Here is a 113,248-nt window from a genome sequence, read left to right on the forward strand (position 1 = left end):
TTCTTGCGACAGTGCTGCATGTGACATTTTTGCTGGATAAGAAAGAATTGACTCTACAGCTCCTAAACTAACTGCAAAAACAGGCAATTTTACTTTTGATAAAAATTTGCGGAGTGCATCTTCTGACTGCAAAGTAAACGATAAGACCGCTCCAGCTGATGTTGCTTGAGATTGTTGAATATCAAATCCGAAATGAGTTTGTAATCCCGGATAATAGACATTTTTTACTTTAGAGTGCTCTTGTAAATAATGTGCGATTTTATTGGCATTTTTAGCTGAATGTTCGAGGCGTACATGCAATGTTTTTAGACCGCGAAGTACGAGAGAACAATCTTGAGGTCCTAAAATAGCACCGAATGCATTTTGTAAAAATCCAAGCTTTTGAGCGAGTTCTGAATCTTTTACTACTGCTAATCCGGCAGTAACATCACTATGACCAGCAATAAATTTTGTAGCACTATGAAGAACGACATCAGCTCCAAGTTCAAGTGGTTTTTGGAATAGTGGTGTCAAAAATGTATTATCAACAAAAGTAAGAGCCCCAATAGATTTTGCGAGTTTAGAAACCTCGCGAATATCTGTCACTTTTAAAAGTGGGTTAGAAGGTGTTTCTACATAAAAGAGCTTTGTATTTGGTTTAATGTTTTGTTTTATTTCTTCTAAATTGGTCATATCAACAAATGTATGTGAAACACCGTAACGGGAGAGTACCTCAGTTATCACTCGGTAAGTGCCTCCGTACACATCTTCTGAAATGAGTACGTGATCACCTTGTGAAAGAAGGAGGAATGCAGTGGAAATCGCTGCAATGCCTGATGCAAAGGCGAATCCTTTTGTTCCGCCTTCTAATAAAGCAATGATATCTTCAAGAGCTTCACGAGTTGGGTTTCCTGACCTGCTATAGTCATATTTTCCGAACGTATCTACATCAAACTGGTGAAAAGTTGATGTGTTATAAATAGGAACGTTCACAGCGCCTGTTTGCGAGTCGTGTTTATATTGGTTGTGTAGTAAGAGTGTATCTATAGAATAGCTCATATTCTTACACCTTCTTTTACGAGTTTAATTGCTTGCTTTAAGTCTTGAATTAAATCGTTACTATTTTCAATGCCAACTGAGAATCGAAGAAGACGATTGCATACGCCGTTTGCTGTTCTAATTTCTTCAGGAATATCAGCATGTGTTTGCGTTGCTGGATAAGTCATTAAACTTTCTACACCACCAAGACTTTCGGCAAATGTAATTAAGGATAAAGATTGTAAGAATGGATTAATCCAAGCTTCATCTTTAAGGCGGAATGAGATCATGCCACCTCTTCCTGGATAAAATACATCTGTCACCCCGTCTTCATCATTTAAATACGCAACAACTGCTTTCGCATTTTCTTCATGTTGCCTCATGCGAAGCGCTAACGTTTTCATACCGCGAATTAATAACCATGAGTCAAATGGGCTTAAAACTGCACCTGATGCATTATGATAATGAGCGATTTCCTCGCAAAGTTCCTTTCCTTTTGCAACGACAAGCCCGCTTAGTACATCGTTATGTCCCCCTAAATATTTCGTTGCGCTATGAAGTACAATGTCAGCACCTTCTGTTAATGGTTGCTGTATATAAGGTGTGTAGAAAGTGTTGTCTACAATAAGGAGTAGTCCGTTCCTTTTCGCTACAGTTGCGACAGCAGCAATATCAGTAACTTGCATTAATGGATTAGTTGGAGTTTCTATGAAAATAGCCTTCGTTTCAGTTGTGATAGCTTGCTCAATTTGTTTAATAGACTGTGTATTTACGTATCTACATCGAACATTCCACTTTTTTTCATGCTCAGAAAATAATCGATACGTTCCCCCGTATAAATCTTCAGATACAATAAGTTCATCTCCAGAGCGGAATAGAGAAAGGACGAGGAGAACAGCCGCCATCCCTGAACTACAGGCATAACCTTGTTCGCCATATTCTAAGTCTGCGATCGCCTGTTCTAAAAGACCTCGAGTTGGATTGCCAGTTCGTGAATAGTCAAAGCCAGTAGATTTACCAATTCCTTCGTGACGATAAGCGGTTGAGAAATAAACTGGTGGATTAACCGTTCCGGTTGTAGTTTCACTGCGATTTCCGATTTGTGCTAGTTTTGTTTCGATTGTTGACATATGAAAATTCCTCCTTTTTAAATTGAAACATTAAGTGAATATAAAATAAAAAAAGCCTTCTAAGAAGAAGGCTTTCGGTTTGAATAGAGTCTTCTTCTCATCTGTCAAATCTTTCACAATTTGCTGGAATTAGCACCTTATTAACAAAATGTTAATGGTTGCTGAGGCGTCACAGGGCCAGTCCCTCTACCTCTCTAGATAAGAATGTTCGTATGAAATTTTTATTATGTTTTTAACTTTACAATAAAATATAACTGAATTGCAACTTTATTTTAAATAATTTTTATTTTTCCGCAAGTGTCATTGACTTTTACTTTTGTGCATGCTAAATTTATTAAAAAATTAACAAACATTGTTAAAAGGGGAACGCATTTCCTTTTAGCTACATAAATAAAATAATAAAGACAACTCTTATTGAGAGCGGTGGAGGGAAAGGCCCTGTGAAACCCGGCAACCTTCAAACGAAATGTTTGAAACGGTGCTAATACCTGCAAAACGAATGTTTTGCATAATAAGAGGAGGAACGATTATGTCCCCCTCTTCAAAGTGAAGAGGGGGTTTTTATATTGATAGAAATGAGGGAGAGTCGTGAAATTACTAGATTTATTATCAAAAGGAATTGTAATAGGTGATGGTGCGGTTGGGACGTTATTGCATTCACATGGTTTGCAAAGTAGCTTTGAAGAATTGAATGTATCTGATCCAGACTTAATTATATCGATTCATAAACAATATGTAGCTGCTGGAGCAGATGTAATTCAAACGAATACGTATGGAGCAAATGAAGCGAAATTACGTATGTATGGTTTAGAAAATCAAGTTATAGAAATTAATAGAGCGGCAGTAAAACTGGCGAAAGCATCTGTGACAGATAAAAATGCAATTTTAGGAACAATTGGTGGTATGAAACATATCGGAGCTGTTACAACGACTGATATGGAAAGAGAGTTTATGTTACTTGAACAGGCAGGGGCTTTACTAGAAGAACAGGTTGATGGATTACTATTAGAAACTTTTTACGATGAATTTGAATTACTTCATGCCGTTAAAGTATTGCGTAAGCAAACGAATATTCCAATTGTTGCGCAATTAGCGTTACATGAAGCAGGTACGACTCAAAATGGAAATGATGTCAATGAAATATTAAAGCAACTTATAGATTACGGTGCAAATGTTGTTGGATTGAATTGTCAACTAGGGCCGCTTCATATGACGGAAGCTTTCAAAATGATATCGATTCCTCAAAATGGCTATTTATCAGCATACCCAAATGCAGGCCTCCCGAATTATGTGGAGGGACGTTACGTATATGAGGGAAGCCCAGCTTATTTTGAAGCGATGACACCGAGATTTATTGAGCAAGGTATTCGGTTATTGGGTGGTTGTTGTGGTACGACTCCAGAACATATTCAAAGTATGAAGCGCGCTGTTGCGAATATTACCCCTGTAATAGAAAAAGACACGATTCAAAGGCCGAAAGTCGTTCATACGCATGAGAAACGTTCGAAGGCTCACGTCACTCTAGCAGAGAAAGCGAAAAAACAAACGACAGTTGTAGTGGAATTAGATCCACCGAAAACGTTAGATACACAGCGTTTTTTTGAAGGAGCAAGAGCGTTAAAAAGAGCGGGAGCAGATGCTATTACTCTAGCAGATAATTCATTAGCATCGCCTCGTGTTTCTAATATGGCGATGGGTGCGTTATTAACGAAGCATGATATCCCAGTATTGACGCATTTAACGTGTAGAGATCATAACGTCATTGGACTACAATCTCATTTGTTAGGTTTATCGGCGTTAGGGATGGAAGAAGTGTTAGCTTTAACTGGTGATCCAGCGCGCGTTGGTGATTTTCCCGGTGCCACTTCTGTATATGATTTATCCTCTATTGAGCTTATTAAAATGATTAAAGAAATGAACGATGGACGTTCAATTTTAGGGAAATCAATTGGACCGGCGACAAGGTTTTCTGTAGGCGGCGCATTTAATCCTCACGTGAGGCACTTAAAAGCAGCGGTTAAGCGAATGGAACGAAAAATAGATGCTGGAGCGGAGTATTTTTTAACTCAGCCAATTTACGATATCAAGTTAATTGAAGAAGTGTATGAAGCGACAAAGCATTTGGAACAACCTATTTTTATTGGAATTATGCCGTTAGTAAGTAAGCGGAATGCAGATTTTCTTCATTTTGAGGTGCCGGGTATTACTCTTCCTGAAGAAATAAGAGAGAGAATGGATGGACATGAAACGAAAGAGGCAGCAATTGAGGAAGGGATCCGCATTTCACAAGAATTGGTCGACGCAGCGATGAAATATTTTAATGGTATTTATCTTATTACACCATTTTTAAAGTATGAAATTACAGAACATCTTGTTAAATATGTAAGAGAAAAGCAAGAAGTGAAAGAAGGTATTAATTGATGAAGTGTATAGAAGAAAAATTAAAAAATAGCATTTTAATATTAGATGGTGCAATGGGGACAATGATTCAGCAAGAGGATTTAACTGCTGAAGATTTCGGAGGAGAAGAGTACGAGGGCTGTAATGAATATTTAGTGGAAACAAGACCAGACGTTATTTTAAAGATTCATAAAGCTTATATTGAAGCTGGGGCGGATATTATTGAAACAAATACATTTGGGGCAACGAATATTGTACTAAGTGATTATGATCTGTCTCATTTAGATGAAGAACTAAATGAAAAGGCAGCACTTTTGGCGAAGCAAGCTGTTAAAGAAAGCGGGAAGGAAGTATATGTTGCGGGAGCGATGGGACCAACAACGAAAGCAATTAGTGTTACAGGTGGTGTAACTTTTGAAGAATTGATTGAGGCTTATACAAGGCAGGCACGAGGATTATTAAAAGGAGCAGTTGATGTATTACTCGTTGAGACGAGTCAAGATATGCGTAACGTGAAAGCAGCTTATATTGGAATTCAAGCCGCTTTTGAAGAACTGAAAAAAACGGTTCCTATTATGATTTCAGGAACGATTGAGCCAATGGGAACGACTCTGGCTGGGCAAACAATTGAAGCTTTTTATTTATCAGTAGAACATATGAAACCATTATCTGTTGGGTTAAACTGTGCGACTGGTCCGGAGTTTATGAGGGACCATATTCGTTCACTATCTGATTTATCGGAGTGTTACATTTCTTGTTATCCAAATGCAGGTCTTCCTGATGAAGATGGACATTACCATGAATCTCCATCTTCTCTTGCTGAAAAGGTGAAGCGATTTGCTGAAGAAGGATGGATTAATATTATTGGTGGTTGTTGTGGCACGACACCAGAACATATAAAAGCAATGAAATCCGCGCTAGCATCTCTTAGGCCTCGTGACCATCATGAGAGAGAAGGACATGGAATTAGTGGATTAGAAGCACTGCAATATGATGAGTCTATGAGACCGTTATTTGTAGGTGAAAGAACGAATGTTATTGGGTCACGTAAATTTAAACGCTTAGTAGCAGAAGGGAAATTTGAAGAGGCTGCTGAAGTGGCAAGAGCGCAAGTGAAGAAAAATGCTCATATTATTGACATTTGTATGGCAGATCCTGATCGCGATGAAATAGAAGATATGGAAAACTTCTTAGCAGAAGTTACGAAAGTTTTAAAGGTACCGATTATGATTGATTCAACAGATGAAAATGTGATGGAGCGAGCTCTTACTTATATTCAAGGAAAAGCTGTTATTAATTCAATTAATTTAGAAGATGGAGAAGAACGATTTAAAAAAGTGACACCGCTTCTTCAGAAGTATGGTGCCGCTATAGTTGTAGGAACAATTGATGAAGACGGTATGGCGGTTAGTGCGGAACGAAAGATAGAAATTGCGAAAAGAAGCTATGAATTACTTACAAAGAAGTATGGGATACGCCCGTCAGATATTATTTTTGATGCACTTGTGTTTCCAGTAGGGACAGGTGATGAAGAATATATTGGCTCAGCGGCAGCGACTATAGAAGGAATTCGCCTTATTAAAGAAGCGTTACCAGAGTGTTTAACGATTTTAGGTGTAAGTAACATATCATTTGGTTTACCACCGGCTGGACGTGAAGTATTAAATTCAGTCTTTTTATATCATGCTACGAAAGCAGGATTAGATTACGCGATTGTGAATACGGAAAAATTAGAACGCTATGCGTCGATTCCAGAGGAAGAAAAACGCCTTGCAGATGCATTACTGTTTGAAACGACGAAAGAGACGTTAGAAGAATTTACAAACTTTTACCGAGTTGCTAAAAAGAAAGATGTCGTTGTGCAAGAAACGTTAACGCTTGATGAAAGACTAGCAAATTATATTGTAGAAGGTACGAAACAAGGATTACACGAGGATTTAAGTCTTGCACTTGAAGAAGGAAGAAAACCTCTTGATATTATTAACGGTCCGCTTATGACAGGGATGGACGAGGTAGGACGACTATTTAATAATAATGAACTTATTGTTGCTGAAGTATTGCAAAGTGCCGAAAGTATGAAAGCCGCTGTAAGCTATTTAGAGCCACATATGGAATCCAGTGATAGTGCGAAAAAAGGGAAAGTATTGTTAGCAACTGTAAAAGGTGACGTGCATGATATTGGGAAAAATCTCGTTGAAATTATTTTAGCGAATAACGGATATGAGATTATTAATTTAGGAATTAATGTACGTTCGGATCGAATTGTTCAAGAAGTACAAGAAAAGAAGCCGGACATTATAGGCCTTTCAGGTTTATTAGTAAAATCAGCGCAACAAATGGTAACGACTGCTGAAGATTTAAAAGCGGCAAATATTGATGTGCCCATTGTTGTAGGTGGTGCAGCGTTAACGAGAAAGTTTACAGATAATCGGATTTCACCATCATATAAAGGACTCGTTTGTTATGCGAGTGATGCGATGACGGGGCTCGATATTATTAATAAGCTTCAAAAAGAAGAAGAGCGTGAGAAGATGAAGCAGGATAAAAAAGAACGTCATCTTCATATCGTAAAAAAAGAGGAGAAGAAAGTAGAAATTCCAGCAGTAATTGAGCCATTACCAAAATCAGAGGTTATGGTGCCTGATTCAACAAAACGAATTGTATTACGAGATGTTCCCGCCCTTCATCTCGCACCATTTCTGAATAGACAAATGCTACTTGGGCATCACCTTGGATTAAAAGGAAATGTGAAGAAGCTTTTGAAAGAGGGAGATAAGAGAGCACATGAATTAAATGATTTAATAGATGAATTATTGCAGGAAGGACAATCTTGGTTAAAGCCGAAAGCAGTGTATCAATTTTTCCCAGCGCAAAGCGACGGACAAAACATTGTAATATATGATCCAGAAGATCATACGCGTGTTATAGAGCGTTTCACATTCCCTAGACAAGGAAAGGCTCCCTATCGTACTTTAGGTGATTATTTGCGCCCAATAGGAGATGAGATGGACTATGTTGCTTTCTTATCTGTTACGGTTGGGGAAGGAGTTCGGGATATTGCTGAAGAGTGGAAGGCGAAAGGTGATTACCTACGTAGTCATGCCATTCAATCGTTAGCGCTTGAATTAGCGGAAGGACTTGCTGAAAAAACACATATGCTCATTCGTGACCGCTGGGGCATTCCGGACTCACCTGAACTGACGATGGAAGAACGTTTCCGTACGAAATATAGAGGAATACGAGTGTCATTTGGTTATCCGGCGTGTCCAGAACTTGCAGATCAAGAAAAGCTATTTCGCTTAATTCATCCAGAGGAAATAGGTATTTCATTAACAGAAGGATTCATGATGGAGCCAGAAGCGTCCGTAACGGCTATGGTATTTTCTCACCCTGAGGCAAGATATTTTAGTGTATTATAGTCTAGAAGGGGGAGACGTATGAAGAAAATAGTCTTTACAGGTGGCGGTTCGGCAGGACATGTAACACCTAATTTAGCCATTATCCCATATTTACAGGAAGACAACTGGGATATCTCTTATATTGGTTCTCACCAAGGTATTGAGAAAACGATTATAGAAAAGGAAGGCATTCCCTACTATAGTATTTCGAGTGGAAAGCTACGTCGTTATTTTGATTTAAAAAATATAAAAGATCCTTTTCTTGTAATGAAGGGTGTTATGGATGCGTATGTAAGAATTCGAAAACTAAAACCAGATGTGATTTTTTCAAAAGGCGGTTTCGTATCTGTACCAGTCGTAATTGGCGGATGGCTAAATAGAGTACCAGTTTTATTACATGAATCTGATATGACGCCAGGACTAGCAAATAAAATTGCGCTTCGTTTTGCTTCGAAAATATTTGTTACATTTGAAGAAGCAGCGAAACATTTACCGAAAGAAAAAGTAATATATACGGGGTCTCCTGTACGTGAAGAAGTGCTGAAGGGAAATCGTGAAAAAGGTTTAGCGTTTTTAGGTTTTTCACGTAAAAAGCCAGTTATTACGATTATGGGAGGCAGCTTGGGCGCGAAAAAAATTAATGATACGGCTCGAGAAGCATTACCAGAACTTCTTAAAAAGTATCAAATTGTTCACCTTTGCGGAAAAGGTAACCTTGATGAAAGTTTACAAAATAAAGAAGGATATAGACAATTTGAATATGTACATGGAGAACTGCCAGATATATTAGCGGTAACAGATTTTGTTATTTCACGCGCGGGCTCCAACGCAATTTTTGAATTTTTAACATTACAAAAGCCGATGGTTTTAATTCCATTATCGAAATTTGCAAGCCGTGGAGATCAAATATTAAATGCAGAGTCCTTTGAAAGACAAGGATATGCCTCCGTATTATATGAAGAAGATGTAAATGTAAAATCTCTTATAAAGTATGTCGAAGAATTAAATCAAAATAATGAGAAGTATAAAATAGCACTAAAAAAATATAATGGAAAAGAAGCAATTAAAACAATCATTCAAAATATTTCAGAGGCATGATGAAATAATCATGCCTCTTTTAGTAGGGTGAAAGATTCCAAGAATTGATATTTTTATGTTACAATAAAGTGAAACTTTAATCAGTTGGGTGCATCCCACATCTAACTTCTTTACTGTTACTGAATTTTGAGGAGGGAGTCTTACTGCCCTCAAATAGCGGGATAACAAATGGGTTAATAGGGAAATTCCAATTAATGAGGCGTGAAAATACGAATGGATTAGGAGTGACTGTGTTGGAGCTAAGTCTCTATGAAAATACTGCACTTATTATATGCTTTGTGTTGTACGTTGGTAGTGTTATTGTTTATATTTCAAGGAAATTTTCGCAAGAAAGAGAGCTTGAAAAGTCGGAGATAACAGCTGAACTAGAAATGTTAGCTGATGAAAGTTATAAAAAACAAAAAATAAAAGAAGACCATGAAGCATCCCATCATTTAAACGCAAATAAGTTTTAAAGATGGGGATTTTTTTTGAAGTTGTTCTTTATTGTAGCTATAACAAATAACGCTAAAAAGGAGTTTCCCCATACATAATGAAGGAGTGTATATAAATGAATTTTTATATCGCCTCAGGTTTCCAAAATAAACATCTTGTACGTTCCGTAGCAAATGAACTGAAACATGCAGGATGGCACCATACATATGATTGGACCAAAAACGAAAAAGCAGCAAATGAAGAACAATTAAGAGAAATTGGTCAGGCAGAACAAAATGCTGTAAAAGAAGCGGATGTATTTTTACTTATATTAGATGGCGGAAATGGGAGCCATACAGAGTTTGGAATGGCGATTGCACTAGAGAAAACGATATATGTATATCATGCAGGAAGCCCGCTCCAAACAACGTTCTATCACTTGCCAGAAATAAATATTTTTGAAGGAGATGTAGCTGAGTTTGCATCTTATGTTATGAATCATATGAAATAATAGTAACTACCTAAAAGGTTATAAAAGTGATCTTTTGGGTACAGTGATGATAAGAAACGTATATAAAGGAGTACATAATATGAAATTAGAAAATGGATGGGAAACGAGCTTTTTAGAAGTCGTACAAAATAGTGAATTTAAGAAAGAGGCACTTCTTAGTCAATTGCTTTGTCAGGATAGTGAAGAAGTAGAAGAGCTTGTGGATGATTACGGCTACGAAGAACTTGTTGAACGTGAACATGATGATGAGTTAGCTGAAATCTTAGGAGAAGAACTTTTTAGTGAGATGGAACGCCAAGTATTCTTATCTTCAAACCCAGAAGAAAAATTGATTTCATTCGTCAATGGATTAGGTTTTCATGTGTTAGATTGGATCGTTCTTCTTGAAACAGAATTTGGCATTGATAGTGCAAACTTTACATCAGATGCTGTGAAGGTGTTAGAAAAGCGTTTCAGACAGTTTCCATACATAGAGGACAAGACAATTTTTGATATGACATTTGGAGAATCGATGGATGTATTAGAATCTGTTACAGGATTACAACTAAAGGAAAAGATGAACGTATAATGAAAAAAGAACGTGATTGGATCACGTTCTTTTTTTACATAATAATAATTTTATCATCTAGTTTTGTCTGCCCGGTAAGAAGTGCGTTTAAATATTCCACTTTTCTTATACAAGCTTGTATATGTCTTTCAATCTCTTGTAACTCTGCTTGGTGATGTGTTTCAATTGGATGAATTTGTACGTTGAATTTTTCAAATTGACTACTATATGTTATTTCTGCATAGCCGCTCATAATATCGGTTTCGTTATGAAATAAAAATTGCCTCGTTTTGTCACAGAATGATACATCCTGAAAGCCATATACTTTTAATGCTTCAATTACTTTTTTAATCATTTTTGTATTCATTTTTTAACCCTCTTTACGAAGTTCTACTTATATATTATAACATAAAAAATTACATAGAAAGCGCTTCCAAGTGTATTTTATTATAAACTTTACGTTTCAATCACAAAAATGAAACAAAGAAAAAATAATTGTAAAGAAGGAAGGACTCTTTTATTGTTTCGTCATATATATAGAGAAATAGTGCAATGAAAGGAAATTTTCCGAGGTGGAGATCGTATTTCCAATTTGAGCGCAGTAAAAGAGGTGAGAATTTTGAACTTTGATATTGTAGGACAAAAAGCATATATAAAAGATGGACCGCATCGGAACCGAATTGGAATTGTAAAGAAAAATGAGACAAAATTAGCATCGCAGTTTGCTATTGTAATTGGAGAACAAGTCATTGATGTAGAGCTAAAGGATATCGTGTTAGTTGGAGTAGACGTAGGACAATTTCATAAATGGTGCGAACAAAATGGTTATTTGTGAAAAGGACGGGCTGTGAGATAATGAAATATATTTGAGGAAAGAGGATATGTTATTGTATTCTCTTTTTCTATGTTTAAGGAGGCGAAAATGAAATATAAAGAACAGGAGTTTACGTTGGAGTTAAAAGAGAACATTCAATGTATGGAGAAGGAAATAGAGCGAATATCACTTAAACTGCATAAAGAGTATTCACATTTATACATAGAAAAACACATGGAATTAGATATGGGATTTGCAAGAGAAAAAGAGAATCCCTTTGAGGTGGGTTATTATTCATCAGTTGCTATAGCTATATTAGATGAAGAAAAAGAGCTGATTGGATTTCATAATATTCCAATTTGAAAATGTGAAAGAATCTTTTTAGGAATGCCAATTCAATCAAACATTTTGGGGAGTAAGAAAGTAGGGGAACTCGCTGATGAATCTTGTTATGAGATTGGGGAAGAGTTAAAAGAGCAACTAGAAGAATACTTAGAGTGATAATTCTCAAGATAAAATCTATAAAGAGGGGACGGAATAAAAAAGACGCTAACAATTGTATGTTAGCGTCTTTTTTCATTATGAAGCAATTTCACCAGTTTTTGTATCATCTTGATTGTACGTATCTTGATCTAATTCACCAAGCCATTTACTTGAAATAAGACCTGCTGTCATAGAGCCACTTACGTTAAGAGCTGTACGCCCCATATCGATTAATGGCTCAACCGAGATAACTAGAGCAACAATACCGATTGGTAAGTTCATTGTAGATAGTACGATTAAAGCTGCGAATGTTGCGCCGCCACCAACTCCGGCAACACCGAATGAGCTAATAGCAACAACAGCGATTAAAGTTAAAATAAATTGTGGTTGTAATGGATCAATTCCTACAGTTGGAGCGACCATCATTGCAAGCATTGCTGGATAAATACCTGCGCAACCGTTTTGTCCGATAGATACCCCAAATGAAGCTGCGAAGTTTGCAATTCCTTCGGAAATACCAAGCTTTTCTTTTTGCGCTTCAATATTTAATGGCATCGCACCAGCACTAGAGCGAGATGTGAATGCAAATGTTAATACAGGGAACACCTTTTTTAAATATTGAATTGGATTTAAACCAGATAGCGCAATTAATAATAAGTGGATAACGAACATTACGATAAGTGCTACGTAAGACGCTAACACGAAGTTGCCAAGTTTTAAAATAGCATTTATGTCGCTACCAGCAACTGTTTTTGCCATAAGAGCTAATACGCCGTATGGAGTAAGGCGTAAAATTAATGTTACCATACGCATTACGATTGCATATACAGCATCAAGCATCTTCTTAAATAGCTCTGCTTGTTCTGGATATTTTCGTTTTACACCTATAAAGGCAATGCCGATAAAGGCTGCAAATATTACGACAGAAATTGTTGATGTTGGACGAGCGCCTGTTAAATCAAGAAACGGATTTGTAGGTAATAGCTCTAATAATTTATCTGGAATTGTTGTCTTTTCAATAGAAGTAAATCTTTCTTCAACTAGTTTCAGACGAGCAGATTCTGCATCACCTTGTTGTAGGCCGGTTGCAGATACATCAAATCCTGCACTTGCAGCGATACCGACAGCTGCAGCGATTCCTGTAGTAAGAATTAAAATACCGATAATAAGGCCACTAATTTTACCAAGGTTTTTCGTTAACTGTAATTTTGTAAATGCTGAAATAATAGATACTAAAATAAGTGGCATAACGATCATTTGAAGTAATTTTACATAACCGTTACCGATTAAGCCAAACCAAGTATTTGATTCAATAATTACTTTAGAAGTTGGCTCATAAATAAATTGTAATATAAGACCGAATAAAATTCCGACTCCTAAAGCGGTAAATACACGTTTATTAAAAGATACATGCTTACGTTGCATATAATATAATACGCCAACTAAGATGAGCATGACTGCAACGTTAATTCCGACAAGCAGTGTATTCATGTTGATTCCCCCTAATTCCAATCTGTTATATAGAATATAAGGTAATAAAACCTATAAGTCAACTAGGAAATTCCGGAATTAAAAAAAAGATGGCAAAATGCCATCTTTTAATGTCCAGCCCCAGGCACAAGTAAGAATGTCGTGTAGTATGTAAATCCTATGAAGAAAACAGTTAAATATGCCCCAAATACGTATATATACATACGCTCTGTTAATTTTAAATAGCTTAAAAGTACGAAGAAACCTGTTTGTCCTAAAAATAGTAGTGCGGCCGGTTGCATATCCCCTACGTAAAACATAACCGAGAAAATTCCAGTCCAAAAGCCGAGAACGCGAAACATGCGCTCCATGCCATCTCCCTCCTTTTCTAAAAAAAGTAAACCTCACCTCATTATAGTTTATTTTTCTTACTATTGTAAATATTCGTTCATATAAAAAGAAGCCAATTATTATTGGCTTCTTTTTATATGAAAAATTAAATTGTTAGTTTATAATTACAAGATTTACATCCATCTAATAGACTATCATTTCGAGTTAATTCCATGTTAGGGAATAGGATTTCAAAAATCCCTTTCATCATATCTCCGTGCATGTTACAAATTTCAGTTGGATGATGAACAGCAACTTCTTTAAATGGACAATTGTGTACATCATAGAAAATTTTTGTTCCATCTGCACTTAATTCAAATGCAGGTGATAAGCCAGCTGTTGAGAAAGCTTCTTTTGCAATTTGAACTTTTTGTTCCACTGTTAAAGCATCTTCACTCACATTTAAACGTTGCATCTGTTGTTGCATTAATTCAGCTCCGAATTGTTTTCCTGTTTCGTATAGCGCTTTCTCACCAGCAGCACCAAGACTAAGTAAAGAATTAAATGCGATTCTTGCTAACAATTGATAATCACGGAATGGAAATTGTAATTGGATAACATCTTCAGATAAGACATACAATCTGCTCGGTCGTCCGCCTTTTCCAGTTTTCTTCGTTTCCGATTTTAGCATATGAACATCTTCTAATTTAGATAAATGTAAACGCGCTACGTTTGGATGAATGTCAAACTCATCTGCAATTTCTTGTACCGTTACGTAACTATGTTTTTGCGAAATATATTTATAAATGTAATAACGAGTTGGGTCAGATAATACACCTGTAATTTTTAAAGCTTGTTCCATGAGGATCTCCACCTTTATCACTTTATCCAAGATAATAACATTATAATACAGATAAACATGAGTATAGGTAATTTCAGACAATAATTCGGAAATTGTTCATAATTTCACAAACATATTTTTCCTTTTTCCTCTATTGAAAATACAAAAGTCCAAATTTTTATTGCGCATGTTTTCATGCTATATACATAGTGAGGAGGGAAAAGTGATGAATGGGATTGAAATTTTTGCGAATGCAATTTTAAAAGAAGCGTGTAGGGTACAAGCGTCAGATTTACATATTGTGCCCCGGCAGAAGGATGTAGCGGTGCAACTACGTATAGGAAAAGATTTAATGACGAGACAGTGTATTGAAAAGGAGTTTGGAGAAAAACTTGTCTCACATTTCAAATTTTTAGCATCTATGGACATAGGCGAGAAACGGAAGCCACAGAATGGTTCGTTGTATTTGCAAATTGATGGACAAGAAGTGTATTTACGCCTTTCAACACTTCCAACAGTATATCAAGAAAGTCTCGTTATTCGCCTTCATTTACAAGCATCTGTTCAGCCCTTATCACATCTTTCGTTATTTCCAAGTACGGCAGCAAAACTACTCTCGTTTTTACGCTATTCACAGGGGCTACTCGTGTTTACTGGACCGACAAGACCTGAATTTAGGGACTATTTTCTCTTATAATTGAAACACATCAAAAGAATTATTCATTTCAAGTTTACATCTCTATTCTTTTCAATATAATCTCTGTTGAAAGGTGTGTTTCAATTATGAAAGAAATTATGAATGTAGCTATATATTTGCGTTTGTCTCGTGACGAAGAAAATAAAGGAATCGAAAGCATCTTAGAGAATCATCGGAATAAATTAACAGAGCTGTGCCAACAAAACAAATGGAAATACGAAATATTTCAAGAAATTGCTTCAAGCCGAACAATTGAACTACGAGAGCAGTTGAGTGATATGTTAGAACGTGTAAAGCAGAATCATTATGATGCTGTTGTTGTAATGGACGTTGACCGTCTTTCAAGAAATGAGTTCGATGCTCCACAAATATTTAAAATCTTGTCGGATTCCAATACTGTTATTGTAACACCAACTAAAATATATGATTGGTCGAGAGACGAAGATAATTTATTATTGGGCATACAATCGTTGGTGGCTGCTCAAGAATACAAGCAAATAAAAAAACGTATGACAGCAGGGAAGAGAAGTGCTTCAGAAAAAGGTTTGTGGGTTCATGGCATTCCTCCGTTAGGATATGACAAAGACTCTGAAACAAGGAAGCTCGTACCAAATGAAGATGCAAAACATGTGAAGTTCATTTTTAATTCGATTGTAAAAGGTAAAACAGTATCAGATGTTTATCATGAGCTGAATAAAATGGGCGTAAAGACAAGAACCAATAGTACATTTGCTTTTAATTCGGTCATCAGAATTGTCAACAACCAAGCTTACAAGGGCACAATCGCAAGCAACAAATATCTGGACAAAAACGAAATGCGACCAAAAAATGAATGGCACTATGTAGAAAACGTTCATCCAGCTATTGTTGATGAAACTACGTGGGAGAAAGCGAACAAAATTGTTAATACATACTCGTTTTCAGCCCCAAGGAGCAAGAACAAAATTTATCCAACAACTAAGCTCATTTTTTGTGGGAACTGCGGAAAAGTACAGGGTGCTCAAATGGCAGGTACGGGTAAAATGTATTTGAAAGTTTGTCAACGCTGTAAAAATAGGACGTATTTATATGAGCCAATATTAAAGCTCATTAAAGAGCGTGTAAAAAAACGTATACCAGATGTCTTAAAGCAAATTACAGAAATCGAACAAAAAGATAACAGTGCTGAAATTGAATACAAGAAACAACAAATTAAAAAGAAAATGAAAATCCTTGAAAGAGCTATCGAAAAAATTAAAGATGCTTATGAATTGGAAGAATACACTCCTTCTGAATTTAAAGAGCGAAAAGCTAAACGCGAAGATGAAATTAAACAGTTAAAAGCAGAACTGGGACGAATTGAACAACAAAATCCCAAAGACAAAATTGCTGATTTAATTGAAATCAAAAAACGGATTGAACACCTACTCCAAACTTGGCAATGTCTTGATGGAGAAGGTTTGACAGATGAAGAAGTTAACAGGAACTTACATTTCATCATCGAACGAATTGAATGGACGTATGAGAAAGGTGATGAAACACCTGAATTAAATATTGTGTGGAAAACAGACGAAAGCTACGCCAAATAGGAATGTAGCTTTTTATATGCAATAGGAATGTATTCGGAAAATAAATAAACCACCAAGCTCGACGAACTGGTGGGTGTGGCGATTAATCAAGAAATTCGAAACGGTAACCAGAAGAATGTGTGTTTCCGTTTTTTACAAGATTGTAAACAGTTTGCTGTGCGATGTTTAAATGTTTACCAGCTCTTGCAACAGATTCAAATTCAATTCTTTCAGAATCTTTAAAAGCTACAATTGGTCGTTTTTTGTTTTTAGCATTGATTAATTTGGCACATGAATCACATAATGGCAACCTTTCTTCTGAAATAAAAGTATTATACTGTTTTTTAGTTGTATTATCACAATCAACATTACAGCATTTTGTTGTGAATTTGGTATGAGCACCATAGTATTCATCATGGGACACAACATTAAAGCCACACAAATTCATGTTGTTCATCATTACTTCAATGGTCATCGGTTTTGCTTGTTGTAATAAATTGTTTTCTTTGGCATATCTCACATTGGGCATGTGAAATGTTATTTCTTGTTTGCCGCTAGAATAAAAATCGTAACCGTTTAATGTTAATGATTTGTTAGATGAAACAGGAATACTTACTGAATTTAACAATCCGACAGCACGAGTAGCTTCAGTTCCTATTAAGAAAGGTCCTATGGGCTCACCAATTTTTTCAACTTCACAATTTTTGCTGTATCTTTTAACCATTTTTCCATTACGATAATATTCAATTTTTTGAGCCCAAATCAATGGGACATCAAATGTTTTTTCAATCAATGGTATTTTCTCCATGTGACTACCCCCGTACAATTCAATTAATATATTGCTATTATACTTTAGATTTACGGGATAAGCTCGTATTGTGGTGACGTTCAGCGAAAAACTTAATAGTAAGTATCATGAAAATACATAACTCGTAAAGTGTATGTATGGCACTATAGTAAGTAAATAGATAAATTGATATAATAAGTTAAATGATACTTGTAAGTTAAGGGGAGAGAAGAATTGGCTAACACAGATAAAGAAAAAGATACGGGAGCTCGATTTTTAACGGGGATTGGCATTCTCTTAATACCCATGGCAATCTTAATGCCCTGGGTGGTTGTTCATTTTGATTTAAAGAGTTTAGGTACTTTTGGCGCAGTAGGAGATTTTATTGGAGGAACAACAGTAACTTTTTTAACAGGAGCTAGTGTGTTTTTATTAATTGCTACAAATATTATGCAACGTAAAGAGCTACAAATGAGTAGGAAAAGTATTGATGAAATGGTAAAACAAACTGAAGCTTCAGTAGAACAAATGGCAGCCTCAGTACAGCAAGCTGAGGAAGCTAGGAAAGAAACACAAATAACAAATGAAACGATGAAAAGACAACAATTTGAAACAACATTTTTTAATATGATTAATCTGCAACATAATATTTTAAAAGAAATTCAAATTGGGGATTATGCGGGGCGTGAAGCAATATCTAGGCTGTACAGAGAATTGAAAAATACATATGATAATCAAGTATATGAACTGTATAAGACTCAATTCATAAATAATATAATTAATTCGGAAAATAGGGGCAAGTCAAGCGATTTGATACAACAAGTGCTAATTGAAAAGGAATTATCTCATTATATACGCAATTTTGAAAGGTTTTTTGTTCCAGCTAGAGATTATGATGATGAACTTGACTTTACAGAACGAGACTTGTTTTATGAATCGATTACTGCTGGAACGAATGTAAGATGGAATGAAATAAAGGACGAGGTTATTGAAGATTTTGAAAAAAATATTAAAAATAACCGTGGGAAATGGAGAAAAATTCTAGAAGATTTTGATTTTATAGGGCATATTGAAAACGAAAAAAGTATAAATCATGAATATGTAACTGAATTTAAAATGAATTACTTTGATAATCCATTAACAGAATTGAAGCATGAAGCATACGAAACACTGTATAAGCAACGTGAAAATGTAATTGGTCATTACTATCGTAATTTGTACAGGATTGTAAAATTAATTCAAAACAATACTTTTGATAGTGAATCGCAAGAGCGAGATAATGAAGAAAAGCGTCAGTATCGAGGGATACTTAGAGCTCAGCTTTCTTCATTTGAGCTATTGATGTTATTTTATAATGTTTCATATTCTGAAAAAGGGAAAAAATTCAAAGAATTGGTTGCAGGGATTAACTTTTTTGATGACCATCTAATTGAAGAAGATTTTATTTGGAAAAATGATGGTACAGAATTAGCTAATTTAAATAAGTATAAATATGAGGCGGAAACTAATTCATTTTATGACTGAAAGACATTGGACGATGATTCAATGTCTTTTTGGTATATAAATAGGAATGTATTCAGAACAAAAATAAACCACCAGCTGCTAAAAACTGATGGTTATAAACTTAGTATGCCTATTTACTTTTGTTCCCATTTTTTAGTTAAAGTGCTTCTTAAGATATTAAACTCAGAAACTCGATTGACTTTAATATTCATGGGATTTTCCTCAACATTTTTAATGTAATCTGCAAAAGCAAACTTACCTTTAATTCCATTAACTAACATTTCTTTTTCAAACTCATCAATATAATCTAGAGCAGTAGTAATTTCATGTTCAAACATTTTTTGAATGTCTATATGTGTTTGAATAAAAAAGTTTTCAATGTAATCTATAACGGAAGTAAGTGAGATTCTTTCAATTTGTTCTAGATATGGCTTTAATTTATCAATAATTTTAGGACTGGCTGCGATGTCTCGTTTTAAAATAAAATACTCTCCATTGGTCTGTTGGCCCACCACATTAGAGAAGTGAGTTTGATGGTTCCGCATCTGCCTGACAAGTAAAAAATTCATGTCGTTATCAAATTTATTTTTGCGGTATTCTTTTATTTTTCTACTGTATGAATCTCCCCAGATTTTTGCACCTGAATAAGAATATTCATCAAATAAATAAAAGAAACTCAGTACAATATAAAATTCGGTGTTTATTTTTAGAAAAGGTAGCTTTTCATCTACTACAACTTTGCGAAAGGCTAGTGTACGTTCTCTTCCTTCCATTGAATACAATAACAGTCGTTGAAAATAACCAGCTACTTTTGAAATTGCTTTTTTGCAAACTTCTTCTTCTGGTGTTAATGAGCGGTAACTCGTTATTGTAAGTGCATCTTCTTTTGAAATTGCAATTAAGTTCATTTGCTGTCACCCCTAAGTTTGCGTAATTTGAATTTCTTATATTTTAGTAGGTAAAGTTATGTATTAAGACATCAGAAAAACGAAAGAGGTATTTCTATTTTTCAGAATACTTAAACTGTATCGATGAATCTAATTAGCTATTTATATTGTATTTTTAATTGCATCAAAGACTAATTCTTGTAAAGAATCTACGAGGCCTATGAAATTTTCCGCTACTTGTTCAATATCTGTGTTATTTTGCATATGTTGAGCTTGATTTCTCCACCATGTATAAATGGTTTCATCATTAGCTGTATTGGATTTTGTAGATGGCATCATTTTTACATGAGGTTCTTTTCTTTTGATATATGTATCCACAGAACGTTGGCTACCTTTTATTTCATACAATAAGCCATATAAAAGTAAAAAGCGAGATATTTCATCTTCTACAGTTAATATTGACTTATACTTTGGAAAATACGTATTTGAATTTAGTTTAGAAGACAATACTGATGAATTAATTTCTGAATTGAGCCAGTTGTAGTCTGTACCAGTTAATTCATATTGTTGTGGGTTGTACAATGTGATTGAGCTTGTTGCGAGTAAATGCCTTTCTGCAACTTCATAAGCATGGATGCTTGGCTCTTTAATAGGTACATTAAATTTAAAAATCAATAAATTAACTATATTGTCTAGCAAAGGTTTAGTCATTTTTTCGGCATCCTGCAAGGTTTGTACGGTTGTAGAAAATAGAAAAGTAATAAACAAATTGTCTTCAATTTCTGTGGTGCCTTGAAAATTTAATTCGACATAGGTGAGTTGATTTTCATTTAATGGGATTCGCAACTTCTGTTTTTTAGTTATTCCTTCAACCTCAGTTTTATATTGAATATACATGCAATCTTCCTTTCTTTATGTTTATTAAAATAATTGATAAATGCTGGGGATTTTCTATAGATATAAATAGCCAAATCGTTATGTGACAGCTGGTATTTACAATGAATTTTAATTGAATATATCTGAATCTGGAAAAATCAATTTACCGAGCATTTTGCCATATCCAATAATTGCTTGTATTGTACCCCAATCTTCGTTCGCTTTGTTCGCTTTGTTCATTACAGTTCTTAATATGCCATCAGCTTGCTCAGGAGTTTCCGCTGTAATCACTGTAAACACTTCTTGAAATAATTCAAATGTACGCTCATTAATTTCATTATTTTTTCTTACCAAGCCAATGATTTCATTTATTCCTTGTGTATTTTCAGCAATTTGTTCGAGGTATTCCAAAGATTTTGTTTGCATTTGTTTCTCTATTCTTTTTTCTTCCGCTTCCAATTTAATTCTCATTTCAAATTCTTTTGTTAACCCAGTAGCTTGTTGATTAAAATTCCGCATTGCCTTTTCAAAATCCATGTCATCACCTCTGTAGATTTTTTGAACTTTACATACTTCTACAAATAAAGGTAAATTCCTGTAAATAAAATGAAAAATTAACGACCTGAGTTCTTCATTACTGCTTTGGGGTGATAAAATATAAATGTAAATCAAATATCGGAGGATTAGTATGGAAGAGTTAATAAAAGCATTACCATCCCTTTTAGGAGTAGTGGTTGGGGGCTTAATCACATTTTTTATACAACAAGCTACAATTCGTAAGCAACAAGAATGGGATAGAAAAAAGATGGAGCTAGATACCTATAATAAAAATGAAGCACGTAAATTTGAAGTATTTAGTCAAGTACTTCATGCTCATACTAAGCATTTTGTTTTAGATTATAGGATGGATGGTCCACCTGAACTCAAAGAAGATATGTATTTTGAATATATTAGACCCTTGTTATACGAAATTTATCACTTATTGGATGATTCAATTGTTAGAGAAATAGACAAAATAGAGTATATTCATGAGAAGCAATCCGCGATGTTAGATGAGGATGAGGGTGACCTTGAAGCTTTGACAAAAAATTATCAAGAAATTATAAAAATAATCAAGCAAGAGTTTGTTAGCTTACGTAAATCAAGAAAGGAAAATATGTAATAAAGGGAGGACGCCTGTTAGTGGGGCATCCTCTCACTCCATATCTTTCAACTAGTCTGCACATTCCTGCTCTTGCCTTATCGTTTCGGCATCCTTATGAAACAAATCGCTCCATACGGTATGAATGAACCAAGCCATCATTATTACCACTGACATCAATAGCAATATCGTTTCAATTCGTTCTCTCATTTTCTATGTTTCTCTTGATATAATCGTTCTTGCCATTCGACTATAGCGAGCATATCTCGTATTAATTCAGGAGTTTGAACGAATACATATATTTGAAATCTTTCATCTTTTCTATTTCGCATTGTATGATGGAGGTCATGTCCCATTTTTATTAATTCAATCGCAATGGTTTTTTTATAAATATTTTTTAGTGGCGGTTTCTCCTTCATTGGTATTTCTCCTTTAGAAATTTCATGGTTATTTCAAAATGTCAAACGTTTATTTCGACAAAGTTTTTAATTGGGTATACTTTATTTTAAAGTACACCTTCATCTGCAGGTTCACCGAGCGTCCTAAATTATCTGAAATCAATATATGTAGTGTATATAGTGACTCAATCACCATAACCACCATATTTCTTCCGTAGCACAATCAATTCTTCAAGTTTCTTTTCTAAATCAGATTTCAGAAATAAACTCGTACACCCCAATTTCTTAATCGGCGTTATTTTTCCGTTCCTAATTAAATGAGATAATCTTGCTCGTGAAATACCTAATATTTCAATCGCTTCTGGAGTGGTCATGACATTATCATGAACCCATTGATGTGTGTCTGTAGGTTGCATTATATATTCGGTCATAATGTCGCACCTCTCAAGATGTCCTCAATCCGTTGTGCAGCCACATCATCGAACAGCCTTATCACATTCAATAAGTCGCCGCATCTTGTTTCTTCGAATATTTCCGCTATCAAACTAGCATCTTGTAGCAATCCCATTTCTACGTAAAACTCCATTGTTGTCATTCCTAAATAATTGTCCTGATGTACATAAAATAAAGTCGTTAAAGCTCCAATTGCTGAATGAACGTTTTGTCTTTTCATTTTAAAACCTCCTAATTTTTGTTAATTCAATTATATTGGTGCTAAAAATGGTTCTCAAGCGTAAATAACGCTGAAATGTATATTGATAAATCAACAACACCCCACAAGGGGGAAAGCGATACCTGACGTAAGCGAAGCGCACGAAGGTAACGACACAGCTTGTCTGTGGCGTTGTATTTGAGTAGCAATGTAATTTATATTGATTACATTATCTTGGACAGGCAAGCTATCCGCTGTCCTTTCGCATTAGCATGCTCAGGAGCATTTTGTTGTTTTTTTATGTCTCACATTTTTATAAATTCTTTTTAAAGAGGTGTTCGTTCTAACGTTGGTCCCAATGGCTTTTCTCGCTACGTTCTCACACTTTTTAATGATTTTTGTTAAAACGATATTTTTTCATGTGGCTTCCTTACAAATCAACTATTCTACCTACAATAGTTGTATAGATATTTAGGAGGTAGATTTTATGCGACAAACAGAAGGTTTTGGTATGACTCGTACAATTAATGTAGTAGATGCTATTTGTGGAGCTGGCAAAACATCATGGGCGATTCAATATATAAATGAAAGCAACAAACGAATGAAGCAATTAGCTTTTGGGGAAGAACATGAAAACTTCATTTATGTAACTCCGTTTTTAAATGAAGTTGAACGTGTTAAAGATAGCACCAACATTGGCTTTGTTGACCCTGAAGTTATCAATGGTAAGGGTTCAAAAATGAAACACTTTCGAGCTTTGATAAATGCAGGTCAATCAATCGTCACAACTCATGCGTTGTTCAAAAAATTGGATTTGGACACTTTAGAAATGATTGAAGATGCTGGTTATACATTAATCATGGACGAAGTTGCAAACGTAATGGAGCAGTACAATATTGATGATGATGATTTTAAAGTGCTTATACGAGATGGCATGATTAAGGTTGAAGATGCTGGTACGGTGGTTTGGCTCGATGATGATTATAACGGAAGTAGATTTTACGATATTAGGATTTTGGCAGAAAGCGAGAATTTAACATACATTGACGGAACAGCTTTGTATTGGACAATGAACACAAGAGCTTTTGAAGCTTTTGAACAAGTTTTTGTTTTGACTTACATGTTTGACGGACAACAACAATGCGGTTACTACAAAGCAAATGACATCAAATTCAAAAAACTCAGCGTTGCCAATCAGGATGGTCGTTATGAACTCGTTGACTATAATCCAAAAGTTGAACCAAGAAAAGAAATGTATGATTTGCTGAACATTTATGAGGATTACCAAAAAGAAAAATCTGTCAGCATGATGAACAATAATTATGATTCTCGTGAGAAATTAACATCACAACAAAAACAATTTTTGCTTTCATCAGGTTGGTTTGATAAAGCATCTGACAAAGAACTGAAACAATTGAAAAATAATTTAAACAACTACTTTAGAAATCAAGTGCCAACAGATAACGACAATTTATATTGGACAACGAAAAAATCAACAGCTTCGACATTGAAAAATCCAAAATGCAAATTTAATAAAAAAGATGACCGCTCAAAGGATAATTATTTGCCATTCAACGCTCGGGCAACAAATGATTATGCAAATTGTACGGCTATGGCATTTGTTTACAATCGTTTCATGAATCCGATGGAAAAACGTTTTTTCAAAAATTATGGCGTTGAAATAGATGAAAATGCGTTAGCTGTATCTGATTTAATTCAATTTTTATTCAGAGGTTGTATCAGAAAAGGTGAACCGATGAGCTGTTATATACCATCTGAACGAATGCGGAGCTTATTGAAAGCTTGGGCACATAATGAAATTTAACGAATCCTTAACAGGGTTCGTTTATTTTTTAGAGCCATCCTTACTGTCATTTCTAACACAATACAATGATGTTATATAAAGAATTGGAAAGAAATACAGGTTGTTATACTCGTATTAATTTTTTTTACCAAACCCCTTACTTTGATTTGAGCTACGTATATATATATTAGAAGCACTTAGAAGCGGATTAAAAATAAAACAAACAATGGAGGAAATAACGATGATGATGAACCGAGTAATTTTTGAAGGAGAAACATATTACAAAGTAAATGACCTGAAGGAACTTTACAATGTATCAATGTACAAAATTAAAAAAGCAATCAAGGAACAGGGAATCAAAACAGGAAAATTAGAAGGATTTGGACGTGCATTATTTATCCTTGAAGCTGAATTAAACATGCTTGAAATTGATGGTGCAGTTACATATATGAAAACAGCAGTGAAGGATTACCGTGAAACACTTACAACACATGTTAAAGCAGCTTCATGGGCATATGCGTTTACAGGTGTGAAAATTTCAAATGAAGAGCTTTTACAAAAGGTGAATGATAAAGCAATTGATGAAATCAACGCTTTTGGCGAACAAGGGTATACAAGAAGTGAACGTGACCTTGAAGAAACTGAAACGGTTGAAAAATTCAACGATTTAGCTGAAAAACACGGCTATTCTGACCGCTTACATCGAATTGATTTGTTAATTGATGGAGAAATTTTAAACATTGAATTTTGTACGGTAAATGATGAAATTGCTACAGCCCAAAATTACACCAATATTATACACGGTGTTAGCACCGATTATTTAGATGAAGCTTTTGAACTTGGTCGTATTGATGATGGAAGTTATGATGATACAGAATACACGTTTACTAAAGGTGTGTCGCAATTAACATCTGAAGAAGCTTTTGTTAAATTGCTTAAAAAAGTTTACGAAAAACATAGCAAAATAAACGATGAGGAATATATGGAAGACGAAAATGGATTGAGATTTGCAAGTTTCACATATGAACGAGAAGCAGATATTGTCATTGCCTTACTTAGAGATAATTATAAATTGGTCAATCGTGCCCTACAATTTTAACGGGCTCTTAATTTACTAAAATAGGAGGAAACACATATGAAAACAAAACAAACAAGGAAAGCGTCACGACAACTTCACACACGTTTAGACGCTGATGTATTTGCATTTTATGGTGAAGAAGCCAAAGATAAAGGATTTGACGATGCTACACCATACATTCGAACTTTCTTAAATCGGTATGCCCGAGAACAAATGAAACAACGTAAATTGAAAATAGATATTCAAAAATAATAAATGGAGGAACTATATTATGCACGGATTTGGAATAAGTAAGGAACAACAAATGATTCAAGAACTGGCATTTGTTTTAAATAAAAGAAGCTACATTCATGAAGTCAATGATGCGAAAGTGACTATCACACATGAACATGACGGAAGAACGATTGAATGTGTAGCTATTGATGGAGCTTACGTAATTACATGTAATGTTGCACGTAATACAACTAAACAACGCAAAACGTTACAGGGTGCAATAAATATAATTACAACCGCATTGAATGAAACAGAAATAATGTAATTAAACAAACTAGGAATGCAGGGAGATAGATAATATGAGAAAAAGTACATTTGCACGAAAACAAGTTGAAAAAGAAGTTGAAATTGAAAAAACACTCAAGGTTTTAAAAGCTGTAACACACGAGCAATTTACATTATTGGGATTGGATATCCATTATAAAGCTTATACTGAAGATTATAATTTAATGCTGGAACAATTCAACAAATCTAAAAAGCTATTGTTACAACCAGACGATAACAATAAAGAACTTGTAAGTAGATATCTTGCCAACACAAACGAACTCATCAGACAAGGAAATCGAATTTTTACTTTAGCTCAAGTGGTTCTCGTTTTAATTGGAATACAAACTCAAAAAGCTTACGATACGGAAGATGAAATTGCATATCAACAACTACTTCAAGATGTTGTAATTTGGCAGGATATTATCCAACGAGCTGATACAATTGTGAAAGGTTGTTGTGAATAATGATGGACAGTTCAATTATTGATTACAACAACGAGATATTAGATTTAGCACTTAACATCGATGGATTTGAACATATGGAAGAGCTACTAATTGCATTTAATACTTCCACACAGCTGATGCGATTTGATACCGAAATGGTACTCAAAGGTTGTCAGCTTATTTTATTGGCTTTGCAACATGATATTACATTGCAACGTCACACATTATTTGCAACAATGCTTGAAGTTAAAAGACGATACGGTGTGTTACATAAATTCAAACATACAGCTTCAGATATGTGTGCTATTACATTGGCAATCAATCAAGTAAAACATTTATTGAAAGTTACAAAGTTAAAACAACAATTGTTTAAATAGCATTACAAAACAATTGAAATTAAAAATAAATATATACCCCTTATGTTAAAAAGAAAAAACAATGAGAGGAGAAGAGGACCAGGTGAGGCTCAGTTCACACGCTGACTCACGCTGGAAAACCTTTTTTTCTTGAAAATAATGTTAGAAAGCATGAAAGGAACTGATATAAATGAATCAATTTGCTGACCCAAGAACCACAGCTCGTAATGAGCGAACTCCAAATAAATTAGAAATACAAATGGAGGATGAATTTGATTTTAATGAGAATTTCGAACCGATTGAAATTGAGCCACCTGAATATTTAGATGATATTGCAAAAGATTATTATCGTAAATTTGTTAAGGAAATTCAAAAGCTGGGAACGACAAATACGCTAGATGAACCACACTTAGAAAATTTATGTGAAACCTTGAGTGATATACGTCATTATCGTGAAGCCATTAAAAAGGACGGTCATTTCATACAAGGACCACACAATATTAAAGAACATCCAGCTATCAAAACTTTGGATACTGCCACAAAAAATTCAATCAGATTAATGAATGAATTGAATCTTTCAGCAGCTACTAGAAGGCTCATTAAAGATGAAGTTAACTTAACAAACAATGTATTAAGCAAATATGAATAAGGAGTGTTTATATGGAACAATTAGAAGATTATTTCACCACAGAATTTTTACGAGATTTCAATCCAGAGGATTATATCAAATATGAAATAATTGATGAAGCTACTGGAGAAATGAAATATGTTCAATACCATGTAGACGGTGTGAACGTAGCATTAACATATGTGGAACCTGACATTGAAGAGTTCAAAGCATTGGTATTTGCAAATACAGTAATTGAACCAATAAGTTGGCTCGTGAAAATTCAACCAGCAATTGGTGTGTCATATTCAAAGTATCTTTATGTCAAAGCATCACACAGTAAGCTCAAGAATAACAAGCACATGTATAAAAAAGTAATGAAATTATGGAAGCTCATGGGGAATGACAAATAAAAGTTGTTATTCCTTTTTTATTTGTTCTACAATGCAGGAAATTACCGAAGCTGACGAGTAACGTCAAAAACATATCATTATATTAAAAACAAATTCAAATGCAATATGAGTCAAACTAACGACGATAATTTTTTTGAAAAAAGTTGTGTTTTTCTCCTTACTTTTTCGTTTGATATGTATATATATTTAGAAGACGTAAAAGAGACGTACAGCGTCTCCTAAATAAACATCGAATGGAGTAAATAAAATGAGCAAATTAATTAACATATTAAATGCGTTGGGAGATTCGAAAAAAGCTGAAATCATGGTGAAAAAAGCTGTTGTTGAACACTTCCAAAGTGAAAAACGTTCAAAACGTGAAACACTGAAATTATTAAATGAAGTTTTAAAAGAATGGGGCAAAGCACCAGTTACGATTAGCTGTGTTAAGCATCATTGGAAAGAACAAAATTAAAGCCATTTTATGGCTTAATATATTCATGATTTTTGATGCAAACAGTACCGTTTGAGCATAATTGGAACGTGAATCTAATTTTTCCTATGTGACCTGATTTATTTCAGGTCACAACCTCCTAAATATTCAGCAGCCATTTGTTAAAGTGGCTGTTTTTTATTTCATACAAATTCAAAAAGGAGTTTTTATTATGACAATCAATAAAATGGAGCTCAGATTTAATGAGTTCGAACTAAATAAAAATGAGCAAGGTCAACTTAAAGTTTCAGGTTATGTAAACAAAACAAATCAATGGAGCCAAGTATTAGGGCAACGTAAAAAATTCGTTGAACGTATTTTACCTGGCACTTTTAATCAAGCTATTTCAGCTGGTAATGAAATTCACTTTTTAGCTGAACATGACAATGCAAAAATTTTATCATCTACACGAAATGGTTCTTTAAATTTGCGTGAAGATGAGCACGGTTTATACATGGAAGCCACAATTAGTGATACTAGCTGGGGGCGTGATTATCACACGTTAATCAAAGACGGAATCATTCAAAATATGTCTTTTGGTATGCTAGTAACAAAAGATAGCTGGAGAAAATTACCTGACGGAATTTATGAACGCTCAATCAGTGGTTTATATTTAGCTGAAGTTTCAGCTGTTAGAAATCCAGCTTACGTTCAATCAACAATTCAGGCTCGTTCAATTGAAGTTGTTGAAGATGTTAATATTCCTAAAGAAAATAATACGGAGGACAAGCAAATGGTAGAAGAAAAAAGAGAATTAACAATTGAAGAGGAACTGAAAGCAAAAAAAATCAGTTTAGGCAATTGTGAACGATTAGCAAAAGTAGCTGGTTCAGATAGTGAATTGGAAAATAAAATGAGTAAATTACGAAATGAGATTCGTAACATGGAAGTGAAAATTAAAGCAACAAATCTAACACAAACACCTGTAGCAAATGAAAACCGAGCTATACAGATAGGTCGTAAACCAGGTTCTGATATGCGTAAAATTGACATCGTTAAAGCAAATGTCAAAAAAATGAATGGTAAACATTCTATCGTAGCTCGCACAAATTTCATTGTAAAAAAAGAAACAGAGCTTGATGTATTTTCAACAGATGGTGAATTTCTAAAAGAAGATATGTTTGTTGATGAATTGTCAAATCTTCCACTGAAAGAAATTGGTGGGGAAAAAAATACTATCAAAGGCAAACGTGCTGGTTACGGAATTGAAGTTTCACGAAGTTTATTAAACGATAATGATGTAGACATCGAAGAAAGTATTGATAATAAGCTAATTGGTTATCTTGAAGACGGATTAAACTTTTCAATGTTCAATGGAGCTGGTAGTATGGAAAATTTAAATGATGATTCCTCTGTATCGAGTATTATTCCTACTGTTGAAGCTGATAAAGTTTCGTTAATTGATGTATTAACATTAATCGGCAATTTAAATCAAGAATATCGTGAAGATGCTGTATTTATTATGCACACTCAACTATTCAATAAGATTTTAACGAACGTAGAATTTAAAGACCACTTACACTTAGCTATTGATGAATTTAGCGGTAAAAAATTATACCATTTGGGAGAATATCCTGTCTTAGTCAATGATAATGCTAATAAAAAACGCATTATTTTTGCAGCTTTATATGATGGTTATACAACTTTAGTTTCTGAAGACTCGTTCAATAAAAGAATTGTAAATGATGATACAGAATCAGCACGTAAAGCTTCTGAAAAACGTATCATGGATATTTACGCTGGTGGCAAAGTTACCAATAAAGATTGTTTCGCTCGTCTTGATGTGAAAACAGCTTAATGAGGAGCTACTGTTGTAGCTCCTTTTATTAATATTTAAGTTGATTAATTTAATTCACATATTTCAAAAATAATATTTTATAATTAAGTAAAATATTATTTAGAAAGTTGGGCTTGAAAATGTTTCGATTTGGCTGGGAAGGTTTCATATGTAGTATGTTTGAAAGTAGGCTTGATACAGTTTGTGATTTACATGAAATAACGGAGAGTACAATTTTTAATGAAAAGAAAAGTTTTGAAGAATTTTTAGAAAAAGAAGCCAGTGAACTCGATGAAGAAAGTAAACAAGATTTTTATGAACATTATCAAGATGAATATTTTAAATATAGAGATGATTTTCCAAATATTTCAAGGTCATCGTTATTTATGAATTGCTTTTTTTCTCTTGAAAACTTTTTATATGAATTATGCTGTCACTTTGATAATAATTCAGAAAGAAAACTTAAAGATGCTAAAGATAGAGGGTTAAGAAAATATAAAAATTATCTCAAGCAGTTTGTGAGTGATAAAAGTTTTTTTGCTACACCGCTTTGGGAAAGTATTATGTTTTATCAGGAGTTGAGAAATGCTTTAGCACATGCAGATGGGAATTTGGATATGTCATCGAATGAATCGTTAATTAGCAAATTAGAAAAAGAAAAGAATATTACACTTACTAAACAGGGCGAAATTCGATTAAATGAGGATTTTATAAATGAAGTATCGGATAAGTTAAAAGCATTTTCTAATGGCTTGTATAAACAATTGGAACCTTCCATTAGAAAGAAATAATACAAATAAAATTCATATTTTACTGAAGCTCAATACCACATGGCACAACGGTTTACTGTGTCTAAAATCTCGGGAGTCACATTAATTTGTGACTCCCATTTTTTTTGCTTAATCCATTCGTTCTAATTTCGCATCGTAGCAAGGTTTGCAAACAATATCTTCTTCATGCTGAAATTCGTCTTTATCGGTCCAGCCACATTCCACACATTCTCTAAATTTTTGTTTTAAAGCATATTCTTGTTTGCTACCAGGTTTAACATTTTCAAATAGCTCTTCTGTACTATAGCCCATAAAAAATCGCCTCCTTTACCTTACATATTAAACCAAATTGCTGTTTTCGCATATATACTTACTATATGGATTTTATATTCTAGCAGAATATGAACTATATAACTACTATATACAAAATATGTAAAACGTATATAACAGTTGTATAATTGAATATTAATATTAAATTTTTAATATTGGTAATAATTTTAATTTTATAACTTCAGATATTTACCTTACAAAACGGTTTCTCGTCAATATAACAATATTAAAAAGGTTGAGAGGAAATCAAAATGAAGGAGTTACCGAAAATTAAAGTTACCGAAACAAATAAACCGTCTATAGAAGCGCTTAAAAATTTAGCGGATTATATGGTGAAGTTAACGACTCAATGAGTCGTTTTTTATTTGGTTAAAAATAATCCCCAAATTCGTAACAAACTGGATCTGGGAAGACGACGACAATGTATGCATTATTAGAGGTAATTAGAAAAAAGAAAACACGTCGCATCATTACACTTGAAGATCCGGTTGAAAAAAGAAGTGACAATGTATTACAAATTCAAATAAATGAAAAAGCGGGTCTCACATATGAAACAGGATTAAAGGCTATTTTACGTCATGATCCAGATATTATTTTAGTCGGTGAAATCCGTGATGAAGAAACAGCAAAAATAGCTATAAGAGCAAGTTTGACAGGACATTTAGTAATGACAACACTGCATACGAATGATGCGAAAGGAGCAATCATTCGCTTCATGGATTATGGTATAACGAGGCAAGAGATTGAACAGTCTTTATTGGCTGTAGCTGCACAGCGACTTGTCGAATTGAAGTGTCCGTTTTGCAGAGGAAAGTGCTCAACTTTATGTAAATCAATGAGGCAAGTAAGGCAGGCTAGCATATATGAGCTACTATATGGATATGAGTTAAAACAAGCGCTTAAAGAAGCTGGTGGAGAATGTGTTACTTACAAACATGAGACTTTAGAATCGTCAATACGAAAAGGATATGCTTTAGGTTTTTTAGAAGAAGATGTTTATGTTTAAGAAAACATGGAGTTTAAGTGATCAAGTAGTATTATTGAAACGTTTAGGAGAATTATTAGAAAAAGGCTACTCTCTTTTACAAGCATTAGAATTTTTACAGTTTCAATTACCTGTAGAAAAGAAAGTACAATTGCAGCGCATGATTGAGGGGTTAAAAGATGGGAAAAGTCTACACGATTCTTTTCATCAGTTAAAGTTTCATCAGGACATGTTAAGTTATTTATTTTATGCCGAGCAACATGGTGATATTTCTTTTGCTTTGCAACAAGGAAGTGCACTTCTTTATAAGAAAGATAAGTATAGGAGAGACATGATGAAAATAATGCAGTATCCTATGTTTTTGATGTTTTTTCTACTAATCATGCTCTTTATTTTTAAACTCATTTTATTACCTCAGGTTGAAATGGTTTATAGTTCGTTCGGTTCTAATACACCACTACTTACAGAAAAAATTTTAAGTGCAATAAAACTGCTACCTTACATTATTTTAACCGCTATTTTAACTGTTATTATTGGAGGTATTTTATACATGTTGTATTTTAGGAAACTTCCACATATTAGACAGGTAAAAATTATGCTTCGTATTCCCCTCATCAAAACATTTCTTATTTTAAAGCATTCACATTATTTTGCTACTCAGTTGAGTGATTTATTAAATGGTGGACTATCAGTATGTGAAGCTTTAACAATAATGATGGAGCAAAGATATCATCCGTTCTTTAAATATGAAGCGAGCCGGATTGAAAGACAATTAATTGGAGGAGAACAGTTACAATCTATCATTGCTAAAAGTGGGTATTACGAGAAAGAACTTTCTTATGTTATTACGCATGGACAAGCAAACGGCAATTTAGGGATTGAATTAGGTGACTATAGCGATCTTATTATGGAAAAGATGGAACGGAAAATTAAACATATGTTAGTTATCATTCAGCCTATTTTATTTACATGTATTGGAGGAATCGTTGTCCTTATGTATTTAGCGATGATTATGCCGATGTTTCAAATGATGAATTCTATTTAGGGGGCATTTGTATGCAGAATGAGGAAGGGTTTACTCTGTTAGAGATGCTATTAGTAATGGTTGTCATAACTATATTATTACTATTAATTATTCCGAATGTAGTTACACAGGCTCTTTTTATATTCAGAATAAAATTTTTAATATGCGCTAAAAAAGGAGAGGTTGTATTTAGTGTGCCCAAAAATATATGAAATGGACTATTAAGAAATTTAAAAATATATTCAATCTTATAATGAAGAACGGTTCCTCAAAAAAAATTCACGGCCATTTCCCAATAGAGTCTTGGAGAATGGCCGTGGCATAATAATTTTCTTATTATTGTTTACTTGATAAAAAGGTGATGAATTAGGTAGCTTTTTATATTTTTATACCCATGTACGTCCATACTGAAGCCACGCTTGACCAACATAGGAAGATATATTAAAGGAAACACCTACTACCTCAACAGTTTGTGGTGCAATAGCTCCCATTTTAGTTGAACCTAATGCAGTAGAGTATATATCTTGTGTTCGTTGAACTTGTAATGTTCTGTTAGGCCAATTAAGGTATTTAAGGTCATTGTTCAATTCAGTATAATTAGTATAGTGCAACCAAGTAAGTCCTTTGTATGACTTAATTAAAATTCTTGCAGAATTATAAGAACCACCTATACTTACAGATTGTGGTGCAATAGCGCCAAGAACAGTACCACCATTGGGATTTGAATGTAATGTTTTTGTGCTACCTACATATAAATATGTATTATAACCTTGGTTGTAAACTTGTCCATCGTATAGTGCTGATGCAGAACTAACATTAAAACCTGTAAATAATAAAATCATTACAAAAGTAGCAGTTAAAAACTTTGTTAATTTTTTCATAAATTTAAATTTCTCCTTTTCATATTAATATAGTATATATTAAATTATATTATACTAATATAAAAAATCCATATAAACTTATAATGAATTTATATGGATTTTTTAAAATGTTTTTTGAAGGATGAAATTAATAGAACAAAAGTTTTTATTGGATGAACTACTTAACCGATCTATTACAGATATAAAAAGACTTACAGCAAAAAGAAAAAGAAGGTACATTTTTCTTTCAGTATGAAAAGGGAGAAGCGAGTGGAAATTATGTCTTTGAAAATGATTTAATTCTCGTTACGTTGCAGTGCACACTCAAACAGGAAGCTTTCTATACGGTAGGTTTTCGGTATAGAAAAAAGGATGGGAAAATAGTCGATTGGATAGAAGGATAATATGTGAAATATATGGAGATAAACCAGGATTTTCTATTGTAAATTGAATTGATTTTTTAGAAGAAATGGATAAATATAATGATTAAAAGTTTAAATTTTCTCAAAAAGAGAAAGGTAGAAAGAATATGATATATTCATGCTATCCAATCATTATTTTTAGGAGAATAGGAAATGACAAACAACAATCAAATAGGTGAAAATAAGGAACAAACTATTTTTGATCATAAAGGAAATACGATTATGACAGAAGATAGAGAAATACACATTATTTCAAAATTCGAAGAACCTCTTATTGTCGTATTAGCAAATGTACTAAGTGATGAAGAGTGTGATGAATTGATTGAAATGTCTAAAAATAAAATGGAGCGTTCTAAAATTGGTTCATCACGTGATGTAAATGATATTCGAACAAGTAGCGGTGCATTTTTGGAAGACAATGAACTTACTTCAAAGATTGAAAAACGAATTTCATCTATCATGAATGTTCCTGCGTCGCATGGTGAAGGATTACACATTTTAAATTATGAAGTGGATCAACAATATAAAGCACACTATGATTATTTTGCGGAACATAGTAGATCAGCTGCTAACAATCGTATTAGTACGCTTGTAATGTACTTAAATGATGTAGAAGAAGGCGGGGAAACGTACTTCCCGAAATTAAATCTTTCTGTACATCCTAGAAAAGGAATGGCAGTATACTTTGAGTATTTTTATCAAGATCAATCACTAAATGAGCTTACGTTACATGGAGGGGCACCTGTAACGAAAGGCGAGAAATGGATTGCAACGCAGTGGGTGAGAAGAGGTACTTATAAGTAAAAGCGAGTGTTACGTTTTGTTCTTCATAGTATAAGAACAAAACGTTTTTTTATTAAACAAAGTAGCATCTTTCGTTATAATAACAATTAATAAATGACGATTGAGAGGACAGAAAATGAAATCTATATACATAACCGGCTATATGGGAGCAGGGAAAACAACAATTGGAAAAGCATTAAGTCAAGAACTTCAAATGGATGTTGTAGATACTGATCAAAAAATCGAAGAGAAGCAAGAGAAGGCAATTCGTGATATTTTTGCCGAAGAAGGCGAAACGGCTTTTCGGGAATATGAAAGCGAAATGTTACGTTCGCTACCAGTCCATAATGTCATTATTACAACTGGTGGGGGAATTATTGAACGAGCGGAAAATCGCAAGTGGATGAAAGAGAACGGAACTGTCGTGTATTTATATTGTGATCCGCATGTAATTGCAGAAAGGCTTCGTGAAGATACGACACGTCCACTATTTCAAAAGAAAGATATAGATGCATTTGTAACGAAATTTGAATCACGCCGAGCTTATTATGAAGAGGCTCACATTCATATCGATACGACAAATAAGTCTGTAAAGCAAATTATGAATGAATTAAAGGAAAAGATTAATGTATAAAAAAGTGGACATACTAATCAAGTAGAGGTGATGATAATATGTCTACTAATGATTATGTTCGCTTTGTGACGCAGCAGTTTGTGTCGTATATGGATGCTCCAAAAGAAGATCGAAAACAAAAGAAAGAACAACGCCGTGCTGAAAAAGAGCCATTTATGAATAAGTGGTTTGGTGTTATGCCGCTGAGTGCTGCTTTGTTTTACCGAAATGTAAAAAGTAAAAGAAAAAAATCAAGTTAATTATTTTTTACGAGTTTTTACGGTGAAAATATATTGGATCCTTTTGTGATAAGTATATGGGATGAAAAATTCCTAGTGCAATAAGGAAAGCTACTGAAAAAATTCCTCGGGATATTATTTTTAGCGGCTTTTCTATTTGCTATAGAAGGTTTTTTATATGGGAAAATATTATCTATGCCAATGAAATTAAACAAGATTAATGGCTATATGAAAAGTTATGTATTTATTTAATCTGGGTCCTTTGTAAAGGACAATAAAAAAAGTTAGGCGGCAGTAAGAAGATGGTTTCTGTATCCAACAGGAATCATCTTCTTTAAATTTCACTGATATCTATGCTGGTTATAGTATTTCATATAATCTTTAAATTCTTAAGATGAATTAAGAATAGTATAATATCCGCTATCATATACTAATAAAATGTTTTCATTCGATAGTTACGTAACGAATCTCGTATTAGGCATGGTGACACAATATCGCATACATACCATTTGAGAGAGTGGGTCTGGAAACTTGGGCTCTCGAACGGAAGAACTTTCTAGGGGCATTGGATTGGATGAGTTCGGGATATGTTCGTTTCCAACAATCCAGTTCAAATATAGCTTTCTACGAGACTATTTATTCGTCATAGTATTTCTTATGCTCTTTTTTCATTATTTCAATTAGGTCTAATCTATCATAGGCCTTAAAAAAATATATCGCTTTATCGAAACAAGCTTTGATTTCATCAAAATGAAAATGTAACCCTTCTTTACATTCACCCAAAATGTAGTAAAGTGGTCCGATTACAACGGACTTACCAGATATTTTTGCCATAGAAATAGCTTTTTCTGATATTTCTATCCCCTTCTTAAATAATCCGTTTCTTTTAAGAGCATTTGCATAATTATATAGAACAATTACCTTGAAATTTTCATCAGTGTATATAAAATTGTCCTCTATAATTTTCTCATAGTTTTTAATGGCTTGTTGGAGCATTCCAGCGCTTAAGTAAACCGTAGCAATCGAGCTCTGTACATCTAAAAATAAATTTCGGTCTGAAAAGTAAGTGTCTTTACTTTCTAGTATTTCTTGTAGCTTTGCTATACATTGTTGGTACCGTATTTTTCCTAATTTATACTCGGAAATTGCTTCCACCCATTTCAAGAAGCAAACATAGTCAACATCGGAATTGTAAGCTTTGAGCTCATTTTTGCTAATTTGGAGAGCTTCAGGATACAAACCTTGCCCGACTAAATAGCGTAATTCTTTCTTTTTATTTGTAATATGTTGAAAATTTTCAGTACGAAAGCTTTCCAGTAAGTATTCGAGGGGAACTTCCAAACGATTGGCAATTATTAATAAAGTATCGATTGACGGTAAGACTAATCCATGTTCGATTCTACTTATGAAAGATTGTCCTCCAATCCCATCCCCTAGTTCAGATTGTGATAGTCCCCTTATTTTTCTTATTCTACGAATTGCTTTTCCGTGAGAAGCAATGTTCATTTATTTCACTCTCCTATTAGAAATATGCAGAATTTGCATAAAACTGAGTTTAAGAGTGGTTTATTATAAAAATGTACTTCCGAAACCACCAACTACAGTTTGTTTTAAGTTAACAATTCATTCTCCTAGTATACTTTGCGAGCACTATAGGAGAACTGGTCATAAAAGGTAGATTATAAGAATAATAACCTTCAACTATTTCGGACGTACAAATTAACTTTGCAGGAGGAAATCGATGAAAAAGGTAGCATTAATTCTTTGTTTGGTAGCAATCTTAGGCGCTAGTAATACAATTGAAAACGAAAATCTAGCAGATATGCCCGAAATATTTGCAACTACAAAAATCGATGGATAAATAAAATAGATATTTTGTGAAAAAATAATATATTCAACCTTGAAACTGAAGATTTAAGGTTAAATATGTAGCTGAATTTGAGTTTGAATTTGTTTTTTAAAATAATAGTTTATATTAATTTATCATAATTATTAGAATAATGCAAAAAAACAAAAGGAGGTAGTTTTAAACATGATCGCGACCATAAGTAAGAATCGTACTTTTCCAACGTGGCATTTCTCTATGTTATCGGATAGGATAAGAAACAATACTATATTTGAAGGAATTTCTAGGATGGATGTGGAAGGTAAAACGGTTTTTGAAATCGGTACAGGTGCAGGGTTGATAGCTCTCCTTTTTGCAAGACAAGGAGCAAAAAAGGTAGTAACTTGTGAAGTGAATGAAGAACTAGCCGAACTAGCGCAGTATAACATAGATAAAGCAGGATTTTCTGATATTGTGACCGTTGTAAACATGAAATCATCTGAATTAATTGATAAAAAGATATTGGATTTTTCACCAGATATTATATTTACTGAAACGTTCGATTGTGGGGTTATTGGAGAAGGTTATCGTGAAATATCCAAAGATATCCAACGCATTTCAAACGATAAAACAATTGTTCTTCCAGGACTTGTTACACAATATGGATGTCTTGTAAACAGCGAAGATATGTTTGGCCTAAACAGTGTACAGGATGACATATTAGGGTTCGATTTATCGTCTATTAATCAGTATAGTTCACAATGTTACTTCCCAGTAAAAGCTAGTGTATATAACTTTGAATCCATGTCAGAAACCTTTGTATTGCGCCCATATGATTTTAAACAGGGCGATGTTAAAGTCACGCATATAGATATAAATCCAAGTGTGGATTCAGTTTGTCACGGTGTTTTATCTTACTTTGTTATGGACTTTAATGGAGTCCGTGTTTCCAATGACGTAAGTGATGTATCTCATTGGCATCAAGCTTTTCATCCTTTTGACAAACCTATTTTTCTATCTAAAAATAATAGCTACAAATTAATGGTCGATTTAAATAATAAGATAACTATTATACAAAACTAGGAGTGTTATTATGGAATATAAAAAATCTGTACTAGAACCAAAAATTACTGATAATTTTGGAGACAAAGCGCTAGCAAAGGATGCATTGTTATATTTTTGCAATTCCCCTTTGTTCTACGATAATGACAATAGATATGAAGAAAATTTCTATGGTAGACGCATAAGACCACATGTTCTAAAGCATATAAACTTTGATGAACCGTTGGAGCTTAAAGATATGCTTTCGTATTCTTCTTTTGCAGCAAATAGAGCTTTATTTTCTATGAATGATACTAGCTTTTTATACCTTCCTACTAAAGGTGATTTATGCTATACAGACTTCAACGATTTTTATGATGATAAAAGATTGGCAGCAGCTGGTGTTGCCATACCGTATCTTGAAAATTATTTATTCTCGTTTTTGAATGATGAAATTAAAGTGTCAGATAATTGGAATCTAAAATTAGTTGAAGATTATTTTAACGACTATATTAATTCTATGTATGACCAAAAGACCATGGATTCTGCGGAGAGTATTAAAAATAGTATCGATAAAAAAAATGCAGCACAAGATTGGCTACTGCAGCTAGCCCCAGACTTTTTAATAGAATCATCTCCTATGGCTAGATATTCATCAGGTAATTATGGGGAAATGGGGAGCGCATTATTTCGTATAATAATAGACGAATTAGGCTATGGAGATCACAAACAAAGACATTCTACATTATTTGAAAAAACGCTTGAGTCAGCAGGTCTAAACAATGTACCGCATTATTATTGGCAATACTATCTTAATACTAGTCTACTTTTAGCAAACTACTACAATATGATTACAAGAAATAAAAGAAATATATTTAGGTACATAGGTGCAATATTTTTGGCAGAAACGTCGTTTATAGTTAGCTGTAAGATTTGGTTAGATGCCTTAAAAGATGCACTACCAAATATGTTTGAAAATTATTTTAAGGAACATTGCCATATTGATACTCATCATAGTAAAACGGCGTTTGATGATCTTGTTAAACCAGCTATAGAAAAATACGGCACAACAGCTGCCGTTGAAATTGTAAGAGGATTTGAAGAAGCGAGATTTTTAGGCGAATTAGCAGAAAAGGACTTTGCTGATCAAATAGAATGGAAAGATAAGGCATCATACTACAAAAATGCCCATGATATCATTTTCACGAAGGTAAAAGAAGGTTGCAGTAGTGGTAAAGTTACAGTTGGACGGTTTGTTGAACCTAAGGGTGAATTATCTATAACACATACACATGATAACGACGAGCTATGTCATATCGTCTCTGGCGAAATGGAGTTTCTAAATGGATTTGGTAAATCAACTATACTCAAAGCAAACGAAGGTACTATAATCAAGGCAAATAGGTTACACGGTGCTTTAATTGTTTCTGATGAATGCGAATACGAAATATATTCGATAGGTGATTTGAACCAATGGCTGTAAAAATATTTAGAGGTAATATACAGAATTTTCATATTTCTTTTCCGGATGAAAACAAAGGAGTCTACTGTGAAATACTAGGTGATAAACCTAAGATTATTAACAATCAATGTAAACACAGAGGTGGACCAATTCATTTGTGCAAGATTGATCAAGATAACAAAAGAAGATGTATATGGCATAATTTGGTGATAAATAAACTAGAAACGTGCAACTTTGTAGGGGTTGTTTACATCAAAAGCATGAAAAAGATTACCGTTGTGGCTGATTACAATGGTAATAATTGGCCAGTTAGTTTTACAAGTTCTAATATAAATATTTAGATTTAAGTGAAATTATTGGTATCACATTAACTAATATTGTGTGTAAGAAACACTATTTGAAAATATAAATTTAAGAAAGAAGGAATGTAAAACATGAAAATCGACTCTAAACCACAATACGCACCTGGAATATCTGAGTTTATTGATAAAGTAAATTCAGTATACCCTCCAGATTCTTACAAAAAAGATGTAAGTATACAGAGAGCTCTTTACTCCGAATTGGGGGAGGCATTTCCGGTGCCTGAGGTTACAGATGTAAGCAGCAGAGACGTTATCGTCCCACACTTTAACGTAGAAAAAAAAATGCGGATATATACACCAAAGAATATTAAAAAAGATGGGATTTTGGTATACATCAGAGGGGGCGGGTTTGTATTAGGGAATTTAGAGACTCACGATAAACTTGTTGCTGAGCTCTGCAGTAATACAGGATTGGTCACAATAGCAGCAGATTTTAGAATGTCTCCAGAAAGTAAGTTCCCATCTGCATTAGAAGATTGTTATGACATTATTAACTATATATCTCTCAATAAAGAAGTGCTGAATTTAAAAGGAAATATAGTATTATGCGGCGAAAGTTCTGGGGCTAATATGATAGTTTCCCTGTGCATGTTATGTAGGGACAGAAATGGTCCTTTAATTTCAGGACAGGCACTAATAAGTCCTCTATTAGATTTTCATAGATGGAAACACGGTGGCGAGGATGCACCTTTACTTACAGGTGGAGAAATGGAATTTTATACGTCATGTTACGCAAACCAGGATGAACTGATTAACGTATTCGTTTCACCTTTAATAAACGGAAAATTTCATAACCTACCGCCTGCCTATATCATGGGAGCTGAAGTTGACTCATTATTAATAGACAGTGTGGAATACCATAACAGACTACAAGAAAATAATATACAATCCGAGCTTGTTATTGAAAAAGGACTAACGCATGCAGCGGTAAGGGCTAGAGGGGTATCGCCTGACGTTCATGACTCATGGATAAGGTTTTGTAAAAAAGCCTATGATTTAACATGTTAACTACAAATAAAGATGTAATTATAGTTGTTGATCCATATTCATCAGGAGCCTTGTACGCAGAAGCGCTAAAATCTTTTGGCCTGTGTCCTATTGCATTGATGTCTACAGTAGAACCGTTAGAAAACTATAAATCATCTTTAAAACTACATGAATTTTTTGATGTTATTGTTAATGATGGTGATATAAACAAGCTAGTAGATACTATTAAAAAATTAAATCCAAAGTGTATAATCGCAGGGGCTGAGCCTGGTGTTGAACTGGCAGAAACCTTGGCAAGTATAATAACTCCATCATTTTCAAATGATAAGCACTTAATAGAAGTAAGAAGACATAAAGGGAACATGCACAAGGCTTTAGTGTCGAATAATTTACCAACCATAAATCAGATATGTACAAATGACATCACTGAGGTTGAGAACTGGTTAGAAACAATCAAAAACAAGGATATTGTAATAAAGCCCCCTAAAAGTGCTGGTACAGATGGAGTAACGAGGGTTAAAAATGGAGATGACTGGAAAGGAGTCTTTAATGACCTTCTTGGAAAAATGAATAAATTAGATATAGTAAATGAAGAGTTAGTAGTACAAGAATACGTAGTAGGCGTCGAATACGTAGTTGATTTTTTCAGTTATGAAGGTAATCATGTAGTGTGCGATATATGTAGATATAAAAAGATTGATAATGGAAATTTAATGGCGATATATGACTATATGGAGTGGGTTTCTGCAGAAGAGATAGACTATGAAAATATAGTAGAATACGCTAAACAAGCTCTAGACGCAATTGGTATAAAATTTGGGCCATCACACCTTGAGCTTATGTTAACTGAAGACGGACCGAGATTGATTGAGGTAGGAGCAAGGCTACATGGGGGAGGTCACCCTAATTTTTGTAGAATAGCAACAGGTGATAGTCCACTAGACAAAACAGTGCGATATCTGGCAGGTTGCTATGAAGAAGTATCAAAAGACTATACGTTAAATACAAATGTAACCATTGTATTTTTAGTATGTAAGAAATCTGGATTTGTTAAAGATATTTCAGTGTTAGAAGATATAAAAAACTTACCTAGTTATCACTTTTCTTCTATGAATATACAAGAAGGGCAATATATAGAGCAAACAAAAGACTTATTTGATAGCTTCTCTATCGGATTTGTTGCACTGTGTCACAAAGACAAGGGACAAATTGAATCAGACTATATAAGTATAGTGAACGCTGTAGACAAAGCCTTAAATTAATCAAAACCACCCGTCATGAGCGGGTGGTTTTAATGATACAACAAATGATCTGCTCCAAGTGTATATTTGTGACAAGTTAAATTTAAACCTGATACTTGGCTTCATAGTTTTTTCATCTTCTCCAATCATATGAATCAGGATACATATAATTACGCAACAACTCGCCATTGTAATTTCGTTATCTTGCTATTACATTTCGAAATGCTTACAATACAGGATTTCGAGGTTTATACTGAATCTAGAGGTGATTCAAAATGAAATACAATTGGAAAATGAATCCGAACCAAACTAATCAACAACCAGACTCTGACAACCCACTTCTACCCATCCCTGTTTCTGATGAACAATGGCAGGCTGTTGTTGATAATGATGCTTCTTATGACGGACATTTTTTTTATGCAGTGAAAACAACAGGGATTTTTTGTCGCCCTTCTTGTAAATCAAGGGTACCAAAAAGAGAAAACATTGGCTTTTTTGAAAATACTAAACAAGCACTAGCCGCAAATTTTCGTCCCTGCAAACGGTGCAAGCCAACCGGGCAAAGAATGCCCGATGAAGAGTGGATTGCCTTCGTAACTGAATATGTGGATAGCCACTACGAGGAAAAATTGACGCTTGAAGTCCTTGCGCTTCTGAGTCATGGAACCCCTTATCACTTGCACAGAACTTTTAAAAAAATCAAGGGCATGACCCCAGTGGACTACATCCAACATGTTCGAATAGAGAAGGCGAGAATGTTATTGACTACTTTGGATGACCCAGTTTCTCAAGTTGGTGAGTCTGTCGGACTTTCCAATACACCATATTTTATCACGCTGTTTAAGAAGAAAACCGGACAAACGCCGGAAGCTTACCGTAGACAGCAAAAACAATACTTGAAGGAGGTGTTTTCAAATGGCATCTAAAAAAGGAAGTTCTCTCTATTGGTCCTTGTTTTCTTATGAAGACTGGAAGATGTACATTGCCGCAACAAATAATGGCCTATGTTTTGTTGGGTCGCAAAATCAGCCATTCGAAGAATTGGTGAAATGGGCAAATCATTACTTTCCTGGAAACGACCTGATTCAAGATGACGAAAAATTGCAACCCTTTGCAGATGAGTTTGTTGAATATTTTCAAGGCAAGATTAATCGGTTCACCATTCCAATCTTTTATCACGGCACACCTTTTCAGGAAGCGGTATGGAAGGCACTATGTGATATTCCGTACGGCCAAACTCGATCTTACTCGGATATTGCTCAACAAATTCAAAAACCGACTGCAGTTCGGGCCATTGGGAGGGCTATTGGAGCGAACCCAATCCTCATTACTGTTCCATGCCATCGTGTTATCGGAAAAAATGGATCGCTAACGGGCTATCGTGGCGGAATGGAAATGAAAACGCAATTGCTGGAACTTGAACGAGGCTTTACAAACAGTGGGAAGGAGTTGCAACATGTCTGACCAGCATATAGTATCTTTAGCCAAACTCAATTGGGCTGATCTACATCAAATGCTTGACACACAGGGGTACGCCAAGCTGCCGTCCCTTCTAAATGCGGAATCATGTGCATGTCTAATCCAAGACTATGAAGACGAATCCCTATATCGCAAGACCATCGACATGAAACGATATCGTTTTGGAATCGGGGAGTACAAATATTATCATACGCCTCTTCCTGATCAGTTACAACAAATCCGTGATAACTTGTACCCAGAGTTAGCCAAAGCGGCAAATCGCTGGCTGGAACAGTTAAATAAATCACCCGAATACCCAGAAACCCTGGAAATGTTTCTTGATCAATGTCACCAGGCGGGGCAGAAACGACCTACCCCGCTAATTTTGAAATACGAAGCAGGGGGCTACAATTGCCTCCATCAGGATTTGTACGGGGATATCTTCTTCCCTTTTCAAGTTGTGTTTACTCTGAACCAACAGAACGAAGACTATACAGGCGGTGAATTTTTACTCGTTGAACAACGACCACGGGCACAGAGCAGAGGTCATGTCATTACGCTTAATCGAGGTGAAGGTCTCATTTTTCCAACTCAATATCGACCGGTATTGGGTGCACGTGGATATTACAAGGTGGCTCTGCGACACGGCGTTGGTACCGTCAATTCGGGAATGCGGTATAGCCTGGGGGTTATATTTCATGATGCGAAGTAAACCCAAACTCAAATTACATCTTTATAAGCATGTAACAATCCTGAATTGCTGCTTCTTCTTCAATCCATACGCCAGATATGATTTAGTAGGTGATTGGGGATGACAATCGAATATTTATATAAAACGCCCAAAACACTGCTGAATAAGGGAACTGGTTTTTTGTCCGGTTATAGTCATTCGTTGAATCCCTATACGGGATGTGTGTTCGCCTGCTCGTATTGCTATGTGCGGCAAATGCCTGTCTCCATTTTCCGTAACTCGGAATGGGGGACATGGGTAGATATTAAAAAAGATGCTGCACTCACATTCCAAAAAGAATTGCTTAGAGCTAAGGCCAAAGGTCCAGTCACCATCTTCATGTCATCCAGTACGGACCCTTATCAACCAATCGAACACAAGGAGAAAATTACGCAGTCTTTACTGGAAATTATGGTGGATAATCCCCCGGACTTCTTGCTTGTTCAAACACGTAGCCCACTTGTCCGCAGGGATATAAAGATGCTGCAACAGTTAGGAACAAAAGTTCGGGTGAGTATGACAGTAGAGACCGATAGGGAAGATATTCGCAAGCATTTTACGCCATATGCTCCCCCTATTCCAGCAAGACTTAAAACACTCCAACTGCTTGCTGAACTCGGTATTCCTGCACAGGTTGCCATCGCACCCATATTACCAAGTAGCGAGCGGTTTGCAGAAATATTGCGCCCCTTGGTTAACCGAGTATGTATTGACGATTACTTTATGGGGGACGGCAGCGGTGGTAAACGAACAAGCAGGATGGGCTTACAAGCCTTATATAGAAGTATAAAAATGGAAGAATGGTATCATCCATCCGTCTATCAATTGGTTTATAAACGAATGCGGCAGTATTTTTCGGAAGATGAACTTTTCATTAGCCAGAAGGGTTTCGAGCCCTAACGTTATAATAGGTTTCAAATTTTTTGTGGTATAGACATTAGATAAAAAATAGGTCTTGCCTGATCTTACTTATATCGTAAACCTAGTAGTTTATAATATTAATTAATGGGGGGTTATTATGAAAGATAGCAAACGTTTTAATTTTCACAAACTTTGGCTAGGACAATCAATAAGTTTGTTAGGTACCCAGCTTACAATGGTAGCTTTACCTCTTTTTGCATTAGAGGTGCTACAAACAAGCGAGGCAAATGCTGCCATGCTTCGTGGGGTTATATTTGTACCCTACCTAATTTTCGGGTTAGTAGCCGGTGCTTTGATAGATATCTTTCATAGAAAAAATGTTTTGCTAATTTGTAGTATATGTCAAGGAGTATTATTTTTATCAGTATTCATACTGACTGTAACAAATATTTTAACGTTCCCTTTATTAGTTTTTATCATGTTTTTAAATGGAATATTTACTACATTTTATAACATTGCTGTTCCTTCTTTCTTACCGGAAATAGTAACAGATAAAGACAAGTTAAAAAAAGGAAATGCCCAACTAGCTCTTTCGGAGTCTCTTTCTGTAGTAATTGGTCCTATGCTAGCAGGAATCATCATTACTCTATTTGGATTAACAGGCTCTTTCACTATTGACGCAGTAACGTATTTTGTTTGTTTTGCATTTGTACTATTTATTTCAAAGTTTAAACCACATACAGATGGATCTTTAAAAGACGTAAATATAAAATCCATATACCAAAACATATATGAAGGCTTGGTATATTTTAAAAAACACCCTGTATTGGAACCAATTGTAACCTGTGGCGCTGTTTACGGTTTTTTTAAATACATACTAAATAGTATTTTAGTAATATTCCTGTATAAGGTAATGGGTCTATCTGAACTTGAAATAGGGTTTGTTGTAGGCTCAGCAGCAGTGGGATTTTTAATAGGCAATACGGTTCTCATGAAAAAAAGTCAACAAATTAATAATACAAAAATGCTTATTTATAGCGCTACTGTATCAGTTACTGGTTTGGCCTTTATACCGATAATGGGATATATGGGAACCGTTTACGGTATAGTAGCTGCAAGTATCATACATGGTATGGGAGAAGGTGTATTTGGCCCTTACGCTGCAACCATACGACAACTTGCCTCACCAAATCACATGCTAGGCCGAGTAAATGCTGTACAACGTACGCTGAATTGGGGGGCTTGGGCATTAGGAAGTTTTGCTAGTGCATTTTTAGTTTCTATATTTGGGCTTCAAACTACGTTATTCATAGGAGGATTCGGAACAACATTGTGTTTAGTGGCCTTGTTAAGACGTGGCGTATCAAAAGGAAATGACATTGAATATACGAGTTCATTTTAGAGGAGATGATTATGATGTATAAGGTATCAAAAGGAAATGACATTGAATATACTAAACCACACATTTTATTTATAGGGGGATGGACAAAGCCAATACAAGATGCTTTAGACAGTGGATATACTGTTTCATATATAGGATCTTACGCTAAACATATATATTTCGATGGAACTATCTTAGAAAAGTGTTACTATAAAAAAGAAATAGACACAACAAACATACCCCTGTCTGTATACTATGCTGAAGAATTATTCAAAGAGAAACCATTTGATATGGTTATATCTTTCAACGAAACAGCCTTAGATACGGCTTGCATAATCGCAAAGATTTTTAATGTTAAGGGACCTTCTTACAATGCCAATTTGATAACGCGCAATAAAGACATGATGCGTGAAATGCTAGCAGGCAAAGACTTTTCGATAGACTCGAAAGTTTGCAATACTATTGAAGACATTAATGAATTTTTGAACAAAAAAGATAGTATTATAATAAAGCCTCCGATTGGCGCAGGTGGTAAAGGAGTATCTAAGCTAGATACGGAAGATGATGTAGGGGTATTTATTAAAGATAACGGTATTCAACTACCGGTTTTAGTAGAAGAGTACGTTGAAGGTGATGTAGTTTATACGGTCGAAACCGTTTCTTATAACAAAAAACATTCTATACTAGCTATATCAGCTGAAGTATTTAAAGAAGATACGTTTATAATAAACTATACTATTATGCCAGCACCTATAGACGAATCTCAAAAACAGTTAATTATGGAGAAAGTAATGCTATTTTTGGACGACATGCAAATGGAAAACGGCATTACTCATACAGAAATAAAGATAGACAAACACAATAAACCAAGAATCATAGAGTCTCAAGTTAGAATAGGTGGCGGAAATATTTGGAAAATGGTGGAGCTAACAACGGGCATATCTCAATTTGGATACTATTTTGATACGTTAGCTACTGAGACTATAGATGAATTTAGATGTGTACCTTCAAAATGTCAAGCCATGTCTTTAAGCTTGATTCCAAAACCAGGTTGCTTAAAAGAAATCAAGTATAAAGAGTTAGCTAACATGTCCGAGGTTGTATTAATTGATCTATTAGTAAAAGAGGGCGACATCATACCAACCATTGTAGACAGTACTCAACGTAAAGGAAGTATATTATTTATGGCTAATGATATAGAACATATGTATGAAATCGCAGATAAAATATGTAACAATATAACGTTTGTTTATCAAGACTTGTCAGAATGGAAACCTTCTTTTGTCCATTGCAAGAAAACAGAATAAAAAGAAAATAAAAAACACAGGAAAAATGCTTTTTCTGTGTTTTTTTTGCAGTCATTATTTTTAATTTATTTAAAGTGTTTCCGTTTCATACTACGAATGAGAGCTTTCGTTTCTTTATCTACACGATAAGATTCTGTAATTTTTTGCAAAGCTTTATTATAAGTGAAATCATCGAGAGTATTATGTTTTAAATAGTCCAATGTTAAATCGGGGAACTTTATATAGCAGATAGACACCGCCCAAGCAATAGCCATTTTTGCGTAAAAACCATTATGTTTTGTGTTATCGAGTAGAGTTAGAACTTTACTAATATATCCATTTTCAATATAAAAGTCTAAAAGCATAACTACGCCAAATCGAACTTCATATTCATTTTTTGATGAAAGATAAGACTGTAAAAATTCCCATACAGCCTCTCTATGTTCTTTGGTAAATTTAAGTCCTATGCAGAAACTATCGCAAACTGACCAATTATCTATTTTGGGTATGAAAGAAGCTACATAAGATAATTGGTCATTAATATCCGTTTTAACATAGCCAATAACCATACCTTGTAACATAATTTCCTCAAAATATTCATCTTCGGCTGTTTTTAGATAAGTACGCCAATCATCCTTTGCAATCTTCTTTGCTATTTTACGTAATTCGGGTAGTCGAACACCCAAAACATTATCAATATTAGGTATGAGTGCTGCTGAAAATTTTTGATATTCTGGATCGATAAGTTCAAAAATTTGTGTTCTAATTGTATTTTTCATCCGTATCCTCCTGATATTTAACTATGGTAGAAAATGATATATCAATATAGGGTTCTCCATAAATAAAACGTTGCATAGGATTCCCAATTTGTCCAAGTGGTAGCATATTCTTTAATTTCTTTTTTTGTTGGTTTTGTTTCAGATCCTGTGAGTAGCTTAATTACATTATGCAAACCGACATCATCGATTGGAAAAGCAGTAGGAAACCGCAAGCATCGCATTAGAACGTAATTCGCTGTCCATGGACCAATACCACGAATACTAACTAAAAGTTTTTCAGCTTTTTTATGGTCATTAGTATGTAACAAGGATTGTTTTGTTAATTTTCCGTCTACCATAAGTTGTGCAACACCAATCAAATACTCACATTTCTTTATGGTCATTTTTAATGGAAGTAAATCTTCGACAGTCAATTTAGCAATCTTTTGTGGCAGTGGGAAAATCAAATATTTATTTCCATTCCATTCCACATGTTCACCAAAATTTTCTACTAAACGTCTTTTCAATGTATACGCATAGGTGAGGGTGATTTGCTGTCCAAGAATTCCCCAACATAAGGCTTCAAATAAATCGGGAATTCCCATATTACGTAAGCCATAGTGCTCTTTGATAGGCGTATTTAATAATTTATCTTTTTCAGCTAAAACATAAAAGGGAGATAGATTAGTGTCTAAATCAAACCATTCACGTACAAAACTAGCAACCGTCGCACGAATCCATTTTGGTTGTATAACTGTATTATTTATAAAGCGTATAACAAGATTATCTTCTTCGTCCGCGCTAATTTCAATTAATGGTTTTTCTTGTTCTATAGATAATATACGATAGATCTTATCATCTTTAATGTCATACATACATTCATTTGGAGAACGTTGTAGGTATTGTAAGTTCTCTTTGAAAGCAAATTCCTTAGGCACGAATAATTTTATCTCTTGCTCAAAATCTTGCCAAGAACCATGTGGGAGAATGGAACAACAATTTTTACAAGGGAGATAGCCAGAATGCATAACCTCTTTTCTAGATTTGAATACTGTGATATTTTGTTCTTTTTGTACATTTTCACACCATGGAAAGCAATATATTTTACTAGTTATATCACCTATAAAATATGGAGCATCCCATTCAGTATTGTTAATATACTTTTTCATCAAATTCCTCCTGTTTTTTCATACATAACTCTAATATATTTTTATCATAAATTTCTTTTATTTGATTTTGTAATCTTGCTCTTATATTCCCAAATCCGTACAAATGATGAATTCTGGGTTTATACTAGTTTTCCATGGAGGTGATTACATGAGAAAACAAAATAAGCCAACAGTTGTAAATGCAATAGACGAAATCAATTTAACTGATGAGAGATGGTGGGCTATCATACAAAATGATGCATCATACAATGGGGAATTTTATTACGAAGTAAAAACAACAAAGCTTATTTGTCTTTCATCCTGTAAGTCACGTATTCCAAATGGAGTATGTATATTGCCACTACTAAAAGAGAGTTATGTTGGCTCACTTAATGAATCTTTGTATAAGCTTACAAATTGGATTGAAACGAGACTTCTAAATGATGTTCTAATTCAAAAAGATGAAAAGTTAAAGCTATATGCCGAGGAATTAATCGAATGTCCAAAATAAAATACGTTATGGGAAAACATACTCATATACAGACATAGCAAACCGTATTAAAAAACCTTATACCGTTCGCGCTATTGGAGAAAATCCAGTACTGGTCACCATGTAGTCGGAACAAATGGTTCATTAACAAGGTATAGAGGAGGGGAACAATGAAGGAGACGCTGTTAGATCTGGAACGGAATAATAAGTAGTGGAATTTTTACGAAAAATACAAAAAACATTAAATTAGAAGAGTGGTTTGTTACATGTGCAAGAAAAAAATATATATTCTTATGGATTCAAATAGAGATATTTATACTAGTGATATACCTGGGACTCTAGGGGGATACCGCCGAGGCAAGTTATATGGAAAACTAGATTGCCCCTCAGCGTTACGTGCAATTGCGCAGGGAGGATATATAAAATACCGAGTATTTTTTTCTGATGAAAAAACAGCAATTGCAGCTGGATATCGTCCATGCGCAGTTTGTTTACCAGAAAAATATGCGCAGTGGAAAAACACTAAAAAAAAGGAATGATAAGAATGTCTAAGATAAAACGTTACTCTTTTTCTCCTTTGATTGAGAATACAGAAAAATCAATTTTAAAACAATTGAAATCTCTAATTCCACAAAAAGAAATAGAAATGGGTACGTTGATGAATTTACTTACCTCCGTCCATCCACCAATTGAATCCATTACAATTGGTCATGGGAGAGATAATGTCTCGAAAGAGATAGCCTATGCTATAGCTGAATTATGGGAAACAAAAGGAGGAAGCGAAGGAAAGGGAGGCTATGTACTAAATATAGTAGACTGGCCTGAAGAGGCTGCTTCATGGTTACGTCCAGCAATACGTTTCACAAATGGGGAACCTGATGCATGGATTGTTACAGGGACTTTGTTAGGCTGGATTCAAATGTGTCGTCGATTATATAAAGATACAAATTGGAATGCACAAAGAACCTTTAGTTTCTCATCATTAGCCACCCCTCACATGTTAAAATTTGCAGGAGAGTCAATTGATGGACTATCTATTCTTGAAGGAATGCGTGGTAGTCTACCCTACGGCGGAATGTGGTATATAGAAAATGGAAAGATTCATAAAAATTTTGAAAGTAATATCACATATAAATAAAAATGAAAAATGAAAAATCGTTATAATAAATTATTAAAATAAATAATTAATCCGTTATAATTTTAAATAATTATTAAACGTTACAATTTGTAAATAGTGGAAAAGGAAAATGTGTTGATGGTTATAAAAAAGTGCCTCCAATAGAAAAAATTTGCGAAGCACATAGTGGATGATAGGGTAAATTTACAAGACGGAATTGCAAAAATTCTATTTTCTGATGAAAAAAGAATATATCGTAACATGGAAATAGAATGGAGAATTTATAGGGTATGAAAAAAGCTTCAAAAAAGGAATTTTGCCAAATAAGACTATTTTTATAATGAAAGAAAAAGAATAAAAAATAATAAGAAAGAGATGACTTTCTGTTCAAACTTGAACGGAAAGTCATCTCTATTCGTTACACATATGTTTTTCTGTGGCCTCCAATAAGGAACTAGTTTTTTTTCTATTGTACAGACTCTTTTTCCTCAGTAACGGCATGTATTTTATTGTTCACCCATACAAATCCTATTCCGATACAAATAGAAATGCCCCAGCCTACAGCGGTCATAATCGCTCTCATTTCACCATAGCCATCTACACCAAAAACAGAGATGAAATAAATTTTTAAAAAGCTTTTTAATATAAATTGCAGCCCGAAAAATAACGTTAAATATTGCAGTGCTGGATATATACGACTATCACGATACAGTTCACGACTTTTATCGCGGTCATGGCCTTGCAGCGCTGCAATATCCGCAGCGAAATATAACATGAGTGGTTTTTTTATGAAAATTGTACAGATGACGATAATACCGAGTACGATGTGATAATATGCATCATTCCACAACATTCGTTCAGCTGAACCAGATAATAAATCTACCGTTGTATTAGAAATGAGTGTAATTAAAATAAAGAACCCTGTCACGTTAAACTGTTTTTCTTTTTTAAAGGTATACAGTGTATAAATAATCCCCGGAACAGAGGAAAGTAACATCGCGTAATAAGGATCGATATAAGGTTTTGCAAATTTCCAAATGAGGAATGGGATTACGAGATAAAAGACAAGATCTAATATAGCTTTTTTATTTTGATTCATACAAAGCCTCCTTAAGTCATACATATATTTTATAATATAATTTCTGAAAATTGTATAAGGTTTAATGGGAAAAGAAAAATATATCAATTTTCGAGGGTAGTAGATTGAAAAAATTGCCCTAGCGTAGTAAGTTTTTTAGTATATAATAAAGGAAACGCTTTCATTTTTAATTTGTTCACAAATGGACGGAAAATCACATATTTACTATCGATATGTTGCTTTATAATGAAACTAATTAAATATACATGCATACAATATTGTGAAATAAATAACATAAATAATCTATATAAATGTAAACGTTATCAAAAGAGAGAGGTGGAGACAATGAGTAAATTTTTCTTCAATCATAATCCAGCAACAGTAGAGGATGGAAGGCTTGTTAAATATGCTGAAATTATTTATGGAGAAGGTGGCCGTTCTGTATTAGAAAATTTAATGGTGAAGGCATCTATCAGATTGCGTGATCGTTATCCGAATAAATCTGACGAGCAGATCTCGAACCTAGTAAATAAAGGCATCCATGATATGTTTCAAAAATATGTGAGCGAGTAAGAGTGGCCAATGGCTGCTCTTATTTTTTTGTATAAGGATTGTAACTCTAGCTGAAAATAAACATGTATTCTGAAAAACGTAAAAAGGAGTGGGAAAGATGAGCAATGGAATTGGACGTTCGAAAGAAAATCTTCCAACTGATGCAAATCATGTGAGCGCGAAGGATCGTGCGTATCAAAAACGCATGGCAAAGCAAAAACAACAAGAGCGTAATGAGGATAGAGAGTAACTCGAAATAAAGCTCCTTCTAAAGCAGAAGGAGCTTTATTTTGATAGAAAATGATTCGCGGTAACATAAAAGAGTCCACCGTTAATAATTTGCACTGTAATACGTGGTTCATACTGTTCTTGCAGAGCTTGTTTTTCAATTTCATAGCTCTCAGGAAGTTCGTCACTTTCTTCATAAAAACGGTTTAAAAGGTCTAAATCATGATTCCAACGCACTCTTGCTTCTTTTGCCCACGTATGGTCATCTTCTGCAATTATATTTTTTAAAGCGTCTTCTATGCGTTGTAAACCACTTTGAGGTTTAATGATGGGCGAGAGCGTAAAACAAAAATCAGGTATTTTTGGTGTAAGTTTAATGTTTGTTAATGTTTCATGAAAGTTTGCCATCATTGTTCCAGAAATGAGATGAATACCAATCGAGTGAAGGATGTCTTTTTTTCGATCACATTGATAGGAAACTTTTATATTAATACCGAGCCAAGGGTGGAGCGGTGTATGTGTTGCTCCATTATGTCTTACATCCTCATATAAACGTATGTATGAGCCTAATTCTTTTGTCGTTTGGAAAATTTGATGTAGACGTGGTGAACCATAGTGAATAAGCTCACCATCATTTTCTTCATTTTCTGGATTTGTAATAAGAGTAAGGCGCATCGGATTCGGTACGCCTCCTGTTTTCTCAAGATAGTGCCAATAAAAAGGGCGATTCATTAATAATTTATCCATCTCAATTGTTAACTGTACATCTAATAAATGAGGAGAACGTTCTAAAATTTCACAGTTATTCGCCTCAAAGAAATTGTATAAGTAATTATGAATTTCATGTTGCTGCATAGCCTTGCACCTCAGCTTCATTTCGTTTCGCAAAGTCGATTATAGATGTTAAGTTTTCCATCTTAATTCTAATTTCACCTTCGCTTTTTGATTGCGCGAAAATTTCTTGAATGTGCGCGTCGATGTTTTTCATATTAATTCTCGTTAAAATTTCATCGAGTTCACCGATAACACGCTCGAATAAGTTGATTTTTTCATATAACAGTTTCAGAATATGTTCTTCAACAGTATGCTTTGTAGCTAAGTTATAAATATGAACATCATTCTTTTGACCGAGACGGTGAATACGTCCGATTCTCTGCTCAAGACGCATTGGATTCCATGGCAAATCATAATTGATCATATGGCTACAAAACTGTAAGTTAATGCCTTCTCCGCCAGCTTCCGTTGCAATTAACACTTGGGCACGATTTTGGAAAAGTTCCTTCATCCAATCTTTCTTCCCGCGTTTAAATCCGCCGCGGAATGGGACAGAAGAAATACCGTGTTGTTGTAAAAACCATTGTAAGTACATCTGTGATGCTCGGTATTCCGTGAAAATGACGACTTTATCGTCAATTTCTTTTATAAGCTCTAGAGCTTTAGTTGCTTTCGAGTTGAAAGGAATATGATTAATTTTGTCCATTAGCACATCGATATGTGGATCTTTTATATAATGTTCGTTTTCTTTCTGTCTTTTTTCTACATGCTTTTTCAATGAATAGTAAACAGCCTCACGACTACTACACGCTTCCCGTTTTAACGTTAACGATGAGAAAGCAGATGTGAAGGCGTCTTGTCCTCGCCAATTTTCGATATCATTATATAGAGCTTGTTCTTGTTCATTAAACTCAACAAAAATTGTACGTACATGTCTCTTCGGCCAATCGATACCGGTATTATGTCGTCTATTTCGCACCATTACTTTATTAATGAGAGCTTTTAAGTCTTCATCTGATTCGGCTGAACGATTTTTGGAAGCGTAATATTCTTCAAAGTTGGATTGATTGCCTAAATGTCCTGGTTTTAATAAAGAAACAAGGTTAAAAATTTCATCAATCTTATTTTGAACAGGAGTAGCGGTTAGTAATAAACAAAACTTCTTTTTTAATCGTTGTGCAAATTCATAGTTTTTTGTTTTATTATTTTTCAGTTTATGTGCTTCATCGATAATAATAAGGTCATATTCTAAGTTCAACACGATATCGCGATGTGGTGAACGTTTCGCAGTATCAATTGATGATACGATTACGTCAGCTTGTTCCCACGAGTAGCTTTTCTTTTGTGCTACAGCGGGAATGAAAAACTTTGTATTCAGCTCGTATGCCCATTGTGATACGAGAGAAGCTGGGACAAGTATAAGTACCTTTTTCACAAGCCCGCGGACCATGTATTCTTTCAAAATAAGTCCAGCTTCGATTGTTTTTCCAAGACCTACTTCATCTGCTAGAATCGCTTTACCATTCATTTGTTCAATTACATTTTGAGCGACTTCTAATTGATGCGGAAGCGGTGTGAAATGGGATAAATGTTTCGGTGCTTGTAGTCCATCAAAAGTAGGAACAAGTAACGATTTTTCTGTTTCATAAGCTAAGTGATATAAATCCCAGTTTGTCCAAGGACCATCTTCATCAATTCTATTTAAAAAATTGTTTTGCCATGTCCGATCTACGGAAATATCGACATTCATTACAACTCTCCCACCTTTTATAAACTAAAGTAATTATTTTTTAATGTATGATGATTTACCTTAAAAGAAGGCATAATTATCGTTATTAAAGGCTATATGATAGACAATAATAAAGTATTAAATCTCAAAAGCTGTATTTATTGTGTTTTAACATAAAAAATTCTAAATTATTTTTATGCTAGAATATTGATGAAATATAGCGAATGATGTTAGGATAATGGTGTGAAATGTGTGGAATCTTTCGTATTTTATCCAAGAAAGTGATTTTTTATTTACGCTTTCATAAAAAAATATAATGAGATTCCGTATATCCTATCTTTTCAGAATGAAAATGTTTAGAAAAGGGAAGCAACTTTTATTGATTTGTCAAAGCATAAGGGGGAGAGAGCATGATTACATTACAACGTACACCGTTATTTGATGTATACGCGAAGTATGGTGGGAAAACAATCGACTTCGGTGGTTGGGAATTACCAGTTCAATTTTCAAGCATTAAAGAAGAACACGAAGCTGTACGTACAGCTGCAGGTTTGTTCGATGTGTCTCATATGGGAGAAGTTGAAGTAAAAGGTGTAGATAGTTTAGCATTTTTACAACGTGTTGTTACAAATGACGTATCTACCTTAAAGGTAGGGGGCGCACAATATACAGCTATGTGCTACGAAAATGGTGGTACAGTAGATGATTTATTAATCTACAAACGTGGTGAAGAAGACTATTTATTAGTAATCAATGCATCAAATATCGAGAAAGATTACGAATGGTTAGCAAGTCATGTAATTGGCGATGCGACAGTAGTCAATGTTTCTAGTGAAGTTGCACAGCTTGCAATTCAAGGACCAAAAGCAGAAGGCATTTTACAAAAAGTTGTGTCAGAAGATTTGAAAGAAATTAAGTTCTTTAAATTTAAAAACGATATTCTTGTAGATGGAATTCCAGCACTTGTATCTCGTACAGGTTACACAGGTGAAGATGGATTCGAAATTTACTGTAAGAGTGAAGATGCTGCAAAACTTTGGGAGAAACTTCTTGAAGTTGGAGCAGAAGAGGGCTTAAAAGCATGTGGTTTAGGTGCTCGTGATACACTTCGATTCGAAGCAACATTACCACTTTATGGACAAGAATTATCAAAAGATATTACACCGATTGAGGCTGGAATTGGCTTTGCGGTAAAAACAAATAAAGAAGCAGACTTCTTTGGAAAAGCAACGTTAAAAGAGCAAAAAGAAAACGGTGCGCCTCGTAAATTAGTCGGCATCGAAGTAATCGAACGTGGAATTCCTCGTACGCATTACCCTGTATTTATTGGTGAAGAAAAAATTGGGGAAGTAACAAGTGGTACACAATCTCCAACGTTAAAGAAAAGCATTGGTTTAGCACTAATTGATGTAAAATACGCAGCAGTTGATACAGAAGTAGAAATTGAAATTCGTAATAAACGCGTCAAAGCAGTAGTTGTTCCAACACCATTTTACAAACGTTCAAAGTAACGGGGAGAGGGGTAGATTTCATGTTGCATCGTTATCTTCCAATGACAGAAGAAGACAAAAAAGAAATGTTACAAACGATCGGCGTTCAAACGATCGATGAATTATTCTCTGATATTCCAGAGAGTGTTCGTTTTAAAGGGGATTTAAAAATTAAAGAAGCAAAATCAGAGCCAGAGCTTTTAAAAGAGCTATCTCAAATGGCTAATAAAAATGCTAACTTAAAAGAATACGCTTCTTTCTTAGGAGCAGGCGTATACGATCATTATGCTCCAGTAATTGTAGATCATGTTATTTCTCGCTCAGAATTTTATACAGCTTATACACCATACCAACCGGAAATTTCACAAGGGGAATTACAAGCAATCTTTGAATTCCAAACAATGATTTGTGAATTAACAGGAATGGATGTAGCAAACTCTTCTATGTATGACGGGGGTACAGCTTTAGCTGAAGCGGCAATGTTAGCAGCTGGCCATACTCGCAAAAAGAAAATTCTTGTATCTAGCGCGGTTCATCCAGAATCAAGAGCAGTACTTGAAACGTATGCAAAAGGTCAAAATCTTGAAGTTGTTGAAATTAATCATAAAGATGGTGTAACAGATTTAGACGTATTACAAAGTGAAGTAGATGATACAGTTGCTTGTGTAATCGTTCAATATCCAAACTTCTTCGGACAAGTTGAAAAATTAGCTGATATTGAAAAAATCGTTCATCAAAAAAAATCATTATTTATCGTTTCTTCAAATCCATTATCATTAGGCGCATTAACACCACCAGGGAAATTTGGTGCTGATATTGTAATCGGTGATGCACAACCATTCGGTATTCCAACGCAGTTTGGTGGACCGCACTGTGGTTACTTTGCAACAACGAAAGCATTTATGCGTAAAATTCCAGGACGTCTTGTTGGACAAACTGTAGATTCAGATGGTAAACGTGGATTTGTATTAACGTTACAAGCACGTGAACAGCATATTCGTCGTGATAAAGCGACATCTAACATTTGTTCAAACCAAGCGTTAAATGCATTAGCAGCTTCTGTTGCAATGACGGCACTTGGCAAACAAGGTGTGAAAGAAATGGCACGTCAAAACATTTCTAAAGCACAGTATGCAAAACGTCAATTTGAAGCGAAAGGCTTCACAGTAACATTTGCTGGACCATTCTTCAATGAGTTTGTTGTAGATTGCAAACGTCCAGTGAAAGAAGTAAACGATGCATTATTACAAAAGAATATTATCGGTGGTTACGATCTAGGCCGTGATTATAAAGAGCATGAAAACCATATGCTTGTAGCAGTAACTGAGCTTCGTACAAAAGAGGAAATTGACACACTTGTAAACGAAATGGGGGCTATCCAATGAAGAACCAAGACCAAGCACTTATCTTTGAAGTGAGTAAAGAAGGACGCATAGGATATAGCTTACCCAAATTAGATGTAGAAGAAGTGAAACTAGAAGATGTGTTTGAGAGCGATTATATTCGAGTAGAAGATGCAGAGCTACCAGAAGTATCTGAACTTGATATTATGCGTCACTATACAGCACTTTCAAACCGTAACCACGGTGTTGATTCTGGATTCTATCCACTTGGATCTTGTACGATGAAATATAATCCGAAAATTAATGAGAGTGTAGCTCGTTTCGCAGGATTTGCAAATATTCATCCACTGCAAGATGAAAAGACAGTACAAGGTGCAATGGAATTAATGTACGACTTACAAGAGCATTTAATTGAAATTACAGGTATGGATACTGTTACTTTACAACCAGCAGCTGGTGCACACGGAGAATGGACAGGTTTAATGTTAATTCGTGCATACCATGAAGCGAATGGTGACTTTAACCGTACGAAAGTAATTGTACCTGACTCTGCTCACGGAACGAACCCAGCATCTGCAACTGTAGCTGGTTTTGAAACAATTACAGTAAAATCAAATGAAAATGGCCTTGTTGACTTAGAAGACTTAAAACGTGTTGTAAACGAAGAAACAGCAGCACTTATGTTAACAAATCCTAATACATTAGGTCTATTCGAAGAAAATATTTTAGAAATGGCAGAAATCGTCCATAATGCAGGCGGTAAATTATACTATGATGGTGCAAACTTAAATGCGGTATTAAGCCAAGCACGCCCAGGAGATATGGGATTTGACGTTGTGCATTTAAACCTTCATAAAACATTTACAGGTCCTCACGGCGGTGGTGGCCCAGGTTCTGGTCCAGTAGGTGTGAAAGCTGATTTAATTCCGTACTTACCAAAACCGATTTTAGAGAAAACGGAAAGTGGTTATCACTTCAACTACGACCGTCCAGAAGCAATTGGTCGTGTGAAACCATTCTATGGTAACTTCGGAATTAACGTTCGTGCATACACGTATATTCGCTCTATGGGTCCAGATGGTTTGCGTGCAGTAACGGAGTATGCTGTATTAAATGCGAACTATATGATGAGAAGATTAGCGCCATTCTATGATCTTCCATTCGATAGACATTGTAAGCATGAATTTGTATTATCGGGTCGTCGTCAAAAGAAACTTGGTGTACGTACATTAGATATTGCAAAACGTCTGCTTGATTTTGGTTACCATCCACCAACAATTTACTTCCCATTAAATGTGGAAGAATGTATTATGATTGAGCCGACAGAAACAGAATCAAAAGAAACATTAGATGGTTTCATTGATAAGATGATTCAAATCGCTAAAGAAGTAGAAGAAAATCCAGAAGTTGTACAAGAAGCACCGCATACGACAGTCATTAAACGTTTAGACGAAACGATGGCTGCACGTAAACCAGTTTTACGTTATGCAAAGCCAGCTCCTGTACAAGTTTGATTAGAATAACAAAAGAAGAACTCGCTGAGGCGGGTTCTTTTTTGTATGGAGAATTTGTCCCGCATTAACGGACAGTAAACTCCCAACTCAAAACTTAGCTGGTGCAAAGAAGCCAGGTGGGAGATAAACTGTCCGTAAATGCCCGATTGGTTCAACTAATAATCAGTGGGGATGAACAAAAATCCCCACTGATTAAAGTTTCACTTTATGCAGAAATAGTGAAGAAAATGTTAAAAAATTATATTTTTTGTTTCCTAATGGTGTAAAGGTGTAGTTTTATAGGTAGTTTTGTTGAAAAAGTCGGTTTGATAAAAGTATTTATTTTTGTTAGAATTTTATTGAAATTAAGAAGATGTGATGAGGCAAAGATTACTCATTTTTATGTATATGTGAAAAAACGAACAAGACGGGGTGAAAGTGTGGGATATCGATGTTATAGAATGGTATACCATTTAGAAAATGGAGAAACAATTAAAGATGTAAAAGAATTTTGCTATCGAGACCAAGGAAAAGTGTTAGAAAGAGTAGCAAATCGTGTAATGGATAATAGAGAAGTGACGGCGATTGATAAACAAGGAACAATCATTTCAATAGCATGTGAGGACATTGTAAAGGTAGAACTTGATTACATAACAGAAAGTTAACCTTGAGTCATATCGAATTATTCGATAAAATAAACTGTTGAATGGTGAAGTGAGAAGAGAGGAGTTTATCATGGGTAGTACAAGACACTTTTATATGTTTATCTTAGCGTTTGTTCTTGTTGTGGCATTAACGATTTACTTAATTGTTGACAGCAGCTGGTACAACACAGTTCATCCGGCATTCCTTCTGTTTATGTATATAGGAATTGCAGTAGTAAGTTTCGGAATGAGAGACGAGATGTTAGATCGCTTTGAAAAGTGATACATATACGAAAGACCAACAGGAAAATGTTGGTCTTTTTTTCTTGCCAAAAATAGGATGATGTGTATATACTGTATATATAAGATATATACAGTATATACACACACTGGAGGAAAACATGAATATTATTATTTCGAATTCTTCCCAAGACCCTATTTATGTACAAATAAGAAAACAATTAAGCCAGCTTATTTTAAATGGTGGTTTAAAGGGTGGAGATCAATTACCATCTATTCGTAGCTTAGCGAAGGAATTACAAATTAGTGTCATTACAACGAAGCGTGCATACGAGGAGCTTGAAAAAGAAGGATATATAGAAACTGTTGCTGGGAAGGGGACTTATGTTTCACGTAAAAATAATGAACTATTAAAAGAACAAAGGCTTCGCCTATTGGAAAGTAAAGCTGAAGAAATCGTAAAAGAAAGTAAAGTGTTGCAGCTTTCACTTGAAGAATTGCAGCAGATGATTGCGTGTTTATATAAGGGGGAATAAGAGATGTTAGAGCTAAAAAATGTTTGTAAAAGTTATCAAGATTTTGCAGTGAAAAATATAAGTTTTGCATTACCACGAGGATATATTATGGGGTTTGTCGGACCAAATGGTGCTGGGAAAAGTACAACGATCAAAATGATTATGAATTTAATTAGAAAAGATAGCGGCGATATAAAAATTTTTGGCAAAGACAATAAGAAAGCCGAAAAGGACATAAAACAAAATATTGGTTTTGTATATGATGAAAATCATTATTACGAAGATTTAACGTGTGAACAAATGAAGCGTATTATTGCACCGTTATATAAAAAGTGGGACGAAGAGCAGTATCAATCGTATATGCATAGATTGCAAGTTCCAAAGTATAAAAAAATTAAAGAGCTATCTAAAGGGATGAAAATGAAGTTTGCGATTGCCATCGCACTTTCGCACCACGCAGAGTTTATTATTATGGACGAACCGACAGCAGGGTTAGATCCAGTTGTTCGAAGTGAATTACTCGATATGTTGCAAGAAATTGTAATGGAAGATGAAGTATCCGTATTATTCTCAACGCACATTACAACAGATTTAGAGCGCATTGCAGATTATGTTACGTTCATCAATGATGGAGAAATTATATTTACTGGTGAAAAAGAAGACTTAATGGAGAACTACGTAATCGTAAAAGGAAGTAATGATTTATTAGACCGAGAAGGAAAAGAACTATTTGTTGGATTACGAAAAAATAAATTTGGTTTTGAAGGTTTAGCGAATGATAAACAAGCAATCATAGATTGGTTTGGAAATGAGGTTGTACTAGAAAAGCCTACATTAGATGATATTATCGTTTACACCGCGAAAGGAAGAGGTGCCTATGCGTCAGCTCGTATATAAAGATTTGTTCTTTTTTCGGGCGATTTGGTTAGTGTATCTAATTATGCCACTAATGTTTTCTTTTATAGAGCCGATTGGTGAAACGGTATTTTCTTTAAGTTGTTTACTGATAACAATTTCCACATCAACAATATTGATAGGGATGGATGAAAAAAATAATAGTGATGTCATTATGAATAGTTTACCACTAAGTCGAAAGGATATCGTTATCGCTAGATATATTTCCTGTGCAATATTTATCGCTGGGAGCATGCTTGTAACGATGTTTGTTATTTTTCTAATACGAAGTGTTGGTGTCGTTGGTGATATTCGTGCATATCATTCGGATTTATATATCGAAATCCCTTGGTATGCCGTAGTTAGAGTGGCGATATGCTCTTTAGTTTATATAGCGGTGCTGTTTCCTAGTTATTACGGAACAAAATCTAAAATGGCACGCGGACTATTTACAGGTGGAGCGGCTATGGTAGGGGTTATTGCTGGGATGTTTATTGGTGAAGGAGAAATGGCGGCATTATCGTTTGTTGAATGGGTTATGATTCCTTCACATTTTATGTGGTTTCTAGTTGGGGGAATGGCATTAGCTAATATATATATTTTTTCTATGTTTCTTGCAATTAAAATATACGGAGCACGTGATTTGTAGGGAGGGGGATTAACATGCAGCAATTGATTTTGAAGGAGTTTTTCTTACAAAGAAAAATGTTTCTTATCTATTTGATCTTACCAATATACGGAGCATTCCAAAACTCTATAGAACCATTTCAAATGGCGTATGTTTGTTTTGCTATATGTCTTTTGATGATTTCAATCTCTTTATCAAATGAAGAGAAAAATAGTACGGAAAAAATATTAGTAAGTCTACCTTTTACTAGAAAAGATATTGTCATTGCGAAATACATATCGACACTATTTTTATGGCATTCAGCTTAATCATTACATTCGTATTCTTTATACTCCTGTATTTGTATTAAAAGAAAATATAAATATTCCTTGGTATGCAGCATTTATAGCTATTTTCTTTCTGTTCTGTATGCTGTTATGATACTTCCTATAAAATATAGTGAGGATAAGCGAACGGTTACTATGCTGGGATTAGTTATGCTTTTTCCTATAATAGGTTTACTAGGATTTATGTGCAATATATTTACGGATGAAAGGCTTATGTTAATGATTTTTCGAACTTCAGATATGCTATTAGTTATTAGTATTTTGAGTATAGGCGCGTGTGTAAGTTATTTAGCTTCAATGTTTATAGCTATTGTGAGTTTTAAAAAGAGAGAGCTTTAATACTTATTGGCTTGTCTTATATAAAAACGAATAATTGATGTTAAGGAATGAGTTCAGTGAGGTGTAATATATGATCAAGCAATTAGTTTTAAAAGATATGATGATGCAAAGAAAGTTAGGATTTATTGGTTTTATATGTTTGCTTTTCCTTACAATTATTGATTTTGGTAGCGACAATTTTCTTGTGACACTTAGTATAACTATACCTATCCTTGGAACAATATGGTCGACGAGTTATGAGGCTAGAAATAAGAGTGAAAAGATATTAAATAGTTTACCGCTTCAACGTAAGGAAATTGTCATAGCAAAATACATATTTATAAGTATTTTAGTTGTTTTAGGTGTGATTTTCTCACTTTTGATTGGTCTAATTCAGTTGCAAAATGAACATATAACTGGATTTACGCTGTGGGGAGAGATTCTTGGCGGAATAACGGGAGGATTGGTTTATAGCATGATCGTACTGCCAATTGAATTTTTAGTAGAATATAGCAGTTCGAAACAGGCGGCGTATTTTATGGGAATTATAGTTGGTGGATTAAGTGGAGTGATTGTAAGTAGTGAATGGTTAGATGTAGAGAATGCTTGGAGCACAAGTCTAGTCGTAAATATTTGTTTTATAGCAGGACTCATTCTTTTGTATATTATGTCCATGTTTTTCTCAATTCATTTGTACAATGAACGTGATCTGTGAGAGGAGGAAAATAGCGTTGAAACAACTAATTTTAAAAGATTTCATCATTCAATGGAAGTTTTTAATTTGGTACATACTGTATCCTGTTTTCTTTTATATGGCCTTAACAGATACGGAAAATCTGTTCATAATTATGTCCGTAATTATTACAATTGGAGCAACAGTAAAAACATTTGAAGCAGATAGTAAAAATGAGAGTGAAGTTATAGTAAATAGTTTACCAATATTGAGAAAACAAATTGTGTATGCGAAATATATAGTAGCAATTATTATTCTTTTTATAAGTGTAACGGTCGGTTGTTTCACGATGGGAATGAAGAGTGGGGTTAACTTATTTGAATTTCTTGAAACGACAATGGTTGCTAGTATTAGCTTTATTTTATTGTATTTAAGTTTTGTTTTACCAATATCCTTTTGGCTAGGGTATAAGAAAACCATTTTCATTACGATAGTAATATTCATGGCACCGATAGTTGTTTTAGAAGCTTTGTTTCAAATTAACTTAGAACAAATTCAACTATACAACAGCTTGTTATTCATTAGTTCCATGTGCATGTTCATAGCATCTACCTTTGTTTCAGTAAAAATATATGAAAAAAGAGAATTTTAAAAGGTGCCTTAAAAAAGGCACCTTCTTCAATAACGACAATACGAGAGCAGTAGTTTATAAAAAGAAACGCTATTTGGCACATCTTTCGGAGTATGTAATATAAAGCTGAAAACGATGATGAGAATAAGAAATAGGAAAAATAAAAATAGGATTTGCTTATGTATAGAATTTTGCATATTATTCACTCCTTTTTTTAGGTAGTATGTCCAAAAGAAAGGAGTGTATGAAAAATGTTAGGAGGGGAGAATGATGAACAAAAGAAAATGGTTATATAGAATAGGAATATTTTTATTTTCAATCGGTCTCATATTAGCAAATGTTTACTCGGATATACCACCGTTATTTCCAAGTTTACTAAAAGGGTTGGTATAAGTATTGCCATAGTTGGTCTGTTTTGTCTTATCACATCTAACTTCTACAGAAAGTCTGAATGAATATAAAAAAGGACAGTTACTCTTTTTCAGAAGTACTGTCCTTTTTTAATAACTTATTCCATAGTTTGGCGATACTCCATATAATGACGATTGCAATGGAGGCGATAATGGACCAAACAATTGATATCATTTCAATTGTCATGTTAGGAAGGAATGTGAGAATGGATAATACTTTATGAAACAATGATTCTATTATATGAAAACTTATTTGTAATAGAATGACGATACCAAGTGTGATCCATGCTAATATTTTCTTTCCTTGTTCTTTCCACATGACATTCACCTCTCGTTAGCTTAATAGTTTTAAGCCAACAGCGCCGCATAGAATACAGCTTAAGAAAGCAAGACGACGCCAATCCGCTGATTCTCGGAAAATGAGAATGCCTAGAAGTGCACTTCCGGCAGTTCCGATTCCAGTCCAAATTGCGTAAGCAGTTCCCATCGGTAATGTGTTCATCGCAAGAGATAAGAAGAAGAAGCTTACGCCGAAGTTAGCGATTAAAATAACTTTTGGTGCCCAGCCTTTCTTTTCAGTGGCTACTTTCATAAAGAGTACACCAATAATTTCACAAATACCAGCTAGAATTAAAAATACCCAAGCCATTTTATGCGGCCTCCTTCGCTTCTTTTTCTTCTGTTACTCGTTTTAAACCAATTACTCCGAAGAAGATTAAACCGATTAATAAAACTTTTACGATAGAGAAAGGTTCTCCGAAGATGAAAATCTCTGTAAGAACGATTCCACCAGCTCCGATTCCTGTAAAGACTGCGTATACAGTGCCGACAGGTAAATCTTTATAAGCTCTAAATAATAAGACGAAACTAATTGTAATTAATAGAGCAACACCAGCCCATTCAAGTGGTGCCTCTGCTTTTTTTAGTCCAATCACCCAAAATATTTCAATAATACCAGCGATGATTACATAAATCCATGCCATATGTCATTTCTCCTTCCTACCAGTCGTTAGGTAAAGGGCTTAAAAACGACGCATTGCAAAGGAGCAATCCGTCAGTTTGAAAGTCCGCGCCAAAATACTTTCCAAGAAGCGTCTAAACGTGTCTCAAAACGATTTAAACCTGCGTATAATAGTTCAACCATAAGACCGTCGAGTAAGCATAGAAAAGCCTCTAAGGCGTCTTTTACTTCAATGTTATGCAGCTCATCTTGTTCGCTTGCTCTTTTAAATACAGGGAATAAAAGTTTTCCGACGTTTTCAATGTGTACATTTGCTTTATTAATAATTTGTTCGCGAAATGCATCAGGCGGAAAATAAGAAGTTCGTAACCAAAACATTGATTCTTCACTTTCACCAAATCGTTTTGCATACCCTTTTAATAATTTTAAAAGCAATTCTTCAGTGGACGAATTGGAAAAGCTTTCGATATCGCCTGTGAAGCTCTGCAAATCTTTTTGAAGAGCAGATTCTAAGCATATGAAATATAGCTCTTCTTTTCCTTTAAAGTGTGCGTAAATCGATGGTTTTTTAATCCCAACTTCTTGAGCAATATTTGCCAATGAAGTTCCTTCATAGCCGTAGCGTGCGAAATGAGAAAGTGCTACAGCTTTAATGCGGTTTGCTGTCATTTTCATCCCCTACCTACCGTTCGTTAGGTTCATTATATGAGATGGGAAATATAATGTCAATAGGTGAAGATCTGAGAAAGAGCGTTATAAGTAACGCTCTTTTTAGACAGTCTCTCGCTCAATTAAATGGAATGAAAGTTCTTTTGCACTGCCGACAATTTGCTCGCTTTGGATCTGCTTATGGAATAAAGAAAAAGCATGTGAGCCCATTGCGAGACCGGGATGTTCAATTGTGGAAATTTCTAATGCCTTTGAAATTTCATGATTATCAAATCCAAGGATAGCAAGGTCTTCAGGTACTCGAATACCATGTTTTCGAGCCTCTGTTAATAAACCAGCTGCAACTTGATCGTTCGCTGTGAAAATAGCAGTTGGACGATTTTTCATATTTAAAATACGATGGAGTATTTGTGCTCCGTCCTGCATTGTATAGCATTGGTGGAAAATCCATTCAGGATGCAACGTTTTCCCTTCGTTACGAAGTGTATCGGCGAACGCTTTTTCGCGCTCCATGGAATTTACACTTGTTTTTCTTGCTAAACAAATTCCGATTTTTTCATGGCCTCTACTTAGTAAATAGGCAGTACCAAGACGGAAACCTTCATAATGATCTACGTAGATGGATGAAATGAGGGGATGCTTCATTTTTTCACATGAAATAATAGGGGCAAATTTTGCAAAAGGTTCGATTTGTTCCCAAGAGCTCGTTCGGGAGCAAATAATCATCCCATCAAATTGTTTCATTTTCATCATTTCAAGAACACGAATTTCTTCAATGCTATCGTAATTCGTTTGACATAAATTAATATGATACCCAGCTAATAACGCTTCGTTTCCGATTCCTTCAATAATCGTACTGAAGTAGGGGAGGTTAATGAAAGGAAGCATAACGCCAATTGTATATGTTTTCCCTCTTATTAAATGGACAGCATTTATATTTTTTGCGTAGTTTAATTCTTCAACAGCATCTAGAACACGCTTACGCTTTTCTTCTTTTACGTAAGGGTGATTATTCAGGACACGAGAAACAGTTGATATCGATACACCAGCAGTTTTAGCAATTTGTTTTATATTGGCCATATGTATCACCTCTTTCCCTTATTATAAAGGGAAAATAATAAGAAAGAAAAAATCTTGACCTGAAAAGCTTTTCACAAACTATGGTATTAATAAGACTTCTTTTTATTCGCGTAACCTTTTCACTTGGGCGTAAGAATGATAGGGGTCTTTTTTGTTTGCAAAAAGTGTTGTCAAAATGTGTGAGAATAACGTGGAAAGTTTTCAAAGGTGGAGTTTGGTGACAAAGCGAATATGAAGAGAATATCAACGCTTCGTTCGTTAAGAGAGCGATATGAAAGGGCGGAAACAAATTGAAAAAAAGAATCATTTGTTTCATGTTTTCTAGTTTCGTGCTTAGTTCGTGTTCGTTTCAGCAAACGATGCAAGAAGAAAAACACTTTGTGGGAACAACGGGAGGAGCTATGGATCGTGTTACGGATCCTATTCCGCTAAAGGAACTTCCAAAATATTTTCCGGTGAAGTTTAAAGTTCCAACGTTTTTACCGTACGATATTACAAGTGATGTGAAGGGGGAAGTAAGAACGCTTGGGAAAAAGAACACTGTCTTAACGATTAAATATAAACAGAAAGAACCAGGTAGAAATGAGTATATTGAGTTAAATGTCGCGAACTTTCCTTATAGTTTTCCAGATCTTGTGGAAGAGAAGCGATTTCAAGAACAAATGAAACTGAATAATGGAACGTCTGCTTATTTTAAAAATAAAGATGATTATGAACGTGGTGACGAATTTGCTACGCTTATATGGAAAGAGAAAGGAATTGAATATCAACTGCTGTATCGGAATGTAGAAGAGAACGATGAAAAGGTAATCAAGCAGAATTTATTATACATTGCGAATAAGATGAAATGAAAAAACTAGCTGATTTATTCAGCTAGTTTTTTGTATGTTATTATTTCTTTTTAATTTTGCCTGTCCAAGATTTAAATCCGCCTTGTAATTGGTAGAAATCTTTGTAGCCTTGTTTTTTTAAGTATTGCGCTGCACGACCTGTACGGAATCCGCTTTGGCAATATAAGTAAACAGGTTGATCTTGACGAAGTTCTTTATGGCGAAGGCGAATTTGTGATAACGGAATGTTACGTGCACCTAAAATATGCCCTGCGTTATATTCGTCTGCTTCACGAATATCGATAAGCTGTGCTTTACGGTAGCCAGCGCGAAATTCTTCTTCTGTAAGAGTTTTAATTAATTTTTTCTGATAGAAGTACATCCATACAGTGTAGCCGATAAATGCTACGATTACGGCTAATAAAATAATCCAAGTTGTTGACACGATTCTATCGCTCCCTTTTTTCTTATCCTACTTTCAATATTATAATGCCCTTATGTATTTATGCAACAGATTCATTTGCATATAAGAAGAAATTTCGTATTCTTTCACAAATTTTGTCGAATTTGGTAGACTAGAGAATGTGAAAAATAATTGGTTATATGAGGTGCAGGATGGGAAAAGAAAAATGGTGTTATATTAACTCTGGTCAATGTTCACCGGCATTTAATATGGCGTTAGATGAATGTTTATTAAATTGGCAAAGTGAAAAGAAAATGCCACCAACAATTCGTTTTTATGAATGGGAGGTACCAACATTAACAGTTGGGTATTTTCAACGTGTTGAAAAAGATATTAATATGGATGTAGTTAACGAAAAGAAATATGGATTCGTTCGTCGTCAAACAGGCGGCAGGGGTGTACTACATGACAAAGAGTTAACGTATAGTGTTATTGTGTCTGAAGATCATCCGAATATGCCGAAAACAGTTACAGAAGCGTATCGTGTTATTTCGCAAGGTTTATTAGATGGTTTTAAGGCATTAGGGTTAGAAGCATATTATGCAGTTCCAAAAACAGAAGCAGATCGTGAAAATTTAAAAAATCCACGTTCCGGCGTATGTTTTGATGCACCATCTTGGTATGAAATTGTAGTGGAAGGACGAAAAATTGCTGGTAGTGCTCAAACACGTCAAAAAGGTGTTATTTTACAGCATGGATCGATTCCATTAGAAATTGATTTAGATGAACTATATGATCTATTTTTATTCCCAAATGAACGTGTGAAGGAACGTATGAAGAGTATGTTCTCTTCTAAAGCAGTAGCAATTAATGAATTAACAGACCGTACATTTACGATAGAACAGTTAATTAAAGCGTTTGAAGTTGGCTTTGAAAAAGGATTGGATGTAGAACTTGTTCCATATGAATTAACAGAAGAACAGTTACATGAAGTTCAAACGTTAGCGAAAGAAAAGTATGAAAGTAATGAGTGGAATTATAAAAAATAAGAGATGGCAATTGCCACCTCTTATTTTTTTATAGTAAATTAAGTACTTTTTCTACTTTGATTCCTTTATCTTGTAAAGAACGAAGGCGATTTACAACGTCCATAATTTCTTTGTCAAATGTAACGCTAATACCTTGGCTTTGTAGTTCTTCTTTTAAGCTTTCAATAGAATCATCTATGTCGATGCCAAGCTCGTAATCTTGACAAACTTCAATTGTCTTTTTCACGAGTTTAACATAATTTTCTTGTAGTTTTGAATTTGTTTCAGTCAAAGCAGGCTGCTTCGGTTTTGCAGGAGCAACCGGTGCTGTCTCTTGCTTTGTAACTGGAGTAGGGACCGCTTTTTTCACAGGCGCTGGAGTAACTAGTTCTACAGCTGCTTCTACGCTTACTGGCTTCGGTGTCGGTACCGGAGTAGGCTTAGGTGCCATAGCAGGTGTTTCCACACGCGTAACAGGCTTAGGAGCAGGCGTAATTGCCTTTGGAGCTTCTACAACTACTTCCTTTTTCGGTGCTGCTTCTACCTGTGTTTCTTCTTGCTCGGCAGCTTCTTTATTTTCTTTACTCCACATAACGCGTTCAATTTCTAGAGAAACATTGTTTTTGTTCATCGCTGTTAATGTAACTTTACCAACTTCAGCGTTTCCAGTGAAATCAACAATTTTATAAATAACACTCTTGTTCCAATCCACGTTTCCGCTCAAAAATAATTCTTCGTTACATTTCGGCGTTAAGCCCTCGATTTTAATTTCTGCGTTTACACCGTTTTCACTATATACCATAATTAGCGAAGCATTTACATCTTCGTCTGCTAACATTAGTTCACGTACCATTTTGCCGGTGCGTACTTGCGTTTTCTTCTTAACTGACATCTAATTTCTCCTCTCAAAAATTCAGTAATAATAAAAAAATCGTATAACGAAAAATAATTGCTCACGAAGATTTATGATACCGATAATAAAAGCATCACGTCAACAATTAACTTTAATTATTTTGCATTTTTCTTATTTTCTTTATGAAATTTTTCAATTTGTAAAATTAGACAGAAGAAAAAACAGCCTTTTGAGGGGCTGTTAAAAATTTGATTTTTATATAGTAATTTATATAAAATAAAAATAAGATAGCAATTAAAGCATTTTGCCAAAAGTTTAGATGATAAATGAGATAAGGTTGCTTTTGGAAATAAATATTTAAGAATACAGCGGAACAAAATGGAGTAGCAAATGCGAATCCAAATAGAATTCTTCTTTTCAATTCATTTTCTGATTAAAGGAGTAACGCTTTAATAAATATAAAATAAATAGTATACCTAGTATAATTATTGAAACAGACAAAGTAGTTCCAAGGATGCTAAAAGGCGGACTTGATAATGTATTGTTTTTTTCAAAGAAAAACATAAAAAATGAAATAATTGCATTTATGCCAAACTGTATAGCAAGAAGTAAGCTAATAGAAAATCCAATTAAAGAGGCTTTTTCTAACTTTGTTTGAGTTGGTAAAGCTGATATAAGTTCATCGCAATAAGATTGTAAATTATCTCCAAAGATGTCATAAGCGTTTTTATTTTCTGCTTGTGCTTCGATGAGGTGATCTAATATTTCTAGTAACAGTTCTTCCATTTGTTGCTCTGGCACGTTAGATAAACGAAGATAAACTAACATATCGCTATAAGCAACTTCATTTTCAGGTGTTAGAAGCTCACGTTTTTTATTATTCAATTCAATCATGTCTTGTGCATTCATCCCTATCACTCCTCTGTAATAAGTTATTTACCGTAGTTGAAACCATTCCCCAGCTTTGTTTAAATTCTTCAAGCTGCTCTAATCCTTTATCGGTTATGTGATAATATTTTCGCTTTGGACCGAGTGAGGAAGCTTTTAATGTGCCTTCGATCAATTTTTCTTTTTGCATACGTAATAATAACGGATAGATGCTTCCTTCGCTTACGAATGTAAATCCGTGTTTATTTAATTTTGTGCTCAGTTCATATCCGTACACTTCTTCTTGTGAAATGATGTATAGGATGCAACCTTCTAATACACCTTTTAACATTTGGCTGTGCATGATTTCACCACCTTTTACTCAGGTAACTTGCGTTGCAAGGTAGCTGTTATCCAAATTATAACATTCAGTAACTTGCAACGCAAGTTACTGAAGTGGAAAACTTTAATGCGTGTTAATTTTTCAACGTTTCCCATACTAACGAGAGGGAGGGAAGCACATGAAACCATTTATGCCAAAACTCGTTTACTTTGAACCAAAGGCACTTGAATATCCGCTTGGAAAAGAGCTTTATGAGAAGTTTACGAAGATGGGATTAGAAATTCGTGAAACGACATCACATAATCAAATTAGAAATTTGCCAGGAGAAAATGATTTGCAAAAGTATCGTAATGCAAAGGCTACACTTGTCGTTGGAGTAAGGAAGACGCTAAAGTTTGATACGTCAAAACCGTCAGCTGAATATGCAATTCCGCTCGCAACAGGGTGTATGGGACATTGTCATTATTGCTATTTGCAAACAACACTTGGGAGTAAGCCTTACGTTCGTGTGTATGTCAATCTTGATGAAATATTTGAGAAGGCAAAGCAATATATGGATGAAAGGGCACCTGAAATAACAAGATTTGAAGCAGCGTGTACATCAGACATTGTTGGGATTGATCATTTAACACATGCATTAAAGCGGGCGATTGAATTCATTGGAGAAAGTGAATATGGGCGCTTACGTTTCGTCACGAAATATTCGCACGTTGATCATTTATTAGATGCAAAGCATAATGGGAAAACTCGTTTCAGATTTAGTATAAATTCACGATATGTAATTAAAAATTTTGAACCAGGGACATCGCCATTTGAGGAGCGAATTGAGGCGGCACGTAAAGTAGCAGGTGCAGGTTATCCACTTGGTTTTATAGTCGCGCCACTTTATATGCATGAAGGATGGGAAGAAGGATATCGTGAACTATTTGAGCGACTGTACAATGCGCTGAAAGATATGACGATACCAAATTTAACGTTTGAATTAATTCAGCATCGTTTTACGAAACCAGCGAAAAAGGTTATTCAAGAGCGTTATCCAAATACGAAGCTTGAAATGGATGAAGAGAAGCGGAAGTATAAATGGGGACGATATGGCATCGGAAAATATGTATATAAAAAGGATGATGCAGCAGTATTGGAAGAAACGATAAGAGGTTATATAAATGAATTTTTTCCTAATGCAGAAATACAATATTTTACTTAAGGGGGGTCTGTATGCAAATACAGATTCTTTTTTGTTTTATATATTTAGGCTCGTTTTCAACTTGTCACGTTATTCTTTCTGGTGTATCATTTTATTGATTGCTTCGTACGGAATAAGCAAAATGAACTTGGATGGAGGAAACCGATGCCTACCCCTAGTATGGAAGATTATATTGAACAAATTTATTTGTTGATTGATGAAAAGGGTTACGCCCGCGTATCTGATATTGCTGAAGCGCTTAGTGTACATCCATCCTCTGTAACAAAAATGGTGCAAAAATTAGACAAAGATGAATATCTAATTTATGAAAAATATAGAGGGCTTGTATTAACAACAAAAGGTAAAAAAATCGGAGAACGTCTCGTATATCGTCATGACTTGCTAGAGCAATTTATGCGTATTATCGGTGTGGATGAAAGTAAAATTTACAATGATGTAGAAGGAATTGAACATCATTTAAGTTGGGAAGCGATTGATCGCATTGGTGATTTAGTGCAATACTTTGAACAAGATACAGTCCGAGTGGAAACACTTCGCGGTGTTCAAAGAGCAAATGAAGAGAAAAGTAATTAAGGGGAACGTATGGCGTTTCCTTTTTTATTTCAATTCGAAAAGGATGGGAGAATTATGAAAGCAATTATTTTTGATTTTGATGGATTAATTGTGGACACAGAAACGATATGGTTTCACTCTTTCAGAGATGCTGTTCGTGAATACGGCGGGGAACTACCTTTAGAGGAATTTGCGAAATGCATTGGAACAACAGATGAGGTACTTTATACATATCTAAATGATCAATTAAAAGAGAAGTTTAACAAAAGTGTATTAAAAGAAAAAGTGGCAACTTTACATAAAGAGAAAATGAGAATACCAGAAGCTCGTGACGGGGTAAAAGAATATTTAGAAGAAGCGAAAGAAATGGGATTAAAAATCGCACTAGCTTCTAGTTCTTCTAGAGAATGGGTTATTCATTTTTTAGAAGAGCTACAAATTCGAGAATATTTTGAAGTAATTAAAACGAGAGAAGATGTTGAGAAGGTAAAACCAGATCCAGCTCTTTATCGAGTTGCAATAGAAGAATTAGGAATTAAGCCATCTGAAGCTGTTGTATTTGAAGACTCATTAAATGGATTGAGAGCAGCAGTTGCAGCGGGATTAACGTGCGTTGTGGTACCTAATGATGTGACACGGAATTTACCGTTTGAAAATCATCATCTTCGAATTGAAAGTATGAGAGAGAAAAGTTTAAAAGAAGTGCTTCAAAGTATAAAAAAAGACCGTATTTCCTAAAAGGAAGCACGGTCTTTCTTTTTGCTTTTTTTGCCTTCAATGACAGTTAAATGAGACTGTTTTCTTTTTCGTTTCAAAGTGGAAGAATTCCCTTTTTTACTTTTGTCATTAGAAGTATTTGACTTAAAGAAAGAATTGCCTAGGGGTGCTACATTTTGTTTCCCATGTTTGCGGTTCGATTGTTTTGCCGCACGCTTATATGAGCTTTGCGAATTTGCGGAACCACTGGAATTTGTAAACATCTTGTATAGCAAGTAAAAGATACCGACAACAAGTAACATGTACCCGATATTTCTTAATACACCCATGGGATTTGTAATAACAGATGAAACAAGGCCGAATATTGCCAATCCGATAATAAGCACAAATATAGCGAAAGTAAACGAACGACCGTTCATAAGGGACACCTCCTAAAAACATATATTGAAATTAGTATATTAACGATGAGGAAAGGAGTTGAACACCATTTTTAAATAATTATTGTTTGTTCTCTAAACGTAATAATTCTTCAAACGATGCAATTGCTACTTCCACTTGATCATCTGTTGGTTCTTTCGTTGTTAATAGTTGTAGCCATAATCCAGGATATCCAAGTACGCGTAATACGGGAATGTCTCGTAATCGATTTGTAAATTGCAATACTTCAAAAGAAATACCAAGTACAACTGGAATTAATAAAATTCTGTTTATAACTCGTGCCCAAAGAGGATCTGTAGGGACTAGGAAATAAACGAACATTCCAATAATGACTGTAAATATAATAAAGCTACTGCCGCATCTATAATGGAGACGAGTTTGCTTTTGAACGTTTTCTACAGTCAGAGGAAGGTTATTCTCGTAAGCATTGATTACCTTATGCTCTGCACCGTGATACTGAAATACCCGCTTAATAAGTGGGGTTAAAGAAATAAAGTATATATAGCTCAATAATAGCATGAGCTTAATGACACTTTCGACAATGATTTGCCCAGTATGAGATGGGAAAATCGGTCTCGTTAATTCAGCTAATAGTGCAGGAACTGCTGTGAAAATGACTTTACCGAATATAAAAGATAAAACGCCAACAGCTGCAACTCCTAATACCATCGTTAATTTTGATTGTTCTTCTTTTTTATTTGCAATTTGTTCATCATCTTCTGGGTGGACGTCAAATCGTTCTGAAGCGAAGTTTAAATGCTTTGCTCCATTCGCACTTGCATCCACAATAGCGGCAATCCCTCGTAAAAATGGAATTTTTTTTAGGGTAGATAGTACTTTATTACGAACGCGTGGTAATCGATAAAATTCAATCGATTTATCTTTACGACGAACCGCTGTAACAGTATATTCTCTACCGCCAAACATAACTCCTTCTATGACCGCTTGCCCGCCATATATTTGTTTTGACTCTTCTGCCATGTTAACACCAACCTGTATTTGTTTCTCTCTTATGTAGAAAAAGAGGCAATTGTCATACTGGGTTCTGTCGTTTTGAAATAAGACAATCACCGAGTTTCCTTTATTTTATCGGCAAATACAAGTAGATGACAAGGGAAAATGTTATGAGAGTCGGACATTTCTTATTCTTTTTATAGACAAATTTCGCAGGATTTAAACATGCTTCAAAATAGTTTCGGGCATACTATTGAGCGGAGGTGTCGATGTGAGTCAAGAACAATTAGGAACAAGGAATTTTGTGCAGATTGGTTTGTTTGGTGGAATCTTTTGGGGCGGGATCTGGTATTTCCTTCATATATTTTCATTCACGGAGGCGGGACCGAATTATTTCCTTTTACCATTTGCGTTTGGAAGTTGGAAAGAGGGGGTATGGGGCAATGTGTTCGGAATAGTGTGTATGGGACTTCTTTCAATTTTGATTGCCTTTTTGTATAAAGCATTTTTTGTGAAGTTTGAAGGGATTATAGCGGGAATTATTTATGGGCTATTTTGGTGGGCACTACTGTTTTTGGGGATGGGTTTAATGGCTCCTGTTATTAAAAGTGCGCTCCATTTACCAAAAGAGACAATTGTGACGACAATATGTATTTTTATATTGTATGGTGTGTTTATAGCATATTCTGTTTCTTACGCAGTGAATAGCAATAAAGCAGAACAAGAAGGGCAAGAGAAGACGAACTATTCAAATAAGTAACTCCTATGTTAAAATATTGTATAGATATTTAATATTAAGGAGTTTTAAGAATATGAAAAAGTTACTCCTCGTAAACGGTCCTAACCTAAATCGCCTCGGTGTTCGTGAGGTAAATGTATATGGAAAGGGCACGCTAGCGACACTTGAAGCAGATATGAAGCAAGAAGCAGAAACAATGGGAGTGGAGTTAGAATGTTTCCAATCGAATCATGAAGGTGCCATTATCGACATTATTCATGAAGCGGAAGATATATATGAAGGGATCATTTTAAATCCGGGAGCATTTACGCATTATAGCTATGCGATTCGTGATGCCATTGCGAGCATTTCGATTCCTGTTATTGAAGTACATATTTCTAACATTCATCAGCGTGAATCGTTCCGTCATGAATCTGTGACGGCAGCTGTTTGTGCAGGTCAAATTGTAGGATTTGGTTTTTATGGCTATAAGTTAGCGTTATTTGCATTAATGGAGAAATTGAGGGAGGCATAAAGTAATGGAGAAAATTGAAAGATTACGAAGTGCATTTGATGAGGCTGGCATTGACGGTATTTTGTTAACAAATGAACATAGTCGTAGATATATGGCTAACTTCACAGGAACAGCAGGCGTTGTTCTTATTTCAAAAGATCGTGCTCAATTTATTACAGATTTCCGTTACGTCGAGCAGGCAAGTAAACAAGCGGTTGGATATGAGGTTGTACAGCACGCAGGATTGATCATTGATGAAGTGGCAAAGCAAGTGAAAGAGCTTGGAATTCAAAAACTTGGTTTTGAGCAAGATACTCTTACATATAGTTCTTATTCAGTGCATAAGGAAGCGATTGATGCTGAATTTATCCCGACTTCTGGACTTGTAGAAAAGTTACGCTTGATAAAGACTGATTCAGAGATTAAGATATTAAAGGAAGCTGCACAGATTGCAGATGCTGCCTTTGAGCATATTCTATCATTCATTCGCCCGGGAGTATCTGAAATTGAAGTGTCAAATGAACTTGAATTTTTCATGAGAAAACAAGGAGCAACATCTTCTTCGTTTGATATTATCGTTGCTTCAGGTCTTCGTTCGGCATTACCGCACGGCGTGGCATCTGAAAAAGTGATAGAAACAGGAGATTTCGTTACATTAGACTTCGGCGCTTATTACAAAGGATATTGTTCTGATATTACTCGTACGATTGCAGTCGGTGAACCATCTGATAAATTAAAAGAAATTTATAATATCGTTTTAGAAGCACAACTACGTGGTGTGAACGGTATTAAAGCTGGTTTAACAGGTCGCGAGGCTGATGCGCTAACGCGTGACTACATAACGGAAAAAGGATATGGTGAATACTTTGGACACTCTACTGGTCATGGAATAGGTCTTGAAATCCATGAAGCACCAGGTTTAGCGTTCCGTTCTGATACAGTACTTGAACCAGGTATGGCTGTAACAGTAGAGCCAGGTATTTATATTCCAGGTATTGGCGGCGTACGTATTGAAGATGATATCATTGTGACAAGTGAAGGTAATGAAGTAATTACGAAATCACCAAAAGAACTTATTATTTTGTAATACACAGGAGGATTTTTTTACATGATTTCAGTAAACGATTTTCGTACAGGTTTAACAATTTCAGTGGACAATGCCCTTTGGCAAGTACTTGATTTCCAACACGTAAAGCCAGGTAAAGGTGCTGCATTCGTTCGTTCTAAACTACGTAATCTTCGCACAGGTTCTGTTCAAGAGAAAACATTCCGTGCAGGTGAGAAAGTAGAAAAAGCACACATCGAAAACCGTCGTATGCAATACTTATACGCAAGCGGTGAGGCTCACGTATTTATGGATAACGGAACTTATGAGCAAATCGAACTTGGTGAAAAACAAATCGAGCGCGAGCTTAAATTCCTAAAAGAAAACATGGAAGTAGCAATTATGACTTACCAAGGCGAAGTACTTGGTGTTGAACTTCCAAACACAGTTGAATTACAAGTTACAGAAACAGAGCCTGGTATTAAAGGTGATACTGCTTCTAACGTAACAAAACCAGCTACATTAGAAACTGGTCTTGTTGTACAAGTACCAATCTTCATTAACGAAGGCGAAATGCTTATCATCAACACTGGTGAAGGTAAATACGTTTCTCGTGCATAGTAAAAAAACACTCGTGATAATTCACGAGTGTTTTTTTATAGGAAATAGGGTAGATAGTAAATAGCTGTTACTATAAAACTGACTAAAACAAGTGAAAGAGTACCCATAATAGATGGAGTCAAAACAATTTTAAATGGTTTTATTTCGCCAGTCTCAACGCCAGTTAATGTTTTGCTTATTGCGTGATCTGTAATGTTATTTCTATGGTTACTCATAATAATTAACCACATAATTGCAAATATTGCTAAACTACCAAGGAAAAAGGTCTCTATAAATGACCAACCGACTAATAATGAAAAAAGATAAATAAGAGCTAATTCTACTACAACGGTTAAACTAATTTTCAATGCCTTCATATTTTTCCTCCTCATTCTGTAATTTCAACCAGTTTAAAAAATTTTCACGTGACACGACATGCAGAGAGCAAGGTGACCTTACTTCTTTCTCTAGTGCAGCGTGTTCGTCTGGAAACTTGTTTTCCACATGCAATGAAATATAGGGTAGTTTTTCTTGTGCTTTTAGTGAGCGGATATTATTCGTTTTAGCACCAGCAAATACGTAGGAAAGTTGTAAGTCTAAAAAGGCGATTTTAAAGATTTCTTTTTTAGCAGCCTCGTTATAGCCTTTTCCCCAGTATGGATAGCCAATCCAACTACCAATGTGAGATTGCTTTTTTTCATTATTAATATGTTTAAGTGTGGTGAGGCCAATTATTTCATTTTCTTCATTCACAATCATTCTCGATAAGGATTTCTTTTGACGCTCTTCTTCTATTGCGAAAAGAAGAAATGTTTTCGTGTCTTCGATGTTTTCTACCGTTATCCCCAATGCATTTTTTATATGTGGATCACTTGATAGCTCGAAAATCACATTTGTATAGCATAAATCTAGTGGTAATAAAGTGATGTGCTGCATGGTTTAAACCCCTTTCAAACTAAATATACCATAATATACCATAAAATAATATGAATATTCAGATTCTAATTCAGACTTTAGAGAAAAATTATGTTTTTACTTCTGAAATAGACAACCTCTGCATATGGTTGTACAAATATATTCTTTTTTAGAATACGAAGTTAGTAACTGTTACGGGAGAAGGTGGAAGAATGAAACAGTGGCTAGCGGCAATGGAAACATCCGTGCTTGTTATGGGGGCACTTCGATTATTTTCAGGTAGTGCGGAGATATTTGCTGCTTTGCTTATGCTTTATGTGAATGATGCGAAGAAAGCGTTGTTTATAAATGGTATGTTGGCGTTTGTTGGACCTACCGTATTAATTTTAACAATGACAATTGGGATAGCGAGTGTAGCAAGTGAAATTTCTTTCTTGAAGCTCTTTTTTCTAGCGCTTGGAATTTGCTGTATTTTTATCGCATTACTGAAATAGTAAGTCGAGTATAGTGGGGAGAAGCCGATGAAAGAGGTATTAGAAGTTTTACCAAAAACGATGAAGTACTTAATTGAAGAATGTAAGCAATACGATGCTTTAGAGGAAATTCGTGTTCGAATTGGAAGGCCGCTAGAGTGTATTGCACACGGAAAGGTGTTTTTTTATGACTATATCACTACTGCAGAGGATGCTATTTACTTATTGAATAAATTAAGTCAATTCTCAATTTATACGATGGAAGAGGAATTAAAACGTGGGTATGTGACGCTTCGCGGGGGGCATAGAATCGGGTTAGCAGGAAAAGTCATTACAGAAAAAAGCGCAGTGAAAATGATTCGTGATGTCTCTTCCTTTAATATTCGTATTGCTCGTCAAAAAATAGGGATTGCTGAACCGCTTTTGCCATATTTGTATGAAAAAAGGTGGTTAAACACGATGGTAATTGGCCCTCCCCAAACGGGAAAAACGACACTTTTAAGAGATGTAGCACGTTGCATGAGTCAAGGGGTAAGTGCTTCGGAAATTCCTTCCTGTAAAGTGGGGATCGTTGATGAACGTTCAGAAATTGCTGGCTGTGTGAAAGGAATCCCGCAATATGATTTTGGTACCCGAGTCGATGTGTTAGACGCATGTCCAAAGGCAGAAGGAATGATGATGATGATTCGTTCTATGAGTCCTGATATTTTGATCGTAGATGAAATTGGCCGTAAAGAAGATAGTGAAGCAATTATGGAGGCAGTGCATGCAGGTGTTCAGCTTTTTATAAGCGCACACGGATTTTCCTATGAGGATGTTGTGAGACGTCCATCGCTCAAGGCAGTGCTAGAGCTTGGTATATTTGATAGGTTTGTGGAGTTGTCAAAAGCGAGGGGTCCAGGAACGGTTATGCAGGTGAAAGATAAATATGGAAAACCAGTGTTATCAAATAGAAAGGCTGAGGGCGTATGGTGAAAATATTTGGTGCAGTGTTAATCGTTGCGGTCAGCACCTTTTTCGGGTTTTCGTACGCTAAAAGATACAGTGAGAGGCCGAGGCAACTTAGGTTATTAAAATCAGCACTTCAATCATTAGAGGCAGAAATTATGTATGGACACACACCTTTATCTGAGGCTGCCGAGCGATTAGTTAAACAAATGCCAAAGCCATTAAATTGGATATTTCAAAGTTTCGCTAAAAAACTAGAAAGTGGAGAACAAACGGTAAGGGAAGCTTGGATAGATAGTTTGAAAGAGAATTGGAAGTTGACGGCTTTTCAACAAAACGAGTATGAAATACTGCAGCAATTTGGTGAAACGCTCGGGCAACATGATCGTGAATCACAACAAAAACATATTCGCTTATGTATTACACATTTGGAGAGAGAAGAAGAGGAAGCGAAAGCTTTACAACTGCAATACGAAAAAATGATTAAGAGCTTAGGGGTACTAGCAGGGCTACTAATTGTAATTTTACTGCTATAGGGGGGAGAAAGGCGATGTCCATTGATGTTGGATTAATATTTCAAATCGCCGGAATCGGCATTGTTTTAGCTTTCATTCATACTGTACTAAAAGAATTGAAGCGTGAGGATATTGCAAATTGGGTTATCCTTGTCGGTTTTGTCGTCATTTTATTTCATGTTGCATTTTTAATTAATACGCTATTCGACAAGATTAAAAGTGTCTTTCTCTTCCAGTAAAGGAGGCGGTTCGAATCGAAATTATACAAATTGTCGGATTAGGCCTCGTTGCTACGTTTTTAGCTGCTGTTTTGAACCAGCATAAATCTAGTATTACATCTTTATTTATTGTGTTCGTAGGTAGCGTGATGTTTCTAATTTTAATCGATCAAATTCATTCTATTTTACAAATGATTGAGAGAGTAGCGAGTGAAGCGAAAGTTAGTAACGTCTACGTGGAAACGTTACTAAAGATTATTGGAATTGCTTATATTGCCGAGTTTGGAGCTCAAATTACAAAAGATGCTGGTCAAGGTGCCATCGCTTCGAAAATTGAACTTGCTGGGAAAATCTTAATTCTCGTTATGGCAATTCCTATTTTGACGGTTGTAATTGAAACTATTCTCGGATTTTTACCGACGGGATAAGGGGGAGTGAATGTTGAGGAGGTTTGGAGCTAAGCTGCTATTTGCTTGCTTCCTTTTCTTTTCTTTACCGGTTGTTGTACAAGCTTCTCCTGTAGAAACAAACGTCGTTGATCAACAATTGGATAAGCTCGGAATTGAAGATGTGAAGCAATTTTGGGACGGGCTTGTTACAAAATATGGAGGCTATTTGCCAGAGAGTCAAAAAGGGAGTTTTATGGAGTTTGTAAAGGGAGAAAAAGAATTCTCTCTAAAAGAGTGGATGATAGGGTTATTAAAATATTTATTTCATGAGCTTGCAGCTAATGGAAAACTGCTTGGCACACTCATTATGCTCACAATCTTTAGTGCATTGTTGCAATCACTGCAATCCGCTTTTTCAAAAAGTAGTGTAAGTAAAATTGCTGATGCTGTTGTATATATGGTACTTATTATTTTTGCTTTAAATAGTTTTTATGTCGTTATGACATATGCAAGAGAAACGATACAAACAATGGTAGATTTCATATTAGCGCTATTGCCAATTTTATTGGCGCTTATAGCGACTGGTGGCGGGGTTGTATCTGTATCTTTCTTTCATCCGATTATCATTTTCTTAATGAATACAAGCGGGCTTCTTATGAATTATATCGTTCTACCGCTTTTATTACTGGCAACGATATTAAGTATTGTAAGTACAATGAGTGATCAATATAAAGTGACGAAATTGTCCAAGCTTCTGCAAAACGTTAGCGTTGGGATTATCGGTATTTTCTTAACGATTTTTTTAGGAGTATTATCTGTACAAGGAACAGCAACAGCCGTTGCTGATGGAATAGCTGTGAAAACTGCTAAATTTGTAACAGGGAACTTCATTCCAGTAGTCGGAAGGATGTTTACAGAAGCGGCAGATACTGTTATTAGCGCATCAGGATTATTGAAAAACACAGTCGGAATTATTGGGCTCGTCATTTTATGTTTAATTGTTGCTTTTCCAGCGATTCAAATTTTCTGTATCGCATTTATTTATAAATTCGCAGCAGCAGTATTGCAACCGGTTGGCGGCGGAGCAATTATTCAATGCTTAGACATTATTGGACGAAGCATCATTTACGTATTTGCTTGCTTAGCTATCGTATCATTTATGTTCTTTTTAAGTATTACAATTATTATTGCTGCGGGGAATATTACACTTATGATGCGGTAGGAGGTGAAGAGTATGCAATTTGTTACAGAGTGGATCAGAAATATTATCGTTTTTTTGCTCTTAGCGACAATGCTTCATCTTATTCTTCCAAATTCGAATTTGCAAAAATACGTTAAATTCGTTGTAAGTCTTTTGTTAGTCGTATTAATTTTAACACCCCTTTTTAAACTATTGCAGACAGATGTAAATGAAGTAATTGCAAATTTTAATGAAGAAAAGTACGTAGCAGAAGGATCTGTAAAAAATTCAATAGATTCGAAGAAAAAAGAAATACAAGCTCTAACACGTGCATATAGTTTAGAAGAGATGGCTACCAAAATGAAAAAAGAAGTAGGAAAAGAGTTTGAGAAACAGTATGGTATGTCAGTCTCTGAAATACAAATAGTCGCAGCGGAAAGCACAGCGGAAGTAAAGTCAGCGAAAGATATTCAATCTGTTGTTGTGACGTTAAAAGAAAAAGAACGTAGTAAAAATGATGCAATCGAAACAGTAAAACCAGTTGAAATTAACACGAAAGAACCACCGAAAAAAGTAGAGGAAACGAATGTAGAAATGAAAGACTTCTTTTCAAGCAGGTGGCAACTAGAGAATAAACAAATCCAAGTTCAAATGGAAGGGAGGACAGGTAGAGTAAATGGACAATAAAGATAAAAATTCGAAGTTCTCATTTTTTCGAAACTTATTGAATGGAGATGAAAAAGAAAGTAATGAGAAGGGAAGAAAGGTAACACCTAAGTTCTTACTTGTCCTACTCATACTTGGAATTTTGCTTATGTTTTCTAGTAGTTTTTTTTCAAGTAAAAAAGAAGAAGTACCTGTATTTAAAGAACAAAAAACTCAAAACCAGGAAAAAGATGTACCAACTTTTGGACAAAAAAATAATGATAATATGTCAAATGTAGAAAAATATGAAAAAGCGTATGAACAAGAATTAAAAACTGCTTTAGAAGAAATAGCAGGAGTAAAAGACGTAACGATTAAAGTGAATTTAGATTCATCTGAAGAAAAAATTTTAGAAAAAAATACAGTGAAACGCTCACAAACAACAGGTGAAACAGATAAAACAGGCGGTAAGAGAGAAGTAGAGGACGAGTCTCTTGATGAAAAGACTGTCATTATACGTGAAGGGGATAAAGAAACTCCTGTTGTTTTACGAACAGAGAAGCCGAAAGTACGTGGTGTTCTTGTCGTAGCAAAGGGAGTGGATAATATACAAGTTAAAGCAATGGTAAAAGAAGCTGTGATAAGGCTGCTAGATGTACCGGCCCATCGCGTTTCAGTTTCACCGAAAAATTGATAGGGAGGAAATAAAGTGTTAAAAAAACAAACAGTTTGGTTATTAACGATGTTAAGTTTAGTTGTTGTACTATCTGTGTATTACGTGACAACTCCTGACAAAATGAATACAGCATCGCCGGCAACAGGTGAAAAGATTGGACAAGAAAAACAAGGTACTGATAAAGCAGTAACAAACGAAGCGCCTAAAGAAACTCCGAAAAAAGAAAATACAAGCAAGGAAACAACAAATAAAGAAACAGACAAAAAAGAAAATGCAAAAAAAGAAACAAGTAAAAAAGAGGGCAATGTATCAGTTCAATCAAGTGATGAGAATTTCACAGCTTTACGTATGCAAATGGAAGATCAGCGTAGTGAACAAAAAGCAAAATTACAAGAAGTGATGAGTTCAACAAAAGCTTCAGCAACAGAAAAGAATAAAGCGAAAGAAAATTTTGATGCCATTACGACAATGGAAACGAAGCAAGAATTACTTGAGACAGTAATTAAATCTCAAGGAGGATATCCAGATGCTCTTGTAAGAGCTGATGGCACTGATATTAGAGTAACGGTTAAAGCGGCAAAACATTCACAGAAAGAAGCAAATAAAATTATTCAACTTGTAAGAAGTGAAGGCGGATCAAAAGATGTAGGTGTGAAATTTGATCCACCAGCGAAATAAGTGAAACTTTAATCCGTAGGGATTTCCCTGCGGATTATTATCTTTTACTAAGCAAAGGGTATGCAAATAGTAAAATAGAGTATGCAAGCAAGTAAATGTGTGAATAGAAAAAAGCTATCATTTTCGATAGCTTTTTTCTATGTCGTCTTTGTAATTATTTTTACTATGTTCAACTCGGAATGGAGAAACACGTTGTGAGTAAAAGATTAATGGTTCATGGTACTGATGATTACTTTTTCCGGATTTGACGTGGATGAAAAGAACGCATGCCCAAACGATTACGGCAGGTAAAAAGAGAATGAGCCATATCATATTTCCACACCTCAACACAATATATTTTCTACACTTTGAACATACTATTCTTATATGAAGGAATGATGAACGGCGTGTAAACAAAAAAATAATATTTGGTAAAAATATGTTATTGACTATAGTTGTGGTGAAGAGTGAGGAGGGAATGGCATGTTTGCTTTGTAACATTTTGCAAAAGTAGTGAATGTTTTTTAAGAAGTGGTCTTGCCAATTTCATGTGAAACTTGGTATTATTACTAGGTATTAAATTTTTATTGGAATAATATTTTTACAGGAATTTCGATTTATTATAAAGAAATATAAATTGGAATGTTTAAAAATTTATCGTAAGATGGAAATAGTAAATATTTCTATTAGTTAATGAAATATATTTTCTAATAGAGTACATCGTATTTTTACAGTCAATCTAGTTTTCGTGACGAGAATCTGTAAAAACGGGACAAACAAGAGTATGGGAGTGGATTTTACATGTTTAAAATTCAAGAAGTTCGTGAATTAATTAAATTAATTGATAGCTCTAATATTGATGAATTTGAATACAAAAAAGACGGTACAACAATCAAAATGAAAAAGCGTGGTAATGAAGTTGTTGCTGTGCAAGCACCTGCAGCAAAACAAGCTATGCAACCAGTAGCGCCTGTTGAAGTTGAAACGACAGTAGCAGCAGCGCAAGCAGAAGTGCCAAAACAAGAAGAGAAGAAGGTTGTTCAAAATGAAAACCTACATAAAATCACATCACCGATGGTAGGTACATTCTATTCTTCTTCTTCGCCTGATACACCTCCATATGTAAGTGTTGGGGATAGAGTATCGAAAGATTCTATCGTATGTATTGTCGAGGCTATGAAGTTATTTAACGAAATTGATGCTGATGTAGAGGGCGAAATTGTTGAAATTCTTGTTAATAACGGACAGCTTGTTGAATATGGACAACCGCTATTTCTTGTAAAAGCGTAATAAGGGAGTCTTTGTGATGATAAAAAAAGTATTAATAGCCAATCGTGGGGAAATTGCTGTACGAATTATTCGTGCTTGTAAAGAAATGGATATTGAAACAGTTGCAATTTATTCAGAAGCAGATAAAGAGTCACTTCACGTACAGATTGCAGACGAGGCGTATTGTGTAGGACCAACGATTTCGAAAGAAAGCTATTTAAATTTGACAAACATTATTAGCGTTGCGAAGTTAACAGGCTGCGATGCTATTCATCCGGGATACGGATTTTTAGCAGAGAATGCAGATTTCGCAGAGTTATGCCGTGAATGTAACTTGATTTTTATCGGTCCAAGTCCAGAAGCTATTTCAAAGATGGGCACAAAAGACGTTGCTCGTGATACAATGAAAGAAGCAGGGGTTCCGATTGTACCAGGTTCACAAGGGATTATTAAAAATACCGAAGAAGCGATTGAGCTTGCTAATCAAATTGGATATCCAGTTATTATTAAAGCGACTGCAGGTGGCGGTGGAAAAGGTATTCGTGTTGCACGCCATGAAGAAGAGCTTATAAAAGGAATTCAAATTACACAGCAAGAAGCTAGTACCGCTTTTGGGAACCCTGGTGTATACTTAGAAAAGTACGTTGAAGATTTCCGCCATGTTGAGATTCAAATAATGGCAGATACACACGGAAATGCCATTCATTTAGGAGAGCGTGATTGTACAATTCAGCGCCGTTTGCAAAAACTATTAGAAGAAAGTCCATCACCTGCACTTGATGAAGAGATTCGCAAGCAGATGGGTGAAGCGGCAGTTAAAGCGGCGGTAGCGGTTGATTATACAGGTGCTGGTACGGTTGAGTTTATTTATGAATATAAAACGAAAACCTTTTACTTCATGGAGATGAATACGAGAATTCAGGTTGAGCATCCGGTTACTGAAATGGTAACAGGAATGGACTTAATTAAAGAACAAATTCTTGTTGCTTCAGGAGAAAAGTTATCGTTACAGCAAGAAGAAGTACAATTTAATGGTTGGGCAATTGAATGTCGAATTAATGCGGAAAACCCTGCCAAAAAATTTATGCCATCTCCAGGTAAAGTAGAAATGTACTTACCACCAGGAGGATTTGGTATTCGCGTCGATTCAGCTGTATATCCGGGATATTCAATCCCACCTTTCTATGATTCGATGGTTGCTAAATTAATTGTTCACGGAAAAACACGTGAAGAGGCAATTGCAAAAATGAAGCGCGCACTTAGTGAATTTGTCATTGAAGGCGTACATACAACAATCCCGTTCCATTTGCAATTGCTAGATCATCCTGATTTTGTAAAAGGTGAGTTTAATACGAAATTTTTGGAAGAGCATGAACTTGTGACGCAGTGATACATTAAAGGAGGTTTTTTTCATGGCTGAACATATGTTAGATATGGGTCAAGATACAACTCTTGGTAAAGTAGAAATTGCACCAGAAGTAATTGAAGTAATTGCAGGTATTGCAGCTGCTGAAGTAGAAGGTGTAGCGGCAATGCGCGGTAATTTTGCTACAGATGTTGTTGAGAAGTTAGGTAAGAAAAATCATGGTAAAGGTGTAAAGGTTGAATTAGCAAACGAAGATATTATCGTTGACCTTTATGTTGTAATGTATTTTGGTGTAGCAATTCCAGTTGTTGCACAAAAGATTCAAGACAATATTCGCCAAGCACTCTTTACAATGACAGGACTTGAGCCAAAAGAAGTGAATGTTCACATCGTTGGCGTAACATTCGAAACACAAAAAACAGAAATCGAACCAGTGTAAGAATGAAAAGGTGCCTAGTAACATAGGCATCTTTTTTATCGTTTCATTTCTTCACAAATTACAACCCTCTAATTATTATACTATTTCAAAAAATAAGAAATAAACAAGAAAATGTGTCGTTTTTCCAAAAAACGTACATTGTGATAAGATATGGAACTTGAAGTTAATCTTTTTATTATTTTTCAGCCTTGTAACCCGTGTGTGAAACGATAAATTGTGTTATTATCATTGTATTATAAGGTTGGAAAATCAATGAAAACTGTAAGAGTAAGTGAATTGACGGCTTATAAATTATAATAATATAACAAAGTATAAGGAAAGACTTGAAGCATAAAGGAGAGTTACAATGAAACGTAGGACGGCTAGAGAAAGAGCAATGCAAGCATTATACCAAATGGATATTACAGGTGAATTAGAACCGAAAGTAGCAGTGGAAAACACGCTAGATGAAGGCGAAGAAACAAATGAGTTTCTAGAGTCACTTGTAGTAGGTTTTGTAGAAAATAAAGAAGCAATCGATGAAGCGATTCGTCAAAATTTAAAAAAGTGGAAGCTTGAGCGTATTAGTATTGTTGATCGCAGTATTTTACGTGTAGCTGTGTATGAAATGAAATACATGGAAGAAATTCCACACAACGTAACAATTAACGAAGCAATTGAAATTGCTAAAACATTTGGGGATGAGGAATCTCGTCGTTTTATTAACGGCGTTTTATCTAATATAAAAGATACACTGTAAATTCTTTAAGGGGGAATCTTAAAATGGTAGCAGTAATCATCAAAGGAAATGAAGTTGCGGAGAAAAAACGAGCACAATTAACAGAAGAAGTTGTGAAGTTGAAAGAGCAAGGTATTGTACCAGGATTAGCAGTTATTTTAGTTGGAGAAGATCCAGCATCTCGTTCTTATGTGAAAGGAAAAGAAAAAGGCTGTGAACAAGTAGGGATTTACTCAGAGCTAATTGAACTTCCTGAAACAATTACTGAGGAACGTTTGCTTGCTGAAATCGATCGCTTAAATGGCGATGACCGTATTAATGGCATATTAGTGCAATTACCTTTACCAAAACATATTGAAGAAAAAGCTATCATTGAAAGAATTTCACCAGAAAAGGATGTAGACGGATTTCACCCAATCAGCGTGGGACGTATGATGACGGGACAAGATACATTCCTTCCATGTACACCGCATGGTATTGTAGAATTAGTAAAAGAAACAAATCTTGATATTTCTGGAAAACATGTAGTAGTAATTGGAAGAAGTAATATTGTCGGTAAACCAGTGGGGCAATTGTTTTTAAATGAAAATGCCACTGTCACATATTGTCATTCTAAGACGCAAAATATGAAAGAGTTATCGAAGTTAGCTGATATTTTAATCGTAGCTGTTGGACGACCTAAAATGATAACAGCGGATTATATTAAAGAAGGGGCGGTTGTAATTGACGTTGGTGTTAACCGTTTAGAAACAGGAAAACTTTGTGGTGATGTTGACTTTGACAACGTGTTAGATGTTGCGGGTTACATTACACCTGTGCCAAAGGGTGTTGGTCCAATGACAATCACAATGCTTCTTCATAATACTGTTGAATCTGCCAAACGTGCAGGTGTCGTTTGTAAATAATTTGAGTCGGCTATGAGGAGAGAGAAATGGAGAAGCAATATTTAACCGTTACAGCGTTAACACGCTATATAAAAACAAAAATAGAATATGATCCGCATTTGCAGTCTGTTTGGTTAAAAGGTGAAATTTCCAACTTTAAAAATCATAGCCGTGGCCACATGTATTTTACATTGAAAGATGAAAATGCAAGAATCGCAGCGGTTATGTTTGCGGGCCATAATCGTAATATTAAATTCAAACCTGAAAATGGGATGAAGGTACTCGTGAAAGGAAAAATCTCTGTTTACGAGGCGAGTGGTTCTTATCAAATTTATATTCAAGACATGCAGCCTGACGGAGTCGGAAATTTACATTTAGCGTACGAACAGTTAAAAGTTCGTTTAGAAGAGGAAGGACTTTTTTCTCAAGTTTATAAAAAAGCGATTCCTCCTTACGCTAAAACAATAGGTGTGATTACGTCGCCAACAGGAGCAGCGATTCGTGATATTATAACAACGATTAAACGTCGTTATCCAATTGGGAATGTTATTGTATTTCCGGTACTTGTACAAGGGGAGTCAGCGGCTCCCTCGATTGTACAAGCGATTCGTACAGCGAATGAAATGGGAGAGATAGATGTACTAATCGTTGGTCGTGGTGGAGGTTCTATTGAGGAATTATGGGCTTTCAATGAGGAAATGGTTGCAAGAGCAATCTTTAAGAGTGAAATTCCTATTATTTCGGCAGTAGGCCATGAAACAGATTTTACAATTGCAGATTTTGTTGCAGATTTACGCGCGCCAACACCGACCGCAGCAGCTGAGTTGGCAGCACCTAACATTATAGAGTTACAAGAAAAGGTATTACAAAGAACTCTGAGATTGCAAAGAGCAATGAGAGAGTTAGTACATAAAAAAGAAGAAAAACTACAAGTGTTGCAAAAATCGTATGCGTTCCGTTATCCAAGACAAGTATATGAGCAAAAGGAAGAGCAATTAGATAGAGCGCTAGAACAGCTTGTTTTAGCGAAAGAGCGCTATATTGATAAAAAGGTGAATCAGTTAAAGCAACTTTCATTTTATTTAGAGAAGCACCACCCATCTCAAAAAATTATGCAAACGAAGGTAGCTGTGGAAACGTTGCAAAAGCAATTACAACGTGAAATGCAAACGTTACTTCAAACGAAAGAATTTGCCTTTGTAAGAGCTGCTCAAAAACTTGAAGCGTTAAGTCCGCTTAAAGTAATGATGAGAGGGTACGGGCTTGTATATGATGAAGAGAAGCAAGTGTTAAAAAGTGTGAAAGATGTAAGCCTTGGAGATGCTGTTTCAGTTCAATTACAAGATGGAATACTAGATTGTAGCGTATCAGGCATAGAGGAGCGTGAATTGAATAATGGAAAATAAATTAAGCTTTGAAGAGGCAATTTCGCAACTTGAGCATCTTGTTTCTAAGCTAGAACAAGGTGACGTACCTTTAGAAGAAGCGATTTCTTATTTTAAAGAAGGTATGGAATTATCTAAGCTTTGTGATGAGAAGTTGAAGAATGTACAAGAACAAATGGCAGTTATTCTTGGGGAAGATGGAGAGCTTGAACCGTTTACTGCTTTAGGAGATGAAGCATAGTGACGATTGCTTTTGATACTTTTTTGAAAGAAAGTAAAACTTTCGTAGAAGAAAAACTTGTAAGCTATGCAAATGGATTACAATGTCCAAATGTACTTCGTGAAGCGATGGCATATTCTTTGGAAGCGGGTGGAAAACGTCTCCGCCCGTTACTTTTGTTTGCAACATTACAAGCGTTTGGGAAAGAAAGAAATCTTGGAGTAGGTGCAGCTTGTGCTCTTGAAATGATTCATACATATTCGTTAGTTCATGATGATTTACCTTGTATGGATGATGATGATTTAAGAAGAGGAAAGCCCACAAATCACAAAGTATTTGGTGAAGCGATGGCAGTTTTAGCAGGAGATGGCTTATTGACATACGCTTTTCAAGTTATTATGGCATATGAGCAAAAAGAAATTTCTGCTGAAAAAAAAGTAAGACTTGTACTTGAACTCGCAAAAGCAGCAGGACCAGAAGGAATGGTTGGCGGACAAGTGGCAGATATGGAAGCGGAAGGGAAACGCCTTACGATTGATGAATTGGAGTACATCCATAAACATAAGACCGGAAAACTACTTGAATTTGCTGTACTTGCGGGTGCGATACTTTCTGATGCGACAGAAGAGCAAGAAGAAAAGTTGCTTACGTTTGCCAAATATATCGGTCTAGCTTTCCAAATTCGAGATGATATTTTAGATGTCGAAGGAACTGAAGAAGAGATTGGAAAACCGATTGGTAGTGATCTTTCTAATGAAAAGAGCACATATACGACGTTGTTTACTGTAGATAGAGCAAAGGCTATTTTAGAAGAAACAATTGCAGAAGCAAAAGGTGCGATTAGCTCCTTGCAATTACAAGATGAATATTTACTATCTATTTGCGATTTGATTGCAAAACGTAATAACTAATATAACAGCGTTTTCATTTGTTGAGTCATTCATCATTTTATGATATAAATGTAGGAAAAGGTTTTTCTTTTCTTGTTATTGGCAAAAATATATGTAGATTACATTGCCGTTATCACTTCGTGTTAGCGGCTATTTTTTTCATCGCCTAAAGAAGTATGGTTTATAATAGGATTAAGGCGCAATAGACTGGTTAATAGCGGGACAAGACGAAAAATAGAAAAGAGAATTTCTTGTTTTGTGTAAATGTTTTTTATAATATTTGACATGTTGACAGATTATGAAATGAAAGTGAGTGATCCATGTGGATCTAACGCAAATTCAAAACCCTAGTTTTTTGAAAGATATGTCTATCAGTGAACTAGAGGGATTGAGTGAGGATATTCGTAAGTTTTTAATTGAAGAGCTCTCTCAAACAGGTGGACATATTGCACCTAATTTAGGTGTAGTAGAACTCACAATTGCTCTGCACAAATTATTTGATAGCCCGCAAGATAAATTTTTATGGGATGTAGGACATCAATCCTATGTACATAAAATTTTAACTGGACGCGCGAAAGAGTTTGGCACATTAAGGCAATATCAAGGTCTATGTGGTTTCCCGAAACGTTGTGAGAGTGAGCACGATGTATGGGAAACTGGTCATAGCTCGACTTCGTTATCGGCTGCAATGGGAATGGCTCTGGCACGTGATTTAAAGAAAACGAAAGAATATGTTATACCAATTATTGGAGATGGTGCTTTAACAGGCGGAATGGCTTTAGAGGCATTGAACCATATTGGACATGAAAAAACAGACATGATTGTTATTTTGAATGATAATGAAATGTCAATTGCACCAAACGTTGGTGCGCTTCATAATGTGCTCGGTCGTTTACGTACCGCAGGAAAATATCACTGGGTAAAAGATGAATTAGAGTATATATTAAAGAAAATTCCAGCAGTTGGCGGGAAAGTGGCTGCGACAGCAGAGAAAATAAAAGATAGTCTTAAATATTTACTAGTATCTGGTGTCTTTTTCGAAGAGTTAGGCTTTACATATTTAGGTCCAGTCGATGGGCATGATTATGAAAAGTTATTCGAAACGTTGCAATATGCAAAGAAAACAAAAGGCCCAGTACTCGTTCACGTTATTACGAAAAAAGGAAAAGGTTATAAACCGGCTGAGAGTGACGTTATTGGAACTTGGCATGGAACAGGACCTTATAAAATTGAATCAGGTGACTTCGTTAAGCCGAAAGAAGTTGCACCAGCATGGAGTGCTGTCGTTAGTGAAACAGTACTTAAGCTAGCGAGAGCGGATGAGCGTATCGTAGCAATTACACCTGCAATGCCTGTTGGATCAAAACTTGAGAAATTCCAAAAAGAATTCCCAGATCGTATGATTGATGTAGGTATTGCAGAACAGCATGCTACAACAATGGCAGCAGGTATGGCAACGCAAGGAATGAAGCCATTCTTAGCGATTTATTCAACATTTTTACAAAGAGCATATGACCAAGTTGTTCATGATATATGCCGCCAAAATTTAAATGTTTTCATCGGAATAGATCGTTCGGGATTAGTAGGAGCAGATGGTGAAACGCATCAAGGCGTATTTGATATCTCATTCTTACGTCACTTGCCGAATATGGTGCTTATGATGCCGAAAGATGAAAATGAAGGGCAACATTTAGTTTATACGGCGATGCAATATGAAGATGGACCAATCGCATTGCGTTATGCGCGCGGTAATGGACTTGGCGTTCATATGGATGAAGAATTAAAGGCGATTCCAATCGGTACGTGGGAGACGTTAAAAGAGGGTACACAAGCAGCTATTTTAACGTTTGGTACGACAATACCAATGGCAATGGAAGCAGCTGAGCGTCTTGAAAAAGCTGGGGTTTCAGTGAAAGTAGTGAATGCTCGCTTTATTAAACCAATGGATGAAGCATATTTACATGATCTTCTAGGAAAGAATATACCGATTTTAACGATTGAAGAAGCTTGTTTAATCGGTGGTTTTGGAACAGGAGTAGTTGAATTTGCATCTGAAAATGGTTACCATAGTGCATTAGTTGAACGAATGGGTATTCCAGACCGCTTCATAGAGCACGGAAGTGTAACAAAATTATTAGAAGAAATTGGTTTAACGACAGATGCTGTTGTAGACCGTATTCATACAATGATTCCATCAAAACAAAAAAGGGCGTAACAAATGAGCGTAAAAAAAGAAAGAGTAGATGTACTATTAGTAGAGCGAGGACTTATAGAAACGCGTGAGAAAGCAAAGCGCGCCATTATGGCCGGACTCGTATATGCGAATGAGATGAGACTTGATAAGCCAGGAGAGAAAATCTCGCAAGATACTGAGATTACGGTGAAGGGACAAGTTATGCCGTATGTAAGTCGTGGTGGTTATAAACTTGAAAAGGCATTAGAGACATTTCATCTTGATTTACAAGATAAAGTTATGATAGATATTGGTTCATCAACTGGTGGCTTTACAGATTGCGCGCTTCAAAATGGAGCGAAATTATCTTATGCATTAGATGTAGGATACAATCAACTAGCGTGGAAATTACGTCAAGATGAGCGTGTTGTTGTAATGGAACGAACAAACTTCCGTTACGTGACACCAGCAGACTTAGAACGTGGTTTACCTCAATTTGCAAGTATTGATGTTTCATTTATATCATTAAAGCTTATACTGCCAGTTTTAAAAACAATGCTTATGCCTAACGGAGATGTAGCAGCGTTAATTAAACCGCAGTTTGAAGCTGGAAGAGAGCAAGTTGGGAAAAAAGGTATCGTTCGCGATAGAAAAGTACATGAAGCTGTTGTAGAAATGATTGTCGAGTTTGCTTTAAAACAAGGCTATGATGTGGAAGGTTTAACATTCTCACCAATTACGGGTGGGGATGGTAATATTGAATTTTTAATTCATCTGAAATGGCATGGTGAACGTGAGAATGGCGAAAATCATTCTCCGATTTCTATAGAGCAAGTTGTTACAGAAGCGCATGAAGTTCTAAAACAAAAAGGGAAAGGGGAATAACATATGTTGTTCCTCTTTTTGCTGTAATTGTATAATGATTGTAAAAACAATTGTGTACAAGAAACGAATTATAAGTTAACATAAATAAGTGAAGTATACCAATGTTTAAACTATGGTAAGAGATAGTGTGAGGTGCAAATGTATGAATAAAGGTCAGCGCCATATTAAAATCAGGGAAATTATTGCAAACAAAGAAATTGAAACACAAGATGAATTAGTTGATATTTTACGTAATGAGGGATTTAATGTAACGCAAGCAACAGTATCGCGCGATATTAAAGAACTGCACTTAGTGAAGGTGCCATTACATGATGGGCGCTATAAATATAGCTTGCCAGCAGATCAACGATTTAACCCGTTACAAAAATTAAAACGAAATCTAGTGGATTCATTTGTAAAATTAGACACGGCAGGACATATGCTTGTGCTAAAAACATTGCCTGGTAACGCTCATTCACTTGGAGCACTTATTGATCATTTAGAGTGGGATGAGATCATCGGAACCATCTGTGGTGATGATACTTGCTTAATTATTTGCCGTACACCTGACGATACAGGTGTTGTCTCTGATCGTTTCTTAAATATGTTGTAACAAAAAATCTTGTTTGCTTTCCATCGTAAAGTGGAAAGTGAACAAGATATTTTTATTGGTTAAAAATATGAATTTTCAATTGTAATATAATATTTTGTTTGCATAAAGTTAAAAAATAGATGGATTGACCCGTAAAACAAATGTTTGGTACAATGAAGCGGGTTAGAAGAGTATATACATACAAATATATAGCATGATTATTTGAATGAAGAACTGAGAAAATCCTTTAGTAAGGGATTATTTTATAACGAGGTGAATGGGGCATTGTTATCGGAATTATCGATTAGAAACTTTGCTATTATTGAAGCATTAAATATTTCTTTTCAAAAAGGTTTAACGGTTTTAAGCGGTGAAACAGGGGCCGGAAAATCGATTATTATTGATGCAATTAGTTTACTTGTAGGTGGCCGTGGGTCAGCAGAATTTGTTCGATATGGAACAGAGAAGGCTGAGATTGAAGGGCTATTTTATGTTGAAGATGAGAAGCATCCATGTATTGAAAAGGCAGAAGAGTTAGATATAGAAATAGAAGATGGCATGATTATTTTAAAGCGTGATATTGCTGCGAACGGGAAGAGTGTATGTCGTGTAAATGGGAAGCTTGTTACACTTAGCATATTAAAAGAAATTGGGAAAACACTTGTTGATATTCATGGACAGCACGAAACGCAAGATTTAATGAATGAAGAACGACATCTGTTTATGCTTGATCACTTTGATGGGGATCGAATCGTTAAACAATTAGACATATATCAAAACGTATACGCTGACTATGAAAAATTAAAAAAACAATTGAAATCGTTAAGTGAAAATGAGCAACAAATGGCACATCGCTTAGATTTAATTCAATTTCAGCATGAAGAAATTCGCAAGGCGGATTTAAAGATGGATGAAGAAAATGAATTAACTGAGGAACGATTGCAAATTTCTAATTTTGAAAAGATTTATAAAGCGTTAGGTGATGCATATCGTTCGTTAAGTGCCGACGGACAAGGGTTAGATAATGTAAGAAGTGCAATGGGGCAAATGGAAAGTATTACACATTTAGATGAAGTGTATCAGGAGAATCATGATTCAATTGCAAATAGCTATTACTTATTAGAAGAGGTTGCCTATCAACTGAGAGAAAAGCTCGATATGATGGAATATGATCCAAATCGTTTAGATGAAATCGAAACACGTTTGAATGAAATTCGTATGCTAAAGAGAAAATATGGAAATACTGTAGAAGAGATTTTAGCGTATGCTGATAAAATTGAACAGGAAATTTTTACGATTGAAAATAAAGACGTTCATATTGAAACGACGAAGAAACAGTTGAAGGAATTAGAAAGTGTTATTCTGAAAGAAGCAACGTTGTTAAGTAATATGCGTCATGAGCTTGCAGAACACCTTACAAATGCAATTCATCAGGAATTAAAAGAATTATATATGGAAAAAACGAAATTTGAAGTGAGAATTATGAAGAGAGAAGGAAATGTAGAAGAGCCCCTTGTGGAAGGTGCGCCGGTAAGACTTACGGCGGATGGTTACGATCATGTGGAATTTTATATTTCAACGAACCCAGGAGAGCCGCTAAAACCACTTTCAAAGGTTGCATCTGGCGGAGAGTTATCTCGTATCATTTTAGCTTTAAAAAGCATTTTTTCTAAGCATCAAGGGGTTGCATCTGTTATTTTTGATGAAGTGGATACGGGTGTAAGTGGCCGGGTCGCACAGGCTATTGCGGAAAAAATTTATCGAGTATCAGTAAACTCGCAAGTACTTTGTATTACGCACTTACCTCAAGTAGCTTCAATGGCAGATTCACATTTATTTATTCGAAAACAAGTAGCGAATGATCGGACAATTACATCGGTTACTGTTTTAACTATGGAGGATAAAGTAACAGAAATAGCTCGAATGATTTCTGGTGTGGAAATCACAGATTTAACGACAGAGCATGCGAAAGAATTACTTACGCAAGCGCATCATTTTAAACAGACAGCAGAGGCTATCCAGTAATGGATAGCTTTTTTTCTCAAATGACGATTTCTTAATTCTTCCGGTTATAAATAAAGCACTGCAAGGAGAGATTAAAAAGTGAAGCCAAGAGGCTGAATGTGGGGTAGGAGCGAGGAGAGTGAACAAGTTGAAATTAGAAAAATTTCGAAAAATAATAGGTCTTTGTCTCCTTGTTTCTTTAGTTTTTATTGGATGTTTTAAACCGCTTCGAACGTTTATTTCATCACCGAAACAACTTGTTGTTTTTGAAGGACAACAATCAGAAATATCATCATTACCAGTTTTCAAAGCTTCATCCACAAATCGTCATGTATTTACAGTGAGTTCGAATGAACAAAAACAAGGACTTATGGTAAATTCTCATCAAAATGGTGAAGCTGATATGGTATTTCAGCTTGCTGGTTTTCCAGTAAAAAAAGTAAATGTGAAAGTGTTAAAAGATTTTAAAGTGATTCCAGGTGGACAATCAATTGGTGTGAAATTAAATACAAAAGGTGTACTTGTTGTAGGCCATCATTTAATTCAAACTGAAAAAGGTAAAATATCTCCTGGTGAAACAGCAGGTGTACAAATTGGAGATATGATTACTGAAATTAATGGTAAAACAATTGAAAGAATGAGTGATGTAGCACCGTTTATTCATAATAGTGGAGAAACAGGTGAACCGCTTAATCTTGTATTGTTAAGAGATGGAAAATATATTCGTACGAAGCTAACTCCACAAAAAGACAACGGTGAATCGTCTTATCGAATTGGCTTGTATATCCGTGATTCGGCAGCTGGAATTGGAACGATGACATTTGTTCATCCAGATTCTATGAAATATGGGGCACTTGGTCATGTTATTTCTGATAATGATACGAAAAAGCCGATTCAAGTCGAAGATGGACAAATTATGCGCTCGACAGTTACATCAATTGAAAGAGGTAGTCATGGGAATCCAGGGGAGAAATTAGCAAGATTCTCACCAGACCGTGAAGTGATTGGCAATATTACAATTAATAGTCCATATGGTATTTTTGGAAAATTAAATACGAATATGAAAAACGGTATAATGGATAAAGCAATGCCTATCGCATTATCTCATCAAGTAAAAGAAGGACCGGCAAAAATATTAACAGTTATTGATCAAGATAAAGTAGAAGCGTTTGATATTGAAGTCGTTAGTACAGTGCAGCAAAAATTCCCAGCCACAAAGGGTATGGTAATAAAAGTAACAGATAAACGTCTATTAGCGAAAACGGGCGGTATCGTACAAGGAATGAGCGGAAGTCCAATTGTACAAAATGGAAAAGTAATTGGTGCTGTTACACATGTATTTGTAAATGATCCAACATCAGGATATGGTGTTCATATTGAATGGATGTTACATCAAGCTGGAATTAATATTTATGATCAAGAGAAAAAAGCGAGCTAATATATATTATTAGCTCGCTTTTTCTGTTGAAAAATTCGTTGAAATTTTGTAAAAGCTCCGCAAGAGGTGTTTTTTGTTGTAAAATAAAAGGAAAGGGTTGAACGTTTCGTTGTATTTCTATGATGGAATGTGTTGCGAAAGGGAATAAATGAACGATAAACATATTTTTTTGTGATTTTATCGGAAAGTAAGAAACTTTAAAAGGGAATTTTCACACAATTGTCGAACAATTCATGTAGCCTAGAAGGATACACATGTCGGAGAATCGATTCGGTAAGGGAGGAAAAGCTGTGGAGAAAATTAAAGTATGTCTTGTGGATGATAATAAAGAACTAGTATCAATGTTAGAGAGCTATGTAGCCGCTCAAGATGATATGGAAGTAATCGGTACTGCTTATAATGGTCAAGAGTGTTTAAACTTATTAACAGATAAGCAACCTGATGTACTCGTTTTAGACATTATTATGCCACACTTAGATGGTTTAGCTGTATTGGAGAAAATGCGACATATTGAAAGGTTAAAACAGCCTAGCGTAATTATGTTGACAGCATTTGGCCAAGAAGATGTGACGAAAAAAGCAGTTGACTTAGGTGCCTCATATTTCATATTAAAACCATTTGATATGGAGAATTTAACGAGTCATATTCGTCAAGTGAGTGGTAAAGCAAACGCTATGATTAAACGTCCACTACCATCATTCCGATCAGCAACAACAGTAGATGGAAAACCGAAAAACTTAGATGCGAGTATTACGAGTATCATTCATGAAATTGGTGTACCCGCTCATATTAAAGGATATATGTATTTACGAGAAGCAATCTCCATGGTATACAACGATATCGAATTATTAGGATCGATTACGAAAGTATTGTATCCAGATATCGCAAAGAAATATAATACAACAGCAAGCCGTGTGGAGCGCGCAATTCGTCACGCGATTGAAGTAGCTTGGAGCCGTGGGAATATTGATTCTATTTCGTCCTTATTCGGTTATACAGTATCCATGTCAAAAGCAAAACCTACGAACTCTGAGTTTATCGCAATGGTTGCGGATAAGCTGAGACTTGAACATAAAGCTAGCTGAGAGTAGAAGTAGCAATGGGTTTTCGTTTTAGTAAAACCGATGTATGCTGGAACGCTATGCTCGATGTTAATTTTAAAGCCAATAAACTTTTTAATGAAAGACCAATGAATGTTATAATTCGTTGGTCTTTTTATTTTGTTGAGAAAAAGAGATTATTTGATATCATGGGAAATAAAACCTATTTTTAGTAATATTACATGTAAGTGAGTTTTTTATAAGGCAATAAAATAGATATAGATAGGGAGAAGGGGAATGGAAAATAAAATTTCAACTTGGCTAGGAATAGTAGCAGCTATGGGAGTTCTTGCTATTGCAGTTACATTTGGAATGTTAGAACTTGCAGATAATCCAGTAGATAAAGAAGTGAGCGCTCAAATAGATAAAAAAGAAGACCAAACAATAGTAGGTAGAGAGGTGGATGGGGTCTTTGTTGATGTGTATGTTACTGAAAATTCTACTGAAAGCGAAGTCATTACAGCGATGCATCGCATGACTCATCAAAAAGTGGTGGCAGAACGAAAATCGGGCTCTATCCCAATGATTCAAAGTAATGCTAAAAAATTAAAAGAAATTATAAATAAGAGTAGCTTTACGAAGAAAAATGAACTTTTAGCAATTGCTGATAGATGGGCGGAAAAAGATTTTAGTAAAATTGTAGAAGATCACAATTATTTCTCGGATGCTCAAGAAGATAGCGTTTGTAAAGTAACTAGAGCAATGGATGCGTTAGAAGAGCAACATTATATTTTAACTACATTCGGGGAGGAAAAAGCGAAAGAACTATACGAATCAGGGGATGCTCCGCACGTTCAATAAAAAATAATATAAAGGACTTCTCTAGTTTTTTATTATCGTGTTTTAAGGACGTAATGGGACTTATAAATAAATGGTCTGCTTTCTTTATGACGTGTAACAAAAAAGAAAAGATGTGATTCATTATTAAATGATGAAGGAACGGCTAAATCACATCGTAGTACATCTGTTAAAGGATTTTAGTAGGAAAGGCATCCGTGATATAATAGAAAATAATAAAAAGTCCTGCAAAACAGGACTGTATTATTCTTCGTCTTTATTTTGTTTTTCTAATTCAACTAGCTTTTGAATTAAAATGTGCTGCGGCATATGCATGAGTTGTTCAAGTGGAACACCTAGTGCTTTTGATAAGCGGACTGCAGTATCTGGAGAGATTTGTAATGGTCTCATAGAAGTACCTCCTTTTTCGTATAGTATAGCATAAGATTGGGGGAGTGAGGATGACTCTTATATTTGCACATCGTGGTGCGGCTGGAACGTACCCAGAAAATACAATGATTTCATTTGAAGCGGCTGAGTCTTTTAGAGCGGATGGAATTGAACTTGATGTTCAATTAACGAAAGACGGAAAAGTTGTCGTCATTCATGATGAAACGGTGGACCGGACAACAAATGGAAAAGGTGCGGTTCGGAATTATGTATATGAGGACTTATGCAAGTTAGATGCAAGTTATAAATTTGGTGATAAAGTAGGTTTTTGTAAAATACCACTTTTAGAAGAGGTATTAGAATGGCTTGCACAAACGAGTTTGCTACTTAATATTGAACTTAAAAATAATAAAATTCCATACAGAGGTTTAGAGGAAGAAGTTATAACGCTTGTACGGAAATTTAGTCTAGAGGATCGTGTTATATTTTCTTCGTTTAATCACTACAGTATGAAACGGTGCCATATGATGGCTCCTGATATTCAAACAGCAATTTTATATCGCGAAGGTTTGCATAGTCCGTGGGCATACGCGAAAAAAATGGGGGCTACAGCAGTACATCCGAATTATCGTTACCTTCAAGATGCTATTGCCGAACTAACGATGGAAAGTGGTGTAGAGGTTCGCCCTTATACAATTAATGAAGAAACGCTTATGCGTAAATATTTTGATATGAATATATCGGCGATTATTACTGATTACCCTGAAACGGCCAGAACGTTAATGCCAATAAAAAAATGAGACCGCGTGTAACGGTCTCATTTTTTTATTTATAAATAGTGGGGCATTCCTATCTTCTAAAGCGAGCTTGTACTTTATTTCGTTTACGGTCTCGGTGCAAGACGAAGCCACCGAAGATATAAAACCCGAGCCCGAAGCAGAGAGCGCCGATTAAAAATTGTAACCACAGTATAGAGATTGGTGGAAATAGAATCCCGAATACAGTATCTCTCATTAACTTTATACCAAACACAGCTAATGAAATAGGGATGAGTGCTAATAGTAGAGCAACGTAACGCTGCATACATAACTCTCCTTTTCAGATTATTTCGTATATTTTAATGATGTTATAAGGAAAGGGGGTTTGTCAAGAGGGTGCTGAACGAGTAAGATAAAGGTGTGAAAAAATTTGCAGAGTTACTTCGAGAGGAAGTGGGATATATGAAACAAAAAGTATTAATTGTTGGTGCAGGTGAAGGCGGGAGCGCACTGCTGAATCTGTTACAAAGTTCGAATATATTTCAAATTATAGGGATTATTGATATAAATCCGTTGGCAAAAGGACTACAAATTGCTAAGGAATACGGGATTGCAATTGGAGAAAGTGTAACTCCATTTCTTTCTATGCATATCGATGTAATATTTGATATGACAGGTGAAGATGATGTGCATAAGGTTTTATTGGAAAAAAAGAAAAAAGACACTCTTCTTATACCAGGTGATATCGCAAAAATTGTTACAGGATTAGCGCATGAGAAGGAAGGGCTGATTGGGCGATTAGAGGAACAAACGCAACAAGGAGAATTAATTTTAAATTCTACACATGACGGCATGATCGTAATTGATCGAGAGGGACAAGTTCGTCTTTTTAATAAAAGTGCAGAGCGTATTATCGGATATAAAAAAGAAGAGGCGATAGGAAAATATATTTTAGAAGTCATTCCAACTAGTAAATTACTTCGCATTATACGTACGAAACAAATAGAAGTAAATTATGAACTAACATTAGAGAATGGAAAGAAAATTATTACAACGCGTATACCGATATTAAAAGAGGGCGGAGAGGTACAAGGGGCATTTGCAATTTTTAAAGATATAACAGAAGTTGTAGATTTAGCGGAAGAAGTTACAGATTTAAAGGAGATTCAAACACTATTAGAGGCAATTATTAACTCATCTGAAGAAGCAATTTCGGTTGTGGATGAAAAAGGAAGAGGTTTAGTCATTAACCCGGCATATACGAAATTAACGGGTTTAACAGAAGAAGATATTATTGGGAAGCCTGCTACAACTGATATTGTAGAAGGCGAAAGTATGCATATGAAAGTACTTCGAACGCGTCGTGCGGTGCGCGGAATACATATGAAGATTGGGCAAAAAAAGCGCGATGTAATTGTAAACGTGGCACCAGTCATTGTGGATGGAATATTGAAAGGAAGCGTCGGCGTTATCCGTGACGTGTCGGAAATTCAAAAGTTAACAAATGAATTGAATAGAGCAAGGCAAATTATTCGCACATTAGAAGCGAAATATTCATTTGATGATATTGTCGGGAATTCAGATGAAACAACGGCAGCTATCGAACAGGCGAAGCTAGGAGCAAATACACCAGCAACAGTGCTGTTACGCGGTGAATCTGGGACTGGTAAAGAATTGTTTGCACATGCAATCCATAATGGAAGTAATCGAAAATACAATAAGTTCGTCCGTGTAAACTGTGCGGCCATTTCGGAGACGTTGTTAGAAAGTGAATTATTTGGTTATGAGGAAGGGGCGTTTTCTGGAGCGAAAAGAGGCGGGAAACGTGGGTTCTTTGAGGAAGCAAATAACGGTAGTATTTTTTTAGATGAAATAGGGGAGTTATCTGCAAATACACAAGCGAAACTCCTTCGTGTACTGCAGGAAAAAGAAATTGTAAAAGTTGGTGGAACGAAAGCGATACCTATTAATGTTCGAGTAATTGCAGCGACGCATGTGAATTTAGAAAAGGCTATTCTAGAAGGGAAGTTTAGGGAGGATTTATATTATCGATTAAATAAAATCCCAATTCAAATTCCATCTCTTCGTCAACGTAAAGGAGATATACCGACAATTGCGGACAGATTGATTCAAAAAATTAATCAAGATTACGGTCGTAATGTAGAAGGGCTCACTGATTCAGCCATTTTATATTTACAATCATACGAATGGCCAGGGAATGTGAGGGAACTTGAAAATATTCTGGGAAGAGCTATTATCTTTATGAATTATAACGAGACCTATATTGATGTACACCATTTACCGCCATTACATAACGAAGAGCAGGTGGAGTCAAAGCAATCTCATTTATTACCTGAATTAGAAGAAAAGCCACTTGAACATTTAGTGACAGAGTTTGAAGGGAATATTATTCATGAATATTTGGAGAGATTTGATGGGAATAAAACGCAAACTGCAAAAGCGTTAGGAATTTCCGTTCGAAATTTATATTACAAGCTAGAAAAGTATGACCATGCAAAAAATAGCATGCAATAAATTGCGTACCGTGCAATTTATTGCATGGTATACAAAAAGTGACAAAATAAGACAGAATCTTTTGTTATTTTCCAAAGTATTGATTTTACTGCATTTTGAATGCGTTTTCATTATTGGTAAGACCACTTTTAAAAGTTGGCACGGTATTTGCTTTATAAATAGACGAGGGACGACGGAAAGGGTTGATTACAAAATATGAAGTTAGAATACTTAATTGATCAAGCAGCAGGGCAGCCTAAAAAAACTGTAGCTGTAGCAGTAGCTGAAGATCATGAAGTAATTGAAGCTGTAGCGAAAGCAATTAAATTACAGTTAGCTCAATTTCGTCTATATGGAAATCAAGAAAAAATAATGGGGATGCTACAAGAACATGGTTTACAAACTTCAGAACATGTTCAAGTGATTGCAGCAATGTCTAGTGCAGAGGCTGCAGAACTTTCTGTTAAAGCTGTGAGAAATGGTGAAGCAGACGTGCTTATGAAGGGGAACATCCCAACAGCGAATATTTTGAAGGCTGTGTTAAACAAAGAGTGGGGCCTACGTAAAGGTAGCGTACTTTCACATGTAGCAGCATTTGAAGTTCCAAATTACGATCGTCTTATTTTCGTTACAGATGCAGCGATGAACATCGCACCTGATGTAACACAAAAAGCTGCTATTATACAAAATACTGTAGAAGTTGCCCGGGCAATAGGAATCGACTTGCCAAAAGTGGCACCAATTGCAGCAGTAGAAGTTGTGAATCCAGCGATGCAGGCGACAATTGATGCAGCGATGTTAACACAAATGAATCGCCGCGGACAAATTAAAGATTGTATCGTTGATGGACCACTTGCTTTAGATAATGCAGTATCACAAATTGCAGCAGAGCATAAAGGCATAGTAAGTGATGTAGCAGGTAAGGCAGATATTTTACTCGTCCCAACGATTGAAGCTGGAAATGTGCTATATAAATCACTCGTATACTTTGCGGATGCAAAAGTAGGAGCAATGATTGCTGGCGCAAAAGCACCGATCGTTTTAACATCTCGTGCTGATTCAGCAGAAACAAAAGTATATTCATTAGCATTGGCAGTTGCGACTGCTTCAAAATAAACCAAAAAGGGTAAAACATTAGGGGGAAACGACAATGACATTAGAAATCTTCGAATACTTAGAAAAATATGATTATGAGCAAGTAGTATTTTGTCAAGATAAAGAATCTGGTTTAAAAGCAATTATTGCAATTCATGATACAACACTTGGACCGGCTCTTGGTGGAACAAGAATGTGGACATATGATTCTGAAGAAGCGGCGATTGAAGATGCATTGCGTCTTGCAAAAGGGATGACATACAAAAACGCAGCAGCTGGTTTAAACTTAGGTGGTGCGAAAACAGTAATTATCGGTGATCCTCGTAAAGATAAGAGCGAAGCAATGTTCCGTGCACTAGGACGTTATATCCAAGGACTAAACGGACGTTACATTACAGCTGAAGATGTTGGTACAACAGTAGATGATATGGATATTATCCATGAAGAAACTGACTTTGTAACAGGTATCTCACCATCATTCGGTTCTTCTGGTAACCCATCTCCGGTAACTGCATACGGTGTTTACCGTGGTATGAAAGCAGCTGCAAAAGAAGCTTTCGGTACTGACAATTTAGAAGGAAAAGTAATTGCTGTTCAAGGCGTTGGTAACGTAGCATATCACCTATGCAAACATTTACACGCTGAAGGAGCAAAATTAATCGTTACAGATATTAATAAAGAAGCTGTACAACGTGCTGTAGAAGAATTCGGTGCATCAGCAGTTGAACCAAATGAAATTTACGGTGTTGAATGCGATATTTACGCACCATGTGCACTAGGCGCAACAGTTAATGATGAAACTATTCCACAACTTAAAGCAAAAGTAATCGCAGGTTCTGCAAATAACCAATTAAAAGAAGATCGTCATGGTGACATCATTCATGAAATGGGTATTGTATACGCACCAGATTATGTAATTAATGCAGGTGGCGTAATTAACGTAGCAGACGAATTATATGGATACAATAGAGAACGTGCACTAAAACGTGTTGAGTCTATTTATGACACGATTGCAAAAGTAATCGAAATTTCAAAACGCGATGGCATAGCAACTTATGTAGCCGCAGATCGTCTAGCTGAAGAGCGCATTGCAAGCTTGAAGAATTCTCGTAGCACTTACTTACGCAACGGTCACGATATTATTAGCCGTCGCTAATCATTCATATATAACTTTTACAAAAGGTGTGGTTACCTCTTATGAGGTTTCCACTTCCTTTTGAATTTATTAGTGGAGGTAGCAACATTGTCTGTAAATCGAATTCTTGTTATTAACCCAGGTAGTACATCCACAAAAATTGGTGTTTTTGATAATGAAAGACCCGTTCTAGAAGAAACGATTCGTCATGACGTAGAACAGATTGGAAAATATAAGAGAATTATCGACCAATATGAGTTTCGAAAAGAAACGATTTTAGAAGTTCTACATTCTCATGGTATTAACATTTCAAAATTAAACGCTGTTTGTGGGCGTGGTGGATTACTTCGTCCAATCGAAGGCGGTACGTATACAGTAAACGATGCGATGTTAGAAGATTTGAAAAATGGCTTTAGCGGTCATCACGCTTCAAACCTTGGAGGCATTTTAGCATATGAAATTGCTTCTGGATTAAACATTCCTGCATTCATTGTAGATCCTGTCGTTGTAGATGAGATGGAGCCGGTTGCTCGTATAAGTGGCATTGCTGGTATGGAACGCAAAAGTATCTTCCATGCATTAAATCAAAAAGCAGTTGCTCGTAAAGTAGCTGAACAGTTAAATCACAAATACGAGGATTTAAATTTATTAGTTACACATATGGGTGGCGGTATTACAGTTGGTGCTCATAAAAAAGGAAGAGTAATCGATGTGAATAACGGTTTAAACGGAGAAGGACCATTTAGTCCAGAGCGCGCTGGTACAGTACCAGTAGGGCAACTAGTAGAAATGTGTTTCTCTGGTGAGTATTACCGTGATGAAATGATTAAAAAACTTGTCGGACAAGGTGGACTTGTAAGTTTAATCGGTACAAATGATGCGATTAAAGTAGAGCAAATGGTTGAAAAAGGTGATCCTGAAGCAACTCTTATTTATAAAGCAATGGCATATCAAGTTGCAAAAGAGATTGGCGGAGCTAGCGCTGTACTTCACGGGAAAATCGATGCAATCGTATTAACTGGTGGACTGGCATACAGTAAAATTCTTGTCGATGAAATAAAAGAGCGAGTGGACTGGATTGCAGATGTTATCGTACATCCAGGCGAAGATGAGTTAGAAGCGTTAGCAGAAGGAGCACTTCGTGTATTACGTGAAGAAGAAGCTCCAAAAGAATACGTTGTACGTGAAAAAGAAACGGTAGCTAGGGGTTGAGATAATGGCAAAAGAATATGATTTAGTCATCGTTGGCGGCGGTACTGGTGGATATGTTGCTGCAATTCGTGCATCACAACTAGGGTTAAAAACTGCACTAGTCGAAAAAGAAAATCTTGGTGGTACTTGTTTACACAAAGGATGTATTCCTAGTAAAGCTCTTTTACGTAGTGCGGAAGTATATGCAACTGCTAAAAAAAGCGAAGAGTTCGGAGTTATTGCAAGCAATGTAGAACTAAACTTTGCGAAAGTACAAGAGCGTAAAGAGAAGATAGTAACGCAGCTTCATAAAGGCGTTCAACATTTAATGAAACAAGGTAAAATTGATGTGTTTGAAGGTATTGGCCGTATTCTTGGCCCATCTATTTTCTCTCCGATGCCAGGGACAATTTCAGTTGAACTTGCAAGTGGAGAAGAGAATGAAATGTTAATTCCAAAAAATGTACTTATTGCAACAGGTTCTCGTCCAAATTCATTACCAGGTTTAGAATTAGACGGAGAGTACGTAATGTCTTCAGATCATGCTCTAAAAATGGAAACGCTTCCTAGTTCGATTATTATCGTTGGTGGCGGTGTAATCGGTATTGAGTGGGCATCTATGCTTGCTGACTTCGGTGTAGAAGTTACAGTATTAGAGTATGCGAAAACGATATTACCACTAGAAGATCAAGACGTTTCAAAAGAAATGCAACGTCTATTCAAGAAAAAAGGTATTAAAGTGGTAACTGGTGCAAAAGTATTACCAGAAACATTGGTAAAAGATAATGGAGTAACAATCCAAGCTGAACACAACGGTGAAAATAAAGAATTTAAAGCAGAAAAAATGCTTGTATCTGTAGGAAGACAAGCGAATACGCAAAATATTGGCTTAGAGAATACAGATATCGTTGTGGAAAAAGGATACATTCAAACAAATGAGTTTTATCAAACGAAAGAATCGCATATTTACGCAATTGGAGATGTAATCGGTGGCCTGCAACTCGCTCACGTTGCTTCTCACGAAGGAATTGCTGCAGTAGAACATATTGCAGGGAAAGAAGTTACACCAATCGATTACTCTATGGTATCAAAATGCGTATATAGCAGTCCGGAAGTTGCTTCTGTCGGTTTAACAGAACAAGAAGCGAAAGAAAAAGGCTATAAGTTAAAAGTAGGTAAGTTCTCATTCCGCGCAATCGGAAAAGCACTTGTATACGGAGAATCAGATGGTTTCGTAAAACTTGTAGTTGATGAAGAGACAAATGACATTCTTGGTGTTCATATGATTGGACCGCATGTAACAGATATGATTTCTGAAGCGGGTCTTGCAAGAGTACTTGATGCAACACCTTGGGAAGTAGCACATACAATTCATCCGCATCCATCATTATCTGAGGCGATTGGTGAAGCAGCACTTGCTGTAGATGGAAGAGCGTTACACGCATAAAAATGTGGATTTAGGAGGTTATGAAAAATGGCAGAAGTAAAAGAAAAGCGCCATGAAGAGCTTGGCTTAAGTGATGAGCAAGTATTAGAAATGTTCCGTACGATGTTACTTGCACGTAAAATCGACGAACGTATGTGGTTATTAAACCGTGCTGGTAAAATTCCATTCGTAATTTCTTGTCAAGGACAAGAGGCTGCACAAGTTGGAGCGGCGTTCGCTCTTGATAGAGAGAAAGATTATGCATTACCATACTACCGTGATATGGGTGTTGTACTAGCATTTGGTATGACAGCTAAAGAGCTTATGTTGTCTGCTTTCGCGAAAGCTGGAGATCCAAACTCTGGTGGTCGTCAAATGCCTGGTCACTTCGGTCAAAAGAAAAATCGTATTGTTACAGGTTCATCTCCAGTAACAACGCAAGTACCACATGCAGTTGGTATTGCATTAGCTGGAAAAATGGAGAAGAAAGATTTAGTAACGTTCGTTACATTTGGAGAAGGTTCTTCAAACCAAGGTGACTTCCATGAAGGGGCAAACTTTGCTGGTGTACACAAACTACCTGTTATTTTTATGTGTGAAAATAACAAATATGCAATCTCTATTCCAGTTGAAAAACAATTAGCATGTAAAAACGTATCAGATCGTGCGATTGGTTACGGTATGCCTGGATATACAATAGACGGAAACGATCCGCTTGCAGTATATAAAGCTGTAAAAGAAGCAGCAGATCGCGGTCGCCGTGGTGAAGGCCCAACTTTAATTGAAACAGTATCATATCGTTTAACAGCACATTCTAGTGACGATGATGATCGTGTTTATCGTGATAAAGAGGAAGTAGAAGAAGCAAAGAAAAAAGATTCAATTATAACATTCGCGGCTTATTTAAAAGAAGCTGGTGTATTAACTGAGGAATCGGAAAAACAAATGTTAGACGAAATTATGCATATCGTAAATGAAGCAACAGAATATGCAGAAAATGCTCCGTATGCAGCACCTGAAGATGCATTGAAGCACGTATACGCAGAATAGGGGGGAACGTTTCATGGCTGTAATGTCTTATATTGATGCTATTACATTAGCAATGCGCGAAGAAATGGAACGCGATGAGAAAGTATTCGTTTTAGGAGAAGATGTTGGTAAAAAAGGTGGCGTGTTTAAAGCGACACACGGTTTGTATGATCAATTTGGTGAAGATCGTGCGCTTGATGCACCGCTTGCAGAATCTGCAATTGCTGGGGTAGCAATTGGTGCGGCAATGTATGGTATGCGTCCAATCGCTGAAATGCAGTTTGCTGATTTCATCATGCCAGCAGTAAACCAAATTGTTTCTGAGGCAGCAAAAATTCGTTATCGTTCTAATAATGATTGGACTTGTCCAGTTACAATTCGTGCACCATTTGGCGGGGGTGTTCACGGTGCATTGTATCATTCACAATCTGTAGAAGCGATGTTTGCAAACCAACCAGGTTTAAAAATCGTTATCCCTTCTACACCATATGATGCAAAAGGCTTATTAAAAGCAGCCATTCGTGATGAAGATCCAGTATTATTCTTCGAACATAAACGTGCATATCGTTTAATTAAAGGTGAAGTGCCGGAGGATGACTACGTATTACCAATCGGAAAAGCAGATGTAA

At 35.4% G+C, this 113,248-nt stretch carries 129 protein-coding genes, 10 pseudogenes and 2 riboswitches (2 of these 141 only partly in view); of the genes and pseudogenes, 100 read left to right on the forward strand and 39 right to left on the reverse strand.

The window, feature by feature from the left end; genetic code table 11:
- Window positions 1-1,038, reverse strand: the 5' portion of a protein-coding gene (gene metC, locus IQ781_RS21625; RefSeq protein WP_139846670.1) for a cystathionine beta-lyase. 126 nt of this gene lie to the left of the window's left edge; 1,038 of the gene's 1,164 nt are visible here — the first part of the coding sequence; it begins with the start codon at window positions 1,036-1,038; the stop codon falls past the left edge of the window.
- The gene (gene metI, locus IQ781_RS21630; protein WP_000103897.1) at window positions 1,035-2,147 is read right to left on the reverse strand and encodes a cystathionine gamma-synthase/O-acetylhomoserine thiolyase; all 1,113 of its coding nucleotides are present in this window, start codon (window positions 2,145-2,147) and stop codon (window positions 1,035-1,037) included. Before metI ends, metC begins: the two co-directional genes overlap by 4 nt.
- Window positions 2,148-2,241: 94 nt before the next feature.
- A riboswitch (SAM riboswitch) is annotated at window positions 2,242-2,352 on the reverse strand.
- Between the two features lie 203 nt (window positions 2,353-2,555).
- A riboswitch (SAM riboswitch) is annotated at window positions 2,556-2,665 on the forward strand.
- Window positions 2,666-2,735: 70 nt separating this feature from the next.
- On the opposite strand from metI, the gene IQ781_RS21635 reads away from it, so the two are divergent.
- From IQ781_RS21635 to IQ781_RS21660, 6 genes are all read left to right on the forward strand, one after another.
- A complete protein-coding gene (locus IQ781_RS21635; protein WP_139846671.1) occupies window positions 2,736-4,568 on the forward strand; it encodes a bifunctional homocysteine S-methyltransferase/methylenetetrahydrofolate reductase in 1,833 nt (610 codons plus the stop codon).
- Window positions 4,568-7,966: a methionine synthase gene (gene metH / locus IQ781_RS21640; protein ID WP_139846672.1), complete on the forward strand. Its 3,399-nt coding sequence runs from the start codon at window positions 4,568-4,570 to the stop codon at window positions 7,964-7,966. The genes IQ781_RS21635 and metH overlap by 1 nt, the downstream gene beginning before the upstream one ends.
- Window positions 7,967-7,984: 18 nt before the next feature.
- Entirely contained in the window at window positions 7,985-9,043 is a 1,059-nt protein-coding gene (gene murG / locus IQ781_RS21645) for an undecaprenyldiphospho-muramoylpentapeptide beta-N-acetylglucosaminyltransferase (RefSeq protein WP_000724775.1), read from the forward strand.
- Window positions 9,044-9,237: 194 nt separating this feature from the next.
- Window positions 9,238-9,498, forward strand: coding sequence for a DUF3966 domain-containing protein (locus IQ781_RS21650; RefSeq protein ID WP_001250699.1), 261 nt, complete (start codon window positions 9,238-9,240; stop codon window positions 9,496-9,498).
- Window positions 9,499-9,593: 95 nt separating this feature from the next.
- Window positions 9,594-9,968 carry a nucleoside 2-deoxyribosyltransferase gene (locus tag IQ781_RS21655; RefSeq protein WP_001012342.1) on the forward strand — a complete coding sequence of 125 codons (375 nt, stop codon included), beginning with the start codon at window positions 9,594-9,596 and terminating at the stop codon, window positions 9,966-9,968.
- A 79-nt stretch (window positions 9,969-10,047) separates the two neighbouring features.
- On the forward strand, window positions 10,048-10,536 hold the full coding sequence (locus tag IQ781_RS21660) for a hypothetical protein (RefSeq protein ID WP_000764267.1): 489 nt from the start codon (window positions 10,048-10,050) through the stop codon (window positions 10,534-10,536).
- A 34-nt stretch (window positions 10,537-10,570) separates the two neighbouring features.
- Here the strand turns inward: IQ781_RS21660 and IQ781_RS21665 are convergent, their stop codons facing one another.
- A complete protein-coding gene (locus tag IQ781_RS21665) occupies window positions 10,571-10,882 on the reverse strand; it encodes a hypothetical protein (protein WP_001093239.1) in 312 nt (103 codons plus the stop codon).
- A 252-nt stretch (window positions 10,883-11,134) separates the two neighbouring features.
- Here IQ781_RS21665 and IQ781_RS21670 point away from each other — a divergent pair, with 252 nt between their 5' ends.
- Together IQ781_RS21670 and IQ781_RS21675 are read left to right on the forward strand one after the other, a co-directional pair.
- Complete coding sequence (locus IQ781_RS21670) at window positions 11,135-11,350, forward strand: DUF3912 family protein (protein WP_001008327.1); 216 nt, start codon at window positions 11,135-11,137, stop codon at window positions 11,348-11,350.
- A gap of 87 nt (window positions 11,351-11,437) precedes the next feature.
- A pseudogene (locus tag IQ781_RS21675) lies at window positions 11,438-11,830 on the forward strand (hypothetical protein).
- A 78-nt stretch (window positions 11,831-11,908) separates the two neighbouring features.
- Here IQ781_RS21675 and IQ781_RS21680 read toward each other — a convergent pair.
- From IQ781_RS21680 to IQ781_RS21690, 3 genes are all read right to left on the reverse strand, one after another.
- Entirely contained in the window at window positions 11,909-13,303 is a 1,395-nt protein-coding gene (locus IQ781_RS21680) for an L-cystine transporter (protein ID WP_001094345.1), read from the reverse strand.
- Window positions 13,304-13,410: 107 nt separating this feature from the next.
- Window positions 13,411-13,653 (reverse strand): DUF2626 domain-containing protein, encoded by a 243-nt coding sequence (locus tag IQ781_RS21685; protein WP_000440716.1) that lies wholly within the window; start codon window positions 13,651-13,653, stop codon window positions 13,411-13,413.
- A 125-nt stretch (window positions 13,654-13,778) separates the two neighbouring features.
- Window positions 13,779-14,474 (reverse strand): helix-turn-helix transcriptional regulator, encoded by a 696-nt coding sequence (locus tag IQ781_RS21690; RefSeq protein WP_139846674.1) that lies wholly within the window; start codon window positions 14,472-14,474, stop codon window positions 13,779-13,781.
- 205 nt (window positions 14,475-14,679) lie between these two features.
- On the opposite strand from IQ781_RS21690, the pseudogene IQ781_RS21695 reads away from it, so the two are divergent.
- Window positions 14,680-15,117, forward strand: a pseudogene (locus IQ781_RS21695) (ATPase, T2SS/T4P/T4SS family); the annotation flags it as partial.
- A gap of 119 nt (window positions 15,118-15,236) precedes the next feature.
- The gene (locus IQ781_RS21700) at window positions 15,237-16,718 is read left to right on the forward strand and encodes a recombinase family protein (RefSeq protein WP_139846676.1); all 1,482 of its coding nucleotides are present in this window, start codon (window positions 15,237-15,239) and stop codon (window positions 16,716-16,718) included.
- Window positions 16,719-16,800: 82 nt separating this feature from the next.
- On the opposite strand, the gene IQ781_RS21705 is transcribed toward IQ781_RS21700, so the two are convergent.
- Window positions 16,801-17,505, reverse strand: a complete 705-nt coding sequence (locus IQ781_RS21705; protein WP_139846677.1) for a hypothetical protein — start codon at window positions 17,503-17,505, stop codon at window positions 16,801-16,803.
- A 213-nt stretch (window positions 17,506-17,718) separates the two neighbouring features.
- On the opposite strand from IQ781_RS21705, the gene IQ781_RS21710 reads away from it, so the two are divergent.
- Window positions 17,719-19,008, forward strand: coding sequence for a putative phage abortive infection protein (locus IQ781_RS21710; RefSeq protein WP_180358740.1), 1,290 nt, complete (start codon window positions 17,719-17,721; stop codon window positions 19,006-19,008).
- A 113-nt stretch (window positions 19,009-19,121) separates the two neighbouring features.
- Here the strand turns inward: IQ781_RS21710 and IQ781_RS21715 are convergent, their stop codons facing one another.
- The 3 genes from IQ781_RS21715 to IQ781_RS21725 form a co-directional block, all read right to left on the reverse strand.
- Window positions 19,122-19,895, reverse strand: a complete 774-nt coding sequence (locus IQ781_RS21715) for a hypothetical protein (protein WP_139846678.1) — start codon at window positions 19,893-19,895, stop codon at window positions 19,122-19,124.
- 141 nt (window positions 19,896-20,036) lie between these two features.
- Window positions 20,037-20,771, reverse strand: coding sequence for a hypothetical protein (locus tag IQ781_RS21720; RefSeq protein WP_139846679.1), 735 nt, complete (start codon window positions 20,769-20,771; stop codon window positions 20,037-20,039).
- A gap of 108 nt (window positions 20,772-20,879) precedes the next feature.
- Window positions 20,880-21,287 carry a hypothetical protein gene (locus IQ781_RS21725; protein WP_139846680.1) on the reverse strand — a complete coding sequence of 136 codons (408 nt, stop codon included), beginning with the start codon at window positions 21,285-21,287 and terminating at the stop codon, window positions 20,880-20,882.
- Window positions 21,288-21,438: 151 nt separating this feature from the next.
- Here IQ781_RS21725 and IQ781_RS21730 point away from each other — a divergent pair, with 151 nt between their 5' ends.
- A complete protein-coding gene (locus IQ781_RS21730; protein ID WP_139846681.1) occupies window positions 21,439-21,912 on the forward strand; it encodes a hypothetical protein in 474 nt (157 codons plus the stop codon).
- A gap of 185 nt (window positions 21,913-22,097) precedes the next feature.
- On the opposite strand, the gene IQ781_RS21735 is transcribed toward IQ781_RS21730, so the two are convergent.
- The 3 genes from IQ781_RS21735 to IQ781_RS21745 form a co-directional block, all read right to left on the reverse strand.
- Window positions 22,098-22,310, reverse strand: a complete 213-nt coding sequence (locus IQ781_RS21735; RefSeq protein ID WP_139846682.1) for a hypothetical protein — start codon at window positions 22,308-22,310, stop codon at window positions 22,098-22,100.
- Between the two features lie 164 nt (window positions 22,311-22,474).
- Entirely contained in the window at window positions 22,475-22,720 is a 246-nt protein-coding gene (locus IQ781_RS21740; protein ID WP_139846683.1) for a helix-turn-helix domain-containing protein, read from the reverse strand.
- A complete protein-coding gene (locus IQ781_RS21745; RefSeq protein WP_139846684.1) occupies window positions 22,717-22,962 on the reverse strand; it encodes a hypothetical protein in 246 nt (81 codons plus the stop codon). Before IQ781_RS21745 ends, IQ781_RS21740 begins: the two co-directional genes overlap by 4 nt.
- Window positions 22,963-23,428: 466 nt before the next feature.
- Between IQ781_RS21745 and IQ781_RS21750 the strand changes: the two genes are divergently transcribed.
- The 11 genes from IQ781_RS21750 (at window position 23,429) to IQ781_RS21800 (ending at window position 31,222) form a co-directional block, all read left to right on the forward strand.
- Window positions 23,429-24,766, forward strand: coding sequence for a hypothetical protein (locus IQ781_RS21750; protein ID WP_242808158.1), 1,338 nt, complete (start codon window positions 23,429-23,431; stop codon window positions 24,764-24,766).
- A gap of 220 nt (window positions 24,767-24,986) precedes the next feature.
- A complete protein-coding gene (locus tag IQ781_RS21755; protein WP_139846685.1) occupies window positions 24,987-25,844 on the forward strand; it encodes a hypothetical protein in 858 nt (285 codons plus the stop codon).
- A gap of 36 nt (window positions 25,845-25,880) precedes the next feature.
- Complete coding sequence (locus IQ781_RS21760) at window positions 25,881-26,075, forward strand: hypothetical protein (protein ID WP_139846686.1); 195 nt, start codon at window positions 25,881-25,883, stop codon at window positions 26,073-26,075.
- Between the two features lie 19 nt (window positions 26,076-26,094).
- A complete protein-coding gene (locus IQ781_RS21765) occupies window positions 26,095-26,361 on the forward strand; it encodes a hypothetical protein (protein ID WP_139846687.1) in 267 nt (88 codons plus the stop codon).
- Between the two features lie 34 nt (window positions 26,362-26,395).
- Window positions 26,396-26,827 carry a hypothetical protein gene (locus IQ781_RS21770; protein ID WP_139846688.1) on the forward strand — a complete coding sequence of 144 codons (432 nt, stop codon included), beginning with the start codon at window positions 26,396-26,398 and terminating at the stop codon, window positions 26,825-26,827.
- On the forward strand, window positions 26,827-27,183 hold the full coding sequence (locus IQ781_RS21775) for a hypothetical protein (protein ID WP_139846689.1): 357 nt from the start codon (window positions 26,827-26,829) through the stop codon (window positions 27,181-27,183). The genes IQ781_RS21770 and IQ781_RS21775 overlap by 1 nt, the downstream gene beginning before the upstream one ends.
- Before the next feature lie 169 nt (window positions 27,184-27,352).
- Entirely contained in the window at window positions 27,353-27,811 is a 459-nt protein-coding gene (locus IQ781_RS21780; protein ID WP_097837435.1) for a P27 family phage terminase small subunit, read from the forward strand.
- An 11-nt stretch (window positions 27,812-27,822) separates the two neighbouring features.
- Window positions 27,823-28,182 carry a hypothetical protein gene (locus IQ781_RS21785; RefSeq protein ID WP_139846690.1) on the forward strand — a complete coding sequence of 120 codons (360 nt, stop codon included), beginning with the start codon at window positions 27,823-27,825 and terminating at the stop codon, window positions 28,180-28,182.
- 247 nt (window positions 28,183-28,429) lie between these two features.
- Window positions 28,430-28,636, forward strand: a complete 207-nt coding sequence (locus tag IQ781_RS21790; RefSeq protein WP_098361227.1) for a hypothetical protein — start codon at window positions 28,430-28,432, stop codon at window positions 28,634-28,636.
- A 190-nt stretch (window positions 28,637-28,826) separates the two neighbouring features.
- Window positions 28,827-30,452 carry an HK97 family phage prohead protease gene (locus IQ781_RS21795; protein WP_139846691.1) on the forward strand — a complete coding sequence of 542 codons (1,626 nt, stop codon included), beginning with the start codon at window positions 28,827-28,829 and terminating at the stop codon, window positions 30,450-30,452.
- Between the two features lie 119 nt (window positions 30,453-30,571).
- Window positions 30,572-31,222: a hypothetical protein gene (locus tag IQ781_RS21800; RefSeq protein ID WP_139846692.1), complete on the forward strand. Its 651-nt coding sequence runs from the start codon at window positions 30,572-30,574 to the stop codon at window positions 31,220-31,222.
- Between the two features lie 108 nt (window positions 31,223-31,330).
- Here IQ781_RS21800 and IQ781_RS21805 read toward each other — a convergent pair whose 3' ends face one another.
- Window positions 31,331-31,513: a hypothetical protein gene (locus tag IQ781_RS21805; RefSeq protein ID WP_139846693.1), complete on the reverse strand. Its 183-nt coding sequence runs from the start codon at window positions 31,511-31,513 to the stop codon at window positions 31,331-31,333.
- A 415-nt stretch (window positions 31,514-31,928) separates the two neighbouring features.
- Between IQ781_RS21805 and IQ781_RS21810 the strand changes: the two are divergent.
- From IQ781_RS21810 to IQ781_RS28190, 3 genes and pseudogenes are all read left to right on the forward strand, one after another.
- Window positions 31,929-32,537, forward strand: a pseudogene (locus tag IQ781_RS21810) (ATPase, T2SS/T4P/T4SS family); the annotation flags it as partial.
- Window positions 32,524-33,561 carry a competence type IV pilus assembly protein ComGB gene (comGB, locus tag IQ781_RS21815; RefSeq protein ID WP_282093697.1) on the forward strand — a complete coding sequence of 346 codons (1,038 nt, stop codon included), beginning with the start codon at window positions 32,524-32,526 and terminating at the stop codon, window positions 33,559-33,561. The pseudogene IQ781_RS21810 and the gene comGB, both read left to right, overlap by 14 nt.
- 11 nt (window positions 33,562-33,572) lie before the next feature.
- Window positions 33,573-33,671: pseudogene (locus IQ781_RS28190) on the forward strand (prepilin-type N-terminal cleavage/methylation domain-containing protein); the annotation flags it as partial.
- Between the two features lie 255 nt (window positions 33,672-33,926).
- Here IQ781_RS28190 and IQ781_RS21825 read toward each other — a convergent pair.
- Window positions 33,927-34,421 carry a hypothetical protein gene (locus IQ781_RS21825; RefSeq protein WP_139846695.1) on the reverse strand — a complete coding sequence of 165 codons (495 nt, stop codon included), beginning with the start codon at window positions 34,419-34,421 and terminating at the stop codon, window positions 33,927-33,929.
- A gap of 130 nt (window positions 34,422-34,551) precedes the next feature.
- Here IQ781_RS21825 and comGG point away from each other — a divergent pair.
- The 4 genes and pseudogenes from comGG to IQ781_RS21845 all read left to right on the forward strand — a co-directional run.
- A pseudogene (gene comGG, locus IQ781_RS21830) lies at window positions 34,552-34,804 on the forward strand (competence type IV pilus minor pilin ComGG); the annotation flags it as partial.
- 171 nt (window positions 34,805-34,975) lie between these two features.
- Window positions 34,976-35,626, forward strand: coding sequence for a 2OG-Fe(II) oxygenase (locus IQ781_RS21835; protein WP_000183857.1), 651 nt, complete (start codon window positions 34,976-34,978; stop codon window positions 35,624-35,626).
- A gap of 115 nt (window positions 35,627-35,741) precedes the next feature.
- On the forward strand, window positions 35,742-36,239 hold the full coding sequence (gene aroK / locus IQ781_RS21840; protein WP_000836661.1) for a shikimate kinase AroK: 498 nt from the start codon (window positions 35,742-35,744) through the stop codon (window positions 36,237-36,239).
- Window positions 36,240-36,277: 38 nt separating this feature from the next.
- A complete protein-coding gene (locus IQ781_RS21845; protein WP_000106083.1) occupies window positions 36,278-36,478 on the forward strand; it encodes a YqzE family protein in 201 nt (66 codons plus the stop codon).
- A gap of 263 nt (window positions 36,479-36,741) precedes the next feature.
- Here the strand turns inward: IQ781_RS21845 and IQ781_RS28335 are convergent.
- A pseudogene (locus IQ781_RS28335) lies at window positions 36,742-36,846 on the reverse strand (IS3 family transposase); the annotation flags it as partial.
- A 247-nt stretch (window positions 36,847-37,093) separates the two neighbouring features.
- Window positions 37,094-37,963 (reverse strand): helix-turn-helix domain-containing protein, encoded by an 870-nt coding sequence (locus tag IQ781_RS21850; RefSeq protein ID WP_001017515.1) that lies wholly within the window; start codon window positions 37,961-37,963, stop codon window positions 37,094-37,096.
- A 526-nt stretch (window positions 37,964-38,489) separates the two neighbouring features.
- On the opposite strand from IQ781_RS21850, the gene IQ781_RS21855 reads away from it, so the two are divergent.
- The 11 genes from IQ781_RS21855 (at window position 38,490) to IQ781_RS21905 (ending at window position 49,112) form a co-directional block, all read left to right on the forward strand.
- Window positions 38,490-39,365, forward strand: a complete 876-nt coding sequence (locus IQ781_RS21855; RefSeq protein WP_139846696.1) for a 50S ribosomal protein L11 methyltransferase — start codon at window positions 38,490-38,492, stop codon at window positions 39,363-39,365.
- 10 nt (window positions 39,366-39,375) lie between these two features.
- Entirely contained in the window at window positions 39,376-40,806 is a 1,431-nt protein-coding gene (locus IQ781_RS21860; RefSeq protein ID WP_000455863.1) for an iron-containing redox enzyme family protein, read from the forward strand.
- A complete protein-coding gene (locus IQ781_RS21865) occupies window positions 40,797-41,126 on the forward strand; it encodes a Rieske 2Fe-2S domain-containing protein (RefSeq protein ID WP_000268745.1) in 330 nt (109 codons plus the stop codon). The genes IQ781_RS21860 and IQ781_RS21865 overlap by 10 nt, the downstream gene beginning before the upstream one ends.
- Window positions 41,127-41,219: 93 nt before the next feature.
- Window positions 41,220-42,155, forward strand: coding sequence for an alpha/beta hydrolase (locus IQ781_RS21870; RefSeq protein ID WP_000687286.1), 936 nt, complete (start codon window positions 41,220-41,222; stop codon window positions 42,153-42,155).
- Entirely contained in the window at window positions 42,149-43,396 is a 1,248-nt protein-coding gene (locus IQ781_RS21875) for an ATP-grasp domain-containing protein (protein ID WP_000958346.1), read from the forward strand. Before IQ781_RS21870 ends, IQ781_RS21875 begins: the two co-directional genes overlap by 7 nt.
- Window positions 43,397-43,650: 254 nt before the next feature.
- Window positions 43,651-44,301 (forward strand): bifunctional transcriptional activator/DNA repair enzyme AdaA, encoded by a 651-nt coding sequence (locus IQ781_RS21880; RefSeq protein WP_077393172.1) that lies wholly within the window; start codon window positions 43,651-43,653, stop codon window positions 44,299-44,301.
- Window positions 44,291-44,839 carry a methylated-DNA--[protein]-cysteine S-methyltransferase gene (locus IQ781_RS21885; RefSeq protein WP_000157105.1) on the forward strand — a complete coding sequence of 183 codons (549 nt, stop codon included), beginning with the start codon at window positions 44,291-44,293 and terminating at the stop codon, window positions 44,837-44,839. The genes IQ781_RS21880 and IQ781_RS21885 overlap by 11 nt, the downstream gene beginning before the upstream one ends.
- Window positions 44,832-45,545, forward strand: a complete 714-nt coding sequence (locus IQ781_RS21890) for a 2OG-Fe(II) oxygenase (protein WP_016125806.1) — start codon at window positions 44,832-44,834, stop codon at window positions 45,543-45,545. Before IQ781_RS21885 ends, IQ781_RS21890 begins: the two co-directional genes overlap by 8 nt.
- 99 nt (window positions 45,546-45,644) lie before the next feature.
- Window positions 45,645-46,463 (forward strand): SPL family radical SAM protein, encoded by an 819-nt coding sequence (locus IQ781_RS21895; protein WP_000151596.1) that lies wholly within the window; start codon window positions 45,645-45,647, stop codon window positions 46,461-46,463.
- Between the two features lie 118 nt (window positions 46,464-46,581).
- Window positions 46,582-47,826 carry an MFS transporter gene (locus tag IQ781_RS21900; protein WP_000655288.1) on the forward strand — a complete coding sequence of 415 codons (1,245 nt, stop codon included), beginning with the start codon at window positions 46,582-46,584 and terminating at the stop codon, window positions 47,824-47,826.
- 14 nt (window positions 47,827-47,840) lie between these two features.
- Complete coding sequence (locus IQ781_RS21905; RefSeq protein ID WP_139846697.1) at window positions 47,841-49,112, forward strand: ATP-grasp domain-containing protein; 1,272 nt, start codon at window positions 47,841-47,843, stop codon at window positions 49,110-49,112.
- 65 nt (window positions 49,113-49,177) lie between these two features.
- Here IQ781_RS21905 and IQ781_RS21910 read toward each other — a convergent pair whose 3' ends face one another.
- Both IQ781_RS21910 and IQ781_RS21915 read right to left on the reverse strand, forming a co-directional pair.
- Window positions 49,178-49,870, reverse strand: coding sequence for a DNA alkylation repair protein (locus IQ781_RS21910; protein WP_017560045.1), 693 nt, complete (start codon window positions 49,868-49,870; stop codon window positions 49,178-49,180).
- Window positions 49,871-49,911: 41 nt separating this feature from the next.
- The gene (locus IQ781_RS21915) at window positions 49,912-51,018 is read right to left on the reverse strand and encodes a DNA glycosylase (RefSeq protein ID WP_074047969.1); all 1,107 of its coding nucleotides are present in this window, start codon (window positions 51,016-51,018) and stop codon (window positions 49,912-49,914) included.
- Between the two features lie 148 nt (window positions 51,019-51,166).
- Here IQ781_RS21915 and IQ781_RS21920 point away from each other — a divergent pair, with 148 nt between their 5' ends.
- The 4 genes from IQ781_RS21920 to IQ781_RS21935 all read left to right on the forward strand — a co-directional run bounded on the left by IQ781_RS21920 (window position 51,167) and on the right by IQ781_RS21935 (window position 52,625).
- A complete protein-coding gene (locus IQ781_RS21920; RefSeq protein WP_139846698.1) occupies window positions 51,167-51,508 on the forward strand; it encodes an Ada metal-binding domain-containing protein in 342 nt (113 codons plus the stop codon).
- Between the two features lie 34 nt (window positions 51,509-51,542).
- The gene (locus tag IQ781_RS21925) at window positions 51,543-51,614 is read left to right on the forward strand and encodes a hypothetical protein (RefSeq protein WP_227077850.1); all 72 of its coding nucleotides are present in this window, start codon (window positions 51,543-51,545) and stop codon (window positions 51,612-51,614) included.
- 139 nt (window positions 51,615-51,753) lie between these two features.
- On the forward strand, window positions 51,754-52,026 hold the full coding sequence (locus IQ781_RS21930; protein ID WP_000335142.1) for an Ada metal-binding domain-containing protein: 273 nt from the start codon (window positions 51,754-51,756) through the stop codon (window positions 52,024-52,026).
- A gap of 5 nt (window positions 52,027-52,031) precedes the next feature.
- Window positions 52,032-52,625, forward strand: a complete 594-nt coding sequence (locus tag IQ781_RS21935) for a hypothetical protein (RefSeq protein ID WP_000034918.1) — start codon at window positions 52,032-52,034, stop codon at window positions 52,623-52,625.
- A gap of 445 nt (window positions 52,626-53,070) precedes the next feature.
- Here IQ781_RS21935 and IQ781_RS21940 read toward each other — a convergent pair whose 3' ends face one another.
- Window positions 53,071-53,703 (reverse strand): VC0807 family protein, encoded by a 633-nt coding sequence (locus IQ781_RS21940; RefSeq protein ID WP_001073110.1) that lies wholly within the window; start codon window positions 53,701-53,703, stop codon window positions 53,071-53,073.
- A gap of 135 nt (window positions 53,704-53,838) precedes the next feature.
- Window positions 53,839-53,954: pseudogene (locus IQ781_RS21945) on the reverse strand (GTP pyrophosphokinase).
- Window positions 53,955-54,027: 73 nt separating this feature from the next.
- On the opposite strand from IQ781_RS21945, the gene IQ781_RS21950 reads away from it, so the two are divergent.
- Window positions 54,028-54,255, forward strand: coding sequence for a hypothetical protein (locus IQ781_RS21950; RefSeq protein WP_000032702.1), 228 nt, complete (start codon window positions 54,028-54,030; stop codon window positions 54,253-54,255).
- 97 nt (window positions 54,256-54,352) lie between these two features.
- Window positions 54,353-54,484, forward strand: a complete 132-nt coding sequence (locus IQ781_RS28195) for a hypothetical protein (RefSeq protein WP_000064668.1) — start codon at window positions 54,353-54,355, stop codon at window positions 54,482-54,484.
- A 35-nt stretch (window positions 54,485-54,519) separates the two neighbouring features.
- Here the strand turns inward: IQ781_RS28195 and IQ781_RS21955 are convergent, their stop codons facing one another.
- Both IQ781_RS21955 and IQ781_RS21960 read right to left on the reverse strand, forming a co-directional pair.
- Entirely contained in the window at window positions 54,520-55,317 is a 798-nt protein-coding gene (locus tag IQ781_RS21955; protein ID WP_001183964.1) for a YqhG family protein, read from the reverse strand.
- A complete protein-coding gene (locus tag IQ781_RS21960) occupies window positions 55,304-56,986 on the reverse strand; it encodes a DEAD/DEAH box helicase (protein WP_001100040.1) in 1,683 nt (560 codons plus the stop codon). The genes IQ781_RS21955 and IQ781_RS21960 overlap by 14 nt, the downstream gene beginning before the upstream one ends.
- Before the next feature lie 389 nt (window positions 56,987-57,375).
- Here IQ781_RS21960 and gcvT point away from each other — a divergent pair, with 389 nt between their 5' ends.
- The 12 genes and pseudogenes from gcvT (at window position 57,376) to IQ781_RS22020 (ending at window position 66,615) form a co-directional block, all read left to right on the forward strand.
- Complete coding sequence (gene gcvT, locus IQ781_RS21965) at window positions 57,376-58,476, forward strand: glycine cleavage system aminomethyltransferase GcvT (RefSeq protein WP_000631769.1); 1,101 nt, start codon at window positions 57,376-57,378, stop codon at window positions 58,474-58,476.
- A 20-nt stretch (window positions 58,477-58,496) separates the two neighbouring features.
- Window positions 58,497-59,840: an aminomethyl-transferring glycine dehydrogenase subunit 1 gene (gene gcvPA / locus IQ781_RS21970; protein WP_139846699.1), complete on the forward strand. Its 1,344-nt coding sequence runs from the start codon at window positions 58,497-58,499 to the stop codon at window positions 59,838-59,840.
- Window positions 59,837-61,312 carry an aminomethyl-transferring glycine dehydrogenase subunit 2 gene (gcvPB, locus tag IQ781_RS21975; protein WP_000795703.1) on the forward strand — a complete coding sequence of 492 codons (1,476 nt, stop codon included), beginning with the start codon at window positions 59,837-59,839 and terminating at the stop codon, window positions 61,310-61,312. The genes gcvPA and gcvPB overlap by 4 nt, the downstream gene beginning before the upstream one ends.
- 440 nt (window positions 61,313-61,752) lie before the next feature.
- Window positions 61,753-61,956, forward strand: coding sequence for a DUF3929 family protein (locus IQ781_RS21980; protein ID WP_000262496.1), 204 nt, complete (start codon window positions 61,753-61,755; stop codon window positions 61,954-61,956).
- A 70-nt stretch (window positions 61,957-62,026) separates the two neighbouring features.
- On the forward strand, window positions 62,027-62,218 hold the full coding sequence (locus IQ781_RS21985) for a hypothetical protein (RefSeq protein ID WP_000535933.1): 192 nt from the start codon (window positions 62,027-62,029) through the stop codon (window positions 62,216-62,218).
- A 118-nt stretch (window positions 62,219-62,336) separates the two neighbouring features.
- Window positions 62,337-62,711 (forward strand): GntR family transcriptional regulator, encoded by a 375-nt coding sequence (locus IQ781_RS21990; RefSeq protein WP_001021349.1) that lies wholly within the window; start codon window positions 62,337-62,339, stop codon window positions 62,709-62,711.
- A gap of 3 nt (window positions 62,712-62,714) precedes the next feature.
- The gene (locus IQ781_RS21995; protein ID WP_000891312.1) at window positions 62,715-63,587 is read left to right on the forward strand and encodes an ABC transporter ATP-binding protein; all 873 of its coding nucleotides are present in this window, start codon (window positions 62,715-62,717) and stop codon (window positions 63,585-63,587) included.
- Window positions 63,568-64,233 carry an ABC-2 transporter permease gene (locus IQ781_RS22000; protein WP_001249549.1) on the forward strand — a complete coding sequence of 222 codons (666 nt, stop codon included), beginning with the start codon at window positions 63,568-63,570 and terminating at the stop codon, window positions 64,231-64,233. Before IQ781_RS21995 ends, IQ781_RS22000 begins: the two co-directional genes overlap by 20 nt.
- A gap of 56 nt (window positions 64,234-64,289) precedes the next feature.
- A pseudogene (locus tag IQ781_RS22005) lies at window positions 64,290-64,877 on the forward strand (ABC-2 transporter permease).
- A gap of 70 nt (window positions 64,878-64,947) precedes the next feature.
- Entirely contained in the window at window positions 64,948-65,571 is a 624-nt protein-coding gene (locus IQ781_RS22010; RefSeq protein ID WP_000595375.1) for an ABC-2 transporter permease, read from the forward strand.
- Window positions 65,572-65,587: 16 nt separating this feature from the next.
- Window positions 65,588-66,181 carry an ABC-2 transporter permease gene (locus IQ781_RS22015; RefSeq protein WP_000811452.1) on the forward strand — a complete coding sequence of 198 codons (594 nt, stop codon included), beginning with the start codon at window positions 65,588-65,590 and terminating at the stop codon, window positions 66,179-66,181.
- 246 nt (window positions 66,182-66,427) lie between these two features.
- Window positions 66,428-66,615: pseudogene (locus IQ781_RS22020) on the forward strand (hypothetical protein).
- A gap of 16 nt (window positions 66,616-66,631) precedes the next feature.
- Here IQ781_RS22020 and IQ781_RS22025 read toward each other — a convergent pair.
- The 5 genes from IQ781_RS22025 to IQ781_RS22045 all read right to left on the reverse strand — a co-directional run bounded on the left by IQ781_RS22025 (window position 66,632) and on the right by IQ781_RS22045 (window position 69,280).
- The gene (locus IQ781_RS22025; RefSeq protein WP_000265429.1) at window positions 66,632-66,889 is read right to left on the reverse strand and encodes a DUF3975 family protein; all 258 of its coding nucleotides are present in this window, start codon (window positions 66,887-66,889) and stop codon (window positions 66,632-66,634) included.
- A gap of 15 nt (window positions 66,890-66,904) precedes the next feature.
- Window positions 66,905-67,219: a DMT family transporter gene (locus IQ781_RS22030; RefSeq protein ID WP_000312623.1), complete on the reverse strand. Its 315-nt coding sequence runs from the start codon at window positions 67,217-67,219 to the stop codon at window positions 66,905-66,907.
- Between the two features lies 1 nt (window position 67,220).
- Window positions 67,221-67,553, reverse strand: a complete 333-nt coding sequence (locus tag IQ781_RS22035) for a DMT family transporter (RefSeq protein ID WP_000312339.1) — start codon at window positions 67,551-67,553, stop codon at window positions 67,221-67,223.
- A gap of 71 nt (window positions 67,554-67,624) precedes the next feature.
- Window positions 67,625-68,206: a TetR/AcrR family transcriptional regulator gene (locus IQ781_RS22040; protein WP_002005730.1), complete on the reverse strand. Its 582-nt coding sequence runs from the start codon at window positions 68,204-68,206 to the stop codon at window positions 67,625-67,627.
- 96 nt (window positions 68,207-68,302) lie between these two features.
- A complete protein-coding gene (locus IQ781_RS22045) occupies window positions 68,303-69,280 on the reverse strand; it encodes a LacI family DNA-binding transcriptional regulator (RefSeq protein ID WP_001273985.1) in 978 nt (325 codons plus the stop codon).
- Window positions 69,281-69,594: 314 nt separating this feature from the next.
- Here IQ781_RS22045 and IQ781_RS22050 point away from each other — a divergent pair, with 314 nt between their 5' ends.
- Window positions 69,595-70,131 (forward strand): hypothetical protein, encoded by a 537-nt coding sequence (locus tag IQ781_RS22050; RefSeq protein ID WP_033666640.1) that lies wholly within the window; start codon window positions 69,595-69,597, stop codon window positions 70,129-70,131.
- Window positions 70,132-70,171: 40 nt separating this feature from the next.
- Here IQ781_RS22050 and IQ781_RS22055 read toward each other — a convergent pair whose 3' ends face one another.
- Window positions 70,172-70,555 (reverse strand): rhodanese-like domain-containing protein, encoded by a 384-nt coding sequence (locus tag IQ781_RS22055; protein ID WP_000108653.1) that lies wholly within the window; start codon window positions 70,553-70,555, stop codon window positions 70,172-70,174.
- 170 nt (window positions 70,556-70,725) lie between these two features.
- Between IQ781_RS22055 and IQ781_RS22060 the strand changes: the two genes are divergently transcribed.
- Entirely contained in the window at window positions 70,726-71,562 is an 837-nt protein-coding gene (locus IQ781_RS22060) for a lipoate--protein ligase family protein (protein WP_000514081.1), read from the forward strand.
- Window positions 71,563-71,590: 28 nt separating this feature from the next.
- Here the strand turns inward: IQ781_RS22060 and IQ781_RS22065 are convergent, their stop codons facing one another.
- The 3 genes and pseudogenes from IQ781_RS22065 to IQ781_RS22075 form a co-directional block, all read right to left on the reverse strand.
- Entirely contained in the window at window positions 71,591-72,433 is an 843-nt protein-coding gene (locus IQ781_RS22065) for a hypothetical protein (protein WP_000111898.1), read from the reverse strand.
- A gap of 203 nt (window positions 72,434-72,636) precedes the next feature.
- Window positions 72,637-73,303 (reverse strand): annotated as a pseudogene (locus IQ781_RS22070) (DUF1129 family protein); the annotation flags it as partial.
- Window positions 73,281-73,625, reverse strand: a complete 345-nt coding sequence (locus IQ781_RS22075; protein ID WP_139846700.1) for a PadR family transcriptional regulator — start codon at window positions 73,623-73,625, stop codon at window positions 73,281-73,283. The pseudogene IQ781_RS22070 and the gene IQ781_RS22075, both read right to left, overlap by 23 nt.
- A 157-nt stretch (window positions 73,626-73,782) precedes the next feature.
- Between IQ781_RS22075 and splB the strand changes: the two genes are divergently transcribed.
- From splB to IQ781_RS22090, 3 genes are all read left to right on the forward strand, one after another.
- Window positions 73,783-74,808, forward strand: a complete 1,026-nt coding sequence (gene splB / locus IQ781_RS22080; protein WP_000802107.1) for a spore photoproduct lyase — start codon at window positions 73,783-73,785, stop codon at window positions 74,806-74,808.
- A gap of 144 nt (window positions 74,809-74,952) precedes the next feature.
- A complete protein-coding gene (gene mntR, locus IQ781_RS22085) occupies window positions 74,953-75,381 on the forward strand; it encodes a transcriptional regulator MntR (RefSeq protein WP_001143085.1) in 429 nt (142 codons plus the stop codon).
- Between the two features lie 54 nt (window positions 75,382-75,435).
- Window positions 75,436-76,098 carry an HAD family hydrolase gene (locus IQ781_RS22090; protein ID WP_025687934.1) on the forward strand — a complete coding sequence of 221 codons (663 nt, stop codon included), beginning with the start codon at window positions 75,436-75,438 and terminating at the stop codon, window positions 76,096-76,098.
- Here the strand turns inward: IQ781_RS22090 and IQ781_RS22095 are convergent.
- Together IQ781_RS22095 and IQ781_RS22100 are read right to left on the reverse strand one after the other, a co-directional pair.
- A complete protein-coding gene (locus IQ781_RS22095) occupies window positions 76,095-76,496 on the reverse strand; it encodes an SA1362 family protein (protein ID WP_001014463.1) in 402 nt (133 codons plus the stop codon). The genes IQ781_RS22090 and IQ781_RS22095 overlap by 4 nt on opposite strands.
- A gap of 79 nt (window positions 76,497-76,575) precedes the next feature.
- Window positions 76,576-77,496 carry a DUF1385 domain-containing protein gene (locus IQ781_RS22100; RefSeq protein WP_000807121.1) on the reverse strand — a complete coding sequence of 307 codons (921 nt, stop codon included), beginning with the start codon at window positions 77,494-77,496 and terminating at the stop codon, window positions 76,576-76,578.
- 244 nt (window positions 77,497-77,740) lie between these two features.
- Here IQ781_RS22100 and IQ781_RS22105 point away from each other — a divergent pair, with 244 nt between their 5' ends.
- Genes IQ781_RS22105 through efp form a run of 4 tightly spaced genes read left to right on the forward strand, consistent with a single transcriptional unit; the run spans window position 77,741 to window position 80,367 of the window.
- Window positions 77,741-78,229, forward strand: coding sequence for a YqhR family membrane protein (locus IQ781_RS22105; RefSeq protein ID WP_139846702.1), 489 nt, complete (start codon window positions 77,741-77,743; stop codon window positions 78,227-78,229).
- A 52-nt stretch (window positions 78,230-78,281) separates the two neighbouring features.
- A complete protein-coding gene (aroQ, locus tag IQ781_RS22110) occupies window positions 78,282-78,722 on the forward strand; it encodes a type II 3-dehydroquinate dehydratase (RefSeq protein ID WP_000735140.1) in 441 nt (146 codons plus the stop codon).
- Between the two features lie 4 nt (window positions 78,723-78,726).
- Entirely contained in the window at window positions 78,727-79,788 is a 1,062-nt protein-coding gene (gene pepQ / locus IQ781_RS22115) for a Xaa-Pro dipeptidase (RefSeq protein WP_000411040.1), read from the forward strand.
- Between the two features lie 21 nt (window positions 79,789-79,809).
- Complete coding sequence (gene efp / locus IQ781_RS22120) at window positions 79,810-80,367, forward strand: elongation factor P (RefSeq protein WP_000626516.1); 558 nt, start codon at window positions 79,810-79,812, stop codon at window positions 80,365-80,367.
- 35 nt (window positions 80,368-80,402) lie between these two features.
- Here efp and IQ781_RS22125 read toward each other — a convergent pair whose 3' ends face one another.
- Both IQ781_RS22125 and IQ781_RS22130 read right to left on the reverse strand, forming a co-directional pair.
- Window positions 80,403-80,723: a hypothetical protein gene (locus tag IQ781_RS22125; protein WP_000645569.1), complete on the reverse strand. Its 321-nt coding sequence runs from the start codon at window positions 80,721-80,723 to the stop codon at window positions 80,403-80,405.
- Window positions 80,704-81,282 carry a GNAT family N-acetyltransferase gene (locus IQ781_RS22130; RefSeq protein WP_001163837.1) on the reverse strand — a complete coding sequence of 193 codons (579 nt, stop codon included), beginning with the start codon at window positions 81,280-81,282 and terminating at the stop codon, window positions 80,704-80,706. The genes IQ781_RS22125 and IQ781_RS22130 overlap by 20 nt, the downstream gene beginning before the upstream one ends.
- A 191-nt stretch (window positions 81,283-81,473) precedes the next feature.
- On the opposite strand from IQ781_RS22130, the gene IQ781_RS22135 reads away from it, so the two are divergent.
- The 9 genes from IQ781_RS22135 to IQ781_RS22175 are packed head-to-tail and all read left to right on the forward strand — an operon-like array spanning window position 81,474 to window position 86,983.
- Window positions 81,474-81,755: a YqhV family protein gene (locus IQ781_RS22135; RefSeq protein ID WP_000816050.1), complete on the forward strand. Its 282-nt coding sequence runs from the start codon at window positions 81,474-81,476 to the stop codon at window positions 81,753-81,755.
- A gap of 27 nt (window positions 81,756-81,782) precedes the next feature.
- A complete protein-coding gene (gene spoIIIAA, locus IQ781_RS22140) occupies window positions 81,783-82,709 on the forward strand; it encodes a stage III sporulation protein AA (RefSeq protein ID WP_000665905.1) in 927 nt (308 codons plus the stop codon).
- On the forward strand, window positions 82,703-83,218 hold the full coding sequence (gene spoIIIAB, locus IQ781_RS22145) for a stage III sporulation protein SpoIIIAB (protein ID WP_139846703.1): 516 nt from the start codon (window positions 82,703-82,705) through the stop codon (window positions 83,216-83,218). Before spoIIIAA ends, spoIIIAB begins: the two co-directional genes overlap by 7 nt.
- 14 nt (window positions 83,219-83,232) lie before the next feature.
- Window positions 83,233-83,436, forward strand: a complete 204-nt coding sequence (gene spoIIIAC, locus IQ781_RS22150) for a stage III sporulation protein AC (protein WP_000020914.1) — start codon at window positions 83,233-83,235, stop codon at window positions 83,434-83,436.
- Window positions 83,437-83,459: 23 nt separating this feature from the next.
- Complete coding sequence (gene spoIIIAD, locus IQ781_RS22155; protein ID WP_077393170.1) at window positions 83,460-83,843, forward strand: stage III sporulation protein AD; 384 nt, start codon at window positions 83,460-83,462, stop codon at window positions 83,841-83,843.
- Window positions 83,844-83,853: 10 nt separating this feature from the next.
- Entirely contained in the window at window positions 83,854-85,026 is a 1,173-nt protein-coding gene (gene spoIIIAE, locus IQ781_RS22160) for a stage III sporulation protein AE (RefSeq protein ID WP_000946110.1), read from the forward strand.
- Window positions 85,027-85,038: 12 nt separating this feature from the next.
- The gene (spoIIIAF, locus tag IQ781_RS22165; protein ID WP_001161052.1) at window positions 85,039-85,671 is read left to right on the forward strand and encodes a stage III sporulation protein AF; all 633 of its coding nucleotides are present in this window, start codon (window positions 85,039-85,041) and stop codon (window positions 85,669-85,671) included.
- Window positions 85,661-86,323: a stage III sporulation protein AG gene (gene spoIIIAG / locus IQ781_RS22170; RefSeq protein WP_000368880.1), complete on the forward strand. Its 663-nt coding sequence runs from the start codon at window positions 85,661-85,663 to the stop codon at window positions 86,321-86,323. The genes spoIIIAF and spoIIIAG overlap by 11 nt, the downstream gene beginning before the upstream one ends.
- A gap of 15 nt (window positions 86,324-86,338) precedes the next feature.
- Window positions 86,339-86,983 carry a SpoIIIAH-like family protein gene (locus IQ781_RS22175; RefSeq protein ID WP_000914710.1) on the forward strand — a complete coding sequence of 215 codons (645 nt, stop codon included), beginning with the start codon at window positions 86,339-86,341 and terminating at the stop codon, window positions 86,981-86,983.
- A 117-nt stretch (window positions 86,984-87,100) separates the two neighbouring features.
- Here IQ781_RS22175 and IQ781_RS22180 read toward each other — a convergent pair whose 3' ends face one another.
- Window positions 87,101-87,295 (reverse strand): hypothetical protein, encoded by a 195-nt coding sequence (locus IQ781_RS22180; RefSeq protein WP_002179810.1) that lies wholly within the window; start codon window positions 87,293-87,295, stop codon window positions 87,101-87,103.
- Window positions 87,296-87,763: 468 nt separating this feature from the next.
- Here IQ781_RS22180 and accB point away from each other — a divergent pair, with 468 nt between their 5' ends.
- From accB to IQ781_RS22255, 15 genes are all read left to right on the forward strand, one after another.
- Complete coding sequence (accB, locus tag IQ781_RS22185; RefSeq protein WP_000472866.1) at window positions 87,764-88,252, forward strand: acetyl-CoA carboxylase biotin carboxyl carrier protein; 489 nt, start codon at window positions 87,764-87,766, stop codon at window positions 88,250-88,252.
- Between the two features lie 16 nt (window positions 88,253-88,268).
- Window positions 88,269-89,621 (forward strand): acetyl-CoA carboxylase biotin carboxylase subunit, encoded by a 1,353-nt coding sequence (accC, locus tag IQ781_RS22190; RefSeq protein ID WP_000592871.1) that lies wholly within the window; start codon window positions 88,269-88,271, stop codon window positions 89,619-89,621.
- Between the two features lie 22 nt (window positions 89,622-89,643).
- Complete coding sequence (locus IQ781_RS22195; protein WP_000807630.1) at window positions 89,644-90,036, forward strand: Asp23/Gls24 family envelope stress response protein; 393 nt, start codon at window positions 89,644-89,646, stop codon at window positions 90,034-90,036.
- Between the two features lie 346 nt (window positions 90,037-90,382).
- Window positions 90,383-90,775, forward strand: coding sequence for a N utilization substance protein NusB (gene nusB, locus IQ781_RS22200; protein ID WP_000830247.1), 393 nt, complete (start codon window positions 90,383-90,385; stop codon window positions 90,773-90,775).
- A gap of 23 nt (window positions 90,776-90,798) precedes the next feature.
- Window positions 90,799-91,659: a bifunctional methylenetetrahydrofolate dehydrogenase/methenyltetrahydrofolate cyclohydrolase FolD gene (gene folD / locus IQ781_RS22205; protein ID WP_000226732.1), complete on the forward strand. Its 861-nt coding sequence runs from the start codon at window positions 90,799-90,801 to the stop codon at window positions 91,657-91,659.
- Window positions 91,660-91,685: 26 nt separating this feature from the next.
- Complete coding sequence (gene xseA / locus IQ781_RS22210; RefSeq protein WP_000415249.1) at window positions 91,686-93,044, forward strand: exodeoxyribonuclease VII large subunit; 1,359 nt, start codon at window positions 91,686-91,688, stop codon at window positions 93,042-93,044.
- The gene (gene xseB, locus IQ781_RS22215; RefSeq protein ID WP_000428423.1) at window positions 93,034-93,264 is read left to right on the forward strand and encodes an exodeoxyribonuclease VII small subunit; all 231 of its coding nucleotides are present in this window, start codon (window positions 93,034-93,036) and stop codon (window positions 93,262-93,264) included. Before xseA ends, xseB begins: the two co-directional genes overlap by 11 nt.
- Window positions 93,264-94,154: a (2E,6E)-farnesyl diphosphate synthase gene (ispA, locus tag IQ781_RS22220; protein WP_000150379.1), complete on the forward strand. Its 891-nt coding sequence runs from the start codon at window positions 93,264-93,266 to the stop codon at window positions 94,152-94,154. The genes xseB and ispA overlap by 1 nt, the downstream gene beginning before the upstream one ends.
- A 301-nt stretch (window positions 94,155-94,455) precedes the next feature.
- The gene (dxs, locus tag IQ781_RS22225; RefSeq protein WP_000366452.1) at window positions 94,456-96,348 is read left to right on the forward strand and encodes a 1-deoxy-D-xylulose-5-phosphate synthase; all 1,893 of its coding nucleotides are present in this window, start codon (window positions 94,456-94,458) and stop codon (window positions 96,346-96,348) included.
- A gap of 3 nt (window positions 96,349-96,351) precedes the next feature.
- A complete protein-coding gene (locus IQ781_RS22230) occupies window positions 96,352-97,191 on the forward strand; it encodes a TlyA family RNA methyltransferase (RefSeq protein ID WP_139846704.1) in 840 nt (279 codons plus the stop codon).
- Between the two features lie 142 nt (window positions 97,192-97,333).
- A complete protein-coding gene (argR, locus tag IQ781_RS22235) occupies window positions 97,334-97,783 on the forward strand; it encodes an arginine repressor ArgR (protein WP_001032580.1) in 450 nt (149 codons plus the stop codon).
- 264 nt (window positions 97,784-98,047) lie between these two features.
- Window positions 98,048-99,787 carry a DNA repair protein RecN gene (gene recN / locus IQ781_RS22240; protein WP_000947768.1) on the forward strand — a complete coding sequence of 580 codons (1,740 nt, stop codon included), beginning with the start codon at window positions 98,048-98,050 and terminating at the stop codon, window positions 99,785-99,787.
- Window positions 99,788-99,905: 118 nt separating this feature from the next.
- Window positions 99,906-101,204, forward strand: coding sequence for a SpoIVB peptidase (spoIVB, locus tag IQ781_RS22245; protein WP_002000940.1), 1,299 nt, complete (start codon window positions 99,906-99,908; stop codon window positions 101,202-101,204).
- Window positions 101,205-101,494: 290 nt separating this feature from the next.
- A complete protein-coding gene (spo0A, locus tag IQ781_RS22250; RefSeq protein ID WP_011110369.1) occupies window positions 101,495-102,289 on the forward strand; it encodes a sporulation transcription factor Spo0A in 795 nt (264 codons plus the stop codon).
- Between the two features lie 252 nt (window positions 102,290-102,541).
- Window positions 102,542-103,105: a PRK06770 family protein gene (locus IQ781_RS22255; protein WP_139846705.1), complete on the forward strand. Its 564-nt coding sequence runs from the start codon at window positions 102,542-102,544 to the stop codon at window positions 103,103-103,105.
- 240 nt (window positions 103,106-103,345) lie between these two features.
- Here the strand turns inward: IQ781_RS22255 and IQ781_RS22260 are convergent, their stop codons facing one another.
- Complete coding sequence (locus tag IQ781_RS22260; protein ID WP_001247671.1) at window positions 103,346-103,492, reverse strand: YycC family protein; 147 nt, start codon at window positions 103,490-103,492, stop codon at window positions 103,346-103,348.
- Between the two features lie 50 nt (window positions 103,493-103,542).
- On the opposite strand from IQ781_RS22260, the gene IQ781_RS22265 reads away from it, so the two are divergent.
- Window positions 103,543-104,271 carry a glycerophosphodiester phosphodiesterase gene (locus tag IQ781_RS22265; RefSeq protein ID WP_000172575.1) on the forward strand — a complete coding sequence of 243 codons (729 nt, stop codon included), beginning with the start codon at window positions 103,543-103,545 and terminating at the stop codon, window positions 104,269-104,271.
- A gap of 49 nt (window positions 104,272-104,320) precedes the next feature.
- Here the strand turns inward: IQ781_RS22265 and IQ781_RS22270 are convergent, their stop codons facing one another.
- Window positions 104,321-104,554: a DUF2627 domain-containing protein gene (locus tag IQ781_RS22270; RefSeq protein WP_001190211.1), complete on the reverse strand. Its 234-nt coding sequence runs from the start codon at window positions 104,552-104,554 to the stop codon at window positions 104,321-104,323.
- Window positions 104,555-104,691: 137 nt separating this feature from the next.
- On the opposite strand from IQ781_RS22270, the gene IQ781_RS22275 reads away from it, so the two are divergent.
- The 7 genes from IQ781_RS22275 to bfmBAB form a co-directional block, all read left to right on the forward strand.
- Window positions 104,692-106,764 carry a sigma-54 interaction domain-containing protein gene (locus tag IQ781_RS22275; protein ID WP_033666632.1) on the forward strand — a complete coding sequence of 691 codons (2,073 nt, stop codon included), beginning with the start codon at window positions 104,692-104,694 and terminating at the stop codon, window positions 106,762-106,764.
- 195 nt (window positions 106,765-106,959) lie between these two features.
- Window positions 106,960-107,859, forward strand: coding sequence for a phosphate butyryltransferase (gene yqiS, locus IQ781_RS22280; protein ID WP_000764678.1), 900 nt, complete (start codon window positions 106,960-106,962; stop codon window positions 107,857-107,859).
- Window positions 107,860-107,893: 34 nt separating this feature from the next.
- Window positions 107,894-108,994: a leucine dehydrogenase gene (locus tag IQ781_RS22285; RefSeq protein WP_000171355.1), complete on the forward strand. Its 1,101-nt coding sequence runs from the start codon at window positions 107,894-107,896 to the stop codon at window positions 108,992-108,994.
- An 87-nt stretch (window positions 108,995-109,081) separates the two neighbouring features.
- Window positions 109,082-110,185, forward strand: a complete 1,104-nt coding sequence (gene buk / locus IQ781_RS22290) for a butyrate kinase (protein ID WP_000115781.1) — start codon at window positions 109,082-109,084, stop codon at window positions 110,183-110,185.
- 4 nt (window positions 110,186-110,189) lie between these two features.
- Window positions 110,190-111,611 carry a dihydrolipoyl dehydrogenase gene (gene lpdA / locus IQ781_RS22295; RefSeq protein WP_001051289.1) on the forward strand — a complete coding sequence of 474 codons (1,422 nt, stop codon included), beginning with the start codon at window positions 110,190-110,192 and terminating at the stop codon, window positions 111,609-111,611.
- A 27-nt stretch (window positions 111,612-111,638) separates the two neighbouring features.
- Window positions 111,639-112,640, forward strand: a complete 1,002-nt coding sequence (gene bfmBAA, locus IQ781_RS22300) for a 3-methyl-2-oxobutanoate dehydrogenase subunit alpha (protein WP_000852551.1) — start codon at window positions 111,639-111,641, stop codon at window positions 112,638-112,640.
- Window positions 112,641-112,653: 13 nt separating this feature from the next.
- A protein-coding gene (bfmBAB, locus tag IQ781_RS22305) for a 3-methyl-2-oxobutanoate dehydrogenase subunit beta (RefSeq protein WP_000290071.1) crosses the window boundary here: on the forward strand, window positions 112,654-113,248 show its 5' portion. 389 nt of this gene lie beyond the right edge of the window; 595 of the gene's 984 nt are visible here — the first part of the coding sequence; it begins with the start codon at window positions 112,654-112,656; its stop codon lies beyond the right edge, outside the window.

This window comes from Bacillus sp. N447-1, assembly GCF_022701035.1.
Classification (GTDB): Bacteria; Bacillota; Bacilli; order Bacillales; family Bacillaceae_G; genus Bacillus_A; species Bacillus_A cereus.

Bases quoted from the DNA above. Each gene is read 5' to 3' on its own strand.
- metI (WP_000103897.1), bottom strand. From the start codon at position 2,147: ATGTCAACAATCGAAACAAAACTAGCACAAATCGGAAATCGCAGTGAA.
- metH (WP_139846672.1), top strand. From the start codon at position 4,568: ATGAAGTGTATAGAAGAAAAATTAAAAAATAGCATTTTAATATTAGAT.
- murG (WP_000724775.1), top strand. From the start codon at position 7,985: ATGAAGAAAATAGTCTTTACAGGTGGCGGTTCGGCAGGACATGTAACA.
- IQ781_RS21650 (WP_001250699.1), top strand. From the start codon at position 9,238: ATGAGGCGTGAAAATACGAATGGATTAGGAGTGACTGTGTTGGAGCTA.
- IQ781_RS21655 (WP_001012342.1), top strand. From the start codon at position 9,594: ATGAATTTTTATATCGCCTCAGGTTTCCAAAATAAACATCTTGTACGT.
- IQ781_RS21660 (WP_000764267.1), top strand. From the start codon at position 10,048: ATGAAATTAGAAAATGGATGGGAAACGAGCTTTTTAGAAGTCGTACAA.
- IQ781_RS21665 (WP_001093239.1), bottom strand. From the start codon at position 10,882: ATGAATACAAAAATGATTAAAAAAGTAATTGAAGCATTAAAAGTATAT.
- IQ781_RS21680 (WP_001094345.1), bottom strand. From the start codon at position 13,303: ATGAATACACTGCTTGTCGGAATTAACGTTGCAGTCATGCTCATCTTA.
- IQ781_RS21685 (WP_000440716.1), bottom strand. From the start codon at position 13,653: ATGGAGCGCATGTTTCGCGTTCTCGGCTTTTGGACTGGAATTTTCTCG.
- IQ781_RS21690 (WP_139846674.1), bottom strand. From the start codon at position 14,474: ATGGAACAAGCTTTAAAAATTACAGGTGTATTATCTGACCCAACTCGT.
- IQ781_RS21700 (WP_139846676.1), top strand. From the start codon at position 15,237: ATGAAAGAAATTATGAATGTAGCTATATATTTGCGTTTGTCTCGTGAC.
- IQ781_RS21705 (WP_139846677.1), bottom strand. From the start codon at position 17,505: ATGGAGAAAATACCATTGATTGAAAAAACATTTGATGTCCCATTGATT.
- IQ781_RS21715 (WP_139846678.1), bottom strand. From the start codon at position 19,895: ATGAACTTAATTGCAATTTCAAAAGAAGATGCACTTACAATAACGAGT.
- IQ781_RS21720 (WP_139846679.1), bottom strand. From the start codon at position 20,771: ATGTATATTCAATATAAAACTGAGGTTGAAGGAATAACTAAAAAACAG.
- IQ781_RS21725 (WP_139846680.1), bottom strand. From the start codon at position 21,287: ATGGATTTTGAAAAGGCAATGCGGAATTTTAATCAACAAGCTACTGGG.
- IQ781_RS21730 (WP_139846681.1), top strand. From the start codon at position 21,439: ATGGAAGAGTTAATAAAAGCATTACCATCCCTTTTAGGAGTAGTGGTT.
- IQ781_RS21735 (WP_139846682.1), bottom strand. From the start codon at position 22,310: ATGAAGGAGAAACCGCCACTAAAAAATATTTATAAAAAAACCATTGCG.
- IQ781_RS21740 (WP_139846683.1), bottom strand. From the start codon at position 22,720: ATGACCGAATATATAATGCAACCTACAGACACACATCAATGGGTTCAT.
- IQ781_RS21745 (WP_139846684.1), bottom strand. From the start codon at position 22,962: ATGAAAAGACAAAACGTTCATTCAGCAATTGGAGCTTTAACGACTTTA.
- IQ781_RS21750 (WP_242808158.1), top strand. From the start codon at position 23,429: ATGCGACAAACAGAAGGTTTTGGTATGACTCGTACAATTAATGTAGTA.
- IQ781_RS21755 (WP_139846685.1), top strand. From the start codon at position 24,987: ATGATGATGAACCGAGTAATTTTTGAAGGAGAAACATATTACAAAGTA.
- IQ781_RS21760 (WP_139846686.1), top strand. From the start codon at position 25,881: ATGAAAACAAAACAAACAAGGAAAGCGTCACGACAACTTCACACACGT.
- IQ781_RS21765 (WP_139846687.1), top strand. From the start codon at position 26,095: ATGCACGGATTTGGAATAAGTAAGGAACAACAAATGATTCAAGAACTG.
- IQ781_RS21770 (WP_139846688.1), top strand. From the start codon at position 26,396: ATGAGAAAAAGTACATTTGCACGAAAACAAGTTGAAAAAGAAGTTGAA.
- IQ781_RS21775 (WP_139846689.1), top strand. From the start codon at position 26,827: ATGATGGACAGTTCAATTATTGATTACAACAACGAGATATTAGATTTA.
- IQ781_RS21780 (WP_097837435.1), top strand. From the start codon at position 27,353: ATGAATCAATTTGCTGACCCAAGAACCACAGCTCGTAATGAGCGAACT.
- IQ781_RS21785 (WP_139846690.1), top strand. From the start codon at position 27,823: ATGGAACAATTAGAAGATTATTTCACCACAGAATTTTTACGAGATTTC.
- IQ781_RS21790 (WP_098361227.1), top strand. From the start codon at position 28,430: ATGAGCAAATTAATTAACATATTAAATGCGTTGGGAGATTCGAAAAAA.
- IQ781_RS21795 (WP_139846691.1), top strand. From the start codon at position 28,827: ATGACAATCAATAAAATGGAGCTCAGATTTAATGAGTTCGAACTAAAT.
- IQ781_RS21800 (WP_139846692.1), top strand. From the start codon at position 30,572: ATGTTTCGATTTGGCTGGGAAGGTTTCATATGTAGTATGTTTGAAAGT.
- IQ781_RS21805 (WP_139846693.1), bottom strand. From the start codon at position 31,513: ATGGGCTATAGTACAGAAGAGCTATTTGAAAATGTTAAACCTGGTAGC.
- comGB (WP_282093697.1), top strand. From the start codon at position 32,524: ATGTTTATGTTTAAGAAAACATGGAGTTTAAGTGATCAAGTAGTATTA.
- IQ781_RS21825 (WP_139846695.1), bottom strand. From the start codon at position 34,421: ATGAAAAAATTAACAAAGTTTTTAACTGCTACTTTTGTAATGATTTTA.
- IQ781_RS21835 (WP_000183857.1), top strand. From the start codon at position 34,976: ATGACAAACAACAATCAAATAGGTGAAAATAAGGAACAAACTATTTTT.
- aroK (WP_000836661.1), top strand. From the start codon at position 35,742: ATGAAATCTATATACATAACCGGCTATATGGGAGCAGGGAAAACAACA.
- IQ781_RS21845 (WP_000106083.1), top strand. From the start codon at position 36,278: ATGTCTACTAATGATTATGTTCGCTTTGTGACGCAGCAGTTTGTGTCG.
- IQ781_RS21850 (WP_001017515.1), bottom strand. From the start codon at position 37,963: ATGAACATTGCTTCTCACGGAAAAGCAATTCGTAGAATAAGAAAAATA.
- IQ781_RS21855 (WP_139846696.1), top strand. From the start codon at position 38,490: ATGATCGCGACCATAAGTAAGAATCGTACTTTTCCAACGTGGCATTTC.
- IQ781_RS21860 (WP_000455863.1), top strand. From the start codon at position 39,376: ATGGAATATAAAAAATCTGTACTAGAACCAAAAATTACTGATAATTTT.
- IQ781_RS21865 (WP_000268745.1), top strand. From the start codon at position 40,797: ATGGCTGTAAAAATATTTAGAGGTAATATACAGAATTTTCATATTTCT.
- IQ781_RS21870 (WP_000687286.1), top strand. From the start codon at position 41,220: ATGAAAATCGACTCTAAACCACAATACGCACCTGGAATATCTGAGTTT.
- IQ781_RS21875 (WP_000958346.1), top strand. From the start codon at position 42,149: ATGTTAACTACAAATAAAGATGTAATTATAGTTGTTGATCCATATTCA.
- IQ781_RS21880 (WP_077393172.1), top strand. From the start codon at position 43,651: ATGAAATACAATTGGAAAATGAATCCGAACCAAACTAATCAACAACCA.
- IQ781_RS21885 (WP_000157105.1), top strand. From the start codon at position 44,291: ATGGCATCTAAAAAAGGAAGTTCTCTCTATTGGTCCTTGTTTTCTTAT.
- IQ781_RS21890 (WP_016125806.1), top strand. From the start codon at position 44,832: ATGTCTGACCAGCATATAGTATCTTTAGCCAAACTCAATTGGGCTGAT.
- IQ781_RS21895 (WP_000151596.1), top strand. From the start codon at position 45,645: ATGACAATCGAATATTTATATAAAACGCCCAAAACACTGCTGAATAAG.
- IQ781_RS21900 (WP_000655288.1), top strand. From the start codon at position 46,582: ATGAAAGATAGCAAACGTTTTAATTTTCACAAACTTTGGCTAGGACAA.
- IQ781_RS21905 (WP_139846697.1), top strand. From the start codon at position 47,841: ATGTATAAGGTATCAAAAGGAAATGACATTGAATATACTAAACCACAC.
- IQ781_RS21910 (WP_017560045.1), bottom strand. From the start codon at position 49,870: ATGAAAAATACAATTAGAACACAAATTTTTGAACTTATCGATCCAGAA.
- IQ781_RS21915 (WP_074047969.1), bottom strand. From the start codon at position 51,018: ATGAAAAAGTATATTAACAATACTGAATGGGATGCTCCATATTTTATA.
- IQ781_RS21920 (WP_139846698.1), top strand. From the start codon at position 51,167: ATGAGAAAACAAAATAAGCCAACAGTTGTAAATGCAATAGACGAAATC.
- IQ781_RS21930 (WP_000335142.1), top strand. From the start codon at position 51,754: ATGTGCAAGAAAAAAATATATATTCTTATGGATTCAAATAGAGATATT.
- IQ781_RS21935 (WP_000034918.1), top strand. From the start codon at position 52,032: ATGTCTAAGATAAAACGTTACTCTTTTTCTCCTTTGATTGAGAATACA.
- IQ781_RS21940 (WP_001073110.1), bottom strand. From the start codon at position 53,703: ATGAATCAAAATAAAAAAGCTATATTAGATCTTGTCTTTTATCTCGTA.
- IQ781_RS21950 (WP_000032702.1), top strand. From the start codon at position 54,028: ATGAGTAAATTTTTCTTCAATCATAATCCAGCAACAGTAGAGGATGGA.
- IQ781_RS28195 (WP_000064668.1), top strand. From the start codon at position 54,353: ATGAGCAATGGAATTGGACGTTCGAAAGAAAATCTTCCAACTGATGCA.
- IQ781_RS21955 (WP_001183964.1), bottom strand. From the start codon at position 55,317: ATGCAGCAACATGAAATTCATAATTACTTATACAATTTCTTTGAGGCG.
- IQ781_RS21960 (WP_001100040.1), bottom strand. From the start codon at position 56,986: ATGAATGTCGATATTTCCGTAGATCGGACATGGCAAAACAATTTTTTA.
- gcvT (WP_000631769.1), top strand. From the start codon at position 57,376: ATGATTACATTACAACGTACACCGTTATTTGATGTATACGCGAAGTAT.
- gcvPA (WP_139846699.1), top strand. From the start codon at position 58,497: ATGTTGCATCGTTATCTTCCAATGACAGAAGAAGACAAAAAAGAAATG.
- gcvPB (WP_000795703.1), top strand. From the start codon at position 59,837: ATGAAGAACCAAGACCAAGCACTTATCTTTGAAGTGAGTAAAGAAGGA.
- IQ781_RS21980 (WP_000262496.1), top strand. From the start codon at position 61,753: ATGGTATACCATTTAGAAAATGGAGAAACAATTAAAGATGTAAAAGAA.
- IQ781_RS21985 (WP_000535933.1), top strand. From the start codon at position 62,027: ATGGGTAGTACAAGACACTTTTATATGTTTATCTTAGCGTTTGTTCTT.
- IQ781_RS21990 (WP_001021349.1), top strand. From the start codon at position 62,337: ATGAATATTATTATTTCGAATTCTTCCCAAGACCCTATTTATGTACAA.
- IQ781_RS21995 (WP_000891312.1), top strand. From the start codon at position 62,715: ATGTTAGAGCTAAAAAATGTTTGTAAAAGTTATCAAGATTTTGCAGTG.
- IQ781_RS22000 (WP_001249549.1), top strand. From the start codon at position 63,568: ATGCGTCAGCTCGTATATAAAGATTTGTTCTTTTTTCGGGCGATTTGG.
- IQ781_RS22010 (WP_000595375.1), top strand. From the start codon at position 64,948: ATGATCAAGCAATTAGTTTTAAAAGATATGATGATGCAAAGAAAGTTA.
- IQ781_RS22025 (WP_000265429.1), bottom strand. From the start codon at position 66,889: ATGTGGAAAGAACAAGGAAAGAAAATATTAGCATGGATCACACTTGGT.
- IQ781_RS22030 (WP_000312623.1), bottom strand. From the start codon at position 67,219: ATGGCTTGGGTATTTTTAATTCTAGCTGGTATTTGTGAAATTATTGGT.
- IQ781_RS22035 (WP_000312339.1), bottom strand. From the start codon at position 67,553: ATGGCATGGATTTATGTAATCATCGCTGGTATTATTGAAATATTTTGG.
- IQ781_RS22040 (WP_002005730.1), bottom strand. From the start codon at position 68,206: ATGAAAATGACAGCAAACCGCATTAAAGCTGTAGCACTTTCTCATTTC.
- IQ781_RS22045 (WP_001273985.1), bottom strand. From the start codon at position 69,280: ATGGCCAATATAAAACAAATTGCTAAAACTGCTGGTGTATCGATATCA.
- IQ781_RS22050 (WP_033666640.1), top strand. From the start codon at position 69,595: ATGTTTTCTAGTTTCGTGCTTAGTTCGTGTTCGTTTCAGCAAACGATG.
- IQ781_RS22060 (WP_000514081.1), top strand. From the start codon at position 70,726: ATGGGAAAAGAAAAATGGTGTTATATTAACTCTGGTCAATGTTCACCG.
- IQ781_RS22065 (WP_000111898.1), bottom strand. From the start codon at position 72,433: ATGTCAGTTAAGAAGAAAACGCAAGTACGCACCGGCAAAATGGTACGT.
- IQ781_RS22075 (WP_139846700.1), bottom strand. From the start codon at position 73,625: ATGCACAGCCAAATGTTAAAAGGTGTATTAGAAGGTTGCATCCTATAC.
- splB (WP_000802107.1), top strand. From the start codon at position 73,783: ATGAAACCATTTATGCCAAAACTCGTTTACTTTGAACCAAAGGCACTT.
- mntR (WP_001143085.1), top strand. From the start codon at position 74,953: ATGCCTACCCCTAGTATGGAAGATTATATTGAACAAATTTATTTGTTG.
- IQ781_RS22090 (WP_025687934.1), top strand. From the start codon at position 75,436: ATGAAAGCAATTATTTTTGATTTTGATGGATTAATTGTGGACACAGAA.
- IQ781_RS22095 (WP_001014463.1), bottom strand. From the start codon at position 76,496: ATGAACGGTCGTTCGTTTACTTTCGCTATATTTGTGCTTATTATCGGA.
- IQ781_RS22100 (WP_000807121.1), bottom strand. From the start codon at position 77,496: ATGGCAGAAGAGTCAAAACAAATATATGGCGGGCAAGCGGTCATAGAA.
- aroQ (WP_000735140.1), top strand. From the start codon at position 78,282: ATGAAAAAGTTACTCCTCGTAAACGGTCCTAACCTAAATCGCCTCGGT.
- pepQ (WP_000411040.1), top strand. From the start codon at position 78,727: ATGGAGAAAATTGAAAGATTACGAAGTGCATTTGATGAGGCTGGCATT.
- efp (WP_000626516.1), top strand. From the start codon at position 79,810: ATGATTTCAGTAAACGATTTTCGTACAGGTTTAACAATTTCAGTGGAC.
- IQ781_RS22125 (WP_000645569.1), bottom strand. From the start codon at position 80,723: ATGAAGGCATTGAAAATTAGTTTAACCGTTGTAGTAGAATTAGCTCTT.
- IQ781_RS22130 (WP_001163837.1), bottom strand. From the start codon at position 81,282: ATGCAGCACATCACTTTATTACCACTAGATTTATGCTATACAAATGTG.
- IQ781_RS22135 (WP_000816050.1), top strand. From the start codon at position 81,474: ATGAAACAGTGGCTAGCGGCAATGGAAACATCCGTGCTTGTTATGGGG.
- spoIIIAA (WP_000665905.1), top strand. From the start codon at position 81,783: ATGAAAGAGGTATTAGAAGTTTTACCAAAAACGATGAAGTACTTAATT.
- spoIIIAB (WP_139846703.1), top strand. From the start codon at position 82,703: ATGGTGAAAATATTTGGTGCAGTGTTAATCGTTGCGGTCAGCACCTTT.
- spoIIIAC (WP_000020914.1), top strand. From the start codon at position 83,233: ATGTCCATTGATGTTGGATTAATATTTCAAATCGCCGGAATCGGCATT.
- spoIIIAE (WP_000946110.1), top strand. From the start codon at position 83,854: ATGTTGAGGAGGTTTGGAGCTAAGCTGCTATTTGCTTGCTTCCTTTTC.
- spoIIIAF (WP_001161052.1), top strand. From the start codon at position 85,039: ATGCAATTTGTTACAGAGTGGATCAGAAATATTATCGTTTTTTTGCTC.
- spoIIIAG (WP_000368880.1), top strand. From the start codon at position 85,661: ATGGACAATAAAGATAAAAATTCGAAGTTCTCATTTTTTCGAAACTTA.
- IQ781_RS22180 (WP_002179810.1), bottom strand. From the start codon at position 87,295: ATGATATGGCTCATTCTCTTTTTACCTGCCGTAATCGTTTGGGCATGC.
- accB (WP_000472866.1), top strand. From the start codon at position 87,764: ATGTTTAAAATTCAAGAAGTTCGTGAATTAATTAAATTAATTGATAGC.
- accC (WP_000592871.1), top strand. From the start codon at position 88,269: ATGATAAAAAAAGTATTAATAGCCAATCGTGGGGAAATTGCTGTACGA.
- IQ781_RS22195 (WP_000807630.1), top strand. From the start codon at position 89,644: ATGGCTGAACATATGTTAGATATGGGTCAAGATACAACTCTTGGTAAA.
- nusB (WP_000830247.1), top strand. From the start codon at position 90,383: ATGAAACGTAGGACGGCTAGAGAAAGAGCAATGCAAGCATTATACCAA.
- folD (WP_000226732.1), top strand. From the start codon at position 90,799: ATGGTAGCAGTAATCATCAAAGGAAATGAAGTTGCGGAGAAAAAACGA.
- xseA (WP_000415249.1), top strand. From the start codon at position 91,686: ATGGAGAAGCAATATTTAACCGTTACAGCGTTAACACGCTATATAAAA.
- xseB (WP_000428423.1), top strand. From the start codon at position 93,034: ATGGAAAATAAATTAAGCTTTGAAGAGGCAATTTCGCAACTTGAGCAT.
- IQ781_RS22230 (WP_139846704.1), top strand. From the start codon at position 96,352: ATGAGCGTAAAAAAAGAAAGAGTAGATGTACTATTAGTAGAGCGAGGA.
- argR (WP_001032580.1), top strand. From the start codon at position 97,334: ATGAATAAAGGTCAGCGCCATATTAAAATCAGGGAAATTATTGCAAAC.
- IQ781_RS22255 (WP_139846705.1), top strand. From the start codon at position 102,542: ATGGAAAATAAAATTTCAACTTGGCTAGGAATAGTAGCAGCTATGGGA.
- IQ781_RS22260 (WP_001247671.1), bottom strand. From the start codon at position 103,492: ATGAGACCATTACAAATCTCTCCAGATACTGCAGTCCGCTTATCAAAA.
- IQ781_RS22265 (WP_000172575.1), top strand. From the start codon at position 103,543: ATGACTCTTATATTTGCACATCGTGGTGCGGCTGGAACGTACCCAGAA.
- IQ781_RS22270 (WP_001190211.1), bottom strand. From the start codon at position 104,554: ATGCAGCGTTACGTTGCTCTACTATTAGCACTCATCCCTATTTCATTA.
- IQ781_RS22275 (WP_033666632.1), top strand. From the start codon at position 104,692: ATGAAACAAAAAGTATTAATTGTTGGTGCAGGTGAAGGCGGGAGCGCA.
- yqiS (WP_000764678.1), top strand. From the start codon at position 106,960: ATGAAGTTAGAATACTTAATTGATCAAGCAGCAGGGCAGCCTAAAAAA.
- IQ781_RS22285 (WP_000171355.1), top strand. From the start codon at position 107,894: ATGACATTAGAAATCTTCGAATACTTAGAAAAATATGATTATGAGCAA.
- lpdA (WP_001051289.1), top strand. From the start codon at position 110,190: ATGGCAAAAGAATATGATTTAGTCATCGTTGGCGGCGGTACTGGTGGA.
- bfmBAA (WP_000852551.1), top strand. From the start codon at position 111,639: ATGGCAGAAGTAAAAGAAAAGCGCCATGAAGAGCTTGGCTTAAGTGAT.